The sequence below is a fragment of the Winogradskyella sp. HaHa_3_26 genome (assembly GCF_019278425.1).
GTDB classification, from domain to species: domain Bacteria; phylum Bacteroidota; class Bacteroidia; order Flavobacteriales; family Flavobacteriaceae; genus Winogradskyella; species Winogradskyella undariae.
In genome coordinates this window covers 3,958,941-4,074,283 of the sequence record NZ_CP058981.1, presented here as the reverse complement: position 1 = coordinate 4,074,283, position 115,343 = coordinate 3,958,941, and the positions used below count along the sequence as shown (strand labels likewise).

General features: G+C 30.5%; 110 protein-coding genes and 1 other RNA gene (2 of these 111 cut by a window edge). 57 read left to right on the top strand and 54 right to left on the bottom strand.

The window, feature by feature from the left end; genetic code table 11:
• From H0I32_RS17760 to H0I32_RS17710, 11 genes are all read left to right on the top strand, one after another.
• On the top strand, window positions 1-1,690 hold the 3' portion of the coding sequence (locus tag H0I32_RS17760; RefSeq protein ID WP_179313174.1) for a hypothetical protein. Its footprint begins 776 nt before the window's first position; the window shows 1,690 of its 2,466 coding nt (coding positions 777-2,466); its start codon lies beyond the left edge, outside the window; its stop codon occupies window positions 1,688-1,690.
• Between the two features lie 158 nt (window positions 1,691-1,848).
• Window positions 1,849-2,619 (top strand): SH3 domain-containing protein, encoded by a 771-nt coding sequence (locus H0I32_RS17755; protein WP_179313175.1) that lies wholly within the window; start codon window positions 1,849-1,851, stop codon window positions 2,617-2,619.
• A gap of 150 nt (window positions 2,620-2,769) precedes the next feature.
• The gene (locus H0I32_RS17750; protein ID WP_179313176.1) at window positions 2,770-2,967 is read left to right on the top strand and encodes a hypothetical protein; all 198 of its coding nucleotides are present in this window, start codon (window positions 2,770-2,772) and stop codon (window positions 2,965-2,967) included.
• A gap of 179 nt (window positions 2,968-3,146) precedes the next feature.
• Window positions 3,147-3,581: a hypothetical protein gene (locus tag H0I32_RS17745; protein ID WP_179313177.1), complete on the top strand. Its 435-nt coding sequence runs from the start codon at window positions 3,147-3,149 to the stop codon at window positions 3,579-3,581.
• Between the two features lie 808 nt (window positions 3,582-4,389).
• Window positions 4,390-5,832 carry a TlpA family protein disulfide reductase gene (locus H0I32_RS17740; protein ID WP_179313178.1) on the top strand — a complete coding sequence of 481 codons (1,443 nt, stop codon included), beginning with the start codon at window positions 4,390-4,392 and terminating at the stop codon, window positions 5,830-5,832.
• A 151-nt stretch (window positions 5,833-5,983) separates the two neighbouring features.
• Window positions 5,984-6,181 carry a hypothetical protein gene (locus tag H0I32_RS17735; RefSeq protein ID WP_173589716.1) on the top strand — a complete coding sequence of 66 codons (198 nt, stop codon included), beginning with the start codon at window positions 5,984-5,986 and terminating at the stop codon, window positions 6,179-6,181.
• A gap of 78 nt (window positions 6,182-6,259) precedes the next feature.
• Window positions 6,260-7,009, top strand: a complete 750-nt coding sequence (locus H0I32_RS17730) for an SH3 domain-containing protein (RefSeq protein ID WP_179313179.1) — start codon at window positions 6,260-6,262, stop codon at window positions 7,007-7,009.
• Between the two features lie 55 nt (window positions 7,010-7,064).
• Window positions 7,065-7,787 carry a hypothetical protein gene (locus tag H0I32_RS17725; protein WP_179313180.1) on the top strand — a complete coding sequence of 241 codons (723 nt, stop codon included), beginning with the start codon at window positions 7,065-7,067 and terminating at the stop codon, window positions 7,785-7,787.
• A gap of 143 nt (window positions 7,788-7,930) precedes the next feature.
• On the top strand, window positions 7,931-8,686 hold the full coding sequence (locus tag H0I32_RS17720) for a hypothetical protein (RefSeq protein WP_179313181.1): 756 nt from the start codon (window positions 7,931-7,933) through the stop codon (window positions 8,684-8,686).
• Between the two features lie 185 nt (window positions 8,687-8,871).
• Window positions 8,872-9,459 carry a TlpA family protein disulfide reductase gene (locus H0I32_RS17715; RefSeq protein WP_173588747.1) on the top strand — a complete coding sequence of 196 codons (588 nt, stop codon included), beginning with the start codon at window positions 8,872-8,874 and terminating at the stop codon, window positions 9,457-9,459.
• Between the two features lie 594 nt (window positions 9,460-10,053).
• Complete coding sequence (locus H0I32_RS17710) at window positions 10,054-10,290, top strand: hypothetical protein (protein ID WP_173588748.1); 237 nt, start codon at window positions 10,054-10,056, stop codon at window positions 10,288-10,290.
• A gap of 44 nt (window positions 10,291-10,334) precedes the next feature.
• On the opposite strand, the gene H0I32_RS17705 is transcribed toward H0I32_RS17710, so the two are convergent.
• On the bottom strand, window positions 10,335-10,586 hold the full coding sequence (locus H0I32_RS17705) for a hypothetical protein (RefSeq protein ID WP_179313182.1): 252 nt from the start codon (window positions 10,584-10,586) through the stop codon (window positions 10,335-10,337).
• Entirely contained in the window at window positions 10,577-10,846 is a 270-nt protein-coding gene (locus H0I32_RS17700; protein ID WP_179313183.1) for a hypothetical protein, read from the bottom strand. Before H0I32_RS17700 ends, H0I32_RS17705 begins: the two co-directional genes overlap by 10 nt.
• Window positions 10,847-11,088: 242 nt before the next feature.
• On the opposite strand from H0I32_RS17700, the gene ribB reads away from it, so the two are divergent.
• From ribB to H0I32_RS17665, 7 genes are all read left to right on the top strand, one after another.
• Complete coding sequence (ribB, locus tag H0I32_RS17695; RefSeq protein WP_179313184.1) at window positions 11,089-11,751, top strand: 3,4-dihydroxy-2-butanone-4-phosphate synthase; 663 nt, start codon at window positions 11,089-11,091, stop codon at window positions 11,749-11,751.
• Window positions 11,752-12,324 carry a Crp/Fnr family transcriptional regulator gene (locus H0I32_RS17690; RefSeq protein WP_173588751.1) on the top strand — a complete coding sequence of 191 codons (573 nt, stop codon included), beginning with the start codon at window positions 11,752-11,754 and terminating at the stop codon, window positions 12,322-12,324. It abuts the gene before it with no gap.
• Window positions 12,325-12,516: 192 nt separating this feature from the next.
• Window positions 12,517-12,807 carry a putative quinol monooxygenase gene (locus H0I32_RS17685; protein ID WP_179313185.1) on the top strand — a complete coding sequence of 97 codons (291 nt, stop codon included), beginning with the start codon at window positions 12,517-12,519 and terminating at the stop codon, window positions 12,805-12,807.
• Window positions 12,808-12,831: 24 nt separating this feature from the next.
• On the top strand, window positions 12,832-13,326 hold the full coding sequence (locus H0I32_RS17680) for a PPC domain-containing DNA-binding protein (protein ID WP_173588753.1): 495 nt from the start codon (window positions 12,832-12,834) through the stop codon (window positions 13,324-13,326).
• A gap of 264 nt (window positions 13,327-13,590) precedes the next feature.
• Window positions 13,591-14,334: a hypothetical protein gene (locus tag H0I32_RS17675; protein WP_217363275.1), complete on the top strand. Its 744-nt coding sequence runs from the start codon at window positions 13,591-13,593 to the stop codon at window positions 14,332-14,334.
• Window positions 14,335-14,402: 68 nt separating this feature from the next.
• Window positions 14,403-15,563: a pyridoxal-phosphate-dependent aminotransferase family protein gene (locus H0I32_RS17670; RefSeq protein ID WP_179313186.1), complete on the top strand. Its 1,161-nt coding sequence runs from the start codon at window positions 14,403-14,405 to the stop codon at window positions 15,561-15,563.
• 8 nt (window positions 15,564-15,571) lie between these two features.
• Window positions 15,572-16,807 carry an ATP-binding cassette domain-containing protein gene (locus H0I32_RS17665; RefSeq protein ID WP_179313187.1) on the top strand — a complete coding sequence of 412 codons (1,236 nt, stop codon included), beginning with the start codon at window positions 15,572-15,574 and terminating at the stop codon, window positions 16,805-16,807.
• A gap of 52 nt (window positions 16,808-16,859) precedes the next feature.
• Here H0I32_RS17665 and H0I32_RS17660 read toward each other — a convergent pair whose 3' ends face one another.
• Window positions 16,860-17,330 carry an ankyrin repeat domain-containing protein gene (locus H0I32_RS17660; protein ID WP_179313188.1) on the bottom strand — a complete coding sequence of 157 codons (471 nt, stop codon included), beginning with the start codon at window positions 17,328-17,330 and terminating at the stop codon, window positions 16,860-16,862.
• A 71-nt stretch (window positions 17,331-17,401) separates the two neighbouring features.
• Entirely contained in the window at window positions 17,402-19,630 is a 2,229-nt protein-coding gene (gene katG / locus H0I32_RS17655) for a catalase/peroxidase HPI (protein WP_179313189.1), read from the bottom strand.
• A gap of 207 nt (window positions 19,631-19,837) precedes the next feature.
• Here katG and H0I32_RS17650 point away from each other — a divergent pair, with 207 nt between their 5' ends.
• Entirely contained in the window at window positions 19,838-20,074 is a 237-nt protein-coding gene (locus H0I32_RS17650) for a putative signal transducing protein (RefSeq protein WP_173588759.1), read from the top strand.
• 117 nt (window positions 20,075-20,191) lie between these two features.
• Here H0I32_RS17650 and H0I32_RS17645 read toward each other — a convergent pair whose 3' ends face one another.
• Window positions 20,192-21,817, bottom strand: a complete 1,626-nt coding sequence (locus tag H0I32_RS17645; protein WP_179313190.1) for an ABC-F family ATP-binding cassette domain-containing protein — start codon at window positions 21,815-21,817, stop codon at window positions 20,192-20,194.
• 344 nt (window positions 21,818-22,161) lie between these two features.
• Between H0I32_RS17645 and H0I32_RS17640 the strand changes: the two genes are divergently transcribed.
• Window positions 22,162-23,622: a TlpA family protein disulfide reductase gene (locus H0I32_RS17640; RefSeq protein ID WP_173588761.1), complete on the top strand. Its 1,461-nt coding sequence runs from the start codon at window positions 22,162-22,164 to the stop codon at window positions 23,620-23,622.
• 20 nt (window positions 23,623-23,642) lie between these two features.
• On the opposite strand, the gene fsa is transcribed toward H0I32_RS17640, so the two are convergent.
• The 3 genes from fsa to ffs form a co-directional block, all read right to left on the bottom strand.
• Complete coding sequence (gene fsa, locus H0I32_RS17635) at window positions 23,643-24,296, bottom strand: fructose-6-phosphate aldolase (RefSeq protein ID WP_173588762.1); 654 nt, start codon at window positions 24,294-24,296, stop codon at window positions 23,643-23,645.
• A gap of 74 nt (window positions 24,297-24,370) precedes the next feature.
• Window positions 24,371-25,174, bottom strand: coding sequence for an SDR family oxidoreductase (locus H0I32_RS17630; protein WP_179313191.1), 804 nt, complete (start codon window positions 25,172-25,174; stop codon window positions 24,371-24,373).
• Between the two features lie 147 nt (window positions 25,175-25,321).
• Window positions 25,322-25,420, bottom strand: an RNA gene (ffs, locus tag H0I32_RS17625) — signal recognition particle sRNA small type.
• A gap of 100 nt (window positions 25,421-25,520) precedes the next feature.
• Here ffs and H0I32_RS17620 point away from each other — a divergent pair.
• The 6 genes from H0I32_RS17620 to H0I32_RS17595 all read left to right on the top strand — a co-directional run bounded on the left by H0I32_RS17620 (window position 25,521) and on the right by H0I32_RS17595 (window position 31,219).
• Window positions 25,521-26,549: a glutaminyl-peptide cyclotransferase gene (locus H0I32_RS17620; protein ID WP_179313192.1), complete on the top strand. Its 1,029-nt coding sequence runs from the start codon at window positions 25,521-25,523 to the stop codon at window positions 26,547-26,549.
• A 7-nt stretch (window positions 26,550-26,556) separates the two neighbouring features.
• Window positions 26,557-26,946 carry an acyl-CoA thioesterase gene (locus H0I32_RS17615; protein WP_173588765.1) on the top strand — a complete coding sequence of 130 codons (390 nt, stop codon included), beginning with the start codon at window positions 26,557-26,559 and terminating at the stop codon, window positions 26,944-26,946.
• A gap of 84 nt (window positions 26,947-27,030) precedes the next feature.
• Window positions 27,031-27,801, top strand: coding sequence for a hypothetical protein (locus H0I32_RS17610; protein WP_179313193.1), 771 nt, complete (start codon window positions 27,031-27,033; stop codon window positions 27,799-27,801).
• A 104-nt stretch (window positions 27,802-27,905) separates the two neighbouring features.
• Complete coding sequence (locus H0I32_RS17605) at window positions 27,906-29,501, top strand: right-handed parallel beta-helix repeat-containing protein (RefSeq protein WP_179313194.1); 1,596 nt, start codon at window positions 27,906-27,908, stop codon at window positions 29,499-29,501.
• Window positions 29,502-29,504: 3 nt separating this feature from the next.
• Window positions 29,505-30,443, top strand: a complete 939-nt coding sequence (locus tag H0I32_RS17600) for an alpha/beta hydrolase (RefSeq protein WP_179313195.1) — start codon at window positions 29,505-29,507, stop codon at window positions 30,441-30,443.
• A gap of 146 nt (window positions 30,444-30,589) precedes the next feature.
• Entirely contained in the window at window positions 30,590-31,219 is a 630-nt protein-coding gene (locus H0I32_RS17595) for a hypothetical protein (RefSeq protein WP_179313196.1), read from the top strand.
• A gap of 381 nt (window positions 31,220-31,600) precedes the next feature.
• Here H0I32_RS17595 and glgP read toward each other — a convergent pair whose 3' ends face one another.
• Complete coding sequence (glgP, locus tag H0I32_RS17590; protein ID WP_179313197.1) at window positions 31,601-33,241, bottom strand: alpha-glucan family phosphorylase; 1,641 nt, start codon at window positions 33,239-33,241, stop codon at window positions 31,601-31,603.
• 181 nt (window positions 33,242-33,422) lie between these two features.
• Window positions 33,423-34,697, bottom strand: coding sequence for a serine hydroxymethyltransferase (glyA, locus tag H0I32_RS17585; RefSeq protein WP_179313198.1), 1,275 nt, complete (start codon window positions 34,695-34,697; stop codon window positions 33,423-33,425).
• A gap of 109 nt (window positions 34,698-34,806) precedes the next feature.
• On the opposite strand from glyA, the gene fahA reads away from it, so the two are divergent.
• The gene (fahA, locus tag H0I32_RS17580) at window positions 34,807-36,099 is read left to right on the top strand and encodes a fumarylacetoacetase (protein ID WP_179313199.1); all 1,293 of its coding nucleotides are present in this window, start codon (window positions 34,807-34,809) and stop codon (window positions 36,097-36,099) included.
• Window positions 36,100-36,467: 368 nt separating this feature from the next.
• Here the strand turns inward: fahA and H0I32_RS17575 are convergent, their stop codons facing one another.
• A complete protein-coding gene (locus tag H0I32_RS17575; RefSeq protein ID WP_173588773.1) occupies window positions 36,468-38,153 on the bottom strand; it encodes an RluA family pseudouridine synthase in 1,686 nt (561 codons plus the stop codon).
• 182 nt (window positions 38,154-38,335) lie between these two features.
• On the opposite strand from H0I32_RS17575, the gene H0I32_RS17570 reads away from it, so the two are divergent.
• On the top strand, window positions 38,336-39,511 hold the full coding sequence (locus H0I32_RS17570) for a hypothetical protein (protein WP_218841338.1): 1,176 nt from the start codon (window positions 38,336-38,338) through the stop codon (window positions 39,509-39,511).
• Between the two features lie 78 nt (window positions 39,512-39,589).
• Here H0I32_RS17570 and ytxJ read toward each other — a convergent pair whose 3' ends face one another.
• On the bottom strand, window positions 39,590-39,967 hold the full coding sequence (gene ytxJ, locus H0I32_RS17565; RefSeq protein ID WP_179313200.1) for a bacillithiol system redox-active protein YtxJ: 378 nt from the start codon (window positions 39,965-39,967) through the stop codon (window positions 39,590-39,592).
• 309 nt (window positions 39,968-40,276) lie between these two features.
• Here ytxJ and clpB point away from each other — a divergent pair, with 309 nt between their 5' ends.
• From clpB to H0I32_RS17540, 5 genes are all read left to right on the top strand, one after another.
• Window positions 40,277-42,883 carry an ATP-dependent chaperone ClpB gene (clpB, locus tag H0I32_RS17560; protein ID WP_179313201.1) on the top strand — a complete coding sequence of 869 codons (2,607 nt, stop codon included), beginning with the start codon at window positions 40,277-40,279 and terminating at the stop codon, window positions 42,881-42,883.
• A gap of 110 nt (window positions 42,884-42,993) precedes the next feature.
• Complete coding sequence (locus tag H0I32_RS17555) at window positions 42,994-43,389, top strand: hypothetical protein (protein ID WP_179313202.1); 396 nt, start codon at window positions 42,994-42,996, stop codon at window positions 43,387-43,389.
• Window positions 43,390-43,810: 421 nt separating this feature from the next.
• Window positions 43,811-44,473, top strand: a complete 663-nt coding sequence (deoC, locus tag H0I32_RS17550; protein ID WP_173588777.1) for a deoxyribose-phosphate aldolase — start codon at window positions 43,811-43,813, stop codon at window positions 44,471-44,473.
• A gap of 27 nt (window positions 44,474-44,500) precedes the next feature.
• Entirely contained in the window at window positions 44,501-45,199 is a 699-nt protein-coding gene (deoD, locus tag H0I32_RS17545; RefSeq protein WP_173588778.1) for a purine-nucleoside phosphorylase, read from the top strand.
• Window positions 45,200-45,222: 23 nt separating this feature from the next.
• Window positions 45,223-45,738 carry a SixA phosphatase family protein gene (locus tag H0I32_RS17540; protein ID WP_179313203.1) on the top strand — a complete coding sequence of 172 codons (516 nt, stop codon included), beginning with the start codon at window positions 45,223-45,225 and terminating at the stop codon, window positions 45,736-45,738.
• Here H0I32_RS17540 and H0I32_RS17535 read toward each other — a convergent pair.
• Window positions 45,724-46,515: a DUF6503 family protein gene (locus tag H0I32_RS17535; protein WP_173588780.1), complete on the bottom strand. Its 792-nt coding sequence runs from the start codon at window positions 46,513-46,515 to the stop codon at window positions 45,724-45,726. The two genes, H0I32_RS17540 and H0I32_RS17535, sit on opposite strands and share 15 nt — an antisense overlap.
• 175 nt (window positions 46,516-46,690) lie before the next feature.
• On the opposite strand from H0I32_RS17535, the gene smpB reads away from it, so the two are divergent.
• The 5 genes from smpB (at window position 46,691) to H0I32_RS17510 (ending at window position 51,901) form a co-directional block, all read left to right on the top strand.
• Window positions 46,691-47,146, top strand: coding sequence for an SsrA-binding protein SmpB (gene smpB / locus H0I32_RS17530; protein WP_173588781.1), 456 nt, complete (start codon window positions 46,691-46,693; stop codon window positions 47,144-47,146).
• A 222-nt stretch (window positions 47,147-47,368) separates the two neighbouring features.
• Window positions 47,369-49,837, top strand: coding sequence for a DUF5686 and carboxypeptidase regulatory-like domain-containing protein (locus H0I32_RS17525; RefSeq protein ID WP_179313204.1), 2,469 nt, complete (start codon window positions 47,369-47,371; stop codon window positions 49,835-49,837).
• Between the two features lie 9 nt (window positions 49,838-49,846).
• Window positions 49,847-50,368 carry a hypothetical protein gene (locus tag H0I32_RS17520; RefSeq protein WP_179313205.1) on the top strand — a complete coding sequence of 174 codons (522 nt, stop codon included), beginning with the start codon at window positions 49,847-49,849 and terminating at the stop codon, window positions 50,366-50,368.
• Between the two features lie 56 nt (window positions 50,369-50,424).
• The gene (locus H0I32_RS17515; protein ID WP_179313206.1) at window positions 50,425-50,808 is read left to right on the top strand and encodes a hypothetical protein; all 384 of its coding nucleotides are present in this window, start codon (window positions 50,425-50,427) and stop codon (window positions 50,806-50,808) included.
• A gap of 76 nt (window positions 50,809-50,884) precedes the next feature.
• Window positions 50,885-51,901, top strand: a complete 1,017-nt coding sequence (locus H0I32_RS17510) for a TQO small subunit DoxD (protein ID WP_218747102.1) — start codon at window positions 50,885-50,887, stop codon at window positions 51,899-51,901.
• 79 nt (window positions 51,902-51,980) lie between these two features.
• On the opposite strand, the gene H0I32_RS17505 is transcribed toward H0I32_RS17510, so the two are convergent.
• On the bottom strand, window positions 51,981-52,622 hold the full coding sequence (locus H0I32_RS17505; RefSeq protein ID WP_179313207.1) for a protein-L-isoaspartate(D-aspartate) O-methyltransferase: 642 nt from the start codon (window positions 52,620-52,622) through the stop codon (window positions 51,981-51,983).
• A gap of 230 nt (window positions 52,623-52,852) precedes the next feature.
• Here H0I32_RS17505 and H0I32_RS17500 point away from each other — a divergent pair, with 230 nt between their 5' ends.
• From H0I32_RS17500 to miaA, 8 genes are all read left to right on the top strand, one after another.
• Complete coding sequence (locus H0I32_RS17500; protein WP_179313208.1) at window positions 52,853-53,812, top strand: Gfo/Idh/MocA family protein; 960 nt, start codon at window positions 52,853-52,855, stop codon at window positions 53,810-53,812.
• A gap of 180 nt (window positions 53,813-53,992) precedes the next feature.
• Window positions 53,993-54,883, top strand: coding sequence for a 3-hydroxyacyl-CoA dehydrogenase family protein (locus tag H0I32_RS17495; protein ID WP_179313209.1), 891 nt, complete (start codon window positions 53,993-53,995; stop codon window positions 54,881-54,883).
• A 3-nt stretch (window positions 54,884-54,886) separates the two neighbouring features.
• Complete coding sequence (locus H0I32_RS17490) at window positions 54,887-56,125, top strand: DUF1015 domain-containing protein (protein ID WP_179313210.1); 1,239 nt, start codon at window positions 54,887-54,889, stop codon at window positions 56,123-56,125.
• Between the two features lie 21 nt (window positions 56,126-56,146).
• Entirely contained in the window at window positions 56,147-56,809 is a 663-nt protein-coding gene (locus H0I32_RS17485; RefSeq protein WP_179313211.1) for a YggS family pyridoxal phosphate-dependent enzyme, read from the top strand.
• A gap of 21 nt (window positions 56,810-56,830) precedes the next feature.
• Window positions 56,831-58,195 (top strand): exonuclease domain-containing protein, encoded by a 1,365-nt coding sequence (locus H0I32_RS17480; protein WP_179313308.1) that lies wholly within the window; start codon window positions 56,831-56,833, stop codon window positions 58,193-58,195.
• A 5-nt stretch (window positions 58,196-58,200) separates the two neighbouring features.
• Window positions 58,201-60,147: a DUF3857 domain-containing protein gene (locus tag H0I32_RS17475; protein WP_179313212.1), complete on the top strand. Its 1,947-nt coding sequence runs from the start codon at window positions 58,201-58,203 to the stop codon at window positions 60,145-60,147.
• 27 nt (window positions 60,148-60,174) lie between these two features.
• On the top strand, window positions 60,175-61,074 hold the full coding sequence (locus H0I32_RS17470) for an ion transporter (protein WP_173588790.1): 900 nt from the start codon (window positions 60,175-60,177) through the stop codon (window positions 61,072-61,074).
• 15 nt (window positions 61,075-61,089) lie between these two features.
• Entirely contained in the window at window positions 61,090-62,004 is a 915-nt protein-coding gene (gene miaA, locus H0I32_RS17465) for a tRNA (adenosine(37)-N6)-dimethylallyltransferase MiaA (protein WP_179313213.1), read from the top strand.
• Window positions 62,005-62,058: 54 nt separating this feature from the next.
• Here the strand turns inward: miaA and H0I32_RS17460 are convergent, their stop codons facing one another.
• The 12 genes from H0I32_RS17460 to holA all read right to left on the bottom strand — a co-directional run bounded on the left by H0I32_RS17460 (window position 62,059) and on the right by holA (window position 71,370).
• Window positions 62,059-62,766, bottom strand: a complete 708-nt coding sequence (locus H0I32_RS17460; protein ID WP_173588792.1) for a response regulator transcription factor — start codon at window positions 62,764-62,766, stop codon at window positions 62,059-62,061.
• A 10-nt stretch (window positions 62,767-62,776) separates the two neighbouring features.
• Window positions 62,777-64,348, bottom strand: coding sequence for a sensor histidine kinase (locus H0I32_RS17455; RefSeq protein WP_246293585.1), 1,572 nt, complete (start codon window positions 64,346-64,348; stop codon window positions 62,777-62,779).
• A 72-nt stretch (window positions 64,349-64,420) separates the two neighbouring features.
• Complete coding sequence (gene coaE / locus H0I32_RS17450; RefSeq protein ID WP_179313214.1) at window positions 64,421-65,008, bottom strand: dephospho-CoA kinase; 588 nt, start codon at window positions 65,006-65,008, stop codon at window positions 64,421-64,423.
• A gap of 1 nt (window position 65,009) precedes the next feature.
• Window positions 65,010-65,885 (bottom strand): YbbR-like domain-containing protein, encoded by an 876-nt coding sequence (locus tag H0I32_RS17445; protein ID WP_179313215.1) that lies wholly within the window; start codon window positions 65,883-65,885, stop codon window positions 65,010-65,012.
• 83 nt (window positions 65,886-65,968) lie between these two features.
• The gene (locus tag H0I32_RS17440) at window positions 65,969-66,982 is read right to left on the bottom strand and encodes a glycosyltransferase (protein WP_179313216.1); all 1,014 of its coding nucleotides are present in this window, start codon (window positions 66,980-66,982) and stop codon (window positions 65,969-65,971) included.
• A gap of 83 nt (window positions 66,983-67,065) precedes the next feature.
• Window positions 67,066-67,773, bottom strand: coding sequence for an aromatic aminobenezylarsenical efflux permease ArsG family transporter (locus H0I32_RS17435; RefSeq protein WP_173588796.1), 708 nt, complete (start codon window positions 67,771-67,773; stop codon window positions 67,066-67,068).
• Window positions 67,774-68,214 carry a nitrophenyl compound nitroreductase subunit ArsF family protein gene (locus tag H0I32_RS17430; RefSeq protein ID WP_217363278.1) on the bottom strand — a complete coding sequence of 147 codons (441 nt, stop codon included), beginning with the start codon at window positions 68,212-68,214 and terminating at the stop codon, window positions 67,774-67,776.
• Between the two features lie 54 nt (window positions 68,215-68,268).
• The gene (locus tag H0I32_RS17425) at window positions 68,269-69,243 is read right to left on the bottom strand and encodes a permease (RefSeq protein ID WP_173588797.1); all 975 of its coding nucleotides are present in this window, start codon (window positions 69,241-69,243) and stop codon (window positions 68,269-68,271) included.
• 1 nt (window position 69,244) lies between these two features.
• Window positions 69,245-69,643 carry an OsmC family protein gene (locus tag H0I32_RS17420; protein ID WP_179313217.1) on the bottom strand — a complete coding sequence of 133 codons (399 nt, stop codon included), beginning with the start codon at window positions 69,641-69,643 and terminating at the stop codon, window positions 69,245-69,247.
• Between the two features lie 11 nt (window positions 69,644-69,654).
• Complete coding sequence (locus H0I32_RS17415) at window positions 69,655-69,891, bottom strand: thioredoxin family protein (RefSeq protein WP_173588799.1); 237 nt, start codon at window positions 69,889-69,891, stop codon at window positions 69,655-69,657.
• A 53-nt stretch (window positions 69,892-69,944) separates the two neighbouring features.
• Window positions 69,945-70,250: an ArsR/SmtB family transcription factor gene (locus H0I32_RS17410; protein ID WP_173588800.1), complete on the bottom strand. Its 306-nt coding sequence runs from the start codon at window positions 70,248-70,250 to the stop codon at window positions 69,945-69,947.
• Between the two features lie 115 nt (window positions 70,251-70,365).
• Window positions 70,366-71,370, bottom strand: coding sequence for a DNA polymerase III subunit delta (holA, locus tag H0I32_RS17405; protein WP_173588801.1), 1,005 nt, complete (start codon window positions 71,368-71,370; stop codon window positions 70,366-70,368).
• 142 nt (window positions 71,371-71,512) lie between these two features.
• Between holA and H0I32_RS17400 the strand changes: the two genes are divergently transcribed.
• The 3 genes from H0I32_RS17400 (at window position 71,513) to H0I32_RS17390 (ending at window position 73,917) form a co-directional block, all read left to right on the top strand.
• Complete coding sequence (locus H0I32_RS17400; protein WP_179313218.1) at window positions 71,513-71,962, top strand: type I restriction enzyme HsdR N-terminal domain-containing protein; 450 nt, start codon at window positions 71,513-71,515, stop codon at window positions 71,960-71,962.
• Entirely contained in the window at window positions 71,963-72,955 is a 993-nt protein-coding gene (locus H0I32_RS17395; RefSeq protein ID WP_179313219.1) for a glycosyltransferase family 2 protein, read from the top strand.
• 104 nt (window positions 72,956-73,059) lie between these two features.
• Window positions 73,060-73,917, top strand: a complete 858-nt coding sequence (locus H0I32_RS17390; protein WP_173588804.1) for a flagellar motor protein MotB — start codon at window positions 73,060-73,062, stop codon at window positions 73,915-73,917.
• Between the two features lie 68 nt (window positions 73,918-73,985).
• Here H0I32_RS17390 and H0I32_RS17385 read toward each other — a convergent pair whose 3' ends face one another.
• The 8 genes from H0I32_RS17385 to H0I32_RS17350 all read right to left on the bottom strand — a co-directional run bounded on the left by H0I32_RS17385 (window position 73,986) and on the right by H0I32_RS17350 (window position 82,703).
• Entirely contained in the window at window positions 73,986-76,070 is a 2,085-nt protein-coding gene (locus tag H0I32_RS17385; RefSeq protein ID WP_179313220.1) for a vWA domain-containing protein, read from the bottom strand.
• Between the two features lie 86 nt (window positions 76,071-76,156).
• Window positions 76,157-77,242, bottom strand: a complete 1,086-nt coding sequence (locus tag H0I32_RS17380; RefSeq protein WP_173588806.1) for an AMP-binding protein — start codon at window positions 77,240-77,242, stop codon at window positions 76,157-76,159.
• Between the two features lie 2 nt (window positions 77,243-77,244).
• Window positions 77,245-78,207, bottom strand: coding sequence for a CPBP family intramembrane glutamic endopeptidase (locus H0I32_RS17375; RefSeq protein WP_173588807.1), 963 nt, complete (start codon window positions 78,205-78,207; stop codon window positions 77,245-77,247).
• Window position 78,208: 1 nt separating this feature from the next.
• Window positions 78,209-79,243, bottom strand: a complete 1,035-nt coding sequence (locus H0I32_RS17370; protein WP_179313221.1) for an o-succinylbenzoate synthase — start codon at window positions 79,241-79,243, stop codon at window positions 78,209-78,211.
• 116 nt (window positions 79,244-79,359) lie between these two features.
• Window positions 79,360-80,178, bottom strand: coding sequence for an alpha/beta hydrolase (locus H0I32_RS17365; protein WP_179313222.1), 819 nt, complete (start codon window positions 80,176-80,178; stop codon window positions 79,360-79,362).
• 55 nt (window positions 80,179-80,233) lie between these two features.
• On the bottom strand, window positions 80,234-80,911 hold the full coding sequence (locus H0I32_RS17360) for a metal-dependent hydrolase (protein ID WP_179313223.1): 678 nt from the start codon (window positions 80,909-80,911) through the stop codon (window positions 80,234-80,236).
• A gap of 36 nt (window positions 80,912-80,947) precedes the next feature.
• Complete coding sequence (gene menA, locus H0I32_RS17355) at window positions 80,948-81,853, bottom strand: 1,4-dihydroxy-2-naphthoate octaprenyltransferase (protein ID WP_179313224.1); 906 nt, start codon at window positions 81,851-81,853, stop codon at window positions 80,948-80,950.
• A gap of 10 nt (window positions 81,854-81,863) precedes the next feature.
• Complete coding sequence (locus H0I32_RS17350) at window positions 81,864-82,703, bottom strand: 1,4-dihydroxy-2-naphthoyl-CoA synthase (RefSeq protein WP_179313225.1); 840 nt, start codon at window positions 82,701-82,703, stop codon at window positions 81,864-81,866.
• A 118-nt stretch (window positions 82,704-82,821) separates the two neighbouring features.
• On the opposite strand from H0I32_RS17350, the gene H0I32_RS17345 reads away from it, so the two are divergent.
• Window positions 82,822-83,244, top strand: coding sequence for a hypothetical protein (locus H0I32_RS17345; RefSeq protein ID WP_179313226.1), 423 nt, complete (start codon window positions 82,822-82,824; stop codon window positions 83,242-83,244).
• On the opposite strand, the gene H0I32_RS17340 is transcribed toward H0I32_RS17345, so the two are convergent.
• From H0I32_RS17340 to H0I32_RS17320, 5 genes are all read right to left on the bottom strand, one after another.
• Window positions 83,239-84,069 (bottom strand): S1 RNA-binding domain-containing protein, encoded by an 831-nt coding sequence (locus H0I32_RS17340; RefSeq protein ID WP_179313227.1) that lies wholly within the window; start codon window positions 84,067-84,069, stop codon window positions 83,239-83,241. The genes H0I32_RS17345 and H0I32_RS17340 overlap by 6 nt on opposite strands.
• 126 nt (window positions 84,070-84,195) lie before the next feature.
• Entirely contained in the window at window positions 84,196-84,537 is a 342-nt protein-coding gene (locus H0I32_RS17335) for a DUF2853 family protein (protein WP_173588815.1), read from the bottom strand.
• Between the two features lie 93 nt (window positions 84,538-84,630).
• On the bottom strand, window positions 84,631-86,391 hold the full coding sequence (menD, locus tag H0I32_RS17330; RefSeq protein WP_179313228.1) for a 2-succinyl-5-enolpyruvyl-6-hydroxy-3-cyclohexene-1-carboxylic-acid synthase: 1,761 nt from the start codon (window positions 86,389-86,391) through the stop codon (window positions 84,631-84,633).
• A gap of 58 nt (window positions 86,392-86,449) precedes the next feature.
• Window positions 86,450-87,568, bottom strand: coding sequence for a chorismate-binding protein (locus tag H0I32_RS17325; protein ID WP_317166985.1), 1,119 nt, complete (start codon window positions 87,566-87,568; stop codon window positions 86,450-86,452).
• The gene (locus tag H0I32_RS17320) at window positions 87,569-87,997 is read right to left on the bottom strand and encodes a PaaI family thioesterase (protein WP_173588817.1); all 429 of its coding nucleotides are present in this window, start codon (window positions 87,995-87,997) and stop codon (window positions 87,569-87,571) included.
• 53 nt (window positions 87,998-88,050) lie between these two features.
• Here H0I32_RS17320 and H0I32_RS17315 point away from each other — a divergent pair, with 53 nt between their 5' ends.
• Window positions 88,051-88,689 (top strand): alpha/beta hydrolase, encoded by a 639-nt coding sequence (locus H0I32_RS17315; RefSeq protein WP_179313229.1) that lies wholly within the window; start codon window positions 88,051-88,053, stop codon window positions 88,687-88,689.
• Here H0I32_RS17315 and H0I32_RS17310 read toward each other — a convergent pair.
• The 9 genes from H0I32_RS17310 to dnaK form a co-directional block, all read right to left on the bottom strand.
• The gene (locus tag H0I32_RS17310) at window positions 88,681-89,100 is read right to left on the bottom strand and encodes a response regulator (RefSeq protein WP_173588819.1); all 420 of its coding nucleotides are present in this window, start codon (window positions 89,098-89,100) and stop codon (window positions 88,681-88,683) included. The genes H0I32_RS17315 and H0I32_RS17310 overlap by 9 nt on opposite strands.
• Window positions 89,101-89,105: 5 nt before the next feature.
• Window positions 89,106-93,662, bottom strand: a complete 4,557-nt coding sequence (locus tag H0I32_RS17305; RefSeq protein WP_179313230.1) for a PAS domain S-box protein — start codon at window positions 93,660-93,662, stop codon at window positions 89,106-89,108.
• Between the two features lie 396 nt (window positions 93,663-94,058).
• Complete coding sequence (locus H0I32_RS17300; RefSeq protein ID WP_256928813.1) at window positions 94,059-95,021, bottom strand: NAD(P)H-dependent flavin oxidoreductase; 963 nt, start codon at window positions 95,019-95,021, stop codon at window positions 94,059-94,061.
• Window positions 95,022-95,189: 168 nt separating this feature from the next.
• Complete coding sequence (locus H0I32_RS17295; protein ID WP_179313232.1) at window positions 95,190-96,419, bottom strand: class I SAM-dependent rRNA methyltransferase; 1,230 nt, start codon at window positions 96,417-96,419, stop codon at window positions 95,190-95,192.
• 87 nt (window positions 96,420-96,506) lie between these two features.
• Complete coding sequence (locus H0I32_RS17290; RefSeq protein WP_179313233.1) at window positions 96,507-97,568, bottom strand: hypothetical protein; 1,062 nt, start codon at window positions 97,566-97,568, stop codon at window positions 96,507-96,509.
• Between the two features lie 20 nt (window positions 97,569-97,588).
• Window positions 97,589-98,359: a hypothetical protein gene (locus H0I32_RS17285; protein WP_179313234.1), complete on the bottom strand. Its 771-nt coding sequence runs from the start codon at window positions 98,357-98,359 to the stop codon at window positions 97,589-97,591.
• On the bottom strand, window positions 98,346-98,912 hold the full coding sequence (locus H0I32_RS17280; protein ID WP_179313235.1) for an RNA polymerase sigma factor: 567 nt from the start codon (window positions 98,910-98,912) through the stop codon (window positions 98,346-98,348). The genes H0I32_RS17285 and H0I32_RS17280 overlap by 14 nt, the downstream gene beginning before the upstream one ends.
• An 81-nt stretch (window positions 98,913-98,993) precedes the next feature.
• Window positions 98,994-99,509, bottom strand: coding sequence for an outer membrane beta-barrel protein (locus tag H0I32_RS17275; RefSeq protein ID WP_179313236.1), 516 nt, complete (start codon window positions 99,507-99,509; stop codon window positions 98,994-98,996).
• A gap of 215 nt (window positions 99,510-99,724) precedes the next feature.
• Entirely contained in the window at window positions 99,725-101,629 is a 1,905-nt protein-coding gene (gene dnaK / locus H0I32_RS17270; protein WP_179313237.1) for a molecular chaperone DnaK, read from the bottom strand.
• A 270-nt stretch (window positions 101,630-101,899) separates the two neighbouring features.
• On the opposite strand from dnaK, the gene H0I32_RS17265 reads away from it, so the two are divergent.
• The 3 genes from H0I32_RS17265 to H0I32_RS17255 all read left to right on the top strand — a co-directional run bounded on the left by H0I32_RS17265 (window position 101,900) and on the right by H0I32_RS17255 (window position 107,692).
• Window positions 101,900-105,469 (top strand): choice-of-anchor I family protein, encoded by a 3,570-nt coding sequence (locus tag H0I32_RS17265; protein WP_179313238.1) that lies wholly within the window; start codon window positions 101,900-101,902, stop codon window positions 105,467-105,469.
• 159 nt (window positions 105,470-105,628) lie between these two features.
• Complete coding sequence (locus H0I32_RS17260; RefSeq protein ID WP_179313239.1) at window positions 105,629-106,147, top strand: hypothetical protein; 519 nt, start codon at window positions 105,629-105,631, stop codon at window positions 106,145-106,147.
• A 120-nt stretch (window positions 106,148-106,267) separates the two neighbouring features.
• Window positions 106,268-107,692, top strand: a complete 1,425-nt coding sequence (locus tag H0I32_RS17255; RefSeq protein ID WP_179313240.1) for an L-serine ammonia-lyase — start codon at window positions 106,268-106,270, stop codon at window positions 107,690-107,692.
• Window positions 107,693-107,779: 87 nt separating this feature from the next.
• On the opposite strand, the gene H0I32_RS17250 is transcribed toward H0I32_RS17255, so the two are convergent.
• The 3 genes from H0I32_RS17250 to H0I32_RS17240 form a co-directional block, all read right to left on the bottom strand.
• Window positions 107,780-110,467, bottom strand: coding sequence for a hypothetical protein (locus tag H0I32_RS17250; protein WP_179313241.1), 2,688 nt, complete (start codon window positions 110,465-110,467; stop codon window positions 107,780-107,782).
• Entirely contained in the window at window positions 110,442-111,293 is an 852-nt protein-coding gene (locus tag H0I32_RS17245; RefSeq protein ID WP_179313242.1) for a GLPGLI family protein, read from the bottom strand. The genes H0I32_RS17250 and H0I32_RS17245 overlap by 26 nt, the downstream gene beginning before the upstream one ends.
• Window positions 111,294-111,369: 76 nt before the next feature.
• Complete coding sequence (locus H0I32_RS17240) at window positions 111,370-111,636, bottom strand: hypothetical protein (RefSeq protein WP_179313243.1); 267 nt, start codon at window positions 111,634-111,636, stop codon at window positions 111,370-111,372.
• Between the two features lie 183 nt (window positions 111,637-111,819).
• On the opposite strand from H0I32_RS17240, the gene panB reads away from it, so the two are divergent.
• From panB to H0I32_RS17225, 3 genes are all read left to right on the top strand, one after another.
• Window positions 111,820-112,638 (top strand): 3-methyl-2-oxobutanoate hydroxymethyltransferase, encoded by an 819-nt coding sequence (panB, locus tag H0I32_RS17235; RefSeq protein WP_179313310.1) that lies wholly within the window; start codon window positions 111,820-111,822, stop codon window positions 112,636-112,638.
• 103 nt (window positions 112,639-112,741) lie between these two features.
• Complete coding sequence (locus H0I32_RS17230) at window positions 112,742-113,092, top strand: four helix bundle protein (protein ID WP_173588834.1); 351 nt, start codon at window positions 112,742-112,744, stop codon at window positions 113,090-113,092.
• 31 nt (window positions 113,093-113,123) lie between these two features.
• Window positions 113,124-113,822, top strand: a complete 699-nt coding sequence (locus tag H0I32_RS17225; RefSeq protein WP_179313244.1) for an RluA family pseudouridine synthase — start codon at window positions 113,124-113,126, stop codon at window positions 113,820-113,822.
• On the opposite strand, the gene H0I32_RS17220 is transcribed toward H0I32_RS17225, so the two are convergent.
• The 3 genes in view from H0I32_RS17220 to H0I32_RS17210 are tightly spaced (at most 12 nt apart) and all read right to left on the bottom strand, a layout consistent with a single transcriptional unit that may run on beyond the window.
• The gene (locus H0I32_RS17220; protein ID WP_246293587.1) at window positions 113,819-114,622 is read right to left on the bottom strand and encodes a sensor histidine kinase; all 804 of its coding nucleotides are present in this window, start codon (window positions 114,620-114,622) and stop codon (window positions 113,819-113,821) included. The genes H0I32_RS17225 and H0I32_RS17220 overlap by 4 nt on opposite strands.
• Window positions 114,601-115,305, bottom strand: a complete 705-nt coding sequence (locus tag H0I32_RS17215) for a hypothetical protein (RefSeq protein WP_179313245.1) — start codon at window positions 115,303-115,305, stop codon at window positions 114,601-114,603. Before H0I32_RS17215 ends, H0I32_RS17220 begins: the two co-directional genes overlap by 22 nt.
• A 12-nt stretch (window positions 115,306-115,317) precedes the next feature.
• A protein-coding gene (locus H0I32_RS17210) for a hypothetical protein (protein ID WP_179313246.1) crosses the window boundary here: on the bottom strand, window positions 115,318-115,343 show its end. It continues 484 nt past the right edge of the window; the window shows 26 of its 510 coding nt (coding positions 485-510); its start codon lies beyond the right edge, outside the window; it ends in the stop codon at window positions 115,318-115,320.

Genomic DNA, 115,343 nt, shown 5'->3' with positions numbered 1-115,343 from the left:
TATTGTAATCAATCAAAAGGGGTTTTACGAATTAAAAACTAAGCAAACTAAAACTTTACATGCAAAAGAAACTAGTCAATTAACTCATAATAAAGTAGTTGAATCTATAGATAGTTATACAGCTTTTATACAGCAACTATTAAAAGTGAAATCTGCTGAAGAAATAATTTTAATGAATGCTTTTGTTGATAGTATACCAAATTCTATAGGAGAATTGAAAAAACTAAAGGAACTGTCTATTCTTAATGGAGAAGTGAGTTATTTTCCAAAAAGTATTAGATCTTTAAATGAATTGGAAACTATAAAAATTTTAAATAATAGTACAGATGTGTATTTCGATAAAGAAGTTTATGGACTTAAAAAGCTTAAAAATATAGCCATTATAAATACAGGCTTATCTAATGGATTTCCGGATTTTTTAGAAGCAGAAAAAATAGAGAAACTAATTTTTTTGGATAAAAATACGGTAGATAAAATGCCTAGTTTTTTAAATAATCAACAATCTTTAAAAACGTTAATTTGGCGTTATACTAATATAGATAAAGTATTAGACGGATTAAACAATATAACTCCCAATGTTGTAAATATCGATAATAATAAGGTTACACAAATCGATAATATTTTAAACATGGCAGAGAAGGCTTCTTACTTCTCTTATGATATAAATAACATATCTTTTGAGAAAAGAGAAGCATATAATAGCCGTATATATCCTAGTGGTCTTTTACAAGAATCAGCTAACCTTAAAAAAAAGATTGATGCTTTATATGAGATTAGAGCGATTCCATTTGTTATTAAAGAAAATATTTATATTAGAGAATATTCTGGGAAACAGAACACTGTAATTAATAAATTTAATCGAATAAATGAGTATACATCAGTAAGGCGTAGTGATTTAAAAAAAGATAAGCTATTCAAAGCTATTAAAAATGAAGAGCGTTACGGTACAGTATCATTTAAAGTTGGAGCAGAAGGTTATAAAGTGTTTTCAGAGAAAGAGCTAAAAGAACTTGAAAGTTATTTTGATTTAATAGAGGAGTATAAATTAGAGCCATTACATATTTTTAAATACAATAATTATAACGGTCTTGATAGTTTAGAACGCATACCTATAGAAGAATTTACTACAAAAAATGTTGAAAAAATGGGTTCTTATATAGCAAATTACAACGGATACGAATACCTAGACTATAGTAATAGAAGCGTGAAAGGAAACTTTGATTATGGTAAATTAAGACATTTAAGAAAAGCTTCAGTAGCTAATCAAGAAGAGCTTAAGAATATTGCAAAAGTAAAAGGGCTTCGTTTTCTCGAAATTAAAAATATTGAAAAAATTAAGAATATTCCTGAATGTTTTTGTGAGTTAAAGGAGTTAGATTCTATATACGTAAGAGACTCTAAAAGAGATAAATTTAAAAACGAATATGTAGATATACGTGATGGGATTTTGGGAAGCAAATCTATTCAATCTCTAGAAAGTTTTAGAAAAAAAGTAGAACAGATAGAAGACTTTACTCAAGTAGAAAAAAAAGAAAAAATAAAAGAATTTATAGAAAGTGAAGCATTAAGAAAAGAAATCAAAGTTTTTCGAGACAGGACTTTATTTGAATATAAGCATATAAAAATTCCTGATTGCATGAAGGAAATGAAATTTAAACAAGTAACTTACTCTGGAATGGTAGAAAAATAATTAATCAAAAATGCCAGCAGGAAACACCGTGTATAATTAATTGCTGTTTTCTTCTCTACTTGCGAATATTCCTGCGGAATATTCACGGGTTCGTAAAAGTTTACTAAATTAGTTGCTTAACCACGCAACTAACCATACATAAATACGTTGCCAGTAATATGAAAAAACTAATTTTAATTTTGTCATTTCTAAACCAAACAACTTTTGGTCAAGAAATTGTCATTGCTGGAAATGGTTTAAATGTTAGAAAAGAACCAAATAGTAAATCTGAAAAAATTGGAAAATTACATTTTGGAACTAAAGTTAACGTAATTGAAAAAACAGGAAAATTACTTGAAATAAAAGATGGTAATGAAATTGTAAAAGGCGAATGGGTTAAAATAAAGTTTGAGAATTCTCAAAAACCTAGTTCTAAAAATAATTCAGGTTATGTTTTCAACGGTTACATAAAAAGTGAAAATGAATTTAATTCATACCTTGAAAAAGAAATTACAAAATTTGAAAAATTTCAGAATTTTAAAATTCATTCAAAATCGAGTCCATATTTTATAAAAGGAGACTTCTTTGGAGATGGAGTTTCAGATTACGCAGTAAAAGTGAGTAAAGAAAAAAACAATGTTGAAATTATTATTTTAGACATTGGAGGAAATAATACTCAAGTTTTGAAACCAATTGAAGACCTCAAAGATGAAAATAATGAAAACAGGGTAATTGAAGAATTTGGTTGGGCTGAAATATTTGAAAAAGTTGAATCTGGAACTATTTTATGGTCAAATTTTATAGATGACTTTAGAAGTCTTGAAGAAGTTCCAAATTCTGAAAGAGTAATATTGAATTATGAAGCGATTTATGTTCACGCATCCGAAAGTTGTGGTGGTGGATTTATTTTTTGGAAAAATGGAATTTTTAATTGGCTTCAGCAGGAATAATGAATACTACTGGCAACACCGTGTATAATTAATTGCTTGGTTCTAGCCTACTTGCGAAAATTCCTAAGGAATATTCACGGGTTCGTAAAAGTTTACTAATTTAGTGGCGCAACCACGCAACGTTCCTTACACAAAACCGTTAGCATACATATGAATAAAGGTATTCTAAATATGAAATTTACTCCATCCCAACTAATGGAGGTGTCAAGAAAACTTGAAACGAAAGCAGCCGTAGGTTATACTGCACATGCAACATCAAATAAAGCACATGTAAATCTCAAAGGCATACAAATGGCTTTTGAGGCTACTAAATTTCAAATAGAATTAATTAACGCAAACATACATTAGACATAGTTCAGCTTATATCCTGTTTAATTTGCGAGATATGGGTTATAAAATCTGTTTTATAACGAGTTGGCAGTAATTTAAAAAGTCCGTTAACTAAATGAAGAATAGTGTTTACTCATTTGGACTTTTCTATAAAAACTAACCGAATTAGATTTGAATTGAATTTTAAATAGAATGATTTGAAAAAAATAATACTTCTGACTTTATTACTCAATTGCGGAATTGGAATCTCGCAAAATGAATTTCCAAATGGACAAAAAAACGAGAGTTTTAGTTCCTATAATGAAAATTGGGAGTTTTTCGAATTAGATGAACCAATCGAAGTCCGAATATTACTTCATTTACCATCTTCAGGATTATGTGGGCATTTAGCATTTGCATCTGTATCAATAGTACAAACTAAAGACGAAAAAACATTTAGAATATTAGATTTGTGTAACACCAAAGATATTCCTGAAAACAAAATCGTGAAAATTATTCCTTCTAAAAAACCTGAATTTTCTGTATTGTTACCTTCTCGGACTTTTATAAACCCAAAAACAGGAAAAGTTGAAGCGTTTGAATTGGATAAAAAAACTTTAAAAACAACTTATGGAAACATTGAAACCGAATAAAAACTACTGCCAACACCGTGTATAATTAATTGCTTTGGCAAGTGCTTATCTGGAAAATTCCTTCGGAATTTTCTCGCGTTCGTTTTTGTTTACTAAATTAGTTGCTGAACCACGCAACTAACAATACACAAAACCGTTAGCCACAATATGACAAACAAACTCAGAATTGAAAATCCTAATGGAACAATCTAAAACTATATTAACTACCATTGTTGGAATACTGTGCTATTTGATATTTTCCAAATTCATCGATTTGTTTACTCGTCTTTTTTCTTGGATAGATGTGGAATTTGAAATAGATAAAGTCTCACATTTGATTTTAGCTTATTTAATATTCGGATTTTTATCTGTTGGGCTTTTAATATTTCTCTATAACAGGTATTTAAAAAACGGGAATATCAAAATTCGTTTTTTATATCAATTAATTCCTATGTAAATTATATTGACGATTGGAATAATCGGAGTTGAAAAAGGTTATAATGATTATCTTATTAATATTTCACAAGGAAGAAGCGATATACCGAATGTAGAATTTAGGATTAGATTTTCGAATATCGTCTTTTCGACAATTGGACTTATATTATTCTTGAGGAAAACGAAAAACAAATAAAAACAGTGGCTAACACCGTATATAATTTATTGCTAGTTCTAGCCTACTTACAAAAATCCTTGCGGATTTTCTATTCGATTTTTATTTGTTAACTTAGTTGCTTAACCACGCAACACCCGAGCGCAGCGAACAGACGAAGTAAACCATACACAAAACCGTTGGCAATCATTTACTCACTCAATCGAAAAATCAAATTTTATGAAAAAAATATTTTATCTACTAAGTATCTTAATCCTATCCTCTTGTGCGAAAGAAGAAAAAGAATATGCTGAAATCACTATAAATTTAGATAACACCGATTTTATTGAAGTAAGCAACCCTTTGGAGGACATATATATTTGGGATATAAAAAATGACACTATTTATCCAAATGAAAAAAATGAATTCTTATTCAAAAAAGAAATAGAATCACCAGAATATATAATAATAAAAATTGGAGAAAAACGCTTAAAATCCGTTCTTATTCCTAATGCTAAAATTGAACTTGCTTATATTGATTCTTCTTTTGTTTTCAAAGGTAAAAACAAAGCAGGTATGAATTTACTAAACGAATTCAAAAGACCTTACTTCGATGTAAATGAATCTAGTAAGTACCAATCCGACACTACATCTTTTCAGATTACACAAAAAATAAAAACACAAAAAGATGAAGAATTAAACAAATTACAAAACCTCATTGATAGTACTAAAATTGAAAAAAGGTTTGCCAAAGTTTTGGAAGATGAAATAAATTATTTCTATGCTTTAAAAACTCAACAGATAATTTTAGGTAAACAATACCAAAAAATTCCGATTAAAAAAGATTTGCTTGAATTGTTCAATAAAACTCTTGAAAATTATCCTTTAGATAATGAATACAAAACAAGTGTTTGGCTAGATTATGCTGATAATGTTTTACTTCAAAAACCTTTATACGAATTACAAGCTGATAGTTCAATTACAAGAGATTCTATCCAAAAGTGGTATAAGAATGACAAATGGATTCCGTTTCAATTTGACTTAATAAACAAATATCAAAACCCTAAAATTGCAGAGAAAGTTTCAGCTAATTATATTATGAACGCTTCAAAGCAAAAGCATTTTGAAAAAAGTCTGATTTCAACTTTTAATAATTTTAAAGACATTTATCCTAACAGTCTTTACTCAAATTACCTTAAACCTGAAATTCAAATAATAGAAGATTATTATCGAAAGATTTCAGGAGAAATGCCAAATGGAGTTGAATTTATAGATGGAAAGAATATTTCATCTATGGAAAAACTTTTAGATAAGCTTCAAGGTGATAACTATTATGTTGATGTTTGGGCAACTTGGTGCGGACCTTGTAAAAAAGAATTTCAACACAATGAAGACCTGAATGTTTTATTAAAATCTAAAGGTTACAAAAAACTTTATATCTCATTAGATAAAGCGGAAATTGAAGATAAATGGAAACAAGACATTAAATATTATGACTTAAATGGATTACATATGTTAGCAAGTCAAGAATTCTTCAAACATTTTGCAGAAAATTACACTCTTCAAAAAGGGTATGTTAGTATACCTCAATATCTGATAATAGATGAAAATGGAAATATAGTAACACATAATGCGCCACGACCAAGTAATTTGACAGAACTTGAGAAAATACTAACTGAATAAAAACGTATGCTAACTTAAGCCCTGTATAATTAATTGCTTGGTCACTGCCGACTTACGAAAATTCCTGCGGAATATTCACGGGTTCGTAAAAGTTTACTAATTTAGTGGCGCAACCACGCAACGTTCCTTACACAACAACGTTAGCATACATATGAAAAAAGGCATTCTAAATATGAAATTTACTCCATCTCAACTAATGGAGGTGTCAAGAAAACTTGAAACGAAAGCAGCCGTAGGTTATACTGCTCATGCAACATCAAATAAAGCACATGTAAATCTCAAAGGCATACAAATGGCTTTTGAGGCTACTAAATTTCAAATAGAATTAATTAACGCAAACATACATTAGACATAGTTCAGCTTATATCCTGTTTAATTTGCGAGATATGGGCTATAAAATCTGTTTTATAACGAGTTGGCAATAATTATGAAAAACATTAGTTACATAATAATTACATTAGTGTTTTGGTCTTGCCAAGGTCAAAATAAAGATGTACAAAAAACAGTAATTAAGGATTTCATCTCTAATTCTGAAAAAGAATCGAATAATATAAAAGTATTATTTTTAGCATATACTACAGCCGAAAAAGGACTTAATTATCGTAAAGAGCCAGATATGAATTCTGAAGTTTTAGGTAAGTTAAATTACGGAACTAAAGTAGATGTTGTTGATGATAGTAATCGCTCATTATTTTGGGTTGATGATTTAGAACGTGGCAGTTTATATGGAAAATGGGTCGGGATATACAAAGATTCTTCTATTGTCTACGTTTTTAATGCTTACTTATATAAGTCTTCCCCAAAAATTGAAAAGAATATTAAATTAGTTAACAATAAGCTAGAAGTCATATATATTAAGTCAGAAAATATTGATTCAAACCAAAAAATGACAATTGAAAAACATATTCAAATTTCAAATCATTTAGAGGATTATGTGATAATAAAACTTTTACAAAAAGAAAAAACGATTTTTGAGTACAAAATTAATTATCTTTTAAAAGAGTATTACACTTTGACTAAAACCAATGATAAAATTCCAACTTATAATTATTTAACAATTTTTGATGAATGTCCGAGTAGTGAATACAAACAAACATTTGCCATTAAAGAAAATAAAATACTAAAAATAAGTGAAAAATATACCGAAGCCGACGAAGAAGTGCAAGACCATAATTAAATAATTATAGTCAATTTTTTTATTCCATTATTCTGTTATTGAACGAACAGCCAAAATGAAAAATCTATTAAAAAAAATATTAATTATTATTCCAATCATAGCATTGATGATTTTTGGATTAAGTTATGTCAGATTTGGACAATCCCAGAAATATTATAGCCAAGATGGACAATATAGTATCTATTCCAAAAGAAGTATTGCAGGTATATCCCATTTTAATATGCCAGGAGATGGAGATACTGGAGGAGGAACTATTTACATCTATGATGAAATAGAAAAAAAAGTACTTTCCCGATTCGAATCCTCTTGGATAAGGTCAGATATGGAAATGTGTGAATTCAGCAATTATGATGGTGGTATTTTTAGTTGTAAAGCAGAATTTCGGTATAATCTTCCAAGACCTCTTAAAAACATATCGCCTAAAATAATAGATAAAAACATAAAATCCGGATATAACATTAAAGTAAATACGGATTTTAAAATGGCACAAAAATTAATGCATTTTTCTAAATCTTCCTTAAATGATTGGTTTATATATAATTTACGAATTCCAGATAAAAAACTTCTTATTACAACATCAATTTTTGTTGAAGAAACAGAAACTACAATTTTAAATATAACCTTGGATAGTATTTTAAATATTATTATTAGAGGGAATACAGTCGGATATTATAGTAAACCCAAAAAAGATAATATAGATTTCGCTGTAAATTTGACAAAACAAGAAATTGAAAATTTATTTAAAGAACAGGTTTATAAACAAATTAAAGATAAATAACTATTGCCAACACCGTATATAATTTATTGCTAGTTCTAGCCTACTTACGAAAATCCTCGAGGATTTTCTATTCGGTTTTTATTTGCTAAACTACGTGCTAAACCACGCAACAAACCATATACAAACACGTTAGCAAACATATTATGACGAAATCAACTTGTAAACTTTGCAAAGAAAAAAAGTCATTAATAAAAAAGTCTCATATTATATCGGAATTTCTTCATAAAGAAATATTCGACGAAAATCATAAGTTAATTGCTTTTGACCCAAAAGAATTACGAAAAACTAATCCGAGTATTTCAAGACCTTCTTCTGGAGCATATGAAGGTAATTTGCTCTGTAAAAAATGTGACAATGAAATTATTGGAAAATACGAATCTTACGTATCCAAACTTTTGAACAAGAAACTAAATAAGAACGAAAAAATTAAATGCAATATAAAGCACTCAAAAGATAAAGGAACAATAATAGAATTATCAGATTTAAATTATAGCTCTCTTAAATTATTCTTACTTTCCCTTCTTTGGAGAGCTCATATATCGAGTAGAGATGAATATCAAAATGTTGATTTAGGACCTTATGCTAACAAAATTGGACAATCAATATTAAATGAAAATCCTGGATCAGATGATGATACTATAATTACAATAAGTAAATTAGACCCAACAGCAGGATTTTCAAATTTTATTGCACAACCTATTCGATATAAACTTGATAATTCGACTTATTATATAATAATCATAAATGGTTATATAATAATTTATTTTCTTAAAGAAAATCATCTTTCCAAAAAAATAAAGCATCAAAGATTAAAAGAAGATGGAACATTGGAAATGGTTGAAATTCCAAAAGACAAAGTGAGCTCATTGATAATGAATTATATTGGCGTAACAAAATAAAAAATACGTTTGCTAACACCGTATATATTTTATTGCTAGCTTCTTGCCTACTTTCGAAAGTCCTCGCGGACTTTCTTGCTCGGTAATTATTTACTAAATTAGTTGCTTAAAACACGCAACACCCGAGCGCAGCGAATAGACGAAGTAAACCATACACACCAACCGTTAGCTAACATTTAAAAAAAATGAGAACACAAAGAATAATTCTGTTAGTAATTATTGTATTTACTTCTAACATAATTTTGGGGCAAGCCACTGATTCCCTGAAAAACGCTATGTTAGAAAAAATAAAATCTAGTGAAGTTTTTAAAGAAACTATTTATGAATTTAAAGGAAAGGAATTGCCGAAATTTGAATTGCCTCTCTTGAGTGGAAAAAAAATCAATTCGGAATCTCTAAAAGGCAAACCAACCATAATAAACTTTTGGTTTAGTAATTGCGCACCTTGCATTGAAGAAATGCCACTTTTAAACGAAATTAAGTCTGAATTTGGAAATGAAGTAAATTTTATATCAATGACCTTCCAGAATCAGAATGAAGTTAATGAATTTTTAAGAACACATGATTTTGACTTTACTCATATTGTAGATTCAAAAGATTACATAAAAACTTTTGGAACGTTTGGTTATCCAAAGACGCTAATTTTAGATAAAGATTTAGTAATCGTTGAAATTGAGAAAATGATTCCAAAAGACACTGAAAACGAAGAAAAAAATAAAGCGGAATTTAAAGCACAATTATCAGAAAAACTGAATGAATTAAAAAAACGTTAGCTAACAAAGTATATTATTTATTGCTAGTTCTAGCCTACTAACAAAAATCCTAACGGATTTTCTATTCGGTTTTTATTTGCTAAATTACGTGCTAAACCACGCAACACCCGAGCGCAGCGAACAGACAAAGTAAACCATACACAATCACATTGGCATCCATTGAGCAGAACCGTCAAAAATAAAATTCATGAGTAATTTAAAAGACATTAAATCAAAAATTGAATAATATGCGAAACACTCAAATCTGACTGAATTACAAATTGTTGAGAAACTCGAAAAATACTACTTTAACAAAAAAGTAAATAAAAATTTAAAGTGGTATAAAGAGAAAAGTGGGTAAAATAACAAAAGACCTAAAAATCTCACCACGAAAATTTTATGGAATTTTGGAAAAGAAAAATATTGAACATAAGAAATATAAAAAAGAAGGATTTAAAACAAAACGTTTGACTTTTAGCTCGTTTCCGGAATCGGAAACTGAACTGAAAAGCAAAACCCAAATGGATTGCGGAATTTAGCCCGTTGCACAATTATTCACTCAATCAGAATTAATAAAGTTTGCGGAATAAATCATCAACCAAATTTAATAGCAAAATGAACAAAAAAACTAAAACAATAATAATCGGAGGCTTAATTGGAGGAATAGCGTATGCCAGTATTATGGCTGGATTTGATTATTCTGACGGACTAGATTTTAGAATTTGGAGATTTTTATTAAATGCAATAATATTTGGAATATTTATGGCAATAATGAATATATACAACATTAAAAAACAAACGGAAGAAAATAAAATAACGAATAGCAAAAACAACAAAATGCCAACAAAGTAATGTGGCTCAAAATAAAGTAAAACAAAGTCGCAATCGCTTAAACGCTACAAACATTTCAAAACCGCAATACCCACACTATCTTTAGCATTTAAGACATATAAAGCACCAGCCACCTCTTGGTAAAACCGAACACCAAGCACACATAGCGCAGTACCAAGCCCACTTGGCAAAGTAGCAGGTTCTAAAGTCAAAGTAGAACCAGCATAAGAACGATCTAAAACCAAAGGAGGAGCTAAATGCAAGGCATAATTCAAATGGTCAAAATCAAAATCCAAAACACCATACGTTAACGCCATATGAGTAGCACCTTCCACAAAACCCACCTGCGTCCCTTATAAAATGGATTCAAAGCAGATCTAAACGCTCTATTCACCGCAGAACAATGCCCAAACTCATTGGCATTTTCGCGCACACGCTGCATACTAGCCTTGCTCTTTATTGCTTTTCTAGTAAACCCACCACCCGCTTTTCGTGCAATCGGTTTACCATTCAAATAATAAAAATTAATACCATTTAACGTCCCTACTAAAGGGATAATTCCGGTCTGTTTTGCCATAACATCACATTTTAAGTTAAACACCTACAATACAGCAATATACAAAAAATTATAATACAGGTTATAGCGTGGTTATAGCATGCTTATAAAATACTTAAAACAAGCTTATAGTATCTCAGAAGTCAAATGAGACCAAAGCATACAACTTATAGTAATAAAAAATTAATTTATTGACTTACGTCAAATAATCTGACTTCAAACAATATTAATTTTGCTTATCGAAAAATTAAACATAATTTAAAATGGAATTAGCAGAATTAGACACCATACAAACAATTAGTACTAAAAGTCAAGAACGCTTAGAAAAAGCATTAGTACACCTTAGAAATGGTAAAGGAGTTATTTTAATAGATGATAAAAACAGAGAAAACGAAGGAGACTTAGTATTCTCTGCACATAACATGACCAATAAGGATATGGCACTTATGGTTAGAAATTGTAGTGGTATTGTTTGCCTATGCTTAACTAATGAAAAAGCAGATGCATTAGATTTACCTTATATGGTAAAGGAAAACACCAGTAGTTTTCAAACCCCTTTTACCATTTCTATAGAAGCAAAAGAAGGTGTAACTACCGGGGTTTCTGCCAAGGATAGATTAACAACCATCCAAGTAGCTTCCCATAAAAATGCTAAAAGCCATCATTTAGCAAAACCTGGACACATTTTTCCTTTAAGAGGTAGAAATAATGGTGTTTTAGACAGAAAGGGCCATACAGAAGGAAGTATTGATTTAATGAAATTAGCAGGCTTAAAGCCTGAAGCGGTTCTTTGTGAATTAATGAACGAAGATGGAACTATGGCAAGAATGGACACCATTACAAAATTTGCTATGGAACACGATTTAATGGTCTTATCAATAGAAGATATTATTCATTATCGTAAATTTGTTAGAGACTTTATATAAATGACAAATTACATAGAACTCACTGATTTTATTAAAAAAAACATTGAAATTGGAGATGAAGATTTAAAAATCATTCTGTCTTATTTTAAAATTATAAAAAAAAAGAAAAATGAGATTTTACTTTCCACAGGAAAATTTAGTCAAGTTAGTTATTTTGTAAAAAAAGGGTGCCTAAGGTTATTTTTTATTGATGATAATGGAAAAGATGTTACCCGTTATATTGCATTTGAAAATCAATTAGCAACAGAACTTGTTAGTTTTATAACCAAAGAACCTGCCCAAGAAACAATTCAAGTTATTGAAGATAGTGAGCTCTTATACATCACGCACAATGATTTTAGGCATCTTATGAAAATCATACCTAAATGGAAGGATTTTTATAATATATATTTAGAAAAAGCATATGTAAATAATTTAAAAAGATTAACATCTTTTACGACTTTAAATGCTTCAGAACGCTATAATCAGTTATTTAAAATAAACCCTAATATAGTTAAGCGGTTACCTAATAAAATTGTAGCGTCTTATATCAATATATCACAAGAAACCTTAAGTAGAATAAAATCTAATTAATTATTAGTAAAAAAATAAAGAATAAAAACACCGAACACCAACGGCTATTTTTGAAAAATAAACATCCTATACAATATGAAATAGATAAAAAAAATGCAACGGAAATTGTTCAACCTCAATTAAAAGTTCAGATGAATGATCTGGACTCAAAAAAGAAAAATATACCAAAAAAATAATTTAAAAGTATTTATTATGAGCAAATTAAAAATTATAGCTACAATTATTGTAAAACCCGAATTTAGGGAAGATGTTTTTAATATATTGAAAACTGTAACGGATGCCACACGGAAAGAGGAAGGTAATATCTCGTATATATTACATGAAGATATTAATAATAGCGCAAAGGTTATCATTCTAGAAGAATGGAAATCTCAGGAAGCGATTGACTTTCATAATCAAACAGATCATTTTTTAATATTAAAGAACGAACTCGGAAAAAAGGCCGATAGTTTATCGATAGATATAATAAGAGCCTCTTATTAATTTTATAACTTAAAAGTATACAAAATGAAAAAGTCAATTTTTGTAATACTGTGTATCGCAGTATCTTTTTTAGCAAATGCTCAATTAAATTCTGAATTGTACACTTACAAACAGATTGGTAACAAGTATGTTATAAGTATTCAAAACCATGCTGAGATTACAAAAGCAATCACTGAGTTTGTGAAAGAGCATGATATAAAAGCAGGAACAATTGTAGGTCTTGGGGCTGTTAATGAAGCTACTTTAAGATTTTTTGATCCAGCTACTAAAGAATTTGTAGATAAAACGTTTTCCGAACAAATGGAAATTACCAACTTAACAGGCAATATATCTCAACAAAATGATAAGCACTACATACACATGCATGTAACTCTTGGACGTAACGATTACACGGCATTAGCGGGACACTTGCTTACAGCCAAAATTAATGGTGCTGCAGAATTTGTTATAGAAAGTTTTGATGGAACCGTTAATCGTTATCATGATGAGGACACGGGTCTAAACTTGTACGATTTTTAGACGTATAGAAGAGTAGACAACTAATAAACATAGCCAAATTGCGACCTTCATAGCCTTATTAAAGTGTCATCTAAATGCAGGAATGAATGACCACGGAACAATGACGAATAGCAATACTATTATGGAATTTTCAAAAGAACACAATTTGATCGTTTATCAATTAAATGATAAACAATCCAGAACTTGTTAATGGCATTACACTATAAAATAATGACTTAAAGATTATTCTGTCTTATTTTAAACAAACATCTAAAAATTAAAAACATGAAATACGCAGTATTACTCCCATTATTCTTACTACAAATGATTGTTCATGCACAACCGACTAATACCCTTAACAGCTCTGAAAAAGTGGATGACAAGTTGTTACTAACCATCTTCCTTAAACATGATCAAAGTATGACTTTGAATGAGATTGAAAAGATAAGAACGGATCAAGGCTTTTACGAAAACCTCCCTCCAGAAGGTGTTTCTGTAGTGAATTGGTTTGTGGTTATGGGACTTGGTCAAGTGGTGGTGTTAGAACTTCCTGCCTCAAAATTATCAGCCGTAAATTTAGCAATTGAAAGAACCGCATGGAAGGCTTTTACAACAGAAATGTATGCAACTTACAATTTGTATCCTATCATAAAACACAAATTGAAAAACAAGTCAAAAGTGACGCTAGATGCAAAACCCAGTTCTAAAAAAGAAGATGACAAGTTGCTATTAACCATCTTTCTTAAACATGATCAAAGTATGACTTTAAATGAGATTGAAAAAATAAGAACAGATAAAGGCTTTTATAAAAATCTCCCTCCAGAAGGTACTTCTGTAGTGAATTGGTTTGTTGTTATGGGACTTGGCCAAGTGGTGGTGTTAGAACTTCCTGCCTCTAAATTATCTGCTGTAAATTTAGCAATTGAGAGAACGGCATGGAAAGCTTTTACAACAGAAATTTATCCAACGTACAACCTATACCCTATCCTAGAAAATAAATTAAAGAATAAGTCAAAGGTAGAATACTAGAATTTTAGTGACCATAAACAGTCAAAAAAATAGAATAAAACCGTTGGTAATACTAAAACACGCAAGAGATGAAATCGAGAAAATTATTAATGATTCCTGGCCCAATAGAATTTGAAAGTGAAGTGATGCAATGTATGGCAGTACCAACTCCTAGCCATGTGTCGCCAGATTTTATAGACTGCTTTGCCAATAGTTTAAAACTAATGAAAGACATTTGGCAATGCCCTTCTGGTCAACCATTCATAATAGCAGGAACAGGTACACTGGCTATGGACGTGGCTGCTGCAAATCTAATAGAAACCGGTGATAAAGCCCTTGTAATAGCTACAGGCTACTTTGGTTTACGTTATGCCGAAATCTTAAAACGATATGGCGCTCAAGTAGATATCCTTGAAGCTGAAGTCGGTAACATTGTACCCTTAGAACTTATAGAAGAACAACTAAAATCTAAAAGCTATAAACTTTTAACTTTTACACACGTTGACACATCAACAGCTGTTTTAAATGATGCTAAAAATATTGGTGCCTTAGGCAAAAAGCACAACGTATTAACCATCCTTGACGGTGTTTGTTCTGTTGCGGGTGAAGAAATTAAACAAGAAGATTGGGGAATTGATGTTGTACTTACGGCTTCCCAAAAAGCAATAGGCGTTCCTCCAGGACTTGCGCTTTTAGTGGCTTCTCAAAACGCAATGCAAACATTTGAAAAACGAACAAGTCCTGTGGCTAATTACTATGGCGATTGGACCAATTGGCTACCAATAATGAAAGCTTATGAAAATAGACAAGCTTCTTATTTTGGGACACCTGCAGTGAATCTTATAATCGCTTTAGAAAAAAGTTTACAACTCATTTTAAAGGAAGGTTTAGACCACCGTTTTGACCGACACAAAAGAGCAGGAAAAGCCATGCGTGCCGCAATCAAAGCTTTAGGTTTAAACTTATTATCAAAAAACGATGCCGTTTCGGCAAACACCTTATCAGCCCCCTTATATCCTAGTCAAATGGATACTAGCGCTTTTTTAAAGTCAGTAAACCAAGAAGGCGTGATATTAGCTGGAGGGCTTTTGCCTCAATTGAAAAATAATTACTTTAGAATTGGACACATGGGATCGTTAAACAAAAATGATTTACTCGCAACGGTTGGAGCCATTGAATCAGCGTTGAAGAACAATAGCTACTCACATGAATTAGGATTAGGAACAGCTCAAATATTAAAACACTTCTAACTAGAATAATGAAAACATCACATCAACATTATGCCATTGAAGACACCACGCGTTCACCGCAAGAACATTGGCTATCTCTCTTACTTAATGGCGCCTATAAATTACCTGGTTTAGAAGGGAAAAGAGGTGTTTTGTTTTCAAATTCCGTTTTAGAAAAACACATTGAAGAAGAAGATAAACACGATAATTTTGAGTTAACATCAGGAATAAATAGAAGCCTTAGAACATTATCTTCTGGTGAGCAAAAAAAAGCATTGTTGTCGTATCTCCTACAACAAAACCCAGATTTTATAGTCTTAAATAATCCTTATGAAACCTTAGACAAAGCGTCTGTGACTGCATTAAAACAACAATTAATAGCCTTGTCTAAAGATTTACCAATCGTTTTTATTTTCAACAGACAGGATGATGTATTACCTGTAATTACACATGCCATTACATTTGAAAAAACGGAGCTTAAAGCAGTTGTACCCATTGAAGACTATACTTTAAAAAAAAATGCGTTTGTTTTTGATAAAGACATCCCTCCTGCGATAACAACATACACCAATATTCCAGAAGTGCTCGTAGAGCTTAAGAATGTCAATGTTAATTATGAAGATCGTTCTATTCTAAAAAATATTAATTGGACCATTAAGAAAAAGGAATTTTGGCATTTAATTGGCCCAAATGGCTCTGGTAAATCCACGTTACTATCTATGATTTATGGCAACAATACCAAAGCTTATGGCCAAGACGTATACCTCTTTGGTAACAAAAAAGGGAGTGGTGAAAGTGTTTGGGACATAAAGCAGAAGATTGGATATATTAGTCCTGCGATGTTAGAATTATTTAAAACAAGCCATACCGTAGAACAAATGATTATTTCGGGCTTTTTTGATAGTATTGGCTTATACCAATCACCATCTACCGCACAAAGACAGACGGCAGCTCAGTGGATGGAGGTCTTAAATTTAGGTAAAGAAAAAAATACCTCTTTTCTTAAATTATCACCAGCTATACAACGCTTAATATTAATAGCAAGAGCTATGATTAAGCATCCGCCTTTGTTAATCTTAGATGAGCCATTAATTAATGTTGATGATGAAGGGAGAGCGCTTATTTCGGCTTTAATAAACAAAATAGCAAAGGAAAGTGAGACCAGTATATTGTTTGTTGCACATCGTGATGAGGCTAACATTCATCCTGATTTCACTTATGAGCTTCACCCCTCACTGAATGGTTCTGTTGGGCTACAGAAATAGCATATAGAACGGTTTTACTTTGCTATTCTACTATGGTCTAGCCTATTTTTTATTATCTCAGAATCGCAACAATTTCTGTAAGTTGTTTGTCTTCTGCATAAGCTAAAGCTGTTTTACTAGTATTATCCACTATAAATTTATCTGCATTGTGCTCTAACAAGAGTTTTACAATCTCTATTTTGTTATACTGAGTCGCAAAGCTTAATGCTGTAGTACCATCTTTATTTATGGCATTTACATCAGCGCCACTAGCAATTAAAGTATTTGCTAATACTGTATTTCCTTTAAAACTAACACCTATTAATGCTGTATTTCCTGAAGCATCTTTTTCATTAACTTCAGCATTATGCTTAATTAAGATGTCTGTTATTATTTCATTATCAAAATAAGTAGCTAAGATAAGAGGCGTAAAACCACGCGCATCTTTTTCTTTAATTAATTTGGGATTTATATTTAGTAAAGCTTCAATTCTATGTTTATCACCAGTACGTATGGCTTCAAAAAAAATGTCTATATCTTTCATATATTCTTTTTTTAATAAAAAAGGAATGAGTTATTAAGCTCATTCCTTTTATTACTATTAATCAATTTTTATTATTTTAAATCGAAACGATTAGCATTCATCACTTTAGTCCAAGCGGCAACGAAATCTGTTACAAATCTTTCTTTACTATCATCTTGTGCATACATTTCTGAATACGCACGTAAAATAGAGTTCGAACCAAATACTAAATCTACACGTGTTGCAGTAAATTTAACTTCACCTGTTTTACGGTTTTTAATTTCGTAAATCCCGTTATCTTGAGATTTCCATTCGTAAATCATATCGGTAAGGTTTACAAAGAAGTCGTTTGTTAAAGCCCCTTCATTTTCGGTAAACACACCATGTTTAGTTCCACCAAAGTTGGTTCCCATAACACGCATCCCTCCTACTAAAACAGTCATTTCAGCAGCCGTTAATCCCAATAATTGTGTCTTATCTAGTAACATCTCTTCTGGACTTACTACATATTCTTTTTTCTGGTAATTTCTATACCCATCTGCAAGAGGCTCTAAAGACTCAAAAGATTCTACATCTGTCATCTCTTGCGTAGCATCACCTCTACCTGAAGTAAAAGGAACACTAACGTTAATACCTGCATTTTCAATTGCTTTTTCTACACCAACATTACCAGCTAATACAATAGTATCTGCAAGGCTAATTCCAAATTCAGTTGCAATAGGCTCTAAAACAGCTAATACTTTTTCTAATTGAGCAGGTTCGTTACCTTCCCATTTATTTTGAGGTGCTAAGCTAATACGAGCTCCATTTGCACCTCCTCTAAAATCTGATCCTCTATACGTTCTTGCACTATCCCAAGCCGTAGACACTAATTCTGAAAGACTTAAATCTGTACTTGCAATTTTGGCTTTAACTGCAGCAACATCATAATCGTAGTTTCCTTTAGGAATTGGATCTTGCCAAATTAAATCTTCTTGTGGCACATCTGGTCCAAACCAACGATCTTTTGGCCCCATATCACGATGCGTTAATTTAAACCAAGCACGAGCAAAGGCATCTGAAAACGCATCAAAATCTTCTTTAAATTTTAATGAAATCTCGTTGTAAATAGGATCCATTCTCATAGCCATATCTGCATCGGTCATCATTGGATTTAATTTTGTTGTTAAATCCTCTACATCTACAGGTTTATCTTCATCTTTAATACTTACTGGTTCCCATTGTGTAGCGCCTGCAGGACTTTTACGTAATTCCCACTCATGGTTATATAACATTTCGAAAAAACCATTATCCCATTTTGTTGGGTTTGTAGTCCAAGCTCCTTCTATACCACTTGTAACGGTATATCTTCCTTTACCCGATTTTGTTGGATTTGCCCAACCTAAACCTTGCGCATCTACATCTGCACTTTCTGGATCTGGTCCTAAAATATTTGCATCTCCATTTCCGTGTGCTTTTCCAACGGTATGTCCACCAGCTGTTAAAGCTACAGTTTCTTCATCATTCATAGCCATACGCTTGAATGTTTCTCTAACTTGTAATGCTGTTTTTAAAGGATCAGATTTCCCATTTACACCTTCTGGGTTTACATAAATTAATCCCATTTGTACAGAAGCTAATGGATTTTCCATGGTTTCAGGATTATCTACATTATCATAGCGCTCATCACTTGGTGCTAACCATTCTTTTTCAGCTCCCCAATACACATCCTTTTCTGGATGCCAAATATCTGTACGTCCAAATGCAAAACCATAAGTTTTTAAACCCATACTTTCATAAGCAATGGTTCCGGCAAGAATTATTAAATCTGCCCAACTTACTTTATTACCATATTTTTTCTTGATAGGCCAAAGTAAACGTCTTGCCTTATCTAAACTCACATTATCGGGCCAAGAATTTAACGGTGCAAAACGTTGATTTCCTGTACCACCACCACCACGTCCGTCAGCTAATCTGTATGAACCTGCTGCATGCCATGCCATTCTAATCATTAATCCACCATAATGTCCCCAATCTGCAGGCCACCAATCTTGACTATCTGTCATAAATGCATTTACGTCTTTTTTTAAAGCTTCTACATCTAATTTTTTTAATTCTTCTTGATAATCAAAATCTGCTCCTAAAGGATTTGTTTTAGAATCCTGTTGATGTAAAATATCTAGATTAAGGGTATTGGGCCACCAATCTGTTACTGATTTTTCAGTTGTTGTAATTGCGCCTTGCATAAAAGGACATTTACCTGAACCAGAACCTCCATGTGGATTTAATTCTTGATTTTCTGCATGTATTGAATCGGCAGAATCTTTAGCTGAGTTTTCCATATATAGTAATTTTTGTTTTAATTTTTTATAAAAATATAGAATATTAGCGTTTAAATTTAATTTATCTTATTTTATTATTATATATTTCAATAGCTAAAAGCTATAACTAAATAAAACACCATTGGCTAAATGTATTAAAATATGGGTTTTTAAAGAATATATCTATAAAAATTTCGTACCTTAATTTAAAATTTAAAACATACAATTATGAGCACTTCAGAATATACAAAAGTTTACTACGGTAATTTTATATTGGTTACACGTGTTAAAGATGAATTAGAACATGCAGGAATTGTTCCTATTATTAAAGACGAAGGCGAATCTCAAAGATTAGCGGGTTATGCTTCTATGAACCAAGGTTATCAAGAAGTGTTTGTAAATAATGAGGAATTAGAAAAAGCTATGGTTATTGTTAACCGTGTAAAGGTAGAAATGGAGGCTTAGTTTTTATAGCGTAATTATTTCTATTTATTATAACCTCTTTTTACATAAAAAAGTGCTAGTATTTTTAATACTAGCACTTTATAATTTTATAATAGTTAATGTCAGAAATATAATTTCTTATAATGCAACACCATACATTTTTTCACGTTGTTCTTTAATCTTTTTGTCTCCCATATAATCATCAAACGTCATGTAACGATCAATAACGCCATTTGGTGTTAATTCTATGATTCTATTACCAACAGTTTGAGCAAATTCATGATCATGAGTCGTTAACATAATAGTTCCTTTAAAATTAGTTAAAGAATTGTTGAATGCTGTAATACTTTCTAAGTCTAAGTGGTTTGTAGGCTCATCTAATTGTAAAACGTTAGCTCTTGTCATCATCATTCGACTTAACATACAACGTACTTTTTCTCCTCCAGAAAGAACATCTGATGTTTTTAACGCCTCTTCTCCACTAAAAATCATTTTTCCAAGGAAACCTCTAATATTCACTTCCTCACGCTCCTCTTCTGTTTGTGCCCACTGACGCAACCAATCTACAAGAGATAATTTATTATCAAAGAACTCACTGTTATCTAAAGGCAAATAAGATTGTGTCGTTGTAACTCCCCAATCAAACTTACCGCTATCAGCTTGTTCTTTTCCATTTAATATTTGATAGAAAGCTGTAGTTGCTCTAGAATCTTTAGAATAAACAACAACTTTATCTCCTTTATTTAAGTTAATATCAATGTTGCTAAATAAAACATCATTTTCTAAACTTGCCGTTAAGCCTTGGACATTTAAAATCTGATCTCCAGCTTCACGATCACGTTCAAAAATAATAGCAGGATAGCGACGACTAGAACGTCTTATCTCTGAAATATTTAATTTATCAATCATCTTCTTTCTACTCGTTGCTTGTTTAGATTTTGCAACGTTAGCTGAGAAACGACGAATAAAGTCTTCTAATTCTTTCTTTTTCTCTTCTGCTTTTTTATTCTGTTGTGCATGCTGTCTTGCTGCTAACTGAGAAGACTCGTACCAGAACGTATAGTTACCAGAAAAGTGATTAATTTTTCCGAAATCAATATCAGAAATATGTGTACAAACTGAATCTAAAAAGTGTCTATCGTGAGAAACCACAATCACACAGTTTTCATAGTTTGCTAAGAAATTCTCTAACCAAGTAATAGTTTCGTAATCCAAATCATTGGTAGGCTCATCCATGATTAACAAATCAGGATTTCCAAATAAAGCTTGTGCTAGTAATACACGTACTTTTTGCTTACCATCTAAATCTTTCATTAAAGTATAATGGTAATCTTCCTTAATTCCTAAGTTAGATAACATGGCTGCAGCATCACTATCAGCATTCCAACCATTCATTTCTTCAAATTGCACTTGAAGTTCTCCGATTTTTTCAGCATTTGCATCTGTATAATCAGCATAAAGTGCATCAATTTGAGACTTTAATTTATATAAAGGTTTATTTCCTTTTAAAATGGTTTCTAAAACCGTGTCTTCATCATGTAAATTGTGATTCTGCTCTAAAACAGACATACGTTTACCGGGTTCTAAATGAACACTTCCTGAAGTTGGGTCCATTTTACCTGCTATAATCTTTAAAAATGTAGATTTTCCGGCACCATTGGCACCAATAATTCCGTAGCAATTACCATTATTGAATGTGGTGCTTACTTCATCAAAAAGTATACGTTTTCCGAATTGAACCGAAAGATTAGAAACTGATAACATGTTTTAAAATTTTAATCTGTTAACCTTATATATTGAAGGCGAATTTTTTGAGATTGCAAAAGTAGAAAATTAAAAGCAGAATCTATTAGATTACTTCATTATGAATATTAAAAACCTTATGTTTTAGTACTTTTTAGTTTAACTGAGATTAATTTAAACCATAAAATAGCTTTGAACAATATTTGTAATGTGTTAATTTACAAATAAATAGATTTTATCAAGATAATCTTCTATCTATTTTTATTCTAATTAAAAGGTGTAATGCTAAGTTTTAACGAGGTATTAACAACAGTTAAGATAAGCTTCTTCTATTTTTGTGTCATATCATTATATATTAATATCTTATGCTAAACCTACGTATAGTCTTTGCTATAATCATTATGTCTTCTGCTTTTAGTTGTCAATTTAAAGGCGAAAAGACCGGTGACTATGCTTACATAGGTGGTGAAATTATTAATCCAAAAAATAACAGTGTAGTTCTTTTTAATACGAGTGGTAAAATTATAGATTCTATTAGTTTAGATAAAAACAACAGATTTATATTTAAGGTAGATAATCTTCATTCTGGCTTACATTCTATTACACATGGTGGAGAATACCAGATGTTTTTATTAGAACCTAACGATAGTATTATGTTTCGTTTAAATACGTTTGACTTTGATGAGTCTTTAGTATTTACAGGGCATGGCGCTAAAAAAAATAATTATTTACTTAAAACTTATTTATTAGGTGAAAAAGAAGCTAAAAAATTAGTTCGCTATTCTAAAATGGAACCTGAAGCTTTTAAAGCTTTTGTTGAAAAGCGAAGACAAAAACAGCTTGATGACTTTAATAAATTTTTAGTAAAAAACGAAGAATCAGAATTCTTTAAATCTATTGTTGAAGCAAACATTAATTATAATTCTTATGCTGATAAAGAGATTTATCCTTTTGCATATTTTGGAAATAACAAGCTTATTCATATTAAAGATCTTCCAGAAGATTTTTTTAGCCACAGAAAAAATATCGATTATAATGCGACTTACTTAAGTCGTTTCTTTGCCTACAATCGTTTCTTATTTTCTAATATAGATAATTTAGCAATTCATAAATTTTATGAAAATCATCCCTACCACAGTAAATTTGATAGGCATGCTATGGACTATAATAAATATAAATTAGATTTAATTGATAGCATTGTTTCAGATCCTATTATTAAAAATAATCTATTAAAATATAAAGCAAGAGAATATATAAGTTATAATCATACTGAAGCTGAAGCCAATGAATTGCTTGAGCATTATTTAACTAAAAGCACCAACGAGGAAGATAAATTATATATGAATGACTTGGTGTCTTCTTTAAAATTATTACGCCAAGGTAATCCACTACCAAATATTTCTATTGTTAATTATAACGATACGGAACACTTTATAAATTCAATTATTACCAAACCAACGATTATCTATTTTTGGTCCTCTAACTCTAAATCTCAGTATAGAAATAGTCATTATATGGTAGATAAGTTAAAATCGAATTTTCCACAAATGGATTTTATCTCAATTAACGTGAATGACAATAATGATAAGTTTTGGAAGAATATTATTGAAAATTATGACTTCCCTACCATTAATGAGTTCAAGTTTAAGAATTCTAATCAAGCAAGGAAAACATTAGCTGTTAACTATTTGAATAAATGTATTATTGTTGATGAAAACGGTATGATTTTACACTCTAACGCTAGTATTTTTAATTCAAACTTTCAATCAACACTTGATGATTTATTACAAAAAAAGCATCTTATTGTTACACAAGATGCTCTTTAATATATTTTGTTGAAATTGATTTAATTTCCTTTCTTATAATCTGCTAAGAATTTTTCTAAACCACTATCTGTTAATGGGTGTCTTAATAAACCTGTAATAGAACTTAAAGGACCTGTCATTACATCAGCACCCAATTTAGCACAATCTATAACATGCATTGTATGACGTACAGATGCTGCTAATATTTGAGTTTCAAAAGAATAATTATCGTAGATATGTCTTATTTCAGCAATAAGATTTAAACCATCTGTAGAAATATCATCTAAACGACCAATAAAAGGAGAAACATAAGTTGCACCTGCTTTAGCTGCTAATAATGCTTGACCTGCAGAAAATACTAAAGTTACATTCGTTTTAATTCCTCTGTCTGAAAAATATTTACAAGCTTTAATACCATCTTTAATCATTGGTAATTTAACTACAATCTGATCGTGTAATTCAGCTAAGGCCTCACCTTCTCTTACCATACCTTCAAAATCTGTAGAGATAACTTCTGCAGAAACATCACCTTCTACAATGTTACAGATTTCAACATAATGTTTCATTATGTTATCAGTTCCTGTAATACCTTCTTTAGCCATTAATGATGGGTTAGTTGTAACACCATCTAATATACCCATATCCTGAGCATCTTTAATCTGCTCTAAATTTGCAGTATCAATAAAAAATTTCATAAAATTTATTTTTAGTTGTTGTGTATAAGTCGCGACGAATTTACAACTTTAAGCTTATCAATACAATGTATCAATTATAATTTATAATGATTCATTAACATCTTTTCGTATACTGAATCTGGAAGAATTCGTTTTAAAACAATAGAGAATTTCTGAAGAAAAGCACCTACTTTGTAATGAATCTTTGGGTTTTTAGCTTCAATAATTTTATAGATAGCTTCTGCCATTTCTTTAGGATCTCCACCACTATCTACGTGTTCATCCATTAGACTTAATGTTTTTCCGTACGTATCTTTATAAGGAGAATCTTCTAACGCTGGTGCATGATAACGACCCGCAGCAATATTAGTTGCAAAGTCTCCAGGTGCAACATTAGCCATATTAATATTAAATACTTTTAGCTCCATTCTAAAAGCTTCGGTTATTAACTCTAAAGCGCCTTTACTCGCACTATAAACACCTCTATAAGGTAAACCCATATAACCAGCAATAGAAGTGACATTAATTACAAGACCTGAGTTTTGTTTTCGCATACTAGGCAAAACGGCCTTTGTTACGTTGATAGGTCCAAAAAGGTTAGTTTCAAAATTTCGCTTTATTTCTGCATCAGGGATTTCTTCAATCGGTCCCGTAATTCCTGCACCAGCGTTATTGATAAGGATATCTATTTTAGATTCGACCTTTAAAACTTCAGCAACACATGCAGAGATGGTTTCAAGTTTTGTAACATCTAAAGCTACAATAGGAAATTTACTATTTGGATAATTATTAGGACTTCTACTGGTACCGTAAACTTTAAATCCTTTTTCTTGAAGAAATTCGCCAACAGATTTCCCTATTCCAGAAGAACCACCTGTTATTAATACAACTTTAGACATACTATATTATTAATTATAATTTCGAAAATACAAATTCTGAAATTGGTAGAATATTTTATAAAACCCTAAACCTTTAATTAGAAGGTCTATAAACTAAAAAAATCTCGATTCGCCGAGGCTTTCAAGATTTGAGTTTTGGGTACAAAAAAAAGGCAAGCTACCTACATCACACTGCTACAACCATTTACCTTTGCTGCGTTCCCGCCCTGGAGGATTCAACAGGAGCTAGTTGTGTAGGACTTGCCGGGTGCAAAGATATAAACTTTAATTAGTTTTACAATCATTTATTTAAAGATTTTTAAACTGAATTTAATTTAATAACTTGCTAAAAATTCTAATAGACCTCATGAAAATTTATAAATATTTCATTCTTACAGCCTTAAGTTTACTTCTTACAAATTGTGGAGATACAAATGGTTCAAAAAAATCTAGTTTATCTATAAATATAGAGGCTAAATCTTTAATGTTGGGAGACAAATTAACCCTTTCTATCAATAATCCGCAGCAACAAGAGATCACAAATGTTAGTTATGAGTTAAATGGTAAGGCTATTGAAAAGCAAAGTGTTTTAGATCATATAACTTTAGGTCAAAAAACAATTACCGCTAAAGTAACGGTTGGTGATAAAACGGAAACACTTTCTAAAACCATTCAAATTTATAATAACGAAAAACCTTCTTATTATAAGTATGAAGTCATTAACACCTACCCTCACGATATTACATCTTATACTCAAGGATTAGAGTTTTATAATGGTGAATTATACGAAAGCACAGGGCAAAGAACAGAATCTAAACTTAGAAAAGTGAATTTTGAAACTGGTGAGGTTTTAAAAAATATCAATTTAGATGATGCTTATTTTGGTGAAGGGCTAACAATATTGAATGATAAGATTTATCAATTAACATGGCAAGCTAAAAGAGGCTTTGTATATGATTTGAATACTTTTGAAAAGCTTACTACTTTTAATTACGGAACAAGTAAAGAAGGTTGGGGAATTTGTAATGATGGAGAAACACTTTATAAATCTGATGGAACAGAAAAAATATATCTTTTAAACCCTGAAAATTTAAATGAAAAAAGTCATATTGAAGTTTATACTGAAAAGGGTAAAATTCCTAATTTGAATGAAATGGAATGGATTAACGGTAAAATTTTTGCTAATATTTATCAAAAAAATGGAGTTGCCATTATAAATCCAAAAACAGGAGGTGTTGAAGGCGTGATAGACTTTACTCCTTTAAGAAAATTAGTAACACAACACCCTCAGTTAGATGTTTTAAATGGAATAGCTTACCACCCAGAACGTGAAACTATATTTGTAACAGGAAAAAATTGGGATAAGATTTTTGAAGTTAAAATTAAAAAGCAATAACAACATCATGCAAGTATTTGAAAAAACAATTACTGTTTGCGAAGATGATATAGACGATCTTAACCATGTTAATAATGTACGTTATGTGCAATGGGTTCAAGATATCGCAAAAGATCATTGGGCTTCTTTTGATACTTCAGAAATCACAAAAAAATATGCTTGGTTTTTAGTTAACCATTTTATAGAATATAAAAACCAAGCTTTACTTGGCGACAAGTTAATTTTAAAAACTTATGTACCTTCTGCAGAAGGTGTCGCTTCTGTAAGACATGTAGACATTATAAATGCTACAACCAAAAAAATAATAGTAAAGTCTAAAGCTAAATGGTGCTTAATAGATTCTAAAACATCTAGACCTGCTCGTATAACACCCGAAATAGCTGCGCTTTTTAATTAACATTTATTTAGGTTAAAGTTTTTTTAACACCTTTATACTTTAAATATTAAAACCTTTTCTTTAACGCATCAATCAACCTTGACTATGCGTAAAATTACTATTGCTAGCTTTCTTTTCTTTATTCCCTTTTTACATTTCTCTCAAACTTTAAACGGAAAAGTGTACCATACCAAAAGTGTCCTAAAAAACATAAAAGTCTTTAATAAAACTCAGAAGAGAGTCACTTTAACTAATAATGAAGGTGACTTTACTATTGAAGCGAAAGTAAATGATAGCATCTCTTTTGAATCTTTATTCTATCATAAAAAAACAGTAGTATTAAAAGATTTTCATCTTAAAAGTACTTCGGTATTTGAACTTAAAGAAATACTAACGGAGCTTGATGAAGTTGAAGTAAAAGCAGAAGTTGAGCAGCCTATATTTGTTGAAGAAACCTATAATTTAGAACTTCAAAATATGATACAAAATGATATAAAAAATAATCCACAAAAATATGCACCATTAGGAAACAATCAAGGTGTGGACTTTGTTTATTTATCTCGAAAGCTTTATGATTTATTAAAATCTAAAAAGCCTAAAAAGGTTGAAGAAGAAGAGAAAACAATAACTTATAAAAACTTCACTAAACTTATTGAAACTAGTCCTTTTTTTAACAGTCAATTATTAACCAAAGACCTAAAAATTCCTGAAACACATAAAAATCTTTTTTTAGAGTTTTGTGCAGCAAAACAACTCAGTCTAGCATTACTTAAAGACGAAAATAAAATGCAATTGTTAGAAGAGCTAGTAGTAAGTAGCCAGTTATTCTTAATTTTATTAGAAGAATACGGAGAAGAAACCTTACAGAAAGATTAATTGCTCTTTCTTAGTAATGAAAAGTATAACGTAATTTATCGTTAACTATAATAAATCCTAACTTCAAAAGTTATATTTTTAAGGCTTAATTATATTTATCATTTATGAAGCGATTGCTATCCTTTTTACTTTGTTTTGGAATCTTATTATTTTGGAGTTCTTGCCGTAACGATTTTGAATTTTCACCAAGCAAGGGACAATTAGAATTTGCTAAAGATACTATCTATTTAGACACAGTTTTCTCTACCATTGGTTCTAGTACTTACAACCTAAAAGTGTATAATCGTAGTGATGATGATATTGTAATCCCAACAATACAACTAGAAAACGGAGAAAGTTCACTTTACAGAATGAATATTGACGGCTCTACAGGAGTGGAAAATGATGATCAAGTTGGTAAATTCTTCGAAAATGTAGAATTATTAGCCAATGATAGTTTATTCATATTTATTGAAACAACAATAGATATTGCCTCTCCAGATTTAGGAATCTTAGAAAATCAATTTTTATATACCGATAGAATTTTATTTGATTCTGGGAGTAACCAACAAGATATAGACGTTATTACTTTAGTTAAAGATGCCGTTTTTATATATCCGAGTAGAAATGAGATTGATGATGATATTGAAGACAATTACATTACTGAAACTCTAACTTTTGATGTTGATGGAGATGGTACACAAGATGAAACTACGCTTCAAGGCCGTTTTCTTACAGATGAAGAACTTACATTTACCAACCAAAAACCTTATGTTATTTATGGTTATGCAGGTGTTGGTTCAGGTAAAACCTTAACAATGGAAGCTGGTGCACGAGTTCACTTTCATGCAGATTCAGGTATTATAGTAACCGATAATGCTACACTTAATATTAATGGAGCATTGAGTTCTGATCAAGAAGCTTTAGAAAACCAAGTTATTTTAGAAGGTGACCGTTTAGAACCTTTATACGAAGATGTCCCTGGGCAATGGGGAACCATTTGGTTATATAGTGGAAGTGAAAATAACATCATTAATTATGCGACTATAAAAAATGCAACTATTGGAGTTCTATCTGAAGGAGATCCAAATGCAACAAATGATAAATTAACGATCACAAATTCTCAAATTTACAATACAAGTAGTTTTGGTATTTTAGGTAGAGCAACGTCTATTAAAGCAGAAAATCTTGTTATAAATAATTCAGGACAGTCTTCTTTTGCTGGTACCTACGGAGGAAAATATAATTTTACACATTGTACAATTGCGAATTACTGGAATAGTAGTTTTAGAGAGTATCCTGCCCTACTCTTAAACGATTATATTGTAGATGAAAATAATATTGTTTTCGTTAATGATTTAACGGAAGCTAACTTTAACAACTGTATTATTTACGGAAATGATAATCCTGAATTTTTATTAGAAAATGAAGGTGATGTTTTTAATTATAAATTTTCAAATTGCTTATTAAGGTTTGACAACAATAATCTAGAAGGCATTGGAAATTATGATTTTGAAGACACTACATTTTATGTCGATAATGTATTTAATGAAAATCCAGATTTTGAAGATGCTTTTGAAAATAAGATGAGAATCGGTGCTGAATCTGGAGCTATAGGAATTGGTAGTTCTAGTTTCTTAGTAACAAATGATATTCTTGGAGATCCTAGAACAGGTTCTATTGATGCAGGGGCTTATAATAATACTTCTTTTGAAGATTAAGTAATGTTAAATGAGAAAAATATAAAAATCATAAAATGGAGTTCTATAGTTTTAATAATTCTTGGATTCTTAATTATACATTTTTTTGTACCTCGACTTATCTCTGAAATTAGAAATCCTGTTGTTAGCTTAATAAAACGGAACAAAAATGTTGGCTTTGATGTATCTTCAACTAATGCGTCAAAATTAAACCAAAAAGAATTTTATTTTAATTCGTTTGATAGTCTCAAATTATCAGCACGATTAACCTACTCTAGTTTAGATTCAGCAAAAGCAACCATAATTCTATTACATGGCATTCGCTCTAATAAAGATCACTTTAAAGAATTAAGCAAGTTTTTAGCAGAAAAGGGGTTCAATTCGGTAGCATTAGATTCTAGAGCTCATGGTAAAAGTGAAGGTAGTTTTTGTTCCTTTGGTGTCAATGAGAAAAAAGATGTTAAAACTCTTATTAATTATTTATCCAAACATGAAAATCTGAATCATTTTGGAGTTTGGGGACAATCCCTAGGTGGAGCAATTGGTTTGCAAGCCATGGGTTACGACGAAAGAATTAAGTTTGGTATTATTGAAAGTGCATTTTCAGATTTTAGAACTATAGTTAACGATTATTTTGACCTTCATGCAGGTTTTAGTTATGTTCCTTTTTCTAATTATCTAGTTAACAGAACTGGACAAATTGCAGAGTTTGATTCCAATGATGCCAAGCCCATTGTATATTGTGAACATGTAAATCAGCCAATCTTAATCGTTCATGGAAATAAAGATGAACGTATAAATATAAAATACGGGAGAGCTAATTTTTCAAGAATTCCAAGTGATAAAAAACAGTTTATTGAGGTAGATTCTGCCAATCATTCTAATGTTTGGAAAGTGGGTGGAGATGCGTATTTTAAACGTGTACTAGCTTTTATGAATGAAAACAAAAGCTCTTCCATCTAAATATAATTTTATTCAGACTTATATTCCCATTGTTTTATATAACCTATAACTGAAGCTCTAAAAGCTATTAATTTTTAGATTAAAAAATTAGCTTTGGAATAATTATTGATGAATTTTAATGAGTAAACATTTAAATCTTAAAAGTCATGATCTCAAAAAAAATACACTCCTTTTTATTAATATTTCTTTTAATAGTTTACTCCCATAATATAAAAGCTCAAAATTTAGAACTTATTAATGCAAGTCTGCAATTATTAAATAGTATAAACAATAGTTCTAATTGTGAATGTTCACAAACTCTAAATATTGACAGACCTCTTTATGATGGTAAAATTATCCTAAAAGATTCTACTATTTTGACAGGGAGAATAAGTGTAAATCACCATTTCGATAATAAAATGATTACTGTTCTTAATGAAAACTATGCGTATAAACTCATAGATAATGAAATGATAAAAGAAGTTGAAATTATCAATCATGAAAATGAAATAACAGTAGAAACCAAATTTATAAATTTAAATAAGGATGAGAAACTATACCGATTAGTTTATCAAAAAAATTCTAAAATCAGTATTTATGACTCTTCTGATAGTCCGCAAAATAATTCCTTAGTTGGGAAAGTTTTTGTTAAAGAAAATAACATTATAACGGATACCTGGAACTTCTGGACTTCAGGTCCAAAAAAAGATCTTATAAATTATTTGAATGATAGAGAAGGAACAAATTATAAAATACGAGATTTTAAGTTTTTAAATGACTTATTTGTTAAACTCTAGTCACATTTAGTATTATATCTAAAATTTTAAAACCATACTAAAAAGCTTTAAGATGCCATAGGTATCGAACGTTTGTAACAAAATTTACCGCTAATAATTACGACTCTAGAGGAGTCGAACTCATAAAAGTCGCAAACACTTTTTATAAACGTTGAATCACTTTGGGATTATATCAAAGACTTGTTTAAAAATTTCAATTAAACAACTATTCAAATTTCAACGTCTTATTTTTCTTTGCAAACTTTTAGAAAATTATCTCGACCCAAATAAAATCTATACTAAAAAGCCTTTCAAACTAAATTGAAAGGCTTTCTATATTAATATATAACAGGTTTTGACTTCGACTATTCTCAGTCAAATACCTGATAAGTTTAGGTTTATTTAAAACAATTTTTTATAATAATCATCTGCCATTCTAGTCGTTGTAAATTCAGGAATAACGCCATACATAGCTTTGAAAACAATATCTTGCCATTTTTTAGGCTTATTATAATAAGTTGGAATTACCTTATTTTCTAATATTTCGTACAAATTACCGGCATCAACATTATCTTGATCCCAAGCTGGTAAATACTGATCTAATTCTGGTAAGACAAAACTATTTTCTCCATCTATTTCAAATTCAGGAATCCAGCCATCATTGGTAGATACGTTTACAGAACCATTCATAGCAGCAGTCATTCCACTAGTACCAGAAGCTTCACGAGTAATTCTTGGTGTATTTAACCAAACATCAGATCCGCATTTTAATTTTTTAGATAAGCCTATTTCGTAACCTATTAATACAGCTAAATTACTATTGCCTTTTGAGTGATTTACAAGGTGATTAAATGTGTCAATTGCATAAAAATCATAAGGATAAGGCTTACCTGCCCAAATAATTTGAACTGGATATTTTTCGTTAGAAATTAATTTTTCAAAACGTTCTAAATCGTGTAATAATAAGTCTGCTCTTTTATAGCCTGCAAAACGTCTTGCCCAAACAAAGGTTAATACATTTGGGTCAAATCTTTTTCCTGTTTGTTTATAAACTTCTTCAAATAACTCTTTTTTTAATTCTATTTTTCTAGTCTTATATGTTTTATCGTCTTTGGCTAACCATGATTTCTTGATTTCTTCATCTTGCCAAAACTTCTGATTTTGTGCATTTGTTATCGGTATAATTTCACTAACGCCTTCATACTCTTTCCACATGTCATTTGCCACGATTGCATGTAGTTTAGATACTCCATTTGCTTTTTTTGCCATTCGTAATGCAGAAATGGTATAATTTAACATACCACCATTAACTGTTTCTTTTTGTAATTCTTCTTCAGAAAGTGATCTACCAAAAAATCCACATCTATTCAAATGTCTCGCTTCTCGTTCTTCATTACCAGCGCGTTCTGGTGTATGCGTTGTAAAAACCATCTGATTTTTTTTCACCCCCTGATCTCTTAAATAATAAAAAGCAGGTAAAGCATGCCCTTCATTTAGATGGTATGTATCTGCGCCACCTAAAGCTTCTACCACTTTTGCACCTCCTATACCTAAAATAATACTTTGAGAAACACGAGTAACTTCATTATTATCATATAAATAATTGGTGATCGTTTTTGATAAATAGTCGTTTTCTTCAACATCAGTAGTTAAAAAGTACATTGGTACGGTTCCAAAAACTTCAGGTTTTAAAACATAAGCTCTAACTTTTACATGTGGATTATCATGAAGCTTTACCTCGACTTCAATACCTGTATCTTCAAGAAAATCAAAATGCTTTTCGTTAAATTCAGTTTTCAAAGTTTGATCATCATTTCTTGCTTGATCGTAGTAGCCATATTTCCAAAGTATCCCAATACCAATCATATTTTGTTTAAGTTCTAAGCCAGAACGCATATGTGAGCCTGCTAAAAAACCAAGTCCGCCAGAGTAAATATTGAAAGATTGATCGATACCAAATTCCATACTAAAATAAGCGACTTTCTTATTGTATTCTATTGCTGGTTTATAAGGATGATACCATTTATCATATTCGTTTTCCATTGTATTCTATTTTGTGTCATAAATTTACAAATAAAGTTGCATTAGCTTATATGATATATGTCAGTATGCTAAATTTCAATATGATGCAGCTAGAAAATAAAAAGCCTTTCAAAATAAATTGAAAGGCTTTTAGTTTTAAACCAGACTATATTAGTCAAGTTAAAATATATAAAAATGATATTTAAGCATTAAATAATTCGCGTCCGCTCATTAATTCATTTACTTTTTTAGCAACACCCTCTAAAACAGTATCGTTGTCATAGTTAGTAATTACTTCGTCTATTAAATCTACAACGTAAGGCATGTCACTTTCTTTTAATCCTCTAGTAGTAACAGCAGCAGTACCAATTCTAATACCAGAAGTTACAAAAGGAGATTCTGTATCAAAAGGCACCATATTTTTGTTTACTGTAATATCTGCTTTTACTAAAGCATTCTCAGCATCTTTACCTGTAATATTTTTATTTCTAAGATCAATTAGCATCATGTGGTTATCAGTTCCGCCTGAAATTAAATTGTAATCTTTTGCTACAAAAGCATTAGCCATTGCATTTGCATTATGTTTTACTTGTAACATATAATGCATAAAATCATCCGTTAACGCTTCACCAAAAGCAATTGCTTTAGCAGCGATAATATGCTCTAATGGTCCACCTTGATTTCCTGGAAAAACACCAGAATCTAATAAACTAGACATTTTACGAAGTTTACCATTCTTTAAAGTAATTCCGAAAGGGTTATCAATATTTTCCCCCATCATAATCATTCCACCTCTTGGTCCACGTAATGTTTTATGTGTTGTTGTTGTTACAATATGACAATGCGGCATTGGGTCATTTAAAATACCTTTAGCTATTAATCCTGCAGGATGTGAAATATCTGCTAATAAAACAGCACCAACACTATCTGCAACTTCTCTAAATTTCTCAAAATCAATATCACGAGAATAAGCAGAAGCACCAGCGATAATTAATTTTGGCTTTTCTTTTTTAGCTTGGTCAGCTAACATATCGTAATCAATATACCCTGTATCTTTCTTTACCCCATAAAATGTAGGGCGGTATAATTTACCTGAAAAGTTTACAGAAGAACCATGTGTTAAATGTCCACCATGAGACAAATCAAAACCTAAAATAGTATCACCAGGGTTTAAACATGCATGATAAACCGCAGTATTTGCTTGACTACCAGAGTGTGGTTGTACGTTAACATAGTCAGCACCAAATAAAGTTTTAGCACGCTCAATAGCAATATTCTCTACTTCATCAACAACCTCACAGCCACCATAGTAGCGTTTACCAGGATAACCCTCAGCATATTTGTTGGTTAATACAGAACCTGCAGCTTCCATCACTTGGTTGCTCACAAAGTTCTCTGAAGCTATTAATTCTATACCATCAATCTGGCGTTCTTTTTCAGCTTGAATAAGTTCAAATATTTGTTCGTCTCGTTGCATAAATAAAGTGTTTGTTAAATCGATACAAAAATAGTGAATACATTAGTTTAAATATCAAAAATTATGTAGGTTTGAATGAATTTAATGAACATTTAATCAACAATAATATATGCCAATATCTGCTAACAATCCAGATCGTGCCTCATGGTTACATGTAGGTAAAGACTCAGATTTCCCAATTCAAAACATTCCTTTTGGTGTCTTTTTAACCAGAGATGATATTATTACTATAGGGTCTAGAATCGGTGATACTGCCATTGATCTCGGTGCTTTACATCAATTAGGTTATTTTAAAGACATACCACTTACTGATGATATTTTTCTTCAAGATACGCTAAATGATTTTATTGCAGACGGTAGAAAAACATGGAGATTGGTTAGAAATAGAATTGCAGAGATTTTTGATGTCGAAAATGATACCTTAAAAAATAACATTCCTCATAAGGAGATTATTTTATTTCGTTTAGATGAAATAGAAATGCAACTACCTATACAAGTTGGTGATTTTACAGATTTCTACGCTAGTAAGGATCATGCTACAAATGTTGGTACTATGTTTAGAGATCCAGAAAATGCATTGATGACAAACTGGGTACACATGCCTGTTGGTTATCACGGCCGTAGTTCTTCTATTATTCCTTCAGGAATTCCTGTAAATAGACCTCAAGGTCAAACTTTACCAGAAGGAGCTGATAAACCTGTTTTTGGACCTTCAAAATTAGTAGATTTTGAATTAGAAATGGCTTTTATTACGACTGCTGCTAATGATTTAGGAGAACCAATTCCTATTGAAGAGACAGAAGAATACATCTTTGGATTGGTTTTATTTAATGATTGGTCTGCTAGAGATCTTCAGAAATGGGAATCTGCACCACTAGGTCCCTTTTTAGGGAAAAGCTTTGCGTCTTCAATGTCACCTTGGATTGTAACATTAGATGCGTTAGAGCCTTTTAGAATTGAAAGTCCAAAACAAGATCCTAAACCTTTGGATTATTTAAAAATAAAAGGAAAAAAGAGTTTTGATATTAATTTAGAAGTTGCTATTCAGCCAAAAGGAGCAAAAGAAACTGTTGTAAGTAACTCTAATTTTAAGCATATGTATTGGAACATGGCTCAGCAATTAGCACATCATACAGTTAATGGTTGCCCTGTTAATTCTGGTGATGTTATGGGAAGCGGAACAATTTCTGGTCCTACACCAGATTCTTACGGATCTATGTTAGAAATTAGCTGGAACGGTACTAAACCTGTTACTATGAAAGATGGTACAGAACGTAATTTTATTAACGATTACGATACTGTAATTATGAGAGGTCATTGTGAAAATGATGGTACTCGTATTGGTTTTGGAATGGTAAAAACTCAGTTGTTACCTATTTTTAATCCGAAGAAAAAGAAATAATACAAAGCTTAAAGCGCTAAGCTATAAATTTTAAAAATATAAAGAAGGCTGAAGTTTAATTACTTTAGTCTTTTTTTTGTTTAATTAGAAATCAAGCCCTTCTACTTTGACTCTCAATCATTTCACGGAGTTTATTAGAGTTGGCACGGAGATACTCAGAGCGGTTTTATTTCTTTGAGACTTTGAAGCTAAGACACACTCAACGATACTCCATTATTATTTCACGAAGTTTCTTAGAGTTTACATAGAGATACACAGAGCGGTTTTATTTTATAATTAGATTTTGAATTCTTTGTGATGAATACACTTTATTTTCTTGCTTAGCTACTGTGAAACTTAGAGACTTTGTTACTATAAACAAAAGAAAACTAAAAAGGCGCTTTACAAGTAAAACTTACCCACTCCTTCTTTATTGGATGCTCAAAACTTAAGGTTTCTGCATGAAGATGTAATCTATTTGAAGGCATTCCATATAAATCATCACCAATAATTGGTGTATTTAAGCCTTTATAGTGTGCTGCGTGTACACGGAGTTGATGAGTTCTACCTGATATAGGGTAAAAATGGATTCTTGTTTTATTGTTTTTAACCTCTATAACTTCATATTTAGTCATTGCTTTTTTACCATGTTCGTAGCAAACCAATTGTCTTGGTCTGTTGTTTAAATCTACTCTAAGGGGCAAATCAATAATTCCTGTTTTAGATTCAATAACACCATCTAATAAAGCAACATATCGTTTTTTTATGGTGCGATTTATAAATTGCTTTTGAAGGTTTTTATGTGTCCTTTCATTTTTAGCGACTAATAATAATCCTGATGTTGACATATCTAAACGATGCAATAATAAAGGACCTGTGGCATCTGGTAGATATTTTTTCATTCGTGTTAAAACAGAATCTATTATTGTTTTTCCTGGCACGGACAAAAACTCATGTGGTTTATTAAGAACGAGTAGAAAATTATCTTCATAAATAATTTCTAATTCACCATTAAATACACCTGCCGTTTCAATAGGATTAGGCTCAACATCTAAACCTTGCATCATATGCCCTAAAATAGGTTCGCATCTACTGCGGCAAGATGGATAAAACTGCTCATGACGACGCACTTCCATGTTTGGAGAAGTTCCCCACCAAAATTCAGCCATTGCTAATGGTTTTAATTTATTTTGAAATGCAAATTGAAATAATTTTGGTGCTGCACATTCTCCTGCTGCAACTGGAGGATATCCTAAATCTGTACTATTAAAAATTGAAATTAAATCTCTAGTCTCATTATTTGCATTCAAGAATTGATACTGCTCATGAATTTGTTTTTGAAGTTTTGCTGATAACGTTTTACGTTCTAATTTTAAAGTTTCAATCGGTTCTACTAATTCAGATAATTTACGTTCTGCCAATTCTAGCTCAGCTTCACATTTCAACTTTAAATATTTAAGATCAATATTACTTTGTATACTTTGTTGTTTTAAGTCTTCAAAAAACAAAAGTTTATCAGCATCCGTTAATTGCTGTTCTGCCTCTGCCCTTTTTTGTTGTCTTTGCTTTTTTTCAACTTTAGCATTCTTCTTAAAATCTTCAAGTTTCTGACTATTATCAAGCTTCTTATGTTCTAGCTTTAATTTGGTTAGCTCTAATTCTGGATTTTCTTCTAATATTTCAATTTCAACTGTCAATTTATTCAAATAAGCTTCACCTTCCTTATAAAACCCCTGTTGATTTAAAGTATCAAATATTGGCGGTACAAACCCTTTTAAATGATTGCTTTCAGCTAATTTACCTGAAAAAGAAGCAATGTAACCAATTTGTCCTTCAATGCTTTTAACAATCATAACACCAAACATTTTACCTATTTCTAAACCCTTTTTTGTGGTATCTAAACCAAAGTTATGTTCAAAATCTTTTTGAGTATTTAAATAAGCTTTAACTTCATTTGCAGCAGCAATACAAATTGAATGTGGTACATATAAAAACGGAAACGTAAACTGTTTTGGTAGCTTAACCGAATCACTTAGTTCTAATGGATGAAAATATCTATTTTCCGTTTTAAACATATCTTACTTTTATTGACTTGCAAAGAAACGAAAATATAAATGTCCAGTAATCGTCTGTTTGTATTGAATACCTTTTAATATAATTTCTTCGTCATTCAAAATCAATTGAACTCATATATTTTTATTTACTTTGGCATTATAATTGGAATTGCTAAAATAGTAACCTTTTAAAACTCGAGATTATGAAACAATTTTTACTCTTATCAGTATTTTTTTTAGCACTCGGATCATGTAGTGCAAAAAAACAAATTCAAAGTGCTATTAGCACTGGTAATTATGACGTAGCTATAAATGATGCTCTCGAAAAATTAGAGAACAACAAGGATAAAAAAAGAAAGCAAGAATACATTGCCTTACTTGAAGAGGCTTATTATAAGGTTTTAGATGAAGATCTACGCGCCATAAAGTCTCTTAAAAGAGATGGTAATCCTGAGCAATATAAAACCATTTATAATACTTATGTAGATTTAGAAGCAAGGCAAACAGCTATAAAACGAGTAATGCCTTTAGAGATTGATGGGGAAATTATAAACTTTAAGTTTAATGATTATAGCAAATTCCTTGTTGAATACCGTTATAAAACGTCTGATTATTTAATTGATGAAGGTATTTCACTTTTAGATACTAATGACAAATATAAGGCTAGAGAAGCGCATGATATTTTTAGCTATATAGAAACTATAAACCCAAATTTTGAAGAAAACAGAAGCTTAATTTCGGAAGCCCACCAAAAGGGAATGGACTTTATTTTCGTATCCATTGAGAACCAAACACAGCAAATAATTCCACAGCGCTTAGAAGCTGAATTATTAGATTTTAACACTTATGGTTTAGATCAATTTTGGACCACTTATCATGCTTCGTTAGATAAAAATTTAGATTACGATTATGGTATGCAGTTACAGTTGAAGCAAATCAATGTTTCACCAGAGCGTATTAGTGAGCGACAAATATTAAGACAAAGAGAAATTGTTGATGGTTGGGAATATCAATTAGATCGTTCTGGAAATGTTAAAAAAGACAGTCTAGGAAATGATATTAAAATTGATAAAATTAAAAATATAAAAGCACGTTTTACAGAAGTCTTACAAACAAAATCTACACAAGTATTAGCAGATGTTGTTTACACGGATTTAAAGCAAAATAAAATTATTGATACATTCCCCATTGATAGTGGTTTTATATTTGAAAATGTCTTTGGAAGATACCAAGGTGATAGACGCGCATTAAATGCAGATGATAGAACTATTTTAAATCAAAGACAGGTGCCTTTTCCTTCTGATGAAGATATGGTTTATGATACAGGAGAAGATTTAAAGCTGAAATTAAAATCTATAATTGGTTCCTACTCTATTTGAGTAAAAAAATCTTCTCAGTAAAAGACAAAATCCTCAAGAATAAATTATTCTTGAGGATTTTGTCTTTTATAAATTTAGTTAAGCATGACGTTCTAAATCTACTTCATTTATAGCTCCATGAGAGGTGTGTGATACCACGACTCCATTCTTTATTATAATAAGCTGAGGAGACTGATGCATTACTTGAAATTTATAACCAATCTCATCAGAAACATTTCTGTAACTTAACAAATCTAAATAATGTAAATCAATATTTATATCTAAATTGTAATCAGATACAAATTGCTTCATCACCATGCTACTAATGCCACAACGCGTAGAATGTTTAAAAATAACTTGTGTTTTTGATTTAGATTTCTCTGCAATGGTATCTAACTGAGAAATATCTGTTAACGCTTGCCAAGGCAATATTTTTTCTTCTTTAGGTTCTGACGAACCGAATAATTTCTTAAACATAATTTTTATTTTTATTTATCCTCTAAACTGATCTACATCATTACATGAGTCGTAATAAAGTATTAATCTTACAGTGTCAAAAAGTCATTTAAAAAATAATCAAAACAGACTATTTGTCACTTATTTCTTACAAATTTATATTGGTAAGATATTTGTCTAAAGATAGTCAAACACAGTTATAAATCATAAAGGTGTTGCACAATACTAAAGTATAAATAGTTTCAATTTAAAAATATTTAAACAGCAGTATTAGTGAATAAATTAAGTTGAACATAAATAAGATACCTACTTTTTGTAGGCACTATAAAGATGAATTTTAATAATTACACTATTAAATCGCAAGAAGCCATACAGCAAGCGCAGCAGCTAGCTCAAGGTTTTGGTCATCAGCAAATAGAAAATGAACATGTTTTTAAAGCACTTTTCAATGTTGATGAAAACGTATTACCATTCCTCTTAAAAAAGTTGAATGTTAATGTATCCATGCTAGAACAAGTATTGGACAAAGAACTCGAAAGTTTTCCTAAAGTTTCAGGTGGAGATATTATGCTTTCTCGTGAAGCAAGTAAAACTTTAAACGAAGCATCTGTTATCGCTAAAAAGATGAATGATGACTTTGTATCTATTGAACATTTAATATTAGCTATTTTTAAATCTAAAAGTAAAATTGCTCAAATATTAAAAGATCAAGGTGTAACTGAAAAAGGCTTACAAGCTTCTATTGACGAATTAAGAAAAGGAGATAGAGTGACTTCTCAAAGTCAAGAAGAAACTTATAACTCTTTAAATAAGTATGCAAAAAACTTAAACCAGTTAGCTCGAGATGGCAAATTAGATCCGGTTATTGGTCGTGATGAAGAAATTAGAAGAATCCTTCAAATTTTATCTCGTAGAACAAAAAACAATCCAATTTTAGTTGGTGAACCAGGTACTGGTAAAACAGCTATTACAGAAGGTTTAGCACACAGAATTATAGATGGTGATATTCCTGAAAATCTTAAAGACAAACAAATTTTTGCCTTAGATATGGGATCGTTAATTGCTGGAGCTAAATACAAAGGTGAATTTGAAGAACGATTAAAAGCTGTTATCAAAGAAGTAACCGAAAGTAATGGAGATATTGTATTATTTATCGATGAGATTCACACGCTTGTTGGTGCTGGTGGTGGCCAAGGAGCTATGGATGCTGCAAACATTTTAAAACCTGCTTTAGCGCGTGGCGAATTAAGAGCCATTGGAGCAACCACTTTAGATGAATATCAAAAATATTTTGAGCAAGACAAAGCTTTAGAGCGACGTTTTCAGAAAGTAATTGTTAACGAGCCTGATACAGAAAGTGCGATATCGATCCTTAGAGGGATTAAAGAAAAGTACGAAGCACACCATAAAGTACGAATCAAAGATGAAGCAATTATAGGCGCTGTAGAATTATCGGAACGTTATATTAATAACCGTTTTCTTCCAGATAAAGCTATTGATTTAATGGATGAAGCTGCAGCTAAATTACGAATGGAAATTAATTCTAAACCCGAAGAGTTAGATGTTCTTGATCGTAAAATAATGCAATTAGAAATTGAACACGAGGCTATTAAACGTGAAAAAGATGAAACTAAATTAAAAAGCTTAAAAGCTGATTTAGCAAATCTTAAAGAAGAACGTAATGAACTTAGTGCTAAATGGAAATCTGAGAAAGAAGTTGTAGAAAACGTTCAGAATACAAAGCAAGAAATTGAAAACTTTAAAGCAGAAGCAGAACGCGCAGAACGTGATGGAGATTATGGGAAAGTTGCAGAAATACGCTATGGAAAAATAAAAGATGCCACTGAGCAATTGGAAAAATTCCAAAAAGAATTAGACGCACAACAAGGTACTTCATTAATTAAAGAAGAAGTGACTTATGAAGATATTGCTGATGTCATTGCTAAATGGACCGGAATACCAGTAACAAAAATGCTTCAAAGTGATCGTGAAAAATTACTAAAATTAGAAGATGAGTTACACAAACGTGTTGTAGGACAAGAAGAAGCTATTGAAGCTGTTAGTGATGCTGTACGTCGTTCTAGAGCAGGACTTCAAAACCCAAATAAACCCGTAGGAACCTTCCTTTTCTTAGGAACCACAGGTGTTGGTAAAACAGAGTTAGCGAAAGCCTTGGCAGAATATCTATTTAATGACGAAAATGCTATGACGCGTATTGATATGAGCGAATATCAAGAACGTCATGCTGTAAGTAGATTGGTAGGAGCTCCTCCGGGATACGTTGGTTATGATGAAGGTGGTCAATTAACCGAAGCTGTACGTAGAAAACCTTATTCTGTAGTATTGTTAGATGAAATTGAAAAAGCACATCCCGATACATTTAATATCTTATTGCAAGTATTAGATGAAGGACGTTTAACAGATAATAAAGGTCGTGTAGCAGACTTTAAAAATACTATTATTATCATGACTTCAAACATGGGAAGTCAGATTATACAAGAGCGTTTTGAAGCGACTAAAGATATTCCTTCAGCCATTGAAGCTGCCAAAGTTGATGTTTTAGCTTTATTAAAACAAACGGTAAGACCAGAGTTTTTAAATCGTATAGATGATACTATAATGTTTACTCCTTTGTCTAAAGATAATATTATAGACATTGTAGGTTTACAATTAAAAGGAATCACTAAAATGATCGCTAAACAAGGAATTACGTTCGATGCAACACCAGAAGCCGTAAGTTATTTGGCTAATAAAGGTTATAATCCTGAATATGGAGCAAGACCTGTAAAACGCGTGATACAAAAAGACGTTTTAAATGAATTGAGTAAAGAAATATTATCAGGTAAAGTCACCACTGACAGTATTATATTACTAGATGCATTTGATGCTCAATTAGTCTTTAGAAATCAAGGTAATTTAGTTGCTGAAGAGATCTAATAAACTAAGGTTATATGATAGTTAAAAGCAATAGATTCAAATATTTTTGAATCTATTGCTTTTTTTGTTAATTATTTTTACTAACTTAAACAGTTTAAAAACAACAATTTATGAAAGCAGTTAGATATTATAATTTAGACATTTCAGAGGTTTTTTTATTTGATAATTATATTATCGACCAAATTAAAGAAGGTGTCCATGTAGAACCTTATTTTAACGATTTAATGCAATATATAATTCATAAGTATTATTACAATAAACCGTTTGTTTATATCACAAATAGAGTTTTTTCGGACTCAATAAATCCCTCAGATTATACTGAAATTAAAGGAATAAATAACCTTATCGCTTTTGCTGTTGTTACTACCGACAAAATTGTAAACAAGAATACTAAAGAAAAACATTTTTTTAATAAAGCTTATAAGATTTTTAATACAATTGATGAAGCTATGTTCTGGTCAGATGATATATTTTTAATTAAGCAAGCTGAAATAAACAGATGTTAACATTTATTTTTTTAGATAAATTATATATCAAAAAGTGCATATTGAAATTTCGACTATGATAAATACTTAATTCAATTTTAAAACGTTACTCAAATAAACGTGAAATACTTAGTAAGGTAAATCATTATTATCGGTAATAAAAATAACATTTCTAATATTATTATATTAAGAAATATTTCTTAAGAAAACATCAATTTATTCTACTTAAAATAAACAGGTTATATTTTTATTAACAACTTTATTGAATAAATTGATGTTAAAAACTAAAATAAAACACGCTTTTTATCGGTAAAACACTTAACTTTGTCGAACTATTTAACCCAAACCCCTCAAACGTTTTATAACTATTTTGCAATCCCCCATCTACTTGTAGATAAAATTGCATTAAAAAATTTATATAATAACCCTACTTATTTGATCAATGAATTTAAATAGATACATAGACCACACTTTATTAAGTGCCTCTGCTACTGAAGCAGAAATTTTACAACTTTGTGATGAAGCTTTAAAATACAATTTTTATTCTGTATGTGTAAACAGCAGTAATGTTTTACTTGCTAAACAAGCTTTGGGTAAATCTGATGTAAAAATCTGTTCTGTTATTGGTTTTCCACTCGGAGCAATGTCTACAGAAGCAAAAATATTTGAAGCCAAACATGCTATAGATCAAGGTGCTACAGAAATCGATATGGTGATAAATATAGGAAGACTTAAGAGTAAAAATCACCTTGCAGTATTAAAAGACATTAGCAATGTTAAAAAAGCTATTGGTAACATTACACTTAAAGTTATTCTTGAAATAAGTGAACTTTCTAAAAATGAAATCGTAAAAGCTTGTGAAATCTGTATTGATGCAAAAGCTGATTTTGTTAAAACATCAACCGGATTCTCTAAAAGTGGAGCAACACTTACAGCTGTGAAAATTATGCGTAAAACCGTAAGAGATCAGTTAAAAATAAAAGCTTCAGGTGGAATTAGAGATGCTGAAACAGCTCAAAAATATATTGCTATTGGAGTCGATAGACTTGGTGTTTCTGCAGGAGTTGCTATGATGAATAATATACCTTCAAAGGCTGTATATTAATTAAAACACTTTGCTTAACTTTGTTACATGAGTGTACATATAGGAGCCAAAAAAGGCGAAATCGCAGAAACAATTTTATTACCAGGAGATCCTTTGAGAGCTAAATGGATTGCTGAAACTTTTTTTAAAAACCCAGTTTGCTTCAATGAAATTAGAGGCATGTATGGTTATACCGGAACTTATAAAGGAAAACGTATTTCTACAATGGGAACTGGTATGGGAGTGCCTAGCATATCTATTTACGCTAACGAACTTATTACAGAATATGGTGTAAAAAACCTTATTAGAGTTGGTAGCGCTGGTTCGTATCAGAAAGATGTAAAAATTAGAGATATTGTTCTGGCGATGTCTGCCTCTTCTACTTCTGGTATAAATGAATTACGTTTTGGTGGTGCAGGCTACGCTCCTACTGCTGATTTTGGTTTATTTATGAAAGCTATTAACGCTGCTAAAGCTAAAAATATTCCGGTTAAAGCTGGTAATGTTTTATCATCAGATGAATTTTACGAAGACGATAAAGAATCCTTTAAAAAATGGTCTAAATTTGGTGTGCTATGTGTAGAAATGGAAGCTGCAGGTTTATATACTGTTGCTGCTAAACATAAAGTAAATGCATTAGCAATATTAACTATTTCTGATTCTTTAGTTTCAAACGAAACGACTACAAGTAAAGAACGCGAAACGACTTTTAAAGGTATGATTGAAGTGGCTTTAGAATTAGCTTAATATACATCATTTAAAATTTCAACATGAAACATCTCATTCTAATTACTTTTTTCTCTTTCTTCATATTTGCATCTTGTAAAGAAAAATCAGAAAAACAAAGCGATGAAATATCTACATACTATTTAATTAGACATGCTGAAAAAGACCGTTCAGATAACACTAGCAGAAACCCTAATTTAACAAATGAAGGTTTAAAACGTGCTGATAATTGGGCTAAGCATTTTAAAGATATAGACTTTGATGCTATCTATTCTACAGATTATAACAGAACTAAGCAAACTGCAATGCCAACTGTAAAGTCTAAAAATATAGAGCTTCAAATTTATGATCCATCTGATTTAAAGATTGAGGCATTTTTAGAAAAAACAAAAGGTAAAACAGTTCTTATTGTTGGTCATAGTAATACAACGCCTAAGTTTGTAAATGAATTATTAGGCGAAGAAAAATATGATGATATTGCTGACGATAATAATGCGAATCTATACCTGGTTACATTAACAAAAGACATCAAAAGATCTAAAGTATCAGTTGTTAACTAATTCTACTTTTACATTTTTAAGTTCAATTTTAGAAAGTAATTCTAGCTTATCGGCTTCAAAAGCTTTTCCTAAATTTTCTAATGCAATAGTCTGGTTGTCTCCTGTTTTATAATTATTATAATCTACAAACCTTAATCCACCACGGTAACGCTCATTATAGGCTTCTCTAAAACGCATTCCTATACCTTTTTCTTCAGCATAAGAGTAAGCTAAATACTCCAATTTAAACGTTTCTTTATTGATCCAGTATATATATTGATCATCAAAATCTTCTCCTCCACCATCTTGATCAAAAGTGACTTTTATTTTATAATAATCTTTATTCTTTATTTTTTCGCTTCCTAATAAAGATTTATTTACAGCTTTATCATTTAAACCATAAGGTAAGACGGAAAAATAATGTACAGAATTAACTGAAGCTTCATATGCTTGTGCTATAGAGTCTTCAAGTTGAACAAATTCTGAGTTATTATAGCGTTCGTACCCGACATTACTTAACATATCGAATATAGAATCATTATCTTTTACTGTTAACCTAACGAGTAAATATTCGTGATTTTTACGTAATGCTTGGTAATAGACATCTCTAAATTCAAACTTAAGACTAGAACTTGTAAAACGCTCACCACCAGAAACAGCAATAGATTCATCAATAATATCGTTAGCCGTTAAGGTCTTTTTAGTTGTTTCAATAACTTTAGTGTTTTCTAATTTTGAATTTTCATTCTTACAAGCAAAAATGGCTACAAAACTGATAAGTAAAAGGTAATTCTTCATCTTAAATATTCTTTTTATGAATAGTTATGTCGCAAAATTAAAGATTTGATTACAGAAATATCACAAAATCGACTTAAAGGAATATAATCTGTGAGATAAGCAAACGATTTAGATCTTAAATTTTTGTTTACTTCTAGCTTCAAACTTCAAACTTACTTTCTTATCTTTGCCGTCCATGCAAAAGAACATTAACATACTCAATAGAAAAGCCAAGTTTCAATATGAAATTTTGGACAAATACACAGCAGGTATTGTACTCTCTGGTACAGAGATCAAATCTATTAGATCTGGTCAGGCTTCCATTGCTGAAGGTTTTTGTGAGTTTAATGAGCGAGGCGAACTCTTTGTTATTAATATGACAGTTGAAGAGTATAAATTTGGTAGTTATTACAATCATAAAGCTAAGGCTGAGCGTAAATTATTATTGAATAAAAAAGAATTAAAAAAGCTCGAAAAAGAAGTTAATATCAAAGGAAACGCCATTATACCAATGCGTTTATTTCTTAACGACAGAGGCTTAGCTAAACTTGTTATTGCACTAGGAAAAGGTAAGAAACTCTACGATAAACGCGAAACGATTAAAGATCGTGATAACAAAAGAGATTTAGACCGCGTTAAGAAAAATTTCTAAGAATTTACAATTCTTTCACAACTCCACATTTTATATTAGCCTAAGTTTTATTTAACTCAGGCAACCATTTGCTTTAAACTTTCGTCTATATTTATAAAGTCCTTATTCATGATATTAAGGATTAATTTAAATTAGATATTTTTAAGGCATAACTTTTGATGCTCTCATCAGAATGATTCGTGCCTTAACGTTTCTATAAAATTCATCAATCAACATAACACTATGCAAAAACAACTACTCAGTATTCTTTTTCTTGTTTTTACCACACTTGTTTCCGCTCAAATAAAAGGAAATATTACAGATCAAAACAATGAGCCACTTCCGTTTGTAAATATTTTGATAGAAAACACCTATAAAGGGACAACAAGTAATGACGATGGTTATTATGAGTTAAATATTTCGACACCAAAAACATACACTATTGTTTTTAGCTATTTAGGTTATAAAACGGTAAAACAGGAAGTAAACATTACTAAGTTTCCATATCAATTAGATATGTCTCTAGTTGAAGAATCTGTTTCTTTAAATGAAGTTGTTGTTAATTCAGAAAACGATCCGGCAAACGACATTATGCGTCAAGCCATAGTTAATAGAGAAGCTAATCTGGCAAAAATAGAATCCTTTAAAGCCGATTTCTACTCAAGAGGATTGCTTAAAATTGTTGATGCTCCCAAAAAAATAATGGGTCAAGACATCGGTGATTTAGGTGGTGTATTAGATTCTACACGTAGTGGGATTATTTATTTATCAGAAACAATTTCTAAAATTCAATTTTTGAATCCTGATAAGTTAAAAGAAAAAATTACGGCTTCAAAAGTTAGTGGAGATAGTAATGGCTTTAGTTTTAATAGCGCTTTAGATGTTGATTATAATTTCTACAAAAGCACAATTAGCTTGGGTAACGAAATTATTTCACCTATTGCAAATAACGCGTTTGGTTATTATAAATATAAGCTTGAAGGTATGTTTTATGACGATAGAGGAAACCTTATTAATAAAATAAAAGTGATTCCGAAACGTAAAAACGATCCTGTTTTTTCTGGTTTTATTTATATTATAGAAGATCAATGGGATATTTATGCTGTTGAATTAGATATATCAGGGTCTCAAGCCAAAATCCCAATGGTAGATATTATTTCTTTACAGCAAAGTTTTTCTTATTCTGAAGCCAATGATATTTGGGCTGTTATATCACAAAGTATGGATCTTAAATATGCGCTTTTAGGTATTAAAGGCGAAGGTCGTTTTACAGCTGTTTATAGTAATTATGAATTTAATACCGGACTTACTAGAAAAGATTTTACCAAAGAAATCGTTTCTTATGAAAAAGAAGCCAATAAAAAAGATTCGTTATTTTGGAATGCTATAAGACCTGTTCCTCTTACTTATGAAGAGCGTACAGATTATACAAAAAAAGACAGTATACAGACTTTACGTGAGTCTAAACCATACTTAGATTCTATAGATGCAGTAAGAAATAAATTTAAAGTAGGAAACATACTTGGTTATACTTATCAAAACTCTCATAAAGATTATCGCTTAGGATTCAACATCCCAATTCTTAGTGCAGTTCAATTTAATACGGTTCAAGGTTATACTGCAAATGCTAATGTATTCTATTCAAAAAATTATGATGACTATAACCGTTACTTTAGAGTTAATGGAGATATTCAATATGGGTTTTCAGACGATCGCTTACGTGCAAAAGGTTCATTAGTTTATAAATTTAATAGCATTAGTAATTCGTTTTTAATGTTATCTGGTGGTGTTTCAGCTGAACAATTTAGCCCTTTTAATCCCATTAAACCAATCATTAACTCCGTTAGCACCCTGTTTTTTGAAGATAATTACATAAAGTTATATGATAAAAGTTTTGTAGCATTAAATTATTCTGAAGAGCTTTTTAATGGATTTAGGTTATATGCCGGACTAAGTTACGAAAGACGAAAAACACTTTTTAATACTACAGATCAAACCTTTTTTAATGATGAAAATGATGCTTACACAAGCAATAATCCTTTAAATGAAACTGCCTTTGGTGTTGCTACATTTCAAACTCATAATATTATTAAAGGAAACGTTGATGCCCGTATTAATTTTGGACAAGAGTATTTAAGTTATCCTAACGCTAAATATAACGTGAGTAATGATGATTATCCAACACTTTACTTAGGTTACGAAACAGGTTTTGGTGCTACAAATAGTGATTATGATTTTAGCCAAATTAAAGCAAGTCTTACACAAGCTTTCAATGTAAAAGATAAAGGGCGTTTGATCTATAATTTAAAAGCAGGAACGTTTTTTAATGCTGAAAACATTGCATTTATGGACTATCAACACTTTAATGGTAATCTTACTCATGTAAGTACAGAAGGTAATTACACCAATGTTTTTAATAATTTAGATTATTATTCTGCAAGTACAAACGACACTTATTTTGAAGGACATATAGAACACGATTTTAATGGTTTTATACTCGGAAAACTACCATTGCTTAACAAGCTGAATTTTAATTTAGTTGTTGGAGCACACCTTTTAGCTAAGCCAGATTTTAAACCTTATCAAGAATATTCTATTGGTATAGATAATATTGGTTGGGGTAAATGGAAATTCTTAAGAGTTGATTATCTTCGTTCTTATCAAAACGGATTTCAGAGTGATGCCATTGTATTTGGTTTGAAATTCTTTTAATTTTACATTATGAAAAAAATTGTATTTATAATAAGCCTATTTTCTATAGGTTTATTTGCCCAAGAGAAAAAAGATTATTCTGCAAACGTAGCAACTTTAGATAGCACTATTGCAACGTTATATACTGTAGTTTCTGGTGAAAAAGGGGTTAAACGTGATTGGGTTTTATTTAAACATTTATTTCATAATAATGCTAAATTAATTCCGGCAGGCACTTCAAGTGAAGGTAAAAAAGCGGTTCGTTATATGTCATCAGATGATTATATTACAACGTCTGGTAATTGGTTTGATAGAAATGGATTTTACCAAAAAGAGACTCAAAGAACTGTAGAAACTTTTGGGAATATTACACACGTGTTTAGTAGTTATGAGTCTTATAAAACTAAAGGTGATGAAACACCTTTTTTAAAAGGTGTTAACAGCATACAACTGTTTAATGACGGAACTCGTTGGTGGATAATCAATTTGTATTGGGCACAAGAATCAAAGAATAAACCGATGCCTAAACCACATTTACGAAAGAAGGAATAAACATCAATTAACACTTTTTTTGAAAATTTTAAAAAACGAATCTTCATATTTGTGAAATGAAAAGACCTAACCACATAAAACAAGCAACTTCTGCCCTATCTATTATAGGGTTAGTTCTGTTGTTGGTATTTTCACCTTGTAAGGTTAGAAATTCATTTCAAAATATTTTTGAACTCCCTACAACGGAGGTTTCTAACAAAAGCATTTCATCTTTAAAAAATAGAGTTTGTGATGTTTCTATAGATGCAGAAATTGTTATTTCTAAATCTTATAATAACCTTCAGATTTCTCAGGCAGTATTATCTAAAAAATCAATTTTTAATACTTCTGTAATTGCATCTTCAAAAAAACAAATATCTCAAAATTATAGTGCTAGAGGAGAAATTCCGCCTTTAGCACCTTACTATATTCTCTATCAAAATAACAAAGCATATCTATAATTAATTTTCTTCAGACTTAAAACCTAGCAATCTCTGCTAGTAGAAAATTATTAATTACTTTTTATAGATATACATAATGAATTTAAATATTAAAAACGACTCGGGCTTTCTTGCCCTTGCACTTCGTATGGTTGTCGGTTGGACATACTTTTCAGCATTCTTTAGACGTACCATTTTAGCTGATAAACTAGACCCAGAAACTGCCGGCTATATTGGTGAAAAATTTAATCACTTTCTTCCAAATGCCTTAGGCATAAAACCAATTATTTTATATTTAGTTGAAAATCCTGATATCCTTTGGTACAATATGGTTGCTTTTACCATAATTGAAGGTATTGTTGGTCTCTTTATTATCTTCGGATTATTTACAAGATTAATGAGTATTGGTGTCTTTGGATTGGCAATGGGCATTCTTCTAGGTTCGGGATGGATTGGTACGACTTGTTTAGATGAATGGCAAATTGGAGTGCTTGGTATTGCCACAGGATTTGTCTTATTTTTAACAGGAAGTGGACGATTTTCATTAGATAATTATTTAATGACTAAAAATGTCTCTATCACTAAAAAGAAAATATTTGCTTGGCTTGGTTCAGGATTACTGCCTATTAGAGATCGTATTTTTTCAAAAGTTGTTATTATTGGTTCGTTTTTCATATTAGGATTAACGCTGTATACCAATCAAGTATTTCATGGTGGTCTTTGGGGAACTTTACATAATAAATCTGTAAAACCTAAACTTGAAATTACTGAAGGAAAAATAGACAATAATACGCTATCATTTGATGTATTTAGAGTTGAAGGTGTAGATGTTTATGGCGCATGGATTATTGGTGTAGAACTTAAAGATTCAAACGGCAAAATTATTTTAAACTATACTCAAAATAAATTAGCAACCTTACCAAAACAGAACATTGCTAATTATTACATTGCGAAAATTAAACCTGGAAAACATAGTTTAATTGTTCCTTTAGGAGCAAAAGCCAAGATGAATTTTAATGATCCTGAAATTCAGAATTTACCAAGCGGTCAATACACCTTAAAAATGACTGATATTAGTGGTGTAAGTTGGGAGCATCAAATAACCAAAAACTAGCAAAAAAAAACTCCTAAAATTGTAATTATGAATTACATTTTTAGGAGTTTAATATAAAAATAAATTTAGTCTCTATCTCTTAATTTTTGTCTTCTAGCATAGGTACAAATCTAAAATCACCAAATTCGTGCTTTTCAAATTCTTTAGGCCCTTTTCTAATAAATAAAGTCATGACTTGTACTTTATCACCAACAGGAATAACTAAGCGTCCGCCAATTGCTAGTTGACTTAATAATGGATTAGGTACATATGGCGCACCTGCTGTAACAATAATACTTTGAAACGGAGCTTCTTCTGGTAAACCTTTATAACCATCACCAAATATAAGTTGCTTAGCTCTATAACCAATTTTAGGTAGAAATGTAGACGTTTTTTTGTAAAGCTCTTTTTGGCGTTCTATACTATAAACTTTAGCTCCAAGTTCTAAAAGTACAGCAGTTTGATAACCGCTACCTGTTCCTATTTCTAAAACTTTATCTTCTGGTGTTATTTTTAATAATTCAGATTGAAATGCTACAGTATAAGGTTGAGAAATAGTTTGATCTGCTGCAATAGGAAACGCCTTATCTTGATATGCATGGTCTATAAACCCAGAGTCCATAAACAAATGTCTCGGAATTTTACCAATGGCTTTTAAAACGTTTTTATCTTTAATGTCTTTATTGATGAGAGTTTCAACAAGTTGTTGGCGCATACCCTGATGCTTAAATGTATCTTTCAAAGCGTAGTTTAGTTTCCGCTAAAATAAAGCAAAGAAAAGCAAAATACAACCTCTAAAAGTTCAAATTATAAAAACTGAACATCAAAAATAACTTCATAATTCCTATGAATATTAAGTATAACGACTTACACAGATGTTCTTATATTGATGCTTAGCAATTTCACAGGAATTTATATTTTCTTATTTCAATTTCTGAGCGAAAACGCCTATTTTTGTTAAAAACAGAAAATATGCTCAAAGTTGGTGTTCTTGGTGCTGGTCACCTTGGTAAAATTCATTTGAGATTGCTCAACCAATCTAACAAATATGATCTTGTTGGTTTTTACGACGCAGATGCTGAAAATGCAAAACGTGTGGCTGAGGAATTTGGTTACAAATATTTCGATTCTATTGACGACTTAATAAATGCTGTTGATGTTGTAGATATTGTAACTCCTACTCTATCTCATTACGATTGTGCAAAAAAAGCCATTAAACAAGGCAAACATATATTTATAGAAAAACCGATTACAAATACAGTTGAAGAAGCTGAAACCCTTAGAGCCTTAGTTGCAGAACATGGAGTTAAAGGACAAGTAGGACATGTAGAGCGTTTTAATCCGGCTTTTACAGGGGTAAAAGATCAGATTAAAAACCCGATGTTTATTGAATGTCATAGACTTGCCGAATTTAATCCTCGAGGTACTGATGTCCCAGTTGTTTTAGATTTAATGATTCATGATATAGATATTATACTTAGCGTGGTACAATCTACGGTTAAACATATTTCTGCAAGTGGTGTTTCTGTGGTAAGCGAAACACCAGATATTGCTAATGCACGTATTGAATTTAAAAATGGCTGTGTTGCAAATTTAACAGCAAGTAGAATTTCATTAAAGAACATGCGTAAAACTCGTTTCTTTCAAAAGGACGCTTATATCTCTGTAGACTTTTTAGAAAAGAAATGTGAGGTTGTAAAAATGAAAGATGCTCCAGAAAGTCCTGGTGATTTCGATATGATTCTTCAAAATGCTGAAGGTATTAAGAAACAAATCTATTTTGATAATCCTGAAATAGCAAATAATAACGCCATTTTAGATGAATTAGAAACGTTTGCTGAAGCCGTTAAAAACAACACAAAACCAGTTGTTACACTTCACGATGGAACTGAAGCTTTACGTGTTGCAAACATGATTATTAATCAGTTTTAATTCAACTTACTTATACTAAACGAGATTCTTTTTTAAATTATAAAAAGGAATCTCGTTTCAAATATAATTTCAACTAAATAAACGCTCATCTTTAATATAAACTGAGCATTAACAAAATTCTTATTTTGCCCACGTAAGAATTCCTTCGCTCTAGGAAGGCTAATTTGGGCTTTTTTATTTATGAAAAATATAGCTGTAATAGGTGCAGGAACTATGGGTAATGGAATTGCTCATACATTTGCACAATCTGGATTTAAAGTCAACCTTATTGATATTAGCGATGCTTCATTAAAACGAGGTATGGATACCATTGCCCGTAATTTGGATCGCATGGTTGCTAAAGAAAAAATAAGTGAAGCTGATAAGACTGAAACTTTAGGTAATATTTCAATATTTACAAATACTGAAGAAGGTGTTAAAAATGCTGACTTAGTTGTTGAAGCCGCTACAGAAAATTTAGATTTAAAACTAAAAATATTTAAACAACTCGATGCTGTATGTAGTGAGCATACTATTTTAGCGACTAACACGTCTTCAATTTCTATCACACAAATTGGAGCAGTCACTTCTAGACCCGAAAAGGTTATTGGAATGCATTTTATGAATCCTGTGCCAATTATGAAGTTGGTAGAAATAATAAGAGGCTACAGTACAAGCGATGCCGTTACAACAACGATTATGGAGTTATCTAAAACTCTAGGTAAAGTGCCAACGGAAGTTAATGATTATCCTGGTTTTGTTGCCAATCGTATTTTAATGCCAATGATTAACGAATCTATTGAAACACTTTACAATGGTGTTGCTGGTGTTGACGAAATTGACACGGTTATGAAATTAGGAATGGCACACCCAATGGGACCTTTGCAACTCGCCGATTTTATTGGTTTAGATGTTTGTTTGTCTATTTTAAATGTGATGTACAATGGTTTTAAAAACCCTAAATATGCACCATGTCCTTTATTAGTTAATATGGTTATGGCCGGAAAACTAGGTGTAAAATCTGGTGAAGGTTTTTATGATTATGCTGAAAGCAGAAAAGCTGAAGTAGTTTCTAAACAGTTTTCTAAGTAAAAAATGGCAAAAATAATTCCATTTAAAGCTGTAAAACCAACAAGAGCTATTGTTGGCCTTGTTGCCGCACGCCCTTATCAGAGTTATACTTTAAATGAACGAAAAACGAGGATGGCGTATAACCCTTTTAGTTTTCTTCATATTGTAAATCCTGGTTATAAATATGATCAGGAAGTTACAGGGAAAGAGCGTTATCGTTTAGTGAAGAATCGTTATTCTGAATTTAAGGAAGATGGAATTTTTATTCAAGATGAAAAGCCTTCATTTTATATTTATAAAATAGTTAACAGACATGGCCATGAATTTAACGGAATCATTGCCACGACAAGTGCTGAAGATTACGAAAAGGATGTTATAAAAAAGCATGAAGATACCATTGCTAAACGCGAAGAAACCTTTAAAACTTATATCCAAACTGTTGGATTTAATGCAGAACCAGTTTTACTTACCTATCCTGATAATGCTGTTATTTCTGAAATTATAAAGGAAACACAAAAGGGTTATGCGGAGTTTGAATTTACAATGACCTATAGAGACACTCATTATTTATGGAAGGTAGATAATGAAGATACTATTGCTATTATTGAAGAGGAATTCAACAAAATGAAAACCATTTATATCGCCGATGGTCATCATAGATCTGCATCCTCTTACCTATTATATAAAGATGAAAAGGCAAAGAATCCCAATCATAATGGTAGTGAATCTTACAACTTCTTTATGTCTTATTTAATTCCGGAATCTGAATTGGTTATTCAAGAATTTAATCGATTAATTAAAGATTTAAATGGCTTAACCAAAGAAGCTTTTTTAATTCAGCTAGATGAAACATTTCGTATTGAAAACAGAGGTGCTATCCCGTATCATCCTAAAGATGCTCATCAATTTAGTATGTATTTAGACGGTGAATTTTATTCTTTGTTTTTAAGAAAATCAGCTTTTAAGTTTCATACCGCTTTAGATGAATTAGATGCTCAAATATTATTCAAAACCATTCTTCAACCCATCTTAGGTATTGAAGATTTGCGGAATGATAATAGAATTTCTTATGTTAATGGTCAACACGAAATGATAACCATTAAAAGCAGTGTAGATAGTGGCGAATTTAAAGTTGGTTTTGGCATGCCTCCTTCAAATGTAAACCAGATGAAGCAAATAGCAGACGAAGGTTTAACCATGCCTCCAAAAAGCACCTATATTTTACCAAAATTACGAAGTGGAATAACCATATATGAATATTGAACAATTTAATAAATTATTGAAATGAGTATCATAGACAACTTAAATCATATAAAATCTACTTTACCAGAACACGTTACTTTAGTGGCCGTTTCTAAAACAAAACCCGTAAGTGATTTAATGGAAGCTTATAATGCAGGGCAACGCATTTTTGGAGAAAATAAAATCCAAGAAATGGCTGAGAAACACGAAGAAATGCCAAAAGATATAGAATGGCATATGATTGGTCATGTTCAGCGAAATAAGGTAAAATACATGGCTGAATTTGTAGATTTAATTCACGGTGTAGATAGTTTTAAGCTACTCAATGAAATTAATAAACAAGCCGAAAAATACGGCAGAACTATAAACTGTTTATTTCAAATTAAAATTGCTGAAGAGGATAGCAAATTTGGAATGTCTGCAAGTGATGCTTCTACTCTACTACAATCTGAAGAATTTTTAAATTTAAAGAATATTCACATTGTTGGTCTCATGGGAATGGCTACATTTACAGATGACCTTAAACAGGTTGAAAAAGAATTTCAATTCTTAAAAAATACTTTTACAGAACTAAGAGCTTTTCATTCCGAACTTAAAACAATAAGTATGGGTATGAGTGGAGATTACCAGTTGGCAATAAAAAATGGTAGTACTATGGTCCGTGTTGGAAGCAGTGTTTTTGGAACTAGAAATTATAATAATTAACTTACTTAATAATACAACGTTATTTACGCAATAGTAGACATAGAAACCACCGGCGGAAAATTTAATGAAGAGGGAATTACAGAAATTGCAATTTACCGCTATGACGGTCATGAGGTTACCGATCAATTTATATCTTTAGTTAATCCAGAGCGCGAAATTCAGCCTTTTGTAGTCAATTTAACAGGCATAAACTCAAGTATGCTTAAGAATGCACCCAAATTTTATGAGGTTGCAAAACGCATTGTAGAAATCACTGAAGATTGCATTATAGTTGCTCATAATTCTTCATTTGACTATAGAATTTTAAAGACTGAATTTAAACGTTTAGGATTTCCTTTTAAACGAAAAACGCTTTGTACTGTAGAGCTTTCTCAGCAACTAATTCCAGATATGCCTTCTTATAGTTTAGGTAAACTAACACGATCTTTAGGAATTCCTATTAGTGATAGACACCGTGCTAATGGAGATGCAATGGCAACCGTAAAGTTGTTTAAAATGCTACTCGATAAAGATTTAGATAAGGTCATTGTAAAGAATGCTATTAAAGTTGAACAGAAATCTAAAATTTCAACTAATTTAAAAGATATCATTGATAAACTCCCCGCAGATACTGGTGTTTATTACATTCACAATGCTGATGGTGAAATTATTTATATTGGAAAAAGTAACAATATAAGAAAACGAATTATTCAACATTTTACGGGTACAAATTCAAAATCTAAGAAAATTCAAAAATTTGTAAGTACTGTTACTTACGAAAAAACAGGAAGTGAATTAGCTGCTCTTCTAAAAGAAAGTGCTGAAATTAAGGCTAATAAACCTATTTTTAATAGAGCATTACGCAAAAGTATTTTTACACATGCTTTATATCAATTTACAGACAAGGATGGTTATATCAATCTAAAGATTGACACATCTAACAGGGAAGAAATGCCTATTACTACATTCACCACAAGATTAAGTGCTAAAAACTTTTTATTTAAAGCTGTTGAGACTTATAATCTTTGTCAGAAATTAACAGGCTTATACACTACAAAAACAAACTGTTTTAAATATGATGTAAAAGAATGCCAAGGTGCTTGTGTTAATGAAGAATCTGCAGATTCTTACAATAAGCGTGTACAAGAGTTAATTGAAAAATTCAGTTACCAGAATAAAGACATGCTTATCATTGATAAAGGACGAACTATTGAAGAAAAAACTGTGTTTTTAATTGAAAATGGTATTTTTAAAGGTATGGGGTTCTTTGATTTAAATCATCAAATAAATAATAGAGCCATTTTATCTTCAATTATCACTCCTATGGAAAATAATAGAGATGCACAGCATATTATTCAAAATTATATGAGACGTAATAAAAGGTTAAAAATAGTAGATTTAAATTAGATTTTATGAAATTAAGATTGTGTATAGTTGTATTTTTTATCAGTATTATTGGTTTTTCTCAAGAATATAATACTGCTATGTCTGTTTTTAAAAGTGATTTAGAACTAACCTCTTACAGTAAAGACTCGACTGCAAATGCTCTAGTTATATACGATTATGGTAAAAGTTTTGTGGATAAAAATACATTTTGGCTTAGGGTTCAAAATCAAAAAAAAATAAAAATTTTAAGACCAGAAGGAATAGAACGAGGCCAATTTGAAATTAAACTCTATAAAGGAAAATCCTCTGAAGAAAAAATTGAAAATATTAGCGCTACAACCTACAATTTAGTTAACGGTAAAATTGTTAAAAGTCATCTATCTAAGGACGCTATTTTTAAAGAAGAAAATGAAAAGTATACTTTAGTAAAGTTTGCTTTGCCACAAGTAAAAGTAGGGAGTGTTTTAACTGTTAGATATGAAACTCAATCTAGGTTTATGTCTAAATATCAGCCGTGGTATTTTCAAGGACCAGATCCTGTGATGTACAGCGAATACAATACTAGTATTCCTGGTAATTATGAATATCATGTAAAACTAGTTGGTGGTGTTCCTTTAGAAACCAATGATGTTAGTTTAGAAAAAAGATGTTTAGAAGTGGGACTTAACGGGTATTCTGACTGTGGGATTTCTAAATATGTAATGAAGGATATACCCGCCTATAAGTTGGAAGATTATGCCACTACAGAATTAAATTATATTTCTAGAATAGAATATGAACTAAGTGTTTTTCGTGGCTTTGATGGTGTGGTTAACAAAATAGCCAAAACATGGAAAGATGCTGATAAAGAATTAGAGACAGATGGAGATTTTGGAAGACAGATTAGTAAAAAGAGTCTTGTAAAAAATATATTGCCAGAGTCAATTTCTCTAATTTCAGATAAGCTTACCAAAGCGAAAGCTATTTATCAATTTGTTCTTGATAATTATAAATGGAACGGTAAATCTGAAAGGTATGATGTTTCAATAAAAACGTTAAATAAAGAGAAAGTAGGAAGTTCATTTGAAATTAATTTACTCTTAGAAAATTTATTAAATATTGAAGGTATCAAAGCCTCCCCTATCTTAATATCGACTAGACAAAATGGTTTAATTACTAAAATTTATCCTGTACTTAGCGACTTTAACTATGTAATACTAAAAGTTATAATAAATGAAGAAAACTATTATTTAGATGCTACTGATCCTTATATCTCTTTTGGAGAATTACCTTTTAGAACTTTAAATCAATATGGAAGACTTATAGATTTTGATAATGGAAGTTATTGGGAACCTATCATTGTTAATGATGTCTCTGCTAAATCACATAGTATAGAGTTATCTTCATATGAAGATGACCATTTTATAGGAAGAATAAAAAGTAAATCTAAAGGTTATTATTCGTACAAAGAAAAAAAACAGTTTGATGAAGATTCTTTAAACTATAAAGAGAATACCATTGACGATTACACTAATATTAAAATTAATGATCATAAAGTTATTGATTACGATAAAACAAAGTCGGAATTTAATGAAACTTTAGATTTTTCTATGGAGCCTGAGATTATAGGGAACAAAATTTATTTAAATCCCTTTATTTTAAAATTTTTTGAAAAGAACCCTTTTCAATTACAAGAAAGAACATACCCTATAGATTTTGGCTACAAAAGCACTTTTAACTATAGATTAAAAATAGATCTGAATGATAATTTAAAAGTTGTAGAAATGCCTACTTCTGTAAATTATGCATTACCTAATAATGGAGGACGAATATTATTTAATACAAATCTGAGCGATAATGTATTAACGCTTTATTTTAATATAAAATTTAATAAACCAATTTATTTACCAGAATCTTATCCTTATCTAAAAATATTTATGAATAAGGTTGTAGAACTTCAAAACAATACAGTAATTGTTTTAGAAAATCAATAGTGATACTTTTTTGTACTTTTAATGCCTATGGATTCTCAACAAAAACAGAAATGGAAACATAAAATTCACGAAGTTATCTACGAAGCAGATACGCCTTCTGGTAAACTTTTTGATATTCTACTTTTAATATTTATCATTTTTAGCATTGTTTTAGTGATGCTAGAAAGTATTGCTAGTGTTGATAGAGAATATCATCAACTTTTATACATATGTGAATGGGTTGTTACAGTTTTATTCTCAATTGAATATATTTTAAGAATAATTTCTGTAAAAAAACCACTTAAATACGTTACTAGTTTCTTCGGAATTATAGATTTATTATCCACAATACCAATGTATTTATCATTTGTACTTGTTGGCTCACAGGCTTTGGTAACATTAAGAGCATTGCGATTACTAAGAGTTTTTAGAATTTTAAAATTAGCACGTTATTTAGGTGCTTCAAACCATCTAAAAGCATCTTTAGTTGCCAGTCGTGTTAAAATTTTAGTTTTCTTATTTGCCGTGATTATCACTTCCGTTATTTTCGGAACTATTATGTATTTAGTAGAAGGTGAAGCTAATGGTTTTGATAATATACCTAAAAGTGTTTATTGGTGTATTGTAACATTAACTACAGTTGGTTTTGGTGATATTGCACCTCAAACGGCTCTCGGACAGTTAATCACTTCTTTTATAATGATATTAGGTTATGGTATTATTGCTGTACCTACAGGAATTGTTTCTGCAGAGTATGTTAGAGCGGGTAAAAAATCTGATGAAGAAAATGAAGCTTTAATCGCTCATCATAATAATCAACAGCAAAATGTAACTAAAGAAGATATCATTGTACATTTAAATTCTCAACATTGCTCAAATTGTCATGTTTCTAATCATCGAGATAATGCTGAATATTGTTATAATTGTGGAAACGAACTCCATCCTTAAACTGCAAACTTATATATGGTGATAACACCTACTAATTTTATAATTGCTATTGTTGGACCAACAGCGATAGGCAAAACAGCGCTAAGTATTAAGTTAGCCAAGCATTATAATGCCGAAATTATTTCTGCAGATTCACGTCAGTTTTTTAAAGAAATGACTATCGGAACCGCTGTACCTTCATCTGAAGAATTAAGTGGAGCAACACATCATTTTATTCAAAATAAATCCATAAACGATGCTTTTAACGTTGGAGATTTTGAGCGTGAAGCTATTTCTAAAATTAAAAAACTTCATAAAGACCATACTTTTGCTGTTATGGTTGGTGGTTCTGGATTATATGTGAAAGCTGTTACCAATGGATTAGATTATTTTCCTGAAGTAGATCCAAAGATTAGAATAGAACTTAATAAGAGATTTGAAACAGAGGGTTTACTTCCTTTACAGAAACAATTAGAAACGTTAGATATTGAAACTTATAATACAATAGCCATTGATAACCCTAAGCGTGTTATTAGAGCTTTAGAAATTTGTATTGGTACAGGTAAAACATATTCTTCATTTTTAACAAGACCAGAAAAACAACGCAATTTTAAAACCATACAAATTGGCTTAAATGCTGAACGTTCTATTATTTATGATAGAATTAATCAACGTGTAGATATAATGATCGCAAATGGTTTATTAGATGAAGCTAAAAGCCTTTTGCCTTTTAAAGATCTTAATGCTTTAAATACTGTAGGGTATAAAGAATTGTTTCAATACTTAGAAGGGAATATAACTTTAGAGTTTGCAATTTCAGAAATTAAAAAAAATACGAGACGTTTTGCAAAACGACAATTAACCTGGTTTAGAAAAGATGAATTGATAAAATGGTTTGATTACGAAACTGATTTAGATACTATTGTTTCGTATATTAACCAACAGATATAAAAAATCCAGCTCAAAATGAGCTGGATTTTTTACTTATATGGATAATTCTTTTACTTATTTATTATTAATTACCAATCTAAATCCTTCACCATGTATGTTTAAAATTTCAACATTTGGATCTGGTTTTAAATATTTACGCAACTTAGCAATGTAAACGTCCATACTACGAGATGTAAAATAGTTATCATCTCTCCATATTTTAGTTAAAGCTAACTCTCTTGGCATTAAATCGTTTTCATGTAAAGCCAATAAACGTAATAATTCATTCTCTTTAGGAGATAACTTAGAAGGTTCTCCTTCATCAAATTTAAGGAAACGCAATTTAGAGTTTAAATCAAAACGACCTATTTTAAATTCAAATTGTTTGCTTTCTGCAACCGTATCTTTAGCCTTACGTTGCATAATAGCTTTAATTTTCATTAATAAAACTTCGCTATCAAATGGTTTATTAAGATAATCATCAGCACCTACTTTGTAACCTTTAAGTACATCTTCTTTCATGGCTTTCGCTGTTAAGAAAATAATTGGCACATCTTCATTTTTCTCTCTTATTTCTTTTGCTAATGTAAAACCATCTTTATAAGGCATCATTACATCTAGGATACAAAGATCATAATCATCTTTTTTGAACTTTTCAAAACCTTCCATACCATTTTTAGCATGTACAACTTCGTAATCGTTCATCATTAAATAATCTTTTAAAACAGTTCCAAAATTTGGATCGTCTTCTACCAAAAGAATTTTTTTATTTTGCTCTTCCATAATTCGTTTTTTATGATATTAACGGCATTTTTATAATAAAAGTGCTGCCTTTTCCTTTTTCACTTTCTACTGATATATGACCTTGATGGTCCTCTATTATTTTCTTAACATAAGCTAAACCTAGCCCATGCCCTTTTACATTATGTACATTTCCGGTGTGTTCTCTATAAAACTTCTCAAACACTCGTTTTGCAACAGCTTTATTCATTCCGTTACCTTGATCTACTACTTTTAGAATAATACTGTTTCCTACATTTTCTGAGTATACATCTATCTTAGGCGCATCGTCTGAATATTTTATAGCATTATCTAATATGTTAACAACCACATTTGTAAAGTGTGTGTCGTTTGCTAAAATTGAAGTATGTTCTGCTTCTAAATGGCTCTTAACATATCCTTGTCTATCTTCTACAATTAATTCTACATGTGTAATTGCGTCTTCAACTAAGTCGTGTAAGTCTAGACGTTCCTTACTAATATTAAGTTCATTTTTATCTAACTTAGAAATACGTAATACATTTTCTACTTGTGCATGCATACGTTTATTCTCTTCTTTTATCATTCCTAAATAACGTAAAACCTTTTCTTGGTCATTTATTATTTTAGGGTTTTTAATAGAATCTAGAGCCAAATTAATAGTCGCAATTGGTGTTTTAAACTCATGCGTCATATTATTTATAAAATCTGTTTTAATCTGTGAAATTTGACGTTGTCTAATTAACTGATAAATGGCACTTGTATAGGCTATAATGATAATACCTGTAAATACAATAGAAAGTACTATCATCCATAATATAGTTGATATTAAATACTTTTTTCTACCTGTAAAATCTACCCAAAGATTATAACTACTTTGATTATTACTATCTAAAAACACAGGAACACCAAATGCTTTACCTTTAATTAATTCAAAATTTTCAGACCTCACTTTAGTCGCTAAATCATCATCATAAATACCAAATTCAAAATCAAGATCTATTCCTTCAGATTTAAGTTCTCTTCTTAAAAAAGTTTCTACTTGTGTCGCTGTAATTCGTTTATAAACAGGCTTATCTTTTAATAAAGTTTGAAAACTATCTTCATAAAATTGTTTATCTAAGTTACTTAAAGAAGAATACTCTCGTAATTTTGTTTCTGGATCTATCCTTCTATTACCATCAATGGTTGTGTTATTGTAAACTTCAGTAACACGTTCACTAGATAATTTACTAACATTAAAACTATCTGCATCTATTTCAAAAAATAGAGAAGGCACTCTAAAACGTTCTTCTAAAACCGTATTTCTGTGAATAATAGTTTTATCATTAACGTCATCTTCTGTAGCAATAAATAATTGTTTTATTATAGATGAATCTGCTTTGTTATCTGGACTTAGATAAGGTTGAAGTTTCATGAAATAATCACGATACTCATAATCTTCAATAGCTTGATTAACTAAACTTAATGAACGCCTAACGCTAAACGTAAAATTTTTGTTTTCATTTTCTAAACTATTGTTTATAAAAAATGCTTGCACAAAAATGATTCCAATGAGAGATAAGCTCATTAAAATTATCAATATCACAAATAGTTTTTTGTTCATTTCCCAAATTTAACATTTTAACATTTAGTGTAAATTAGGTTTAACCTAATGTTAACAAAAGTTATCCCACAATTAGTGATTTAACTTTTCTAATATGGAATTATGAATTTTAAGGGCTTGTTCTTTTGCTTCTGATAAATTATTATTATAAATAATGAAGTCAGATGCTTTAATCTTATCTATATCAGACCATTGATTTTTAATAATTGATTTTATTTTTTCTTCTGAAGATCCATCACGTTGCATTACTCTTTCTATTCGTAAAGACTCATCTGCAATGACAGTTATTATTAAGTCGTAGTATTGCTGCTGATTGTTTTCGAAAATTATAGCAGCTTCCTTAATAACATATGGTGAGTTTTGTTTTTTATGCCATTTTTTAAAATGCTCAGCAACTTTAGGATGTACAATCGCATTCATTTTGGCTAATAAAGCCTTATCATTAAATATTTTTGAAGCTAAATAAGGTCTATTTATTGTATTATCAATATATGCTTCTTCTCCAAATAGTTCTATTAATTTTCGTTTTATAATCTTAGAACGATGCATTAAAGCCTTGGCTTCATCATCTGCAATATAAACAGGAACACCTAATGATTTAAAGTATTTTAAAATCGTTGTTTTCCCACTTCCTATTCCACCGGTTAATCCTACAATCATATTACAATTGAATAAAATCTATTTGTTTTTGTCTAATATTAACATGTTTAACAAATTCTGATGATTTAACTACTTTAGGAATTAAGAATGTTTGATTGTCTTCTAATTCTGAATAATTACATTCAACCTTAAAATCTAATGCTTTTATAGCATTGTAATTATCTAAATCTACATAATATGAAAGTGTAACCGTTTTAGGAAAGTAATTAATGGTTACATTTTCGGGTTGGTTTGTAACTGTAATAGGGACTTCAATAATACCTTCTGTAAATCGACCTATTTTACCTGTAACCTCTATAGATTTGGGAAATATTTCAATATTACTATAGTCTGAAATATCTAGATTTACAGTGCTCTTAATATCACTTTTTGTATCTGTTAATATTAATGTTTCTGTACTTATTGTATTAATTTTATTGACTTCATCTAAAGACCCAACAATTTTTACGCTGTCTATATCTAAGCTAAATTCTCCTTTTAAATCATAACCCACAGCATAAGCAATATCCTTTTTAAATTTTATAGGTACTTTTTTTGAAGCTCTTTTTGCATACGGAATTAATAAGGTGTCTGGTATTACAGAAATTAAATCATAAGAACTCCCCAATTGACTTTCTATCAAATATTGGTGTTTTATAACATCAAAAACAAAATAACGTGAGTTTAGTGCAACATCAGTTTTAGCATTCACCGTTAATTCTTTAGAATTATCAAAAGCGAAAGGCATCAATGAAAATCCTTTAGCTTCTACATAAACCTGAATATAATTTGAAGTATCATTTTTAATTAAAACTTCATCATCAACATGTGTTAAATGCACATTTAACTTTATGGTTTGCTTATAATCGTTAGATAATTTTGAAAAAATTAGAAACACAAACGCAAATAAAAAAAAGAGACAGAACCTTTGAAAGTTTTTCTTTTTTAAATAATTAATTATGTTATTCGTGTTTTTAGAGTTCATTTGTTCGTTTGAAAAAATAGATGAGGAAATGCTTTTTCTGGATTCTTTTTTAAAATCACCATATTAAAAGTAGATTTTAAAAACCCAAAACCATATCCGAAAAATTGAATACAAATTGCTAATAATGCTTGAGTAGCAACGCTTAAACTTCTATTTGAAATTAAAGCCAATACAAAAGCTACAGCAAAATAAAATCCATATAAATATAGTGGTAAATTAATTTTAAACAATGCCATTATTACAGCAATTATAAAACCTAAACTAAATAAAGTAGGAAACCAATAAACGATGCTTTTAGAATTTGGATGCCATTGGTTAAGTATCGGTCTAACCATACCAAATTTATTAACTTGGGTATAAAATTTAGACCAAGAAATGCGTCTTTTATGATACACAAAAGCACTTTTTATTAAAGTAGTTTTAAACCCTAACTCGTGTAAACGCAACGATAAATCAGGATCTTCACCGGGATGAATTTTACCAAATCCGCCAGAAGCCAAGAATGCTTTTTTAGACAAGCCCATATTAAAACTTCGGGGTTGAAAATCATCAACCTTCTGCTTTCCTCCTCTTATACCACCGGTAGTTATAAAAGAGGTCATTGCAAAATTAATTGCTTTTTGAAGATTAGAAAATGAGCTATGTGCTGCATCTGGACCTCCAAAACAATCATAATAAGATGCTGATAAAAACTGTTTTACTTCATTTAAATAGTTTGAAGGTAAAATTACATCAGAATCTAAAATGATATAATAATTACCTTTCGCTTTTTCCATGCCGTAATTCCTAGAATCTCCAGGACCAGAATTTGGCTTAAAATAATATGAAATATCAAGTTGATTGGCAAATTGATTAACAACGAATTCTGTAGTGTCTTTAGAACCATCTTCAACAATTACTATTTCATAATTATGCTCACCTTCAAAATTCAAAAAACTGTTTAAGAGTTCTTTGATTTCATCAGGTCTATTATAAACAGGAATAATAAATGAAAAATTTATAGTCTTCATAGACCACAAAGGTAAAAAACCTAAGCAAAGAATATATGGTTACACTAGCTTTAAGTTAATTATATTCTTATTATTTCTTTTTTTTATAAAAGTCCTGTAAAAATTAAAACATAATACAAGCCTGTTACTATAAAAACAACACCTGCAACAGTTCTCATTACCTTTTCAATTTTTGTTATTTTATTATAAAAGACACCTACTTTACCAGCAGTAAAAGCCAGTAAATAAGTAAAAAGAATAACTGGAAGTCCTGTTCCGAAAGCAAATACTATAGGCAAATAAAGTCCGTCTGCAGATGCAATTGTCATAGGAACTAACATTCCAAAAAACAAAGCTCCACTATAAGGACAAAATGCTAAAGCAAAAACAACACCAATTAAAAAAGAACCTAACAAGCCTTTATCTTTAAATTTATCAGATAATTTTTCTTGAAAATTAGATTTCTCTAAAAAATTTAGCTTAATAACATTCAACATTATTAATCCGATAATAATTAATAAAGGACCTAAATATTTTTCTCCATTTTGATTAAAAAATCGGGCTATATGAAACTTACTTGCTCCAAAATATAAAATTAGTCCGATTACAGTATAACTAAACCCGCGTCCTAAAGAATACAATAAACCACTTAAAAACACTTTTCGTTTGCTCGATATGTTTTTAGATATAAAAGCTGTTGCAGTAATATTGGTCGCTAAAGGACACGGACTAATGGCTGTCATTAATCCTAGTATAAATGCTGATAAAATAGGAATATTATAGTTCTCTATAAGAGATTGTAAAAAATCCATCTAAAGCATTTTTAATTCAGTATCTAGTTTCGATTTTAATTCTTTAGAAAAAGTGTCTTGATCAGTTCCATTCATAAAAGCAAAGTCAGTTAAATCTATTTTAGTTTCTTTACCATCTTTAATTACATTTAAAATTAAAGCAGTCCCAGCAGCTTCAAATTTTTCGGCAATAGATTTGTTTTCTTTTTTATCTACATTAATCACTTGAAATGTAATTTTATTGTCTTTCAATTCATTTGAAAAATAAGTATCTAGTGTAAATTTTGTATTGGCTTCAATAGCATTACAAGTCATACATCTGTGTGTAGAATGAAAATCGTAAACCTCAATTTTAGAGACTGATTGATCTAAAGATACTTTTTCACTTTTGTTTTGTCCGTTACAAGACGTTAGCATTAAGCTAATTGTTAATAGGGCTAAAAATTTAATTGTTTTACGCATAGTTTTTAATTTTAAATTGATTTCGTGAATATTTAATTGTATTATTTATTCGATTCACAGAAGCATATTAAACAGATATCCAGATAAGATGATGCAAAGTGTTACGACACTAAAAAAGATAGCAATAAGTTTTAAAGACATTACTTTTTTAAGTAAAGTTGCTTCGGGTATAGATAAGCCTACGGTTCCCATCATAAAAGCAATAGCGGTACCAAGCGGAACGCCTTTTGCTACAAAAACTTGAATTACGGGTACAATACCAGCAGCATTTGCATACATTGGTACGGCTACAATTACAGCAAGTGGAACTGTCCACCATTCGCCACCTCCTAAATATTGATTAAAAAAGTTTTCTGGTACAAAACCATGCATGGCTGCCCCTATTGCAATCCCAATAATTACATATACGATAACACCTTTTACAATATCCCAAGCAGCTTGTGTAATTTCGGGTAAACGGTCGTAAAATGTTTTCTTTTTTTCTTCAAATTTGGCTTGTTCAATTTTATTCTCAAGGATCTTTTTTACCCAATCGGAAAGTAAAGGTTCAAGGTTAAATTTACCAAGTACCCAACCACCAATAGTTCCTAATAAAATACCTGAAGCGGCATAAATTAATGTTGCTTCTACTCCAAACATCCCCAAAAACATCGCTACTGCAACTTCATTAACTAAAGGCGATGTAATTAAAAATGAAAAAGTGACTCCTAATGGAATTCCGCCTTGTACAAACCCAATAAATAAAGGAACTGATGAGCAGGAACAAAAAGGTGTAATGGCTCCAAAAATTGAAGAAAAAAAGTATTCTAAACCATAGAGTTTTTTCTTATTTAAATAATCTTTTAATTTTTCTATAGGAAAATATGCATTTACAATTCCCATTATAAATACGATAACAAATAATAAAATGAGAATTTTAAGTGTATCGTAAATAAAGAAATTTAAAGCAATACCTAAGTGCGTTTCTGCCCCAACATTAAAGACATTGTATATGAGCCAATCGGCAAAATGTTGTAACCAATCAAACATTTTAAATCTTATTTATAGTTCCCGAAATGGTACATGATAATTTTACGGTATTGTAAATAGTACCAAACTTTTCAATATTCTTTTTAAGTAAGTCTAGGTTTAATTTATCATCGCTACTGTAAATTGTTAAGTTATACTCTAGATGATCCATCCGTGGTGGATTTTCTAAACGTGTTGCATTAACATCAACCGTTGCTTTTGTATAACTAAACTTCATCATAGTCGAAAAACGTTCTACATTTTTTAGCATACAAGCCGAAAATACACCTAGGAATATTTCTGCCGGATTTGGTAAAATTTCAGCAGACATTGAAGTTGTACCAAAATCTATATGAGATTTTTTAATATGAATAACAGCATCTTCATTTAAGATAGATGACGCTTTTATAGTGTAATTCATAACATTACTTTTTAATTTAACAATGCTAAAACTTCGGCTTTAGAAGGTACACGTCCTTTAATCGTAATAACATCGTCAATAACTAAAGCCGGTGTAGTCATTACATTAAACTTCATAATCTCCACGATATCTTCAACTTTTTCTATTGAAGCTTCAATATTGTTTTCAGAAACAACTTCTGAAACAACCCCTGTCATAGATTTACATTTTGGACAACCTGTCCCTAAAATTTTAATTACTTTACTCATAATATTAATATTTAGTTAATCGCAAATAGACGATTGATTTATTTAAAAAAAAGCTAATCAAAAAAATCTTGAAACAATTTTTTTGCAACATTCCAATTCTCCTGATTAATACAATATTTTATTTTGGGAGGATTTAATTCTCCTTGAATAAGACCTGCGTTTTTTAATTCTTTAAGATGCTGAGAAACTGTAGATTGTGCTAAAGGAAAAACATCTACTAAATCTCCAGTATGACAACAAGTTGCAGACTCAAGATGTTTTAAAATAGCAATACGTGTCGGGTGACCTAAAACTTTAGCAAATTTAGCTAAGGCTTCAGTATCTTTCTTATACACTATGGTTTCTAAACTTCTTTTCAAAATTATAATATTTAATAAGTTAACATTAACTTATTAATTTCTTATCGCAAATGTACGATAGGTAAATTAAACAGAATGTAACATTTGTCACATTTTTAAAATTAAATACGGAAAATTAACCTAAAACTTTAACTAATAATTCTTTAAGTAAATCTCCTTGAGGAACTGAATTAGATCCTACTCCTTTGCTTTTTACATCAAACTCGCGTAATACACCTATAATGAAACTTACTTTTTTCATAGGATAATTCCTGGCAGCCTCAATATATTCATTAACAAAATAAGGGTTGACTTTTAATGCCGTAGCTAAGCTTCTTGGATTTTTATCAGACATACCATGAAGTTGTAATAATTGAGAAAAGAATCCAAACAAAAGTGCTACAGTAACCACCATAGGATTATCTTTTGGGTTCTCTGCAAAATACTTCGCTATTTGATGTGCTTTAATAATATTGCGCTGTCCTACAGCTTTTCGTAATTCAAAATTATTATAATCCTTACTTATTCCTATATTTTCTTCAATATGCTCTGGTGTAATTTGAGTCCCTTCTGGTAAAACAATTTTAAGTTTATTAAGCTCATTATCAATTTTACTTAAATCAGTTCCTAAAAATTCAACTAGCATTTGAGCAGCTTTAGGAGAAATTTCATAATTTTTTCCTGCTAAAGTCCTTCTAATCCAATCTGACACTTGGTTTTCGTACAACTTTTTACTTTCGTAAACGACACCAATTTTCTTAATGGCTTTGTATAAAGCTTTTCGTTTGTCTAGCTTTTTATACTTATAGTTAAAGACTAAAACTGTTGTAGGCTGCGGGTTTGCCGCATATTTAGCCAATTGCTCAATTGTTCTACTTAAATCTTGAGCCTCTTTTACAATAACAACTTGACGCTCTGCCATCATTGGGTAGCGCTTAGCATTACTCACAATATCATCTATAGTGACATCGCGACCATAAAGCACCATTTGATTGAAACCTTTTTCAGTTTCCTCCAAAACATTGTCTTCAATATAATCTGAAATCTTATCAATATAGTAAGACTCCTCCCCCATTAAAAAATAAATAGGTTTAAGGTCTCCCTTTTTTATTGCAGCAACTAATTGTTTTATCTCGTCCAAATTGTAAAAAATTCCAAGTTAAAAATTCCAAATTCTTACTATAATCGTTTAGGTGAATCCTAAAAAATTAGATTTTGGGAATTGAAAATTGTGATTTGTAGTATTCTGCTTTAACTTTGACAAAAATTAGCCATTCTAAGTCTTGCAAGAACTCAACTTTCCAAAGTTTGAATACCGCTTCAAAAGTACAGAAAATAAAGTTTCTATTTTTGATGTGATTCGTAAAAAATTTATCATTCTTCAACCTGAAGAATGGGTAAGACAGCATTGTGTTCATTATTTAATGAACGTAAAAAACTATCCGAAATCGTTGATTAATGTTGAAAAAGAACTGAATCTTAACGGCTTAAAAAAACGCTATGATATTGTTATTTTTAATCCTGATGGAAGTATTTATTTAATTGTGGAATGCAAATCGCACAGCATAAAAATAGACCAAACTACTTTTGATCAAATTGCACGTTATAATCTTGTTTTAAACGCCACTTATTTAATGGTTACTAATGGTTTAAATCATTATTATTGCGAAATGGATATGCAAGCAGAACAATATTCGTTTTTAAAAGATATACCAGATTATACCCAGAAATAAATGTTTCAAACTAAAGATATTGCCGTTGTTATTTTAAACTGGAACGGAAAAGCCTTGCTAGAACAGTTTTTGCCTTCTGTAATAGAATTTTCTGAAGATGCTTTAATTTATATTGCAGACAATGCATCAACAGATCATTCTATTGATTTTATAACAACGAACTACCCTTCTATTAAAATTATTAAAAATGACACAAATGGTGGTTACGCAAAAGGTTATAATGATGCTTTAAAACATGTTGAAGCTCCACTACTCTGTTTATTAAATAGTGATATTGAAGTAACTGAGCATTGGCTTCAACCTATTATATCTGAATTTAATTCTGATGAAACTACAGCTATAATTCAACCTAAAATTTTAGATTACAAAAATAAATCTAAATTTGAATACGCAGGTGCTGCCGGTGGTTTTATAGATAAGTATGGATTTCCATATTGTCGTGGTCGTGTATTTGACACGGTTGAAGAAGACCATGCACAATACAATGATAACTCAACTATATTTTGGGCTTCTGGAGCTTGTTTTTTTGTAAAAAATGAGGTCTTTAAAGACTTAAAAGGTTTTGATGAATCTTATTTTGCTCATATGGAAGAAATTGATTTGTGCTGGCGTGCCTTCAATAAAAATTACAAAACTAAATATATTGGAACTTCAACTGTTTTTCACGTTGGAGGAGCAACATTAAATAGTACAAATCCCCAAAAAACATACCTTAACTTTAGAAATAATCTGTTTACTTTATTAAAAAATGTAGATTCTAATGTGCTCTCTATTATATTAGTTAGAATGTTACTAGATGGTATTGCTGCTATAAGATTTTTATTTCAACTTAAACTTGCATTTTTCTTCGCTATTTTAAAAGCACACTTCTCTTTTTATGTCAATTTACCTCGACTTATAAAACAACGAAAACAACTACCAAAACGTTCTGGATATTATCAAAAAAAATCTATTGTTTGGTCTTATTTTATAAAAAAGCAAGTTCAATTTTAAAAGCATTTAAAACTGTTAAAGTTTTTGTTAATCCATATAGCAACCTCTATTCTTTTGCATAATTTTGTTAAGTTAAAATAAACTATTTAAACAAGATTTCAATTATGAGAAAAGTAATGTTATTAAGTGTTTGTTCCCTATTATTTTTAGCATCTTGTGTGTCTAAAAAGGAATTTACAGCACTTCAAGAAAAACAACAAGAAACCCAAGATTTATTAAATACAGCAACTGTAAAATTAAATAGTTGCTTATCTGATGCCGCTGCAGCAAATGCAAGAGTAGAAACGATGAAAGATCAATTATCTGATTTACGTAAATCAAATCAAGATTTAATTGACACTAAAGGTGATTTAACTATCCTTACTAAGAAAGGATCTGAAAATCTTGAAAAATCTTTAGAAAGCTTAAAAGAACGTGATTTAAAAATTACACGCTTACAAGACGCTTTAACTAAAAAGGATAGTGTAACACTTGCTGTTGTAACGAGTCTTAAAAAAGCGGTTGGTATTAACGATCCGGATATCGAAATTAATGTAGAAAAAGGAGTTGTATTTATTTCTATTGCTGATAAATTATTATTTAAAAGTGGAAGTTATACTGTAACAACTAGAGCTAATGAAATTTTAGCTAAAGTTGCTAAAGTTATTAATAGCAAGCCTGATTTTGAAGCTATGGTAGAATCTCATACAGATAATGTACCATACAACAAGCCTCCATTAGTAGATAACTGGGATTTAAGTGTAAAACGTGCAACTGCTGTTGTTAGAGTTTTAGAGAGCTTAGAAGTAAACCCTCAACAATTAATTGCTGCAGGTCGTAGTTCTTACGTTCCTTTAGTTGAAAATGATACAGCTGAAAATAAAGCAAAAAACAGACGTACTCGTATTGTTGTAATGCCTAAAATTGACCAATTCTATGAAATGGTTGAAAATGAAATGAAAAATTTATCTGAAGAAAAATAATTCTGACAGATTAGATTATAAATAAAGCCCAATGCATTTGCATTGGGCTTTTTGTTTTTACACATATTTTACTGTAAATTATTATACGATTTAACCAATCTAATAAACTCTGCTCTAAAACCGTCAACATCACCTCCTCTTCCGTTTTGTGCTAATTCAATGACTTTATCTGTAGAAGCACCATTAAAATACTTAGAGTTTCTTAATTGCATTCCAAATAAAGCCACGGCTGAAGAAAATTTCATATCGTTTGAAGCTAATGCTATTTTGGTATCTTGAACATGAACCATCTCAATACTCTTATCTTCATTTGGTTTTTTGTATCTAAATTTTACTGTAAATAACTCATCTTCATAATTAGAAGCTACTTCTTGTTTTGTATATTTTAAATCAGGTACTTTTTTAAGATATTCACTTGTGATACCTGTTGGAATAATTTCATACAAAGCAGTTACAGTATGTCCGCTACCTAATTCGCCAGCATCTACAGTATCATCTACAAAATCTTCATCTGCTAGTAATCTATTTTCATATCCTATTAAACGGTAAGCTTGTACTTTTTTAGGGTTGAATTCTACTTGAATTTTTACATCTTTAGCAATAGTATATAGTGTTCCACCAAATTCTTTTCCAAAGACCTTTTGTGCTTCTTGCATATTATCTATATAGGCATGGTTTCCGTTTCCTTTATCTGCTAAAGTCTCTAGTTTCGAATCTTTATAATTACCATATCCAAAACCTAAAACAGATAAAAACACACCCGATTTTCGTTTCTCTTCTATAAGTGTTTGCATATCGCTATCACTTGAAGCCCCTACATTAAAATCACCATCAGTAGCCAAGATTACACGATTGTTTCCATTCGTTTTAAAATTCTTCTCAGCAAGTTTATAAGCTAATTCTATACCTGCTCCTCCTGCTGTAGATCCGCCTGAGTTTAAATAATCTAAAGCTTTTAAAATAGTTTCTTTTTGATCACCTGATGTTGGTTCTAAAATAACACCAGCAGCACCAGCATAAACAACAATTGATACTTTGTCTTTTTTACGAAGTTGATTCACTAATAATTTAAAAGCACTTTTTAGCAATGGTAATTTATTCTGTGAGCCCATTGAACCCGAAACATCAATTAAAAATGTTAAGTTAGAAGCAGGTAGCAAATCATTTTTATAACTTTTACCCTGTAAACCTATTCTTACTAACTGAGTTTCTTTATGCCATGGAGTTTGTACAACCTCTGTATTTATAGAAAAAGGATGTTTATCTGTTGGTTGTTGATAATTATAATTGAAGTAATTAACCATTTCTTCAATCTTTACTGCATCTGTAGGAATGTTTTCTCCATTATTAATCATGCGTCTTATATTACTATAACCTGCTTTATCTACATCAATTGAAAACGTTGATAAAGGATCTAATTCTGTAGTTTCAAAATTGTTTTCTGTAATATTTGCGTAATCTTCATCATTTTGAATGCGGTAATTTCCCTTTTTAGTTGTTATAACTATACAACCATCTTTTGCAGATTCTCCAAACATATCAATTGCTTTAGTTGATTTATAAACATTGATATGCTCAATTACATCTGGTTCTAATTTATCTATTAAACCATTGTAGTTTTTCTGAATAGGAACACCATCAACGATATATAATACATTAGTTGCACCTAAAGTATTAGTCCCCTTAATAGTAATAATTCCGTTAACTTTTCCTGCTAATTGATTAGAAATTTGATTGTGAAATCTTTGTTTTTCTCTCTTTTTTAACTGCGCTTTACTTACTCTAGCACTAGTAACTGCACCAAGAATAGATACTTTTTTTTGAGTACTATATGCGACAACAACAACTTCATCTAAAGTTATATCATCTTCTAAGGAAACATCTATGATTGAAGTTTCGGCTACAATTACGCTTTTACTTTTTTGACCTATATAACTAAATACTAATATATCTCCAACTTGTGCTTTAATAGTATATTGACCATCAAAGTTTGTTTGAGTACCATTAGTACTTCCTTTAATTATAACATTTGCTCCTGGTAGTGGTAAACCATCAGAAACTGTTGTAACAGTACCGGTAATTGTTTTTCCTTGTGCTATTAACTGCCATGAAGAAGACAGTAACAAGCATAAAATAATTGTAAGATTTTTCATAATAGCTGATTTATAAGTTTATGTAAACCTATAAACAAACACTATTATGAAAAATCTACAATGAGTGAAGTACGTATTTCAGTGAGTTAACTCTCTAAAACAGTTTTTATAGTTTTTTTACGCTGAATTTTTCCATTTACAGTTTCAGCGAATTTTTCGATGCTATAGATTTTCTTAGGAACTTCAAATTTATCTAAAGATTTTAAGCCTTTAAGAGTTTCTAAAATTTCGTTTAAAGGATCAATAGGATTTTCAATAATAAGAATTAGTTTTTCACCTAAAGCTGCATCATCTTCACCTGCTAAAATAAAACGCTGAGATATGAATGGTTGAAGTTTATCTTCAATCTGTTCTGGAAATAATTTTACACCTCCAGAATTAACAACATTATCAAAACGACCTAATAATTGAAAGCTAGTATCTGATTTTAACTCAACAATATCATTTGTTATTAAATCTTCATCCACCAATTTTGGAGCATGGATTACTAAACAATTTCTTTCATCTGTATTAAAACTTACATTTTCTAAAGCTTTAAAATACACTTCTTTTTCTGCAGATTTAGATTTTAATTGTCTAATAGCAATATGAGTTACAGTTTCTGTCATACCATAAGTTTCATAAAACTTAGGCTCGCAATTTTTAATTTTTTCTATTAATGGCTTTGTAACTTTTGAGCCTCCCACTATAATATTTTTCATATTATGAACATGACCAATAATATACTTTAATTGTAATGGTATCACGGCGCAAAAATCGTAACATTTATCATAATCAAAAACAGGATGTGCTAACGGCTCTACAAAGTCAATTTCTAATCCTAACACTAAAGCACGAACAAACATCATTTTACCCGCTATAAAATGGCTAGGTAAGCAATGTAAAGCTTTATCTCCTGGTTCTAATTTGAAAAAATTACCTGTAGCAATGGAAGAGTTTACCATCGCTTGTTTCATTAGTTTAACTTCTTTTGGTTTCCCTGTAGACCCAGAAGTTTTTACATACATATAATCTCTATGATCTAACCAATCCATTAGAAAATCACCAGTAATCCTCTCATAAGGTTCCCCTTCTTTTATAAGACTATAAGCGACTTCTTTTAACTCATCATAACTAAAATGGAGTCCGTTAAATTTAAAACGATTATGTACTTTGTCGTAAGTTGGTGTCATATCTACTCTATTATTTTATAATCTTCTTTTGGTGGCTCAATTACTTTACCTGTTAATTTTTCTTTCCAATTGGTCCAGCCATATTTCTTAGAAAGAATTAATAACAATATAGGATAAACAATTAATACTGGTGCTACAATCTCTGAAACAGCCATTTCTGTTGGATCAGCAATAGACGTTAACAAAGCGTCTGTTTGTAATGCTGACCAGTCTGAAGTCACTAACAATGCTGTAAAAATATTGTTTGCGGCATGGAAACCTAATGCAAGTTCTAATCCGTCATCCATTAATGTCATTATTCCTAACAGTAATCCTGTACCAATATAAAATACCATCATAATTGGTCCTAATTTATCTACCTCAGGATTTAATCCGTGTAATAAACCAAAAATAACTGATGTTATTAATAATGGTGCCCATCTGTTTTTTAATATAACCCCAAAACCTTGCATAAGATATCCTCTTAATAAATACTCTTCAAAACTAGTTTGTAATGGAATAAAGAGAATAACAATAACGCAAAGAATAATAAACGGCTTTAGGTTTAAACTAAATATATAATCTTCGGGTGCTAAATAATAAGATATAAAAGTAGTCCCTATTGAGAATACTCCCCAAATAATAAATACAAACCAAAAACGCTTCCAATCTATTTTAGGTCTTGCCGTTGTTAAGTTTAAAAACGATTGTTTATGAAGAAATTTTGAAGTAAAAATAATACCAGCTAAACCGACGGCAAATGAAAATAGCATTAAAAATAAAAATAGATTATTCCCTAATAAAGATGACATTTGCGTCATATCACTTACAGCTGATGCATCTGCTCCATTTATGATTTCTATTCCTAAAAAGATCAGCAAAGGAATCATTCCTATAACTTGCCAAAAGATAAATATGATCATTAAACCTATTAAATATCTCCACCAATCATGTAATACAGAGAAGGCTTGTTGTATATAATTCATACTATAAATTAAATTTCCAATTTTGTTTTAAATCGTATTGCAAAGTACCATTTTTTACCACTAATGGCGAAGAAAAGTTATTAGTAAATAAACTTCCAGTTCCTAAACCTTGTGGCATGTTACTATTTAGTTTAAACGTCCATTGCGCAATGGCATTAAGCCCAATGTTACTTTCTAAAGCACTTGTAATCCACCATTTAATATTTAAGTTTTCTGCTATTTCAATCCATTGCTGACTGCCTGAAAAACCACCAACCAAACTCGGTTTTAAAATAATATACTGTGGCTTTATAGTTTGAAGTAGTTTTAGTTTCTCTTCTTGCTCAAATACACCAATTAACTCTTCATCTAACGCAATTGGTAAAGGAGTTGTTTCACAAAGCTGTGCCATTATTTCAAATTGCTTCGCTTTTATGGGTTGTTCTATGGAATGTAATTGATATTCTGATAATTGTTTTAATTTCTCTAAAGCATCTTCAGGAGAAAAAGCGCCATTAGCATCTACACGTAATTCTATATCTGAAACAGAAAACTCTTTACGAATAGATTTTAAAATGTTCAATTCAGTTTGAAAATCTATAGCTCCAATTTTTAATTTAATGCAATTAAAACCAGACTTAATTTTTTCTTTAATCTGAGTTCGCATAAAATCTTCACTTCCCATCCAAACCAAGCCATTAATCGGAATATTAGCTTGACCTGTTGTAAAATTTGAAGGGAATAATTGGAATTGATCTACACTTTCTAAAGATTTAAAGGCCGTTTCTAATCCAAATTGAATACTAGGGAACTCTTTAAGTTCAATTAAAAGTTGCTCTAAACCTAAGCTAATATTTTTGCATGTCCACTTTAATTTGGCTTCATAATCGGGTCTATCATCAATAGATAAACCTCTTAATATACCACACTCGCCTACGCCTTTTTTACTCTCATTTTCTAAGAGAATAAACCAAGTCTCTTTTGTAGTCATCACACCTCTCGATGTTCCACTAGGTCTTTTAAAATCTAAAATATACTTCTGATATGTTGCTTTCATAACTGATATCAAAAATATCAATTATTTTTGTATAATTCATCTCAAAAAGCAATTGATAACACTAAATTTTCTTAATATAATACCTTATTGTTTTGGTAATAAATTTTAGAATTATATTATAATTTAGTGTTCAAAATCCAAATTAAAGCTTTTTCTTTTGTTGCTCTAAAGATTGTATTATGTTTTTCATTTGGTTCCTCTGAATACTTCCAAATTAAGTGCTTTGGATTTAATTTCTCTAATATTTTAGCGAGATTATTAGTATGAATAGAAATATCTTCTACATCAGAACCTGCAAACCAAAGTCTTTTAGTGTTATTAGGAAGGTGTTCTAAATAATTCTCTGTGTTTTTGACTAAATAATGATCATTCCACCATAAAGAAGGATCCATGGCAATATAAAAATCGAAAGTTTCTGGTTGTAATAATAAGGTTTCAACAACAAAGAGTCCTGCTAAAGATTCTCCAATAATACCTTTTTTACGCGTTGTTCTATATTTTTTATCTATTTCGGGTATTAATTCGTCTGAAATAAATGCCCTAAAATATTTAGCACCATCAGTTAATGGACAATATTGTTCATCTTCTTTAACCTCTGAAAATCCAGATAAATCTTTTCTTCTATCGATATTAGCAATTCCGACAAGTATAATTGGAGGTATACTTTTATTTTCCGCCAATTTTGAAATTGTATTTGCTATATGTGGAAAATCCTCCCGAACAATAGCTCCATCTGGCATATATAAGACAGGTAAAGAATCATTACTAGTATTATAATTTGGAGGTGTCCAAACATTAATAGTTCTTGTTTCTTTTAATAATTTAGATACTATCTCAAAACTATCATGAGCAGGAATAGGATCGTTATATTGAGGTGCGTTAGAACAACTAAGTAATACGATAGACAAGATTATAAAAGCTATAAATTTATTCATTAATTTAGTTTTTGAGTTAAAGTAAAACATTAAAAACTAAAGGTAATAAATTAAATTACAACTCCATAGACTCGCCAATTTCTAGCAACATTAAATCTTTTTCTTTATCAAAGAATTTGCGTTTGGCTTCTTCATGATCAATTTCAATATACCCAAAAGTATCGTAATGATAGCCTAGAATTTTATCACATTCTATAAAATCGCTCGCAATAATAGCATCGTTAATTCCCATAGTAAAATTATCTCCGATAGGCAAAATAGCTAAGTCGAGCTTAGTCTGCATCGGAATCAATTTCATATCCATTGTTAAAGCTGTATCACCAGCTATATAAATGGTTTTACGCTCTCCTTCAATGATAAATCCACCTGGTTGACCTCCATAAGAACCATCAGGAAAAGAAGAAGTATGAATTGCATTTACATATTTAAGATTTCCAAATTCAAAATCCCAAGAACCTCCGTGATTCATTGGGTGACCTTCTAAACCTTTATTTTGATAATAGGTAATGATTTCAAAATTAGACACAATAATTGCACCTGTACGTTTCGCAATAGCTTCAACATCTAAAATATGATCTTGATGCGCATGTGTAACCAATATATAATCTGCTTTTAGTGTTTCTATATCAATACCAGAAGCTTTTTCGTTACCCGTAATAAAAGGATCAACTAATATATAAATATCTTTAATTTGAATACCTAATGAAGCATGTCCGTAGAATGTAATTTTCATGTTATAATGATTAAAAAAGCGATACTAAGCTTAAAATTAATATAAAATATACCCAACTCCTAAAAGTATAGCGATAAGAAATGTAGACAATGCCACTACTTTAAGTTGGCTATCAAAATCATCTGCATTTTGTGCTGCTTTTACCTTTTTAAGATGAATGATTAGAGGTATAAAGCCAATTATATATATAAAGTTATAAGGCTCTACATAATACAAAATTGAAAATACAACAATCAATAACATTGCACCAACAATAAGCGCAAAATGATATTTTTTAGCACCTTCTTTTCCTAATTTAATTGCTAATGTAATTTTCCCTGCATTAGTATCTGACTTAATATCTCTCATGTTGTTTAAGTTTAAAACACCAACACTCAATAAACCTAAAGCAATTGCGGGTAATATAACAACATGATCTAGAGTATGCATATAAAGAAAGTAACTCCCTATTGTACTGACTAGACCAAAAAATATAAAAACAAAAATATCACCAAGTGCACGATAACCATAAGGTGAATCTCCCATGGTGTAATTTAAGGCTGCATAAACAGAAAGACCACCTAATGCTATAAATAATATGGCATAAAGTAAACTATCGGTACCAAAAGCAAGCCAAATAAGTAGCATTGCAGCTATAATAACTACGAGAATATTAAACTTAATACCCTCTAACATTTGTTCTGGAGTAATAGCACCACTTTGAATAGCCCTTTGTGGTCCTAAGCGTTCGTCATTATCAGTGCCTTTAACACCATCGCCATAATCATTTGCTAAATTAGATAGCACCTGAAGGCTGATCGTTGTTAGTAATGCTAAGATAAAAATTAGCAAACTAAAACGACCATTATAATAAGCAAAGCAACTCCCTAAAATTATCCCTGACACAGAAAGTGGCAAGGTTCTTAATCGCATGGCAGAAAGCCATGGTCTAATTTTGTTCATTTAGATTAAATTAAGGAATCCATTTTTTTGGAAAATTTGGTTTTCTTTTTTCTAAGAATGCATCTCTACCTTCTTTAGCTTCATCTGTCATATAAGCCAATCGTGTAGCTTCACCTGCAAAAACTTGTTGCCCAACCATACCGTCATCAGTAAGATTCATGGCAAATTTCAACATTTTAATTGAAGTCGGTGATTTTGCTAATATTTCTTGAGCCCATTCATAGGCCGTATCTTCTAATTCTTCATGAGGAATAACGGCATTAACCATCCCCATATCAAAAGCCTCTTGTGCAGAATAGTTTCTTCCCAAGAAAAAGATTTCTCTTGCTCTTTTCTGTCCAACCATTTTAGCTAAATAAGCTGATCCATAACCACCATCAAAACTTGTAACATCAGCATCTGTTTGCTTAAAAATTGCATGTTCTTTACTGGCTAAAGTTAAATCGCAAACCACATGTAGACTATGACCACCACCAACAGCCCATCCTGGTACCACAGCAATAACAGCTTTTGGCATAAAACGAATAAGACGTTGTACTTCTAAAATATTTAGACGGTGATAACCATCTTCTCCAACATAACCTTGATGACCTCTTGCTTTCTGATCTCCACCAGAGCAAAAACTCCATATTCCATCTTTAGAAGAAGGCCCCTCTGCACTTAAAAGTACAACTCCTATATTTACATCTTCACCAGCATCATAAAATGCATCGTAAAGCTCTGATGTTGTTTTAGGTCGGAATGCATTTCTAATATCAGGTCTATTAAACGCTATTCTAGCAACTCCATCACATTTGTGGTAAGTTATATCTTCATAAGACTTTGCAACTTTCCAATCTATATGGCTCATATTTATCAATGTTTAAGCAACAAAAGTAAGAAATTAATAATAATATTTTTAGCGTATTTTTTTATTTGATTTTATAAATTATACGAAATATATTTGCACTCCAAATTATTAATTAGCAATGAATTACATCCCTCAAGAAAATCATAGACCTTATAAAACGTATACGTTAAAAGTTGGTAAATTATTTCTTTACGAAGATTTTATTATTACTGAGTTTAACGAAGGTGTTGAATTAAATTTTGAATCCTTTAATGAAGTAGCTGAAATAATTCTATTAACCTATAGAGATAGACCCTTTGGATTTATTGCCAATAAAACAAACCCATATTCCATAAAACTTAAGGACGCATTTACTTGTAATAAAGCTTACAAAAACCTAAAAGCATATGCTATAATAACCTATAGTGAAGTTACAGAAGACATTATTGAAATTGAAGATCAATTCTTCAATTTCAATAGAAAAGTATTTTATGATTTTGAAAATGCAATAAACTGGATTGAAAAAACTATAGAAAAAGAAAAGAGTACGTTTGTCTTATAATAAATAAATACCGTCTCCTTTAATCTCTATTTGGCGTTCTTTATATAAAGATCCAACAGCTTTTTTAAAATTCTTTTTACTCATTTGAAGTAAGTCTTTTATCACTTCTGGATCCGATTTATCATGTACAGGTAAAAAACCACCATTATCATGTAACTCGTTTAGAATATGCTCTGCATTTGGTTCTATATTTCTATAGCCAATTTGATTTAAAGAAATATCTAATTTATTATCAGGTCTTACTTTCTTCACTAAACCTTTTAATCGGTCACCTACACTGATATCTTTAAAAATATCATCGTTAAAAATTAAACCTAAATGTGTTTTGTTTACAATAACATTCATTCCTAATTCTGAAGGATGAGAAACGATAAGATCAACTTCGTCAAACTGAGCAACTGTTAATTCTTTATTATCTAAAAAACGATTGGTTTTACTAGATGCTACTAAACGTTGTGTTTCATCATCTAAGTAACAATGTACTAAATACCAACCACCAGATTTCATTTTAAATGCTTGCTCTCTAAATGGGCAAAATAATTCTTTTACTAGTCCCCAATCTAAGAAAGCACCATATTCAGTAACTTGATTACAACGTAATAAAGCGAAGTCTCCATTCTTAATATAAGGTTGGTCTGTAGTTGCAACCGGACGTTCTTCATTATCTAAATAGACAAAGACTTCTATTTTTTCACCAATTTCAAATACTTTAGGTACATATCTATTTGGTAAAAGAACTTCCCCTTCATTTCCATCTCCCAAAAATAATCCTGGTTCTGTATCTCTTAAAATCTCTAACGTATTGTATTCACCTAAATATATCATGCAGCAAAGGTAAATATATTTTTATGAGATTTAATAAGAAGTTTATATGATAATGAATAAATTTAGTAAAAAAAAAGCGTCATAAATATAAATTTATAACGCGTGTATGTAAAAAGTTAATTCTAATTAAGAATAAACTGATTCTTTTTTAAAATGTGTTGTCAATAAATAATAAATAACAACTCTATATTTAGATCTGTTAGAACGACCATATTTTTCAATCACAGCATCAATCGCTTTATCTAATTCTTCACTATCTGCTAACCCTAATTTCTTAATTAAAAAATTATTTTTAACTGTAGCTATTTCTTTAGGGTCAGAACCAGAAACAGTTGATGAATCTGCATTATATATTGAAGGGCCTAAACCTACGGTTACTTTAGTTAGTAAGTCCATATCTGGAGTTACACCACATTTATCTTTTAAATCTGCGGCATACTTCACAATTAAATCATCTCTTTTGCTCATTTTAAGTCGTTTTTAATTAATTATCCCTTTAAAGGTACTAATTTTTAGACACAATAAAAACGAAAGAGTCACAACTTAATATTTTATGATTGATTATTTAATATATTTAAAAAAATCTATAAGTGCCTTATCGTTAGTTTGAGACGGCGTAAATATTTCTAATAATTTAGGTTGTTTACTTTCGTTATAAAATGAATCTAATTGATCATCTAGCTCCTTTTGATCTTTAGCTAAACCATACTCAAAGTCATACATGTTGCATAATTGTTTTGCACTTAAATGATGTTTAGTTTCAAAATACCGGTCAAAATTTTCGGTATCCTTATGTCCTGGTAATATTCTAAATATCCCACCACCTTCATTATTAACGACTATAATTCTAAAATTATTAGGTATATAATTATTCCATAATGCATTACCATCGTAGAAGAAACTAAGATCACCCGTAATGAAGGTAATCCGTTTTTCTGATACAATAGAAGCTCCTATTGCTGTGCTTGTACAACCATCTATTCCGCTAGTTCCTCTATTGCAAAATACCTCAATACTTTTTGAAAATTGAAACAATTGTGTATATCTAATTGCAGAACTATTGCCTACTTGAAGCTGACTCTGTTTTGGTATGTTTTTTAATATGGAATTAAATACTGTAAAATCAGAAAATGGAAGCGACTGCAAATATTCTTCTTGCAATTTTCTTCGTTTCTGGCGTATTGCAAGCCAACTACTTTTATAAATACTCTTTGTATGATGTGTTACCAGTGGTAAAAATGAACTTAAAAAGGTATTAGGACTTAGTTTTATATGCTTATCTAAACAGAAAAAGGTATCATTTGCACTATACAAATCAACATGACAATGAAACTCTGGCTTATAAGTTCTTAAAAAAGCTTTTATTTTTTTTGAAACAATTAAACCTCCAAAAGTCAGTAAAACATCGGGTTGAAGCGCTTTAAAATCCTCATCTTCTAGAGGAGCAATCATTTTATCTATACCAGGAAAAAAATCTGGATGATGTACGTTAGAAGTCGTTTCTGTTAATACAATAACACTATCATCATCAGCAATTTCTTGTATCCACTGCGCTTCTATAGAATTAGGTTGTAAAACACCTATTAAAATCATTTTTCGTTTAGCATTGTGCCAAACATCTAATAAACTTTTCACTTCAAAACCGTCAACTTTTTCTTCTTTATTTTGAATTTTGAAAGGCTTCGGATTTATTGATAATTCTTCTACTCTTTCGTATAAAGGTTCATCAAAAGGACAATTAATATGAACCGGTCCTGAGTTTAATTTGGCTACTGTTAGCGCATCATGAATTTCTGATTCATTATGAGATTGAATATCTTTTTGAAATCCTAAAAAACGCTCTAATTTATTTTCTATACTTTTTAAAATAGCACGTTCTTCTTCTACATTTTCACGTTCACCTTCTTTAATATCTAGCTTTAAGTTCGCATTATGTAAAACATGCTCACCATAAACATTTTTTTGTTTTATGGTTTGTCCATCTCCAATATCTAATAAATGTTTTGGACGATCAGCAGAGATAACCACCAGCGGAATATTACTGTAATAAGCCTCTGCAACTGCTGGATAATAATTTAATAATGCACTACCAGATGTACAAACAACTGCAACGGGCTCTTGTAATTGTTGCGCTATTCCTAATGCAAAAAAAGCAGCACAACGCTCATCAACGATACTATAACAATTAAAAAACTCATCGTGTGTAAAGCCAATTGTTAATGGCGCATTTCTACTTCCTGGAGAAATTACAATATGCTTTACATTATGTGTTTTGCATAGCGTAACTATAGTTTGTGATAAAGGTATTTTTGAATGTATCATAAAATCTATGTTCCTATTTATAATAAATCGGAACTTTTTTAGTCATTTAGTATTTCAGTTAATCTAAAACAGAACCGATAGTTCGTGATTTATTAACGGTTTCTTCCCATTCGTTTTCTGGATTAGAATCCTTTGTAATTCCACCGCCAACATAGATTAACGCTTTAGAATCTTTAAGTTGCATACAGCGTAAATTCACGTAAAAATTAGAATGCTTTCTCACTACAGCGTAAGCATTGTTTTCAACATTACGTCTGTTGGTATTTCGTGTCCTTGATTGCTTTAAGTTTAATTCACCTAAAAAACCCGTGTAATATCCTCTAACATAATTTTCATTTTGAAGAATAAAATCTTTAGCTTCTTGTTTTGGAAAACCACAAACTGCAGGTGTTGGATGCAAAGCTTCAATTATAGATTTTAAATTAACTGTAGCGTCTATAAAACCTGTAATTTTAGATTTAAGATGAAGTAAATTCCCTGCTCTAGCCGTTTCTACTTCAGAGATATTGACTTGTTTAGAATATGGCTGAATTTGGTTCGCTATATAATCGGTTACAATTTGTTGTTCTTCAAACTCTTTTGTGGTCCAATTTACATTAGAAGTTGAATTATAAGGCTGTGTACCTGCTAAAGAAATAGTTGTTAATTGCTTGCCTTCTACTTTTAGTAACAACTCTGGCGTTGCTCCCAACCATAAACCTACCTTGGGATGATACCAACAATACACCATGGCATTTTTGTAGGTATTAAAAAGCTTTTTGAAAATTGAAAAAGGATTTTCATTACCTAAATCCTTAGATTCACATCTTGATAAAACTACTTTTTTAAGACTTCCGCTATTTATTGTAGCTATTCCTTTTGAAACTAAATTTATATGAGCTTCTTTTTCGGAAGCTTCTATCGAAACATTTTTAGAATTATCTTCAATATCTAAATGTTCTATTTCTAAAGTAGAATATTTACAATCTGCTTCTGGCAGTAAAATACTTTGTTCTTTAAAATCGAAAGGCGCAAACACAAATCCACTTTCCCCAAAGCTTTCTGTTTTATGTAATGTAGTATCGTTTTGTAACCAACTTTTTATAATTGAATTGATTGGCCTACTGTAAACGACAAAGGGTAATTGCTTAGAGTACTGAGTTTCTAATGCTTCAAAAAATGAATCTTCATTCATCATTTATTTACTTTTTTTTGGAAGTGAGATTGTTGATAAACGACAAATAGAAATAAGATTATCTTCTTCGTCTGTGACTCTAATATCTAAAAGTTGTGTAGTTCTACCTTTGTGCAAAAATGTTGCTTTTGCATAGATAAACCCCTCTTTTACACTTTTAAGGTGGTTTGCCGTTATCTCTAGACCACGGACAAACATTTTTTCTGTATCTATAAATATATGCGAGGCAAAACTTCCTACACTTTCTGCTAAAGCTGCTGTTGCTCCACCATGTAAAACGCCATCGGGTTGATGCACTCTTGAGGTTACAGGCATTCTAGCAACTAAGAAATCATCACCAAAATCCACCATAACAATCTCTAAGGTTTCCATTAAAGTATTTTTGCTTGCTGCATTTGCTTTAGCTAAGATATCCTCTCTAGTCATTTGCATATAAAAACAGTATTTTTGAATCTATTACAAAGATACAGAAACCACCTAGAATAATGAATTCGCAAGAGAAAGAAATCACATATACAACACGTAACTCCTACTCTACTTTAAATACACTTACTGAACAAACTAAAACCGTTTGGCTTGTTTGTCACGGTATGGGTTACTTAAGTCGTTATTTTTTAAGGTATTTCAAAAAATTAAACGCTGCAGAGAATTACATCATTGCCCCACAAGCGCCGAGTAAGTTTTATATTCAACCTAGAATGCATGTTGGTGCCAACTGGCTAACAAGAGACCGAACCGAAACAGGTATGGATAATATTCTTAATTATATGGATGCTGTTTTGGAAGCAGAGCAAATTCCGAAAGCTATTAATCTTGTCGTTTTTGGATATTCACAAGGTGTTAGTGTCGCTATGCGTTATTTAGTTAGAAGGCAATTAAAATGTGATCAATTAGTGCTACATTCTGGTGGCATACCAGTAGAATTAACAGCTAATGATTTTACTTACTTATCTAAAGCAACCAAAGTAAAATTAATTTATGGTACCGAAGATGAATACTTAAACGAAGCTCGTATAGAGATAGAATCTAAACGTGCTATTGAATTATTTGGAAAACAAGTTGAGTTTCTTCCTTTTGAAGGCAAACACGTTGTTAATGTTGCTTACATTAATAGCTTAGTGTAAGCTACCATTATTTTCAAGTCCAGCCATAATAGTCCTTAACTGTCCTGCTTTTATAGGTTTTATAATGTAATCTGACACATCACTTATCTCTTTTGCTTTTGCAATATCCACAGGATCTACAGAAGATGATACCATATAAATAACAATCTTCTTATTCAATTTATGTTTAATCTCTACATACTCTTCCATAAATTGAAAACCATCCATTATGGGCATGTTGATATCTAAAAAAATAACATCAGGTAGCACGTCGTCATTATATAGATTATTTACCATAAAATCTAGAGCCTCTTCACCATCAGAAAAAAGAAGTATTTTCTTACTTAATTTTATAGACTCTAATATTTTAGTAATCGTGAATTGGTAGATGTCATCATCATCAATTACACAGATATTGTAGTGGTTATTCATATCTATTAAAAAATTATTGTAAACGTTGTTCCCTCATTAACTTTACTTGACACCAAAATAGTACCTCCCATAGCTTCTACTTGAGTTTTGGTCATAAACAAACCGATACCTCTAGCATCTGGGTGGCGATGAAATACTTTGTTTAAACCAAATATTTTTTCACCATGTCTATCTAAGTTTATACCTAGTCCGTTATCACTAATCTTCAATCTTATTTTCCCTTCTAGATTTTCAGATTCTATAATAATATTAGGTATTCTGTCTTTTGACTTGTATTTAATAGCATTGCCGACTAAGTTAAGAAAAATACTTTCTAAATAAATTTTATCGTAATTAATTTTTGAAACTTTTGAAAAGTCAGCTTTAATTACGGCATTCGTTTTTAATATTTCTCCACTTAGTATCTCTGTTGTCTTTTTTAATACATCATTAAACAAAATTTCTTCTGTATGCCTTGACTTATCACTTTTAATTTTAATAGCTTTAACTAATGTATTTAAGGTAAATGTTAGATGATTAATAACTGTTTCAAATTTTTGAAATAAAATCTTTTTGTCATATTCATCTTCAGATGCAACATATAAGCCTAAAAGTGAATTTAGATTACTTACCGGCGCACGTAAATTATGAGACGTAATCTGAGCAAAATCTGCAAGCTGACTATTTTGAATAATCAACTTTTTTGTTATAACTTCTAAATCTTGTTTAGCATCTAAAATCCTTTTTTGTGCTAATCTCTGTACAGTGATATCTCGTATAGCAGCAGAGACTAAAATCCCTTCTTCTGTTTGAAGTGGACTTAAGCTTATTTGAATAGGGATTTCTTTACCATCTTTATGTTTAGCAAATAATTCTTTTGCGTTTTCAACCCCCATTTCTTTTATACTAGGGCTAGAGAAAAATTCATTACGATAAGTTGAATGATCACCTATAAATCTTGAAGGAATAAGTATTTCAACAGATTGATCTAATAATTCTTCTGATGTATAACCAAATAACTTTTCTGATTGTTTGTTTATGAGTTGTATTTGACCTTTTTCATTTACAATTACCATAGCATCTGGCGCAGATTCTAATAAGCCTCTAAACTTATTCTCTTCCATTTTCTGTTCAGTAATATCTTGGCAAGATCCCATCATTTCAATAATTTCTCCTTGCTCATTAAGGATTACTTCACCTAAAAATTGAACAGTTTTTATAGTTCCTTTACCTGTAATTATACGGTGTATAAAATTATTAGAAAACTTTTTTTCTACAAATGATTTTTTTATGAACTCTGAAATATATTCTTTGTCCTCTGGGTGAACATGGGTAAAGAAAGTATCATAAGTTAAATCTTTTATGTTTTCATCGTACTCAAAAATTCTATATAAATTAGATGACCATTTTAAAGTATCTGAGGCAACAACCCATTGCCAATTTCCAATCTGAGTAATTCTTTCTGCAAAATTTAATAAATAATTTTTTCTTAAAAGTTCTGTTTCTGTCAATTTTTGAGCTGTAACATCTTGGCAAGTACCAATGACTTCTATAACATTACCTATACTATCCTTTATTACTTGCCCTAAGAGATGTACATTTTTAATGGTGCCATCAGTTAATTGAATTCTGTGTATAATATCTGTAAAAATACCTTTTGTAAGGGTTAAGTTCATATGATCTGAAACCCTATCTTTATCTTCAGGGTGTGTATAATGAAGATATGTTTTAAGAGTTGTTGCTGTAGTTTCTTCAAGCTGAAAAATTCTGTAAAGATTAGCTGACCATTTTGTGGTATTTGTAATGACATCTACTTGCCAATTCCCCATTAATGTAATTTCTTCTGCAAAATTTAAAATTTGATTTTTTCTTAAAATTTCATTTCTTGAGGATACTCTTTCTGTAATATCAAATGCTACACCTAAAAATCCTATTTTATTACCTTCTTCATTTCTAATAGCTGTTAAGGTTAATTCTACAGGAAAAGTAGAACCGTCTTTTCTTTTGTAAGTCCACTCACGAGTATCATACTCATTTCGTTTTGCTAATTCTAAATAAGGATCAAATCCTTGAGGATCTATACCATATTTTGTAGCTATATCAATTCTAAAGTTATCTAATTCTTCTTCTAAATGATAGATTTCTGGCTCTTTAAATCCTATCATCTCTGATGCTGAATACCCTAATAAAAGTTCCGCTCCGTGATTAAAATGATTCAATATTCCGTTATTATCTGTGGAGACGATAGCTATAGGTCCAGAATTAAAAATAGCTTTTAATTGTATATGTGCATTATTCAAATCTTTTTCTGCTGCAACAGCTGCAGTAACATCTTGGCTAGCACCACTTAATTCAATGATGTCTCCTTGATCGTTGGTTATAGCTTCACAAGAGACTCTAATCGTTTTTTCCGTACCATCTTTTAATACAATTCTATGCGTAAACTTATTGATACGCTTTCCTTCTCTTGCATTATTTTTTATATCATTATAAAATTTAATTAAATATTCTTTATCATCTGGATGAATATAACTTAGATAAGTATTGACATCAACATTTGTCCCCTTCTCAATTCCATAAATATTATAAAGGTTATTTGAGATTTCTATTTGACCAGAAGTAATGTCCCACTCCCAATTCCCCATTGAAGTAATCTCTTCTGCAAAATTTAATAGGTGATTTTTTCTTAAAAGTTCATCTTGAGCTATTTTCTTTTCCGAAATATCGGTAGAGACACCTAAGTAACCTATAAGTTTACCTTTTTCATCTTTTATAGAAGTTAAGGTTAATTGTACAGGTACAAGAGATCCGTCTTTTCTTTTGTAAGTCCATTCACGAGTATCGTAATCATTGGTTTTTGATAATTCTAATTGTGCACTAAACCCTATAGGATTCTTATTATATAATTTAGCTATATCTAGATTAAATGCATCTAGTTCTTCTTGTAAATGGTAAAGTGTAGGCCTTTCTAGTCCTATTACTTCTGAAGCTGAATAACCTGTTAAAATTTCAGCTCCTCTATTAAATTGATTTATAATACCATCTGTCCCAGCAGATACAATAGCTACGGATTTTGAATTAAATATAGCCTCTAGCTTTGTAAGCGCCTTATTTAGAGATTTTTGAGAAAGTTTTATTTTACTTATATCTTGAAACACACCAAAAACACGTACACATTTATCATCTACAATCTCTGCTTGCCCAATAGAACGTATCCAAACAGAATCTCCTTTATTGTTAATAATTTCTAATTCTACATCATAAGGAGTTCCATGTGTTACAGCTTCATTAAAAACTTTTCTAATCGTATCTCTACTCTTACCTTCTTTATAAAAGTTAATTCCTTCTTCTATATTTACTATATAGTCTTCTTCTACGCCATGTATTTCACAAACAACCTTGCTCCAAAAAGTTTTATTTTCTATTAAATCTACTTCCCAAGCACCTATTCTAGCAATTTCATTTGTTTTATCTAATATTTTTTCAACACGAATTCTTGCGTCTTCTTTTTCTTTAGCTTCAGTAATATCTCCTGTGTGAATAATTATCCCCCCTATATTTCCTTCAGAATTATACCATGGTCTTGTATCCCAATATACCCATTGTGTTGAACCATCTTCACGTATAAAAGGTGCTTCATTACAAATATCAATAGCGCCTTTCAAACATGCTTTATGCTTGTTTTTCCATCCCTCTCCAATTTCCGGAAAAACTTCATAATGAGAACGCCCAAGAATAGCTTTACCTTCTAATTTAAAATCATTTATCCAACGTTTTGATACAGATATATAACACATATCATTATCAAACATAGCAATAGCAGTTGGTGCTTGATCAATAAAAGCTTTGTTAAAAACTTCTCTTTTTTCTAACTCTGATTTTAATTTTGTTAGTTCTAATAAGTTGGATTTTAACTTATTCTCAGATATTGCTAAATTTTTATTTGAGTCTAATAATTTCTGGTTTCTTAGAAATAATTGTTTTAAACCTGGAATTACAATATATAGAAGCTCTATTAAAATAATAATGAAGGCAATAATTGCGAACACATATACTATTTTTCTTAAAAATTTTAGATGTTCTTCTGTCACTTTCTGATATTCATATACTAAAATATCAGTGTTATTTAGATAAAGCCTTTCTAATGAAGAAATAATAGAAATATTAGGTTGTATACTACTTAAGGTATAGCTATTGACAATGTTTTTCCCTGCAGTAAATATTTTATTTTGATAAGATTCATTAATATTTAATAATGAATCTATTTTGTGATTTTTCCAATTTTGAGTATTATTTAAATGAAGGTATTTATGTTGTTTATCCCATTCTTCTAAAAGTGAATCTAATATTTTAATTTTTTCAGTATTTGAACCTGAAAGATTATTGTAACCAATATCGTAAGTTAACTTTGTAATATTCTGACTTAACATTCTCTGCCTACCTGACACATTAATTAAGTGTCCATCAGAAATTTGAGAATTAATGCTATGTTGAAAAAGAAATAACAGAGCTAGAATTATAATGATGAAAGTGGATACAAATAATATGTATCTATTTTTGATTGATTGATGTAATATCTTCATTAAAAGATTATCTATAATTTAATAATAAAACATTTTTTTCAAGCCTATTATCTAAAATATAGAAAAGTAAATATGACTTGGGGGCTTACTTTATTTATTGTAATAAAATGTTAAAATACAAAAAAAATCTTATTACAAATGCATTTGGTCGAATAGTTGAAATTAGTTATAAAGTATTTATTACAAATAGATTAAGAACGACAAATAAAATATTTTATCCATCAATACCTTATTAAAATAAAAGCACTTAATTTATATAAAGACCAATTCTAAATAAATAAAAAAGACCTATATAATTTGAAGAATAAACTGTAATTAATGGTTAATGATAAATGAATATACGTTTCATTGAATATCAATGAGATACTTTTTATATATTAAAAAATGATAATTATTTTAAGTCGTTAATTTTGAAACAATCATTTTAACAGGAAGAATTTCTGTAGTGTGTTCTATACTTGGTCCCGCTACCCAAACCGTTTTGTAAGTTGCTTTTTTAGCCGCATTTTCTGTAGCTTTCATACCAATTGAAAAACGAATCATTTTAACCCATTTTTTTAAACTTTTATTCTTGTTTAATAAACTTTCTATCCAAGTGGTTTTAGTACCAATTTTCTGAACATAAGGCGTATTAATAACGGTACAAGGCGTACCAGAAATACGTTCAGTCATTATAATATCTTTAGCTCCGTATGCTACGCAAGCTTTCTTATAATCGTCTGTAACACCTGCTTCAACCGATGCTATAAAAGGACTACCAACAGAAACACCTTCTGCACCATAACTCAACATTTTATCGATATCAGCTTTACAACCAACGCCTCCTGCAGAAATCACAGGGATATTTAATTCTTTACTTAATAAATTTGTTAACGCTTTTGGCGATAAGTTTCCTCGGTGTCCACCAGCTTCATTGTTTACAGCGATAGCTGCATCTGCACCCAATTGTTCTACTTTTTTAGCAAATTTTAAATCGGTAACATCACAAAACACTTTAATACCTGCTGCATGTGCTTGTTTAATTGTTGCTTCAGGACTTCCTAATGAGGTAATAATAAAATCACAACCTTCTTCACAGAGCACTTCTAATTGTCCTTTATACTTCACATTAGATTTATTCACAATTAAATTAAATCCAAAAGCACCACCTTCAACTTTAGATGCTTTTAACGCTTTAATAGCAGACCTTAATTGATCTAATGTTCTGTAATTTAATGCAGGAATACAACCTGCAATACCAGATTTCATAGCTTCTGAAACCATAGCTACGTTAGACACCAAAAACATTGGTGCTTGTATAATTGGAAATTTTAAGTTGAGAATCTGAGTAAGTTTCGTTTGCATATTATAATCGCTTATAGTCACAAATATAATGTATTTTATTATGCGCGCATAACACCATATTACGAATTAAGAACTTTAATATGTAAAAAATTAAGATAACAGCAATTTTATGCTTTATAAATATTAAATATACATGAAATTAATGTTTTAAAATTTAACACGAATAAGACCTAAGAGCCTGTATTATTCTAAAAATCGATAATAACCGCATTTTAAATAAGCGCCTTCTGTAAATGCTATTGGGTGATCACTATCGTGTTTTGTTTTAAGTTCTACCTCAAAAAGCCTGTGTTTAGAATTTAAAACTTGAGCGTTTAAATCGAAAAATGCTTGTGCCAATACTCGAGAAGAACAAGATGCTAAAACTAAAAGGCCATTTTTAGAGGTAAGCTTCTCCCCTAACTCTGCTAATTGCCCATATTTCTTCTTCGCTAAATCAATTTCAGATTGTTGTTTGGCAAAACTTGGCGGATCAATAACAACTACATCAAAAGTTTTTCCTTTTGCAATTAAAGCCTTCATTTCTTCAAAAGCATCACCGGAAATGGTTTTATGCTTGCCAGAATAAGCATTTAATTTTCCGTTTTCGCGTGCCATATCTAAGGCTTGCTTACTTATATCTAAGCTTGTTACTTCCGTTGCTCCATTTGCTAAAGCATGTACAGAAAATCCACCTGCATAAGAAAACACATCTAAAACTGTTTTTCCTTTACTCATTTCTCCAACACGTTTTCTGTTGGCTCTATGATCTAAGAAATAACCTGTTTTATGACCTTTAATAACGTTTGCACTAAATTTTACGTCATGCTCAACAAACTCCACAACTTCATTTTCTAGCACACCATATATAACTTCTCCATCTTTTAAATTGTGTTTATCACTATTTTGAAGACCTCTACTCAAACGCATTACAACTGTTTTGGCTGAAGATATTTGTTGTAAACTTTCTAAAATAGGTTTTAAATACGGCAACCATATTTCTGAATATACTTTTACAACTAATACTGAATCATAAACATCTGCTATTAAGCCCGGAAAACCATCATTCTCACCAAATAAAAGTCGGTAACTATTGGTATTCGTTTTAAGTAATTCTGAACGTTTCTCAAAAGCTAATTCAATTTTATGTTGAAAAAATTCAGCATTAATCTCAACTTTTGTTTCCGCATTATGAATCATTTTAATTCGGATTGGTGATTCTGCATCGTAAAATCCTAAACCAACCACCTTGTTTTTATTCTTACTAAAGATAATAGCCAAATCACCTGTTGCGGCATCATCATTTATTTTAGTAATACTATTAGAAAACACCCATGGATGTCCTTTAACAACGAATTGCTCGCCTTTTGCATTAAGCTTTACGGCTAGTCGTTTAGGTGTGTAATTAAAGTGAATATGATCTGAAAAAGACATGCTTATATTTTAGGCTTCGAAAGTACGAAACTTAAATATATTGGCATTCTTATGTTGGTAGTAATATTGCTTTATTAGCTAAAACTTCTAATTAATGTCTAATCGTAAACCTATAGAAAGCTTATTAATATCTTCAGGGTTATTTTTAAAGATTGGGTTTACATTGTATTTAACATAAAGGCTTACATCTCGATATCCCATATAAATACTTGGTCCAAAATTAAAGGTATGCATATTAAAGTCATCCTTTTCGGTTAACCTAAAATTACTTCCATCTTGTTTATATCTAATAAATTGTGAAGTATGTAACCTCACAGAAAAATACCCACCTAATCCTGCTCTAAAACCACGTTGAGAACGCAAATAAGTTTTTCCTGTTTTTTCATGATATTGTGGCTTAGAGAAATCTATTTCTAAATGCACTGGTAAACCTATAGATAGGTTATCTAATCTAGATCTTTTTAGGTCATAACCAATATCTTGATACGTTGTTTCATCTCCATTGGTTACCAATATATCATTATCATTTTTTGGCCTTATATCATCAACCATCATAGATAATCCAAATTTTAAGTTCCAAAAGTTTGTTTCTTCCTTAAATCTATATTTAAACGTAAAACCTAACTCACTATTTCCTAATAGATTTGACTTGAATCCATTACCGTAATAACCACTATTATCGTTTAATATTTTATTAATCCCAAAAGCTAAAACAAATTGCGTTGTAAGGCGTTTTTCTACTTTTAAACCACTAATAGAATCCTTATAAAAGTTTTCTTCTTCAAAAACAGATATTAGTGGTGTATTCCATTCATTATCATCCTCATTCAATTCTAGTTTACCACTAACTTTATCTTGAATTAAAGCTTGTAATTTTTGTTCTTGACTAAAAACACCACTATTAATTCGGTCTGCATGATATGCTGCTAGTTTCTTTTTTTCTAACACAGCACTTTCTAAAGTTATCTCTTTATTTTCTACTTTTTTATCAAGCTTCTTGATTTCCTTTTTTAAAGTACGCTTTTCAGAACTTGTAATAGAATCAATTCTAGAGGCTATAATTGCTGCTTTTGCTTCAAAAGTATTGGTTTGTGCCATTAAATATGAGGTACAACATAACACGGCAATACATAAAATTGTCTGCTTCATAATAAAATAATTTTAATTGATTAATGGTTGTGTTCGTAATTTCTATTTGCAACTGCTTCTTTTAGTTCTTTAAGCTGCTTACCTGCTTTTTTAAAAATACTTTTATTTTTTTCGTCAAATAACTGTGTTTCCATCTTAACCAATAGCTCTTCAGATTCTAGGTAAGTCTTTATTTGCTTATTGTGATTTTTATGCAATTCTAAACTACTATCTGCCATTGTAACTTGCAAAAGTTTTTCAGCCGTAATATATTGAAACGGTTTTATTTTACTATCGTTTGCTAATCTCTCAACCCCTTCCTCTTTTATTGAATCTTTTTCTTTAAATAGTTTTACTCTATTTTCAACAAGAAAATCTTGTTTTTTTTGAAAGGGAAACTCTTCTTGAACAAGCTCTTGTTTTAAGGTTTTAACTTTTGAATTAGAAATTAATTTCTCTTTTTCAATTCTTGTTTTTATGGACTTCAATTCTTGTTGCTCTTCTAACACAATAGCGTTATTTTGATCCTTTAAATCTAGCGCATCGTTTTGTTTAAGTTGTGGTTTGTTTTTTTCGAAACCTATTTTTACTGGCTGTTCTATATCTTGATTTTTCAAAAAGAATTGACTACCACCTAAAAACAATCCTATTATAAAGGATGCCGCTACAGCATAGTTTAACCATAGTCTTTTCTTCTTTTTAGGTTTTGTATTTAATGCTACAATTAAACGATTTCTAGCCTCAAAAGACGGTTCAATACTTCGATCCTTAAAATTCTCTTTAATTAAGTTTTCTATATTATTTAGTTCCATTCTCTTTCAAATTTAACTGTATAAGACTATTTTTTAAAAGCTTTTTAGCGTGTGCTAATTGCGATTTTGAAGTTCCTATACTAATTTTTAGTAGTACTGCAATTTCTCGATGTTTATAGCCTTCAATGACATAAAGGTTAAATATGGTTTTACAACCTATAGGAAGTTGGTCTACAGCTTTCTGAATAACATCTGAAGTTGAATCTTCAGTTTTTGAAGCTGGCTGTATAAAATGGTAATCTCCTATTTCTACAACGTTGAATTTATTTTTATGAATTCGTAAATATGAAATACATTCACGAACCATAATCCGCCTTAACCAACCTTCAAAACTTCCATAGGGTTCATATTTTTCTATATTTTGAAATGCTTTATGAAATGCTGTAATCATAACATCTTCTGCATAATGTAAATCCCTAATGTATTGCCTACAAACCCCAAGCATCTTTTCTGAATACTTATCATATAGTGCCAACTGTGCTTTTTGATTGAACGCCTTAGCGAGTTCAACAAGCAAATCTACACTTTGGTTTATAGTTCTTAATTTTGACATTTTTATATGCTAGTCTTTTATATATTTTCTTTAATTTTTAATTTTAAAAATTAGTGTGCATATCAATAATCTTTATTGATTTTAAATGTTGTATCTAAATATTATTCCTGCATTTAATATACCACCTGGTGAAAAATTACTATAAGTTGAAACGACTCTTAAGCCATAGTTAAGTCTATTGTTTAAATTAAAAACTGTTTGAATTCCTAAATCTATGCCAAGTCCATTATTATCATCTTCAAGAATTTTTTCATCAAAATTAACGTATGAAAATCCAAATAAGGATTCAAGTTTAGTGTTTTCAGATTTTAAAAAATCATAAGTTACTTGAATTGCATATTTATCTAATTCATAATTTGTATCTAAGGCTTTACTTCTCATCGTTGCATTTGCAGCTGACAAATAAATACTCATATTAGAATTAATAGAGTAACCTAAAAATCCTTCAATATTTTCTCCAGTATCTTTACCTACGAATTGTTCATTTAATGCAAAACCCATTGAAAATTTTGATGTATCTGAATCTTTATCTTGAGCTGCAGCTAAATTGATACTAAATGTTAGGACTAAAATTAAAATGTAGTTTACTTTTCTCATAATAAGTATTTTAAATTTGTTATTAATTTTTATTGAAGTACACTTTCAAGTTGGCCTTCTATTAATAAAAACGCTTTTAAATAAACAATGGTTGGATGAGAATTAAAAAAAAGTTAAAATAAATGTAAAAAAAAACGCAATCAAATTAATGATTGCGTTTTTTATTTATTATTTAGTCTTTAACTTTTTAAAGTTTCCAACTTTAAGCTTAATGCTTATTTCACTTCTTCGAAATCTACATCTTCAACATCGCTAGAATCATCAGCTGGTTGCTCTGCACCTGCTTCTGGTCCACCTGCTGGTGCTCCTTGTCCTTCAGCTTGCGCTTTGTACATTTCTTCACTTGCTACTTTCCATGCTTCGTTGATTTTCTCTAAAGCTGGTTCAATAACTGCGATATCTTTTGATTCGTATGCTGCTTTCAATTCTTCAAGTGCTGCTTCTATTGGTGCTTTTTTATCATCAGATAATTTATCACCAAATTCTGTCAATTGACTTTCGGTTTGGAAAATCATAGAATCCGCTTCGTTTAATTTCTTAGCGTTATCTGCTGCTTTAGCATCTGATTCAGCATTTGCTTCAGCTTCAGCTTTCATCTTTTGAATTTCCTCTTCTGTTAATCCTGAAGATGCTTCAATACGGATATCTTGCGTTTTGTTTGTTGCTTTATCTGTAGCAGATACTTTAATGATACCATTGGCATCAATATCAAACGTTACTTCAATTTGAGGTGTTCCTCTTCTTGCTGGTGGAATACCATCTAAATGGAAACGACCAATTGTTTTGTTATCTGCTGCCATTGGACGCTCACCTTGTAAAACGTGAATTTCTACTGATGGCTGATTATCTGCAGCTGTTGAGAATACTTGCGATTTCTTAGTAGGAATCGTTGTGTTAGCCTCAATTAAGTTTGTTTTAACGTTACCCATAGTTTCAATACCAAGAGATAATGGTGTTACGTCTAATAAAAGAACGTCTTTTACATCACCTGTTAATACACCACCTTGGATACCTGCTCCTAAAGAAACAACTTCATCAGGGTTTACACCTTTACTTGGTGTTTTTCCGAAGAATTTCTCTACTGCTGATACAACTGCAGGAATACGTGTAGAACCACCTACTAAAATAACTTCGTCAATATCAGACTTAGATAAACCTGCTGCTTTTAATGCAGAAGCACAAGGATCAATAGTACGTTTGATTAAATCGTCAATTAACTGCTCAAATTTAGAACGTGTTAATGAACGCACTAAGTGTTTTGGTCCACTAGCTGTAGCTGTAACGTATGGTAAGTTAATTTCTGTTTGTGCAGAAGAAGATAATTCAATCTTCGCTTTTTCAGCAGCTTCTTTTAAACGTTGTAAAGCCATTGGGTCTTTACGTAAGTCCATATTTTCGTCAGCGATAAATTCTTCAGCTAACCAATCGATAATACGTTGATCAACATCATCACCACCTAAGTGTGTATCACCATCTGTAGATAATACTTCAAATACACCGTCACCTAATTCTAAGATAGAAACATCATGTGTTCCACCACCAAAATCAAATACAACGATTTTTTGGTCAGTACCTTTTTTGTCCATTCCGTAAGCTAAAGCTGCAGCTGTAGGTTCGTTAATAATTCTACGAACTTTTAAACCTGCAATCTCACCAGCTTCTTTAGTTGCCTGACGTTGTGCATCGTTAAAATATGCTGGAACTGTAATTACAGCTTCAGACACAGACTGTCCTAAATAATCTTCAGCAGTTTTCTTCATTTTTTGAAGAATCATAGCAGATAATTCTTGAGGTGTATATAAACGACCATCAATATCTACACGTGGTGTGTCATTATCACCTTTTACCACTTTATATGGTACACGTTCTGCTTCTTTTGTAGACTCAGAATACTTATTACCCATAAAACGTTTAATAGAATAAACTGTTTTTGTTGGGTTAGTAACTGCTTGTCTTTTTGCTGGATCTCCAACTTTAATTTCACCACCTTCAACGAAAGCGATAACTGAAGGTGTTGTTCTTTTACCTTCAGCGTTTGGGATTACAACTGGCTCATTACCTTCCATTACAGAAACACAAGAGTTGGTTGTACCTAAATCAATTCCAATAATCTTACTCATAATATTTATTTGTTAATAGTTTTTCGCTCTCACGAAAATTATAATGTTATTATTTTTTATACTCGGTTAGTATTAGTCAATGATTATGCCATGACAAAAAATATGACATGATGTCACTTTAATAAATTGTTATGTAATAATCTCATTTACTAACGTTAACTATACCTTCACTTAACATTATTGAAAATTTCTTCATCCTTTTATAACATACTGTGAATACTCACGAAACTTTTGATTAATAATTTCACGCAAAATTAAAACAATCAAAACATGAAACACATTTTACAATTATTCTTTATTTTTTTTACATGTGCCATAAGTGCACAGTTAGAGACTGGAAATATGTCCTTTACAGCTTTTAATGCCGATGGTGATGATGATTTTTCAATGGTCACTTTTGTTGATATTGCTGCAAACACAACAATTTATTTTTCTGATAAAGAATGGGAAGAAACTGAATTTAATTCTGGCGAAGCTAATTACGAATGGCAAACTGGTACTGACGTAATTACTGCAGGAACTATAATTACATTTTATACCATTAGTTCAACTCCAAATGTATCTCACGGAACTATTATTGGTTCTCCAGGTGGAATGTCAGCTTCCGCTGAAGCTATCTTTGTTTACCTAGGTACAGATGTAGATACACCAACAACCTTTATTGCTGCTGCTTCTAATTCCTCTTCTGCTTATGATGATGGCGCCGGAACAGGTTTAATAGGAACTGGATTAACTGAAGGAACAACGGCTATCACTTATACTAACGGAACTGATATTGCTCAATATAATGGACCAAGAACTGGTTTTACAGCTAACGGATATTTGGTGGCTTTAAATGACATGACTAATTATGACTTACAAGATGGCAGTGGTGATCAGGGAATTGATGGTATTGCACCAGATATTCCTTTTAATACTACTGCTTTTGTTATTTCTACTTCTGACACCAATGCACCTAATGTTGCTAATGTTGAAGCAACAGATCAAAACACCGTTGAAATTACATTCACAGAAGCCGTAACAACTACTTCTGCTGAAACGCTAAATAATTATGTTTTTAATCCTGCGTTAACCATAAATACTATTGTTTATGATAATAGCTCTTTAAAAGCAACTATTACACATTCAGGTTTTACCGAAGGTACAGCTTACAAAGTAACTGTTAATAATTTAGAGGATGTATCATCTAACATGCAGACAACTGCTTACGAAAGTGACGATTTATTTTACAATGGATTAACGTCTGGATTAATCATCACGGAGATTATGTACAATGCACCTTCTGATGATTCTGATGCGCTTGAATTTTTAGAAATTTATAATAACGGAACATCTTCTATCGCTTTAGGTGGAATTACCGTAAACGATGAAGGTAATTTCAACTTCACTTTCCCAGAAATGACGCTTGCTGCTGGTGAGATTGTATTATTAGCAACAGACAAAGCTTCAGCAGATGCTTTTTATGGTGTTTCTTTTTTAGATATGCCACAAGCAATTTCTAACGCTATGGGTAATGGTGGTGAATTATTAGAGATTAAAAATTCTGATGGTACTATAATTTCTCAAGTTGAATATAGTGATGATGCCCCTTGGCCAACTACGGCAGATGGTGATGGTCCTTCTTTAGAATTATTAAATCCTGAAGCTAATTTTAATGAAGGTACCAACTGGACACCTGCAACAAACTTAGTAGGTCAATCTTTAGGTGAAGATGTTTTTGCTTCACCAGGAAGTTACACACCAGTAACCAACGTTACGCCTCAAGTGAGCTTTACAGAAAATACGTATGTAATTAGTGAAGACGGTACGTCTATAGATATTACTGTAGAATTATCTGCAACACCTAATGATGCAGTTTCTATAGATGTTAGTTTAGTTACTGAATTATTAACAGCAACTGAAGGTGATGATTTCACTTTTGCTAACCAAACTTTAACTTTCCCAGCAAACACAACAGAAGCAATTATAATTACTATTCCTGTTGTAAATGACGCTTTAGCTGAAATGGATGAGCTTTTTATCTTAGAACTTTCTAATCCAACTAACGCAACACTTGGTGCTCATGAAACTTCAGGAGTTTATATTTTAGATGAAGACCATATGATTCCTGTTCCTACAGATGTTTTAGGTATGGAATATGTATCAAGCTATTTAGTAGATGATGCTGGTTCTGCTGAAATTGTAGCACACGATCCTGTTTCTCAACGTTTATTCGTTTTAAATTCAGTAGCTCAAAAATTAGAGATTTTAGATTTCTCTGATATCACTAACATTACTACAATCAGCTCTATAGATTTATCGACTTACGGTGACCCAACAAGTGTTGCCTACATGAATAATATAGTAGCTCTTGGTATTTCTAAAGGACCTTTAGAAGATGGTGTTGTTGTGTTTTGCGATATTGATGGTGTAATTTCTTCTACTATTACTGCTGGTAATCTTCCAGATATGGTTGGTTTCACACCAGATGGTACAAAACTTTTAGTAGCAAATGAAGGACAACCTAATGATGATTACTCTGTAGATCCTGAAGGTAGTATTTCTGTTATTGATGTTACTGGAGGATTAGGAAATATTTCTCAAACCAATGTTTTAAACATCAACTTTAATAGTTTTGATAGTCAATTAGCATCACTTCAAGCAGAAGGTATTAGAGTATTTGGACCTAATGCTACGGTTTCTCAAGATATGGAACCAGAATACATTACGTTTTCTAACGATTCTCAAACCGCTTATGTAACGCTTCAAGAAAACAATGCTGTTGGTGTTATTGATTTAACAACAAATACAATTACCGATATTTTACCTTTAGGTTTAAAAGATCATGCTTTAGCAGGAAATACTTTAGATGCTTCAGATGATACCGGTTTCATTTTCTTAGCAAATTGGCCAATAAAAGGAATGTATATGCCAGATGCAATGGCTTCTTATGAAGTTAATGGTGTTACTTATTTAGTAACTGCCAACGAAGGTGATGCCAGAGAATATGACACTTATGCAGAAGAAGAGCGTGTTAGTGATTTAAACTTAGACTCTACTATTTTTCCTAATGCTGAATTTTTACAATTAGATAGCAACTTAGGTCGATTAACGGCTACAACAGCTACTGGTGATTTAGATAATGATGGTGATATTGACGAAATTCACGTATTTGGTTCGCGTTCTTTCAGTATTTGGAATACAGTAACTGGTGCTTTAGTTTTTGATAGCGCTGATGATTTTGAACGTATCACTGCAAACGATCCTATTTATGGCGAATTATTTAACGCTAGTAACAGTAATAACAACTTTAAAAACAGAAGTGACAATAAAGGTCCTGAGCCAGAAGGTGTAACTGTAGCAGAAATTAATGGTGAGTTTTACGCTTTTATAACTTTAGAACGTGTTGGTGGTCTTATGGCATACAACATTACAGATCCTAACAATGCTGTTTTTGAAAAATACATTAACAACAGAGACTTAGGTGATGACGAAGGTGGAGATTTAGGTCCTGAAGGTATTATCTATGTCTCAGCAGAAAACAGTCCTAATGGCACTGGTTTAGTTATTATGGCTAATGAAGTAAGTTCTACCTTAAGTTTCTATGCACTTAATAACGACACTTTAAACACGGATGAATTTACTTTAGCATCTAATGCTTTTAAAATGTATCCTAACCCAACTAAATCTAACCAAACGGTTCATTTTAACCAAACTGTTTCTGTAGCTTTATTTGATATTCAAGGTCGTGAAATAACGTCTAAAGAAGGTACTATAAGTTTACAATTACCTAGCTTAAATGCTGGAACTTATATTTTGAAAACAAATTCTGGTGAGAGCATTAAGCTTTTAATCAAGTAAGAATTTCAAAAACATAGTATTTAGAATTAAACACCTTCAAAATGAAGGTGTTTTTTTTGGTATAATTACTTCTATTATAAATTCCTATTTTAGTTAAAAACGATACCTTTTGATATAGAATAATTATATTTTAGTACTTTTCTAAAAAAATACTACATCATGAAAAAAATAACCTCCTCATTACTTATTCTTACTTTTATTTTAACCTCCTGCAGCGGAGAAGACGGAAGAGATGGATTAGATGGAGCAATTATTGCTTCTTCTGCCTTTGAAATTGAAAATGTTGACTTTAACCCTAGTGTTGATTTTGAAAATAACTATCGAGTTAGAGAGTATTACGGTTTTGATGTTTGGCCTACGGATGTTACATTAGTTTACGTTTTATGGCTAACAGAAAATGGCGAAAATATTTGGCGCTTAGTACCACAAACTGTAATTTTTGATGATGGAAACGATTTAGTCTACAATTACGAGTTTACACAAACTTACGTCGATTTTTTCATTGAAGGTTCTAATCTAAGCCTGTTAGACGATGTTTGGACCCAAAATCAAATTTTTAGAGTGGTTGTGGTACCTGCAGACAATGTTGGTAGAGGAACTAATAGCAGTACTGTTGATTATAGCGACTTAGATGCCGTAATATCACATTATAATATTACGGAATTTCAAAAGCGATAAATTTCTTAATAAAACAAACCTAATCAAGAAACAGTTTCGGAGTTAAAACCAAAGCTGTTTTTTTATGTCCTTCATTTAAACAAAATGTATATTTGCGTTAAATAAAAACCGTTTCTATTCATGGAGTGTATTTCAATTTTCGACATGCTTAAAATTGGTGTAGGGCCATCAAGTTCTCACACCTTAGGACCTTGGCGAGCTGCCGAACGTTGGATTCAAGAATTAAAAGATAAAAAACGTTTTGAAAAAGTTGAAAACATTACCATTGACCTCTATGGTTCTCTATCCTTAACAGGAAAAGGACACGCTACAGATTTCGCTGTTATTTTAGGCTTAACAGGTGCGGATCCAGAACGTATGCCGATTGAAAATATTGATACTATTATTAATGATGTTAAAACAACCAATGTTTTAATGTTTAATAATGAAAAAGCCATTCCATTCGATTTTAAAACCAATATTGTCTTTAACAGAAAATTTCTACCCTTTCATTCTAACGGCATGGTATTTACAGCGCGAATCAATGGCCGTAATTACAAATCTACCTATTACTCTATCGGTGGTGGATTTGTTGTACAAGAAGAACGAAAACTATCTAAAGCTAATAAAATAATTTTCTATTGTACGTTTCCTTATCCTACTTCAACAGGAAATGAACTTTTAAAATATTGCGAACAGTTACAATTACCAATTTCTGGTGTTGTCTTTGAAAATGAAAAATCCATTAGAGATGAAAGTTCTATCGATTTTGAATTAAAACGCATTTGGGATACCATGTTAGAATGTATGTACACAGGCTGTCATACCGAAGGTAATTTACCAGGCGGATTAAATGTAAGACGTCGTGCTTTTGATATGCATAAGAAATTAATTGGAGAGGATACTTATAATAATCCACAAGAATGGTTAGAAACGATCCGAAAAACAGAAGTTAAATTCCGTCAGATTTTAAAGTGGGTAAGTTGTTTTGCGTTATCAGTCAATGAGGTAAATGCTGCACTTGGTCGTGTTGTTACGGCACCTACCAACGGAAGCGCAGGTGTGGTTCCTGCTGTATTAATGTATTATTTAGTTATTGAAAATCATGATGCCGACTTTGAACATATTAAAAAATTCCTTTTAGTGGCAGGCGAAATTGGTAGTATCTTCAAAAAAGGGGCTACAATTAGCGCTGCAATGGGAGGTTGTCAGGCAGAAATCGGAGTCTCTTCAGCTATGGCTGCAGGTGCTTTATGTGAATTACTTGGAGGAACACCAGAACAGGTTTTAATAGCTGCTGAAATTGCTATGGAGCATCATTTAGGCTTAACCTGCGATCCTATTGGTGGTTTGGTACAAATTCCTTGCATTGAAAGAAATTCTATGGGCGCTATAAAAGCAATTAATGCTGCCGAATTAGCATTAGACACAGATCCTAAAAACGTAAAAGTACCATTAGACAAAGTAGTTGCAACAATGTGGGAAACAGCTAAGGATATGAGTTCTAAATACAAGGAAACCTCTGAAGGAGGATTGGCAGTTGGAGTTCATTTGACGGATTGTTAATAAGTCCATCCTAGCCTTCTCTAAGGAAAGAAGCTTTTCCTCTTATGAAAGGATTCTTAGCTATACTTTTTAATTTATATTTAATTATTAAAAACGATAAGACGCTGAAAGTATTACAAAAGATTTATTTAAAAAAATATTAGTGACAGTATTAGAAACTATAGAAGCATAACTATTCTGAAAATTTTCAATATTACTTAGATTTTTACCACTTAGTTTAAAATCTAACTTATTCTTTATCGCTAAATATTTGAACTCAAAATCAATAAAATTATAAACCCTATCAATTTCATTAAATTTACTAGGATAGATTTGCCTTGTATCTAAGGAAAATATTAGATTTTCATTAATCTCGTAAAACAATTGAAGGAAACTAGTGTATTGTATATTTTTATTATTTATAAATGATGTCTTTATATTGGAAAACTGTGCTTTAAAACCTGACTTTAAATTTATTTTACTTTTGAAATAGCTACCATATCTTAAACTTATATTATTTACATAATTTGAAGCTATTTCTTCATTACCTGTAATCTCTACATAACTTCGCCGATAGAGGCCTCCATACTCTAAAAAAAAACCTGATCTGATGGAACTAATATTTCTATTTACCTTAAAAGATGCAATTGTCATGTTATTATTTTTTGCTCTAGTTTTAATTAAAACATCAAAATCTGAAGTGTTTATATATTCATAACCAAATGTATTTTGGTTGTAATTATAACTTAATGATGCATTAATAAATATGTTTTTCCTGAAATCTGATATTGAGTATGATATTCCTGAACTATGTTTATATAGGTTAAATAATTTATTTATTCCCTTAGTAAATCCTCTATTTGAAGTTAATAAAAGTCCATTATATATATCGCTTATTTCAGGTTGTTTTATAGAAAATTTATAAGAAATATTATACTTCCCATATTTTTTTGTTTCTTTAGATAATTTCAACTCTGGCTCAACATATAATTGACTGTTTGTTTCTGCAAAACTCAGTCCTTCTATATTATTTTTATATTTTACGCTATTATAACCTCCTTTTGCATTTATAGCTAAATTATATTTCTTCCCTAACGAAAACAAATACCGCCTATAAACGAAAAGATCTTTACTCGTATTAGTTAAGTTATTAGAAAAAGTAAAATCCTCAAATTGTAACTCAAAGCCATCATTTAAAGTTTTACTAATTATTTTTTCATCCTTATTTAAAAATCCTAAATTCCATTCACTTGTTTCACCAACTAATTTTGAGTTAAAACCATAATGTCTAATTGGATTTTCATAAGATTGATTTATAATGCCCTGATCATCAAGAATAGGATTACTAGTAGAGTAGTTTTGTGGGTTTTTATTTTGTAAATAAAAGAAATTTAAACTTAAAGCTCTTTTTTCGTTAACTCTAAAAGTGGTGTTGAGCTGTTGAGATAAATAGTAATCTTCAATATCTAAATTTTCATAATAACTATTGTTATCTATAGTTAAATCTATATTTGTTCTATTTTTAGAATTGTTTAGTATGCCATTGTATTCTATATACGATTTACTTCCATTTGCGTTCTTTATATTTAATTCAGCATTGAATTCACGAGATTTCTCTCTATGAAATTTTGATTGTAATACAATAAAGTTTGTTGGCGCTGAGTAGGAAGTAGTAAAAGCATTTTGTCGTTTAACATTATCACTTAGAAAATAAAATATACTTCTAACATGAATATTTTTTTTTGGTTTTGTGAGAAGATGTAATGAATTAAAATACGAGGTATTATCGTTAATATAAGATTCATTTAACTCACCAGAAGAGGCTATTACATCAGTATTAATTACATTCTCAGAAAAATCTCGATAATCTTCAAAATAATTATTACCAGACCTATTGAACATTGAGCCATTAAGATTCTCAATTGCTTTTCTACCAGTAGTATTAGTTTTGCTAATCAAAAATGTTTTTAAATTATTATTTAGATTAAATAGTGTTAAATCGGCGAGATAATTTTTATCATTACCATATCCAATATTAGTTTTACCATAAATAGCTCCTTGTCTTTCTTTTTTAATTGATATGTTAAGTGCTATATGCTCAGAATCAGTCAATGCCCGCAATACAGAATTTTCATCAAAATTATAAATAATCTCTACTTCCTCTATATCACTAGCATCAATATTTTTTGTTCCTATTTTATAATTCTTGTCAAACACATCATCACCACCAATTAACACTTTAGAAATCTCTTGGTTATTGACTTTAATAACTCCATTGGCATCTACTTCAATACCAGGTAGGTTTTTAAGTAAATCTTCAAGCACTTCATTCTGCTTTGTTAAAAAGCTAGAAACTTTAAATGTAATAGTATCCTTTTCTATTTTTACAGGCTGTTGAGATTTTACGACCACAGCGTCTAACTCTGTGATGTCAGCATACATAGTAACATCAATTTGGTATTCATTTAACCCTTTTATAATATTAACGATGACATCATCTGTCTTATAAACTAAGGATTTATATTTTAAAATGTATCTATTCTTTTTAGCCGGAATTTCGAAGTTATATTTTCCATCATTCTGAGTTCTAAAATTAGTGATATACCTATTATTTTCATCTAATAAAACTACCGTTATTAAATCTAAAGGTTCAGAAATAGAATCTTTTACAACTCCAAAAATTTTAATTGACTCTTGGGAATAAGAAATATTGAATGAAATTATTATGAAAAAAAAGAATTTAAGACTTGTAGATGCAATATCAAACTCATCAATCTTTTTTAAGTGACTCCTCATAAATATGATATTCAATTTGTTGGTATTTATCTAATAGTTTTATCTGTTCTTCATTATATTCTATGTTTACATAAGCAATAGGATCACTATTTCTCATTTGCCCAGTTGCAGTCATCGCTTTTTTATTATTTACATAAGCTAAGTATAATCTAAAACGTTCTTTAAGATATTCCTTTAAATTATAAACTTCTTTAGAGGTTGGTATAGCATAATATGCCTTTGTTTTATTATTTTGCTTTATGTTATTGAAAGTAATATTTATTATGTTTTTATCATCATGTACTTCTAAAATTAATCCTGGTAATCCGTGAAACTTCCATGGACCCGTGGGCACTGGTATATCATAAGTAAACCAAACTTCATAATTACGACCTCTAAAATTTTGTGTAGTTGCCTTGTAACAAACATATTCTCCTATTTTTTTTGATTCTTCTGTAATTACCCAATTAAATTCAATATTCTTCTCCTTAACGGTTACTTCATATTTTTCCATTAATACCTCACGTGAGGTTAACTCTTTAGTATTAAAATTTAAATGAAATTTGTAACCTTCTTCATCATAATTTCTTAATAAATGTATCCCATTAACTCTACCTTTTCTATCTCCTACTTTTTTAAAAAATTTTTCCGTTCCTTCAAAATTTATTCTATTATAAATAAATAGGCTTGTACTATCATTATAGTATAATCTAGATTTATATGGAATACCTTCTGTATAGTTAGATAAATTAACATCAAAAGTATAAGATACTTCAGTTAAATTGATAGTTTCTTGAGAGAAGCAAAATGAATAAAATAAAATGAAATAAAATGTTAATCCCTTCATTATAGTTACGATTATTTAATGTATTAAAAATTAAACTATTTCGTCTTTTAAATTTATGCTATTTTAATTAAATTTATTAAGGCTCTGTAGATATAACAACCTCCTTTTCCTTGGGTATACTACCTCCACATCCTTCAGAACCGTAAACAGATTCAGCATATTGTTCAAACTCAGCTTCACTACACCAACCATGATATGTACCATTAAATGGGCAGTTTAAACCTCCATCTATCGTGTAACTTTGATCACAATCGTATTCAAAAATGTCATTATTTATATTTTTGGAAGAAGAAAATGACAAGACTCCTAATGCGCAAATTAACGCAAAAATAGTTTTTTTCATAATTTAGATTTTAAATGGTTAATAAAGAAGACGAAATAGTTCTTTAAAACTAACTAACTAATATAAACGTATGTATTTAACAAAGTTTTAACAATCCAAAAAATAATTTATAAAATGAATTTTACTGCAAATAGACTTGAGTTAACTATTTTATTACTTTTACAAAAAACTAATAAAAACACAATGTCAACAGCAAAAAAAGAATACAAAAGAATTACAGTAAAAAGCCTTGTAGATATGAAATCTAGAGGTGAAAAAATATCTATGCTTACCGCTTATGATTACACCATGGCAAAAATTGTTGATGAAGCTGGTATTGATGTTATTTTAGTTGGAGACTCAGCAAGTAATGTTATGGCTGGTCACGAAACGACTTTACCAATTACTTTAGATCAAATGATTTACCATGCGTCATCTGTTGTTAGAGCTATTGATCGTTGTTTAGTAGTAGTAGATTTACCTTTTGGTAGTTACCAAAGTGATCCAAAAGAAGCTTTACGCTCTGCTATTAGAATTATGAAAGAGTCTGGAGGACATGCTGTTAAAATGGAAGGTGGTAAAGAAATAAAAGACTCTATTAAGCGTATTTTACATGCTGGAATACCGGTAATGGGACATTTAGGTTTAACACCGCAATCTATATACAAATTTGGTACTTACACAGTTAGAGCAAAAGAAGAACAAGAGGCTGAACAATTAAAGCATGATGCTTTAATGCTAGAAAAAATAGGATGTTTTGCTATTGTATTAGAAAAAATCCCTGCTGCATTAGCTAAAGAAGTAGCTGAAAGTGTTTCTATTCCTGTTATCGGTATCGGAGCTGGCAATGGTGTAGACGGACAAGTTTTAGTATTACATGACATGTTAGGAATGACTTATGAGTTTCAGCCACGTTTTTTACGTCGTTATTTAAATTTATATGAAGAAATGACTACGGCTATTTCTCAATATGCAGATGATGTAAAAACTGAAGATTTCCCTAATGATAATGAACAATACTAATTATAGATTGTTAGATTACTCGATTGCTAGATTCTTGGATTAATCACAACTTGAAAAATTTAATGATTTGAAATATCTAGTTCTCAAAACAAAAAAAAGTTTTATGCACCGTTTTAAAGACTTAGAAATTTGGAAAAAGAGTAGAGTATTTTGTTCTTCTATTTATGGTATAACATCTAAATTTCCTGAATCTGAAAAATTCGGTCTTACCAATCAATTAAGAAGAGCCTCTGTATCTATCCCTTCTAATATAGCAGAAGGATCATCGAGAAATTCAAATAAAGATTTTTCCAGATTTCTTCAAATTACTTTAGGTTCTGCGTATGAAGTTGAAACACAATTATTAATTGCTTCTGATTTAAATTTTATTTCAAAAGAAGAACTAGATAAACTTTTACTTGAGCTAAATTCTATTATAAAAATGACTTCAAAATTTAAATCTACCCTGAATTAAATCTAAAAATCGAGTAATCTAAAAATCTAATATGTCTAAAATCCTTTCTAATAAAAATAATCTTCAAGTTCTTCATGAAGACAACCACATCATCATTGTAAACAAACGAGCTGGTGATATTGTGCAAGGAGATAAAACAGGTGACAAGCCTTTAAGCGACGTTGTGAAATCTTATTTAAAAGATAAATATAATAAGGATGGTAATGTATATTTAGGTGTTGTACACCGTTTAGACCGACCTACAACAGGTATTGTAATGTTTTCTAAAACGAGTAAAGCATTACCTAGACTTAATAAATTATTTGCGGAGAAAACAGCGAAAAAGACCTATTGGGCTTTAGTTAAAGAACAACCGCCAAAAACGAGCGACACCTTAATTCATTGGCTAAAAAAGAATCCAAAAAACAACAAATCTACAGCATATATTAAAGAAGTTGAAAGCAGTAAAAAAGCAATTCTACATTACAAAGTCATCCAAAAACTTGATAATTTCTTTTTATTAGAAATTGATTTAGAAACCGGAAGACATCACCAAATCCGTGTGCAATTAGCCTCAATAGGTTGCTCAATAAAAGGAGATTTAAAATATGGCTTTGATCGTAGTAATAAAGATGCTAGTATTAGTTTACATGCTAGAACCTTGCGTTTTGTACATCCTGTAAAAAAAGAAGAGGTATTCATTACAGCTCCATTACCGAATGATCCACTTTGGAATGCTTGCTATATTTAAATTGTTCTATATGGATATTCCAACGTAAGTGTCGTGCCTTTATGCTTTTGAGATTCTAGGTTATATTTAGCACTTAATAGTTCTGCTCTTCTTTTCATGTTAATTAATCCAGAGCTTTTTGCTACAGATTCAATGTCATAACCAATACCATCATCCTCTATTTTTATTCTTAGTAGTTGATCTTGGTAAGACAAATTAATATTTAAATGCTCAGCTTCAGCATATTTCAATGTATTTGAAAAAAATTCTTGAAGAATCCTAAATAAGATAATTTCATCTTTTTTATTCTCAAAATTTACCTTATCACCTGTTATTGATAACGTAGAATTAATAAGCCCTGATTTATTTAAGCGCGCCACTTCATTTTTTAAGGTAGTATCAAAACCTAAATTAAAGATAACGTCACTATTTAAAGATTTAGACAAGGCTCTCACTTCATCTAATGTGCTTTTTAGAGTTTCTGCTGCATTTTTAACTTTAATCTTAGCTTCGTTATTTACAGCTGCTAAAACTGCATTCATTTGCATCGTAGAGATAACAAGCATTTGCCCAATATTGTCATGTAATTCTCTACCGATATGTTTTAAAGTTTGTTCCTGAATTTCTTGTTGCGTTTTAAAAAGCTCGTCATCAAACTTTTGTCTTTGTTTAATTTTATCTAAAAGCAGTTGATTTTTTCGCCTTTGAAAAACGACAAAGAAAACAATTATTAAAGCAGTAATTATTACCAACACTCCGATCATGTAAACTAATAGGTAGCGCTCTGCTTGTGAAGTTACTATTTGATCTCCGTTTTGCAATATATTAAGGCTAAAGACAGGGTTAAATAAAAAATAAAATTTACACTTAAAAAAATTTGCCACTTTAGTATTACAAAATTCCAATCTGCTGTCGAAAAATAAACTTCGTAAAACATTATTGGACCTGTCACTAACGTCCAAATTAAAATAGCAATATTAATATAAAAATATATAGACTTATAAAAATAGGTGATCCTAAAGGACTGTAAGATATCTAAAAGATATAGAAAAACAGCGACAAATATCATCCATATACTCGATATTTTTAAGAATACCTCCATAGGATTAAATAACGACTCAAAATTAAATATTCCATATAAAACGAATTGAACTATGTAAACATAGTAACAATATTTAAGTGCTTTTTTATAACCTAAGTTGTAAATAACCTTAAAGTTAACCAATGTAATAAAACTAGATAAGCCTGCAAACCAAAAAATTATATACCACCAATAATTTGCTTCTATTAATGTACCTTTAATTAAATCAAACTTATCTAAATCTTTAAAATATGAAGGATACCTACCAATAACATCTACCAAAAGCGCATATACCAAAAAGTATATTAAATATTTAGCTGCGGTAGATTTATATTTATTTAAAAAAAATAATCCTGTTACGGCTGCCATGGTTCCAATAGAGTAATTAAAAATAGCGTAGTATTCCTTAAAAAATTCTTGCATAAAACAAGGCGTTTACTGAGGATAATTGGCGGATGGCG

Coding starts and splice junctions, on each gene's coding strand:
- H0I32_RS17755 (WP_179313175.1), top strand. CDS start 1,849: ATGAAAAAACTAATTTTAATTTTGTCATTTCTAAACCAAACAACTTTT.
- H0I32_RS17750 (WP_179313176.1), top strand. CDS start 2,770: ATGAATAAAGGTATTCTAAATATGAAATTTACTCCATCCCAACTAATG.
- H0I32_RS17740 (WP_179313178.1), top strand. CDS start 4,390: ATGAAAAAAATATTTTATCTACTAAGTATCTTAATCCTATCCTCTTGT.
- H0I32_RS17735 (WP_173589716.1), top strand. CDS start 5,984: ATGAAAAAAGGCATTCTAAATATGAAATTTACTCCATCTCAACTAATG.
- H0I32_RS17730 (WP_179313179.1), top strand. CDS start 6,260: ATGAAAAACATTAGTTACATAATAATTACATTAGTGTTTTGGTCTTGC.
- H0I32_RS17725 (WP_179313180.1), top strand. CDS start 7,065: ATGAAAAATCTATTAAAAAAAATATTAATTATTATTCCAATCATAGCA.
- H0I32_RS17720 (WP_179313181.1), top strand. CDS start 7,931: ATGACGAAATCAACTTGTAAACTTTGCAAAGAAAAAAAGTCATTAATA.
- H0I32_RS17715 (WP_173588747.1), top strand. CDS start 8,872: ATGAGAACACAAAGAATAATTCTGTTAGTAATTATTGTATTTACTTCT.
- H0I32_RS17710 (WP_173588748.1), top strand. CDS start 10,054: ATGAACAAAAAAACTAAAACAATAATAATCGGAGGCTTAATTGGAGGA.
- H0I32_RS17705 (WP_179313182.1), bottom strand. CDS start 10,586: ATGGCGTTAACGTATGGTGTTTTGGATTTTGATTTTGACCATTTGAAT.
- H0I32_RS17700 (WP_179313183.1), bottom strand. CDS start 10,846: ATGGCAAAACAGACCGGAATTATCCCTTTAGTAGGGACGTTAAATGGT.
- ribB (WP_179313184.1), top strand. CDS start 11,089: ATGGAATTAGCAGAATTAGACACCATACAAACAATTAGTACTAAAAGT.
- H0I32_RS17690 (WP_173588751.1), top strand. CDS start 11,752: ATGACAAATTACATAGAACTCACTGATTTTATTAAAAAAAACATTGAA.
- H0I32_RS17685 (WP_179313185.1), top strand. CDS start 12,517: ATGAGCAAATTAAAAATTATAGCTACAATTATTGTAAAACCCGAATTT.
- H0I32_RS17680 (WP_173588753.1), top strand. CDS start 12,832: ATGAAAAAGTCAATTTTTGTAATACTGTGTATCGCAGTATCTTTTTTA.
- H0I32_RS17675 (WP_217363275.1), top strand. CDS start 13,591: ATGAAATACGCAGTATTACTCCCATTATTCTTACTACAAATGATTGTT.
- H0I32_RS17670 (WP_179313186.1), top strand. CDS start 14,403: ATGAAATCGAGAAAATTATTAATGATTCCTGGCCCAATAGAATTTGAA.
- H0I32_RS17665 (WP_179313187.1), top strand. CDS start 15,572: ATGAAAACATCACATCAACATTATGCCATTGAAGACACCACGCGTTCA.
- H0I32_RS17660 (WP_179313188.1), bottom strand. CDS start 17,330: ATGAAAGATATAGACATTTTTTTTGAAGCCATACGTACTGGTGATAAA.
- katG (WP_179313189.1), bottom strand. CDS start 19,630: ATGGAAAACTCAGCTAAAGATTCTGCCGATTCAATACATGCAGAAAAT.
- H0I32_RS17650 (WP_173588759.1), top strand. CDS start 19,838: ATGAGCACTTCAGAATATACAAAAGTTTACTACGGTAATTTTATATTG.
- H0I32_RS17645 (WP_179313190.1), bottom strand. CDS start 21,817: ATGTTATCAGTTTCTAATCTTTCGGTTCAATTCGGAAAACGTATACTT.
- H0I32_RS17640 (WP_173588761.1), top strand. CDS start 22,162: ATGCTAAACCTACGTATAGTCTTTGCTATAATCATTATGTCTTCTGCT.
- fsa (WP_173588762.1), bottom strand. CDS start 24,296: ATGAAATTTTTTATTGATACTGCAAATTTAGAGCAGATTAAAGATGCT.
- H0I32_RS17630 (WP_179313191.1), bottom strand. CDS start 25,174: ATGTCTAAAGTTGTATTAATAACAGGTGGTTCTTCTGGAATAGGGAAA.
- H0I32_RS17620 (WP_179313192.1), top strand. CDS start 25,521: ATGAAAATTTATAAATATTTCATTCTTACAGCCTTAAGTTTACTTCTT.
- H0I32_RS17615 (WP_173588765.1), top strand. CDS start 26,557: ATGCAAGTATTTGAAAAAACAATTACTGTTTGCGAAGATGATATAGAC.
- H0I32_RS17610 (WP_179313193.1), top strand. CDS start 27,031: ATGCGTAAAATTACTATTGCTAGCTTTCTTTTCTTTATTCCCTTTTTA.
- H0I32_RS17605 (WP_179313194.1), top strand. CDS start 27,906: ATGAAGCGATTGCTATCCTTTTTACTTTGTTTTGGAATCTTATTATTT.
- H0I32_RS17600 (WP_179313195.1), top strand. CDS start 29,505: ATGTTAAATGAGAAAAATATAAAAATCATAAAATGGAGTTCTATAGTT.
- H0I32_RS17595 (WP_179313196.1), top strand. CDS start 30,590: ATGATCTCAAAAAAAATACACTCCTTTTTATTAATATTTCTTTTAATA.
- glgP (WP_179313197.1), bottom strand. CDS start 33,241: ATGGAAAACGAATATGATAAATGGTATCATCCTTATAAACCAGCAATA.
- glyA (WP_179313198.1), bottom strand. CDS start 34,697: ATGCAACGAGACGAACAAATATTTGAACTTATTCAAGCTGAAAAAGAA.
- fahA (WP_179313199.1), top strand. CDS start 34,807: ATGCCAATATCTGCTAACAATCCAGATCGTGCCTCATGGTTACATGTA.
- H0I32_RS17575 (WP_173588773.1), bottom strand. CDS start 38,153: ATGTTTAAAACGGAAAATAGATATTTTCATCCATTAGAACTAAGTGAT.
- H0I32_RS17570 (WP_218841338.1), top strand. CDS start 38,336: ATGAAACAATTTTTACTCTTATCAGTATTTTTTTTAGCACTCGGATCA.
- ytxJ (WP_179313200.1), bottom strand. CDS start 39,967: ATGTTTAAGAAATTATTCGGTTCGTCAGAACCTAAAGAAGAAAAAATA.
- clpB (WP_179313201.1), top strand. CDS start 40,277: ATGAATTTTAATAATTACACTATTAAATCGCAAGAAGCCATACAGCAA.
- H0I32_RS17555 (WP_179313202.1), top strand. CDS start 42,994: ATGAAAGCAGTTAGATATTATAATTTAGACATTTCAGAGGTTTTTTTA.
- deoC (WP_173588777.1), top strand. CDS start 43,811: ATGAATTTAAATAGATACATAGACCACACTTTATTAAGTGCCTCTGCT.
- deoD (WP_173588778.1), top strand. CDS start 44,501: ATGAGTGTACATATAGGAGCCAAAAAAGGCGAAATCGCAGAAACAATT.
- H0I32_RS17540 (WP_179313203.1), top strand. CDS start 45,223: ATGAAACATCTCATTCTAATTACTTTTTTCTCTTTCTTCATATTTGCA.
- H0I32_RS17535 (WP_173588780.1), bottom strand. CDS start 46,515: ATGAAGAATTACCTTTTACTTATCAGTTTTGTAGCCATTTTTGCTTGT.
- smpB (WP_173588781.1), top strand. CDS start 46,691: ATGCAAAAGAACATTAACATACTCAATAGAAAAGCCAAGTTTCAATAT.
- H0I32_RS17525 (WP_179313204.1), top strand. CDS start 47,369: ATGCAAAAACAACTACTCAGTATTCTTTTTCTTGTTTTTACCACACTT.
- H0I32_RS17520 (WP_179313205.1), top strand. CDS start 49,847: ATGAAAAAAATTGTATTTATAATAAGCCTATTTTCTATAGGTTTATTT.
- H0I32_RS17515 (WP_179313206.1), top strand. CDS start 50,425: ATGAAAAGACCTAACCACATAAAACAAGCAACTTCTGCCCTATCTATT.
- H0I32_RS17510 (WP_218747102.1), top strand. CDS start 50,885: ATGAATTTAAATATTAAAAACGACTCGGGCTTTCTTGCCCTTGCACTT.
- H0I32_RS17500 (WP_179313208.1), top strand. CDS start 52,853: ATGCTCAAAGTTGGTGTTCTTGGTGCTGGTCACCTTGGTAAAATTCAT.
- H0I32_RS17495 (WP_179313209.1), top strand. CDS start 53,993: ATGAAAAATATAGCTGTAATAGGTGCAGGAACTATGGGTAATGGAATT.
- H0I32_RS17490 (WP_179313210.1), top strand. CDS start 54,887: ATGGCAAAAATAATTCCATTTAAAGCTGTAAAACCAACAAGAGCTATT.
- H0I32_RS17485 (WP_179313211.1), top strand. CDS start 56,147: ATGAGTATCATAGACAACTTAAATCATATAAAATCTACTTTACCAGAA.
- H0I32_RS17475 (WP_179313212.1), top strand. CDS start 58,201: ATGAAATTAAGATTGTGTATAGTTGTATTTTTTATCAGTATTATTGGT.
- H0I32_RS17470 (WP_173588790.1), top strand. CDS start 60,175: ATGGATTCTCAACAAAAACAGAAATGGAAACATAAAATTCACGAAGTT.
- miaA (WP_179313213.1), top strand. CDS start 61,090: ATGGTGATAACACCTACTAATTTTATAATTGCTATTGTTGGACCAACA.
- H0I32_RS17460 (WP_173588792.1), bottom strand. CDS start 62,766: ATGGAAGAGCAAAATAAAAAAATTCTTTTGGTAGAAGACGATCCAAAT.
- H0I32_RS17455 (WP_246293585.1), bottom strand. CDS start 64,348: ATGAACAAAAAACTATTTGTGATATTGATAATTTTAATGAGCTTATCT.
- coaE (WP_179313214.1), bottom strand. CDS start 65,008: ATGATTGTAGGATTAACCGGTGGAATAGGAAGTGGGAAAACAACGATT.
- H0I32_RS17440 (WP_179313216.1), bottom strand. CDS start 66,982: ATGAAGACTATAAATTTTTCATTTATTATTCCTGTTTATAATAGACCT.
- H0I32_RS17435 (WP_173588796.1), bottom strand. CDS start 67,773: ATGGATTTTTTACAATCTCTTATAGAGAACTATAATATTCCTATTTTA.
- H0I32_RS17430 (WP_217363278.1), bottom strand. CDS start 68,214: ATGCGTAAAACAATTAAATTTTTAGCCCTATTAACAATTAGCTTAATG.
- H0I32_RS17425 (WP_173588797.1), bottom strand. CDS start 69,243: ATGTTTGATTGGTTACAACATTTTGCCGATTGGCTCATATACAATGTC.
- H0I32_RS17420 (WP_179313217.1), bottom strand. CDS start 69,643: ATGAATTACACTATAAAAGCGTCATCTATCTTAAATGAAGATGCTGTT.
- H0I32_RS17415 (WP_173588799.1), bottom strand. CDS start 69,891: ATGAGTAAAGTAATTAAAATTTTAGGGACAGGTTGTCCAAAATGTAAA.
- H0I32_RS17395 (WP_179313219.1), top strand. CDS start 71,963: ATGTTTCAAACTAAAGATATTGCCGTTGTTATTTTAAACTGGAACGGA.
- H0I32_RS17390 (WP_173588804.1), top strand. CDS start 73,060: ATGAGAAAAGTAATGTTATTAAGTGTTTGTTCCCTATTATTTTTAGCA.
- H0I32_RS17385 (WP_179313220.1), bottom strand. CDS start 76,070: ATGAAAAATCTTACAATTATTTTATGCTTGTTACTGTCTTCTTCATGG.
- H0I32_RS17380 (WP_173588806.1), bottom strand. CDS start 77,242: ATGACACCAACTTACGACAAAGTACATAATCGTTTTAAATTTAACGGA.
- H0I32_RS17375 (WP_173588807.1), bottom strand. CDS start 78,207: ATGAATTATATACAACAAGCCTTCTCTGTATTACATGATTGGTGGAGA.
- H0I32_RS17370 (WP_179313221.1), bottom strand. CDS start 79,243: ATGAAAGCAACATATCAGAAGTATATTTTAGATTTTAAAAGACCTAGT.
- H0I32_RS17365 (WP_179313222.1), bottom strand. CDS start 80,178: ATGAATAAATTTATAGCTTTTATAATCTTGTCTATCGTATTACTTAGT.
- H0I32_RS17360 (WP_179313223.1), bottom strand. CDS start 80,911: ATGAAAATTACATTCTACGGACATGCTTCATTAGGTATTCAAATTAAA.
- menA (WP_179313224.1), bottom strand. CDS start 81,853: ATGAACAAAATTAGACCATGGCTTTCTGCCATGCGATTAAGAACCTTG.
- H0I32_RS17350 (WP_179313225.1), bottom strand. CDS start 82,703: ATGAGCCATATAGATTGGAAAGTTGCAAAGTCTTATGAAGATATAACT.
- H0I32_RS17345 (WP_179313226.1), top strand. CDS start 82,822: ATGAATTACATCCCTCAAGAAAATCATAGACCTTATAAAACGTATACG.
- H0I32_RS17340 (WP_179313227.1), bottom strand. CDS start 84,069: ATGATATATTTAGGTGAATACAATACGTTAGAGATTTTAAGAGATACA.
- H0I32_RS17335 (WP_173588815.1), bottom strand. CDS start 84,537: ATGAGCAAAAGAGATGATTTAATTGTGAAGTATGCCGCAGATTTAAAA.
- menD (WP_179313228.1), bottom strand. CDS start 86,391: ATGATACATTCAAAAATACCTTTATCACAAACTATAGTTACGCTATGC.
- H0I32_RS17325 (WP_317166985.1), bottom strand. CDS start 87,568: ATGATGAATGAAGATTCATTTTTTGAAGCATTAGAAACTCAGTACTCT.
- H0I32_RS17320 (WP_173588817.1), bottom strand. CDS start 87,997: ATGCAAATGACTAGAGAGGATATCTTAGCTAAAGCAAATGCAGCAAGC.
- H0I32_RS17315 (WP_179313229.1), top strand. CDS start 88,051: ATGAATTCGCAAGAGAAAGAAATCACATATACAACACGTAACTCCTAC.
- H0I32_RS17310 (WP_173588819.1), bottom strand. CDS start 89,100: ATGAATAACCACTACAATATCTGTGTAATTGATGATGATGACATCTAC.
- H0I32_RS17305 (WP_179313230.1), bottom strand. CDS start 93,662: ATGAAGATATTACATCAATCAATCAAAAATAGATACATATTATTTGTA.
- H0I32_RS17295 (WP_179313232.1), bottom strand. CDS start 96,419: ATGTCTTTTTCAGATCATATTCACTTTAATTACACACCTAAACGACTA.
- H0I32_RS17290 (WP_179313233.1), bottom strand. CDS start 97,568: ATGAAGCAGACAATTTTATGTATTGCCGTGTTATGTTGTACCTCATAT.
- H0I32_RS17285 (WP_179313234.1), bottom strand. CDS start 98,359: ATGGAACTAAATAATATAGAAAACTTAATTAAAGAGAATTTTAAGGAT.
- H0I32_RS17280 (WP_179313235.1), bottom strand. CDS start 98,912: ATGTCAAAATTAAGAACTATAAACCAAAGTGTAGATTTGCTTGTTGAA.
- H0I32_RS17275 (WP_179313236.1), bottom strand. CDS start 99,509: ATGAGAAAAGTAAACTACATTTTAATTTTAGTCCTAACATTTAGTATC.
- dnaK (WP_179313237.1), bottom strand. CDS start 101,629: ATGAGTAAGATTATTGGAATTGATTTAGGTACAACCAACTCTTGTGTT.
- H0I32_RS17265 (WP_179313238.1), top strand. CDS start 101,900: ATGAAACACATTTTACAATTATTCTTTATTTTTTTTACATGTGCCATA.
- H0I32_RS17260 (WP_179313239.1), top strand. CDS start 105,629: ATGAAAAAAATAACCTCCTCATTACTTATTCTTACTTTTATTTTAACC.
- H0I32_RS17255 (WP_179313240.1), top strand. CDS start 106,268: ATGGAGTGTATTTCAATTTTCGACATGCTTAAAATTGGTGTAGGGCCA.
- H0I32_RS17250 (WP_179313241.1), bottom strand. CDS start 110,467: ATGAGGAGTCACTTAAAAAAGATTGATGAGTTTGATATTGCATCTACA.
- H0I32_RS17245 (WP_179313242.1), bottom strand. CDS start 111,293: ATGAAGGGATTAACATTTTATTTCATTTTATTTTATTCATTTTGCTTC.
- H0I32_RS17240 (WP_179313243.1), bottom strand. CDS start 111,636: ATGAAAAAAACTATTTTTGCGTTAATTTGCGCATTAGGAGTCTTGTCA.
- panB (WP_179313310.1), top strand. CDS start 111,820: ATGTCAACAGCAAAAAAAGAATACAAAAGAATTACAGTAAAAAGCCTT.
- H0I32_RS17230 (WP_173588834.1), top strand. CDS start 112,742: ATGCACCGTTTTAAAGACTTAGAAATTTGGAAAAAGAGTAGAGTATTT.
- H0I32_RS17225 (WP_179313244.1), top strand. CDS start 113,124: ATGTCTAAAATCCTTTCTAATAAAAATAATCTTCAAGTTCTTCATGAA.
- H0I32_RS17215 (WP_179313245.1), bottom strand. CDS start 115,305: ATGCAAGAATTTTTTAAGGAATACTACGCTATTTTTAATTACTCTATT.